This is a genomic window from Shimazuella sp. NTD248 (genome assembly GCF_059510395.1).
The window spans coordinates 344,576-459,918 of sequence record NZ_JCAJZT010000002.1; the positions used below are offsets into that span (position 1 = coordinate 344,576).

At 38.3% G+C, this 115,343-nt stretch carries 117 protein-coding genes, 2 pseudogenes, 2 riboswitches and 3 other annotated features (2 of these 124 running past the window's edge); of the genes and pseudogenes, 31 read left to right on the top strand and 88 right to left on the bottom strand.

The genetic code is table 11. The features are described from left to right. Positions 1 to 255, bottom strand: the 5' end (the start) of a protein-coding gene (locus AC5WOE_RS06380; protein WP_496049543.1) for a beta-glucosidase. Its footprint begins 2,112 nt before the window's first position; only the first 255 of its 2,367 coding nucleotides appear in the window; the start codon lies at positions 253 to 255; its stop codon lies off the left edge, out of view. Positions 256 to 440: 185 nt separating this feature from the next. Here AC5WOE_RS06380 and AC5WOE_RS06385 point away from each other — a divergent pair, with 185 nt between their 5' ends. Continuing rightward, entirely contained in the window at positions 441 to 1,196 is a 756-nt protein-coding gene (locus AC5WOE_RS06385; protein WP_496049542.1) for a helix-turn-helix domain-containing protein, read from the top strand. A 415-nt stretch (positions 1,197 to 1,611) separates the two neighbouring features. Beyond that, positions 1,612 to 2,337: a sensor histidine kinase gene (locus tag AC5WOE_RS06390; RefSeq protein ID WP_496049541.1), complete on the top strand. Its 726-nt coding sequence runs from the start codon at positions 1,612 to 1,614 to the stop codon at positions 2,335 to 2,337. Between the two features lie 46 nt (positions 2,338 to 2,383). Here the strand turns inward: AC5WOE_RS06390 and AC5WOE_RS06395 are convergent, their stop codons facing one another. From AC5WOE_RS06395 to AC5WOE_RS06420, 6 genes are all read right to left on the bottom strand, one after another. Further along, a complete protein-coding gene (locus tag AC5WOE_RS06395; RefSeq protein WP_496049540.1) occupies positions 2,384 to 2,935 on the bottom strand; it encodes a GNAT family N-acetyltransferase in 552 nt (183 codons plus the stop codon). A gap of 460 nt (positions 2,936 to 3,395) precedes the next feature. After that, positions 3,396 to 4,172 carry an ABC transporter ATP-binding protein gene (locus AC5WOE_RS06400; protein ID WP_496049539.1) on the bottom strand — a complete coding sequence of 259 codons (777 nt, stop codon included), beginning with the start codon at positions 4,170 to 4,172 and terminating at the stop codon, positions 3,396 to 3,398. A gap of 351 nt (positions 4,173 to 4,523) precedes the next feature. Further along, on the bottom strand, positions 4,524 to 7,538 hold the full coding sequence (locus AC5WOE_RS06405) for an efflux RND transporter permease subunit (RefSeq protein WP_496049538.1): 3,015 nt from the start codon (positions 7,536 to 7,538) through the stop codon (positions 4,524 to 4,526). Between the two features lie 136 nt (positions 7,539 to 7,674). After that, entirely contained in the window at positions 7,675 to 9,612 is a 1,938-nt protein-coding gene (locus tag AC5WOE_RS06410) for an FtsX-like permease family protein (protein ID WP_496052167.1), read from the bottom strand. 158 nt (positions 9,613 to 9,770) lie between these two features. Then, on the bottom strand, positions 9,771 to 10,790 hold the full coding sequence (locus tag AC5WOE_RS06415; protein ID WP_496049536.1) for a sensor histidine kinase: 1,020 nt from the start codon (positions 10,788 to 10,790) through the stop codon (positions 9,771 to 9,773). Between the two features lie 15 nt (positions 10,791 to 10,805). Continuing rightward, a complete protein-coding gene (locus tag AC5WOE_RS06420; RefSeq protein WP_496049953.1) occupies positions 10,806 to 11,483 on the bottom strand; it encodes a response regulator transcription factor in 678 nt (225 codons plus the stop codon). Between the two features lie 342 nt (positions 11,484 to 11,825). Between AC5WOE_RS06420 and AC5WOE_RS06425 the strand changes: the two genes are divergently transcribed. Next, positions 11,826 to 12,605 carry an SGNH/GDSL hydrolase family protein gene (locus AC5WOE_RS06425; RefSeq protein WP_496049535.1) on the top strand — a complete coding sequence of 260 codons (780 nt, stop codon included), beginning with the start codon at positions 11,826 to 11,828 and terminating at the stop codon, positions 12,603 to 12,605. A 159-nt stretch (positions 12,606 to 12,764) separates the two neighbouring features. Here the strand turns inward: AC5WOE_RS06425 and AC5WOE_RS06430 are convergent, their stop codons facing one another. Further along, positions 12,765 to 13,433: a hypothetical protein gene (locus AC5WOE_RS06430; RefSeq protein ID WP_496052168.1), complete on the bottom strand. Its 669-nt coding sequence runs from the start codon at positions 13,431 to 13,433 to the stop codon at positions 12,765 to 12,767. 313 nt (positions 13,434 to 13,746) lie between these two features. On the opposite strand from AC5WOE_RS06430, the gene AC5WOE_RS06435 reads away from it, so the two are divergent. After that, positions 13,747 to 14,658, top strand: a complete 912-nt coding sequence (locus AC5WOE_RS06435) for a S66 peptidase family protein (protein WP_496052169.1) — start codon at positions 13,747 to 13,749, stop codon at positions 14,656 to 14,658. Here the strand turns inward: AC5WOE_RS06435 and AC5WOE_RS06440 are convergent. From AC5WOE_RS06440 to AC5WOE_RS06585, 30 genes are all read right to left on the bottom strand, one after another. Then, positions 14,647 to 15,486, bottom strand: coding sequence for a M50 family metallopeptidase (locus AC5WOE_RS06440; RefSeq protein WP_496049532.1), 840 nt, complete (start codon positions 15,484 to 15,486; stop codon positions 14,647 to 14,649). The two genes, AC5WOE_RS06435 and AC5WOE_RS06440, sit on opposite strands and share 12 nt — an antisense overlap. Positions 15,487 to 15,491: 5 nt before the next feature. Further along, positions 15,492 to 16,235, bottom strand: a complete 744-nt coding sequence (locus AC5WOE_RS06445) for a peptidoglycan DD-metalloendopeptidase family protein (RefSeq protein ID WP_496052170.1) — start codon at positions 16,233 to 16,235, stop codon at positions 15,492 to 15,494. A gap of 561 nt (positions 16,236 to 16,796) precedes the next feature. Continuing rightward, complete coding sequence (locus AC5WOE_RS06450) at positions 16,797 to 18,002, bottom strand: ATP-grasp domain-containing protein (protein WP_496049530.1); 1,206 nt, start codon at positions 18,000 to 18,002, stop codon at positions 16,797 to 16,799. 225 nt (positions 18,003 to 18,227) lie between these two features. Next, positions 18,228 to 19,022 carry a septum site-determining protein MinD gene (gene minD / locus AC5WOE_RS06455; RefSeq protein WP_496049529.1) on the bottom strand — a complete coding sequence of 265 codons (795 nt, stop codon included), beginning with the start codon at positions 19,020 to 19,022 and terminating at the stop codon, positions 18,228 to 18,230. Positions 19,023 to 19,037: 15 nt separating this feature from the next. Further along, positions 19,038 to 19,718: a septum site-determining protein MinC gene (locus AC5WOE_RS06460; protein ID WP_496049528.1), complete on the bottom strand. Its 681-nt coding sequence runs from the start codon at positions 19,716 to 19,718 to the stop codon at positions 19,038 to 19,040. 64 nt (positions 19,719 to 19,782) lie between these two features. Continuing rightward, positions 19,783 to 20,466 carry a RadC family protein gene (radC, locus tag AC5WOE_RS06465; RefSeq protein ID WP_496052171.1) on the bottom strand — a complete coding sequence of 228 codons (684 nt, stop codon included), beginning with the start codon at positions 20,464 to 20,466 and terminating at the stop codon, positions 19,783 to 19,785. Between the two features lie 11 nt (positions 20,467 to 20,477). After that, positions 20,478 to 21,080, bottom strand: coding sequence for a Maf family protein (locus AC5WOE_RS06470; protein ID WP_496049526.1), 603 nt, complete (start codon positions 21,078 to 21,080; stop codon positions 20,478 to 20,480). A gap of 255 nt (positions 21,081 to 21,335) precedes the next feature. Then, a complete protein-coding gene (locus tag AC5WOE_RS06475; protein ID WP_496052172.1) occupies positions 21,336 to 22,367 on the bottom strand; it encodes a hypothetical protein in 1,032 nt (343 codons plus the stop codon). Positions 22,368 to 22,395: 28 nt separating this feature from the next. Then, entirely contained in the window at positions 22,396 to 23,076 is a 681-nt protein-coding gene (locus AC5WOE_RS06480) for a prepilin peptidase (RefSeq protein ID WP_496052173.1), read from the bottom strand. A 78-nt stretch (positions 23,077 to 23,154) separates the two neighbouring features. After that, positions 23,155 to 24,657, bottom strand: coding sequence for an MDR family MFS transporter (locus tag AC5WOE_RS06485; protein ID WP_496052174.1), 1,503 nt, complete (start codon positions 24,655 to 24,657; stop codon positions 23,155 to 23,157). Between the two features lie 14 nt (positions 24,658 to 24,671). After that, positions 24,672 to 25,394 (bottom strand): polymer-forming cytoskeletal protein, encoded by a 723-nt coding sequence (locus tag AC5WOE_RS06490; protein WP_496049522.1) that lies wholly within the window; start codon positions 25,392 to 25,394, stop codon positions 24,672 to 24,674. After that, positions 25,387 to 26,034, bottom strand: coding sequence for a DUF4004 family protein (locus AC5WOE_RS06495; protein WP_496052175.1), 648 nt, complete (start codon positions 26,032 to 26,034; stop codon positions 25,387 to 25,389). The genes AC5WOE_RS06490 and AC5WOE_RS06495 overlap by 8 nt, the downstream gene beginning before the upstream one ends. A 144-nt stretch (positions 26,035 to 26,178) precedes the next feature. Continuing rightward, on the bottom strand, positions 26,179 to 26,604 hold the full coding sequence (locus AC5WOE_RS06500) for a hypothetical protein (RefSeq protein WP_496049520.1): 426 nt from the start codon (positions 26,602 to 26,604) through the stop codon (positions 26,179 to 26,181). A 138-nt stretch (positions 26,605 to 26,742) separates the two neighbouring features. Then, positions 26,743 to 27,381: an SCO family protein gene (locus AC5WOE_RS06505; RefSeq protein ID WP_496052176.1), complete on the bottom strand. Its 639-nt coding sequence runs from the start codon at positions 27,379 to 27,381 to the stop codon at positions 26,743 to 26,745. Positions 27,382 to 27,540: 159 nt separating this feature from the next. Beyond that, positions 27,541 to 28,923 carry a UDP-N-acetylmuramate--L-alanine ligase gene (gene murC, locus AC5WOE_RS06510; protein WP_496052177.1) on the bottom strand — a complete coding sequence of 461 codons (1,383 nt, stop codon included), beginning with the start codon at positions 28,921 to 28,923 and terminating at the stop codon, positions 27,541 to 27,543. A 17-nt stretch (positions 28,924 to 28,940) separates the two neighbouring features. Then, the gene (locus AC5WOE_RS06515) at positions 28,941 to 30,230 is read right to left on the bottom strand and encodes a bifunctional folylpolyglutamate synthase/dihydrofolate synthase (RefSeq protein ID WP_496052178.1); all 1,290 of its coding nucleotides are present in this window, start codon (positions 30,228 to 30,230) and stop codon (positions 28,941 to 28,943) included. 239 nt (positions 30,231 to 30,469) lie between these two features. After that, positions 30,470 to 30,693 (bottom strand) — a binding site (T-box leader). Between the two features lie 53 nt (positions 30,694 to 30,746). Next, complete coding sequence (locus tag AC5WOE_RS06520) at positions 30,747 to 30,905, bottom strand: hypothetical protein (RefSeq protein WP_496049516.1); 159 nt, start codon at positions 30,903 to 30,905, stop codon at positions 30,747 to 30,749. Positions 30,906 to 32,176: 1,271 nt separating this feature from the next. Next, on the bottom strand, positions 32,177 to 33,928 hold the full coding sequence (locus AC5WOE_RS06525; RefSeq protein WP_496049515.1) for a peptidoglycan D,D-transpeptidase FtsI family protein: 1,752 nt from the start codon (positions 33,926 to 33,928) through the stop codon (positions 32,177 to 32,179). Between the two features lie 40 nt (positions 33,929 to 33,968). Next, entirely contained in the window at positions 33,969 to 34,322 is a 354-nt protein-coding gene (locus AC5WOE_RS06530) for a hypothetical protein (protein WP_496049514.1), read from the bottom strand. Beyond that, positions 34,315 to 34,521: a hypothetical protein gene (locus tag AC5WOE_RS06535; RefSeq protein WP_496052179.1), complete on the bottom strand. Its 207-nt coding sequence runs from the start codon at positions 34,519 to 34,521 to the stop codon at positions 34,315 to 34,317. Before AC5WOE_RS06535 ends, AC5WOE_RS06530 begins: the two co-directional genes overlap by 8 nt. Positions 34,522 to 34,630: 109 nt before the next feature. Continuing rightward, the gene (rsmH, locus tag AC5WOE_RS06540; protein ID WP_496052180.1) at positions 34,631 to 35,563 is read right to left on the bottom strand and encodes a 16S rRNA (cytosine(1402)-N(4))-methyltransferase RsmH; all 933 of its coding nucleotides are present in this window, start codon (positions 35,561 to 35,563) and stop codon (positions 34,631 to 34,633) included. A 15-nt stretch (positions 35,564 to 35,578) separates the two neighbouring features. Further along, positions 35,579 to 36,010 (bottom strand): division/cell wall cluster transcriptional repressor MraZ, encoded by a 432-nt coding sequence (mraZ, locus tag AC5WOE_RS06545; RefSeq protein WP_496049511.1) that lies wholly within the window; start codon positions 36,008 to 36,010, stop codon positions 35,579 to 35,581. Between the two features lie 220 nt (positions 36,011 to 36,230). Beyond that, positions 36,231 to 37,490: an adenosylhomocysteinase gene (locus tag AC5WOE_RS06550; RefSeq protein ID WP_496052241.1), complete on the bottom strand. Its 1,260-nt coding sequence runs from the start codon at positions 37,488 to 37,490 to the stop codon at positions 36,231 to 36,233. Between the two features lie 29 nt (positions 37,491 to 37,519). Further along, on the bottom strand, positions 37,520 to 39,106 hold the full coding sequence (bshC, locus tag AC5WOE_RS06555) for a bacillithiol biosynthesis cysteine-adding enzyme BshC (RefSeq protein WP_496052181.1): 1,587 nt from the start codon (positions 39,104 to 39,106) through the stop codon (positions 37,520 to 37,522). 60 nt (positions 39,107 to 39,166) lie between these two features. Then, positions 39,167 to 40,078, bottom strand: a complete 912-nt coding sequence (locus tag AC5WOE_RS06560; RefSeq protein ID WP_496049509.1) for a ketopantoate reductase family protein — start codon at positions 40,076 to 40,078, stop codon at positions 39,167 to 39,169. 6 nt (positions 40,079 to 40,084) lie between these two features. Then, a complete protein-coding gene (locus AC5WOE_RS06565) occupies positions 40,085 to 41,587 on the bottom strand; it encodes an acyl-CoA carboxylase subunit beta (protein ID WP_496052182.1) in 1,503 nt (500 codons plus the stop codon). A 5-nt stretch (positions 41,588 to 41,592) separates the two neighbouring features. Next, the gene (locus AC5WOE_RS06570; RefSeq protein ID WP_496049507.1) at positions 41,593 to 42,366 is read right to left on the bottom strand and encodes an enoyl-CoA hydratase-related protein; all 774 of its coding nucleotides are present in this window, start codon (positions 42,364 to 42,366) and stop codon (positions 41,593 to 41,595) included. After that, positions 42,363 to 43,262: a hydroxymethylglutaryl-CoA lyase gene (locus AC5WOE_RS06575; protein ID WP_496049506.1), complete on the bottom strand. Its 900-nt coding sequence runs from the start codon at positions 43,260 to 43,262 to the stop codon at positions 42,363 to 42,365. The genes AC5WOE_RS06570 and AC5WOE_RS06575 overlap by 4 nt, the downstream gene beginning before the upstream one ends. Next, positions 43,259 to 43,480: a biotin/lipoyl-containing protein gene (locus AC5WOE_RS06580; protein WP_496049505.1), complete on the bottom strand. Its 222-nt coding sequence runs from the start codon at positions 43,478 to 43,480 to the stop codon at positions 43,259 to 43,261. Before AC5WOE_RS06580 ends, AC5WOE_RS06575 begins: the two co-directional genes overlap by 4 nt. Positions 43,481 to 43,633: 153 nt before the next feature. Continuing rightward, entirely contained in the window at positions 43,634 to 44,224 is a 591-nt protein-coding gene (locus AC5WOE_RS06585) for an RsfA family transcriptional regulator (protein ID WP_496049504.1), read from the bottom strand. 321 nt (positions 44,225 to 44,545) lie between these two features. On the opposite strand from AC5WOE_RS06585, the gene AC5WOE_RS06590 reads away from it, so the two are divergent. Continuing rightward, complete coding sequence (locus tag AC5WOE_RS06590) at positions 44,546 to 44,761, top strand: DUF2626 family protein (RefSeq protein ID WP_496049951.1); 216 nt, start codon at positions 44,546 to 44,548, stop codon at positions 44,759 to 44,761. Between the two features lie 42 nt (positions 44,762 to 44,803). Here AC5WOE_RS06590 and AC5WOE_RS06595 read toward each other — a convergent pair whose 3' ends face one another. The 6 genes from AC5WOE_RS06595 to AC5WOE_RS06620 are packed head-to-tail and all read right to left on the bottom strand — an operon-like array spanning position 44,804 to position 48,664. Continuing rightward, the gene (locus AC5WOE_RS06595) at positions 44,804 to 45,868 is read right to left on the bottom strand and encodes a class I SAM-dependent methyltransferase (protein WP_496052183.1); all 1,065 of its coding nucleotides are present in this window, start codon (positions 45,866 to 45,868) and stop codon (positions 44,804 to 44,806) included. Beyond that, the gene (locus AC5WOE_RS06600) at positions 45,844 to 46,164 is read right to left on the bottom strand and encodes a rhodanese-like domain-containing protein (protein WP_496049502.1); all 321 of its coding nucleotides are present in this window, start codon (positions 46,162 to 46,164) and stop codon (positions 45,844 to 45,846) included. The genes AC5WOE_RS06595 and AC5WOE_RS06600 overlap by 25 nt, the downstream gene beginning before the upstream one ends. Positions 46,165 to 46,181: 17 nt before the next feature. Then, on the bottom strand, positions 46,182 to 46,706 hold the full coding sequence (gene resA, locus AC5WOE_RS06605) for a thiol-disulfide oxidoreductase ResA (RefSeq protein ID WP_496049501.1): 525 nt from the start codon (positions 46,704 to 46,706) through the stop codon (positions 46,182 to 46,184). 17 nt (positions 46,707 to 46,723) lie between these two features. Continuing rightward, on the bottom strand, positions 46,724 to 47,443 hold the full coding sequence (locus tag AC5WOE_RS06610; RefSeq protein WP_496049500.1) for a cytochrome c biogenesis CcdA family protein: 720 nt from the start codon (positions 47,441 to 47,443) through the stop codon (positions 46,724 to 46,726). Between the two features lie 18 nt (positions 47,444 to 47,461). Next, positions 47,462 to 48,022 (bottom strand): TlpA family protein disulfide reductase, encoded by a 561-nt coding sequence (locus tag AC5WOE_RS06615; RefSeq protein ID WP_496052184.1) that lies wholly within the window; start codon positions 48,020 to 48,022, stop codon positions 47,462 to 47,464. A gap of 15 nt (positions 48,023 to 48,037) precedes the next feature. Continuing rightward, positions 48,038 to 48,664: an MBL fold metallo-hydrolase gene (locus AC5WOE_RS06620; protein ID WP_496052185.1), complete on the bottom strand. Its 627-nt coding sequence runs from the start codon at positions 48,662 to 48,664 to the stop codon at positions 48,038 to 48,040. Positions 48,665 to 48,721: 57 nt separating this feature from the next. Here AC5WOE_RS06620 and AC5WOE_RS06625 point away from each other — a divergent pair, with 57 nt between their 5' ends. Together AC5WOE_RS06625 and AC5WOE_RS06630 are read left to right on the top strand one after the other, a co-directional pair. Beyond that, a complete protein-coding gene (locus AC5WOE_RS06625) occupies positions 48,722 to 49,237 on the top strand; it encodes a YhcN/YlaJ family sporulation lipoprotein (protein WP_496049497.1) in 516 nt (171 codons plus the stop codon). A gap of 240 nt (positions 49,238 to 49,477) precedes the next feature. Then, positions 49,478 to 50,230 (top strand): M15 family metallopeptidase, encoded by a 753-nt coding sequence (locus AC5WOE_RS06630; protein WP_496052186.1) that lies wholly within the window; start codon positions 49,478 to 49,480, stop codon positions 50,228 to 50,230. Positions 50,231 to 50,257: 27 nt separating this feature from the next. Here the strand turns inward: AC5WOE_RS06630 and AC5WOE_RS06635 are convergent, their stop codons facing one another. From AC5WOE_RS06635 to AC5WOE_RS06660, 6 genes are all read right to left on the bottom strand, one after another. Further along, on the bottom strand, positions 50,258 to 50,833 hold the full coding sequence (locus tag AC5WOE_RS06635; protein WP_496052187.1) for a hypothetical protein: 576 nt from the start codon (positions 50,831 to 50,833) through the stop codon (positions 50,258 to 50,260). A gap of 197 nt (positions 50,834 to 51,030) precedes the next feature. Further along, complete coding sequence (locus AC5WOE_RS06640) at positions 51,031 to 51,339, bottom strand: magnetosome magnetite crystal formation protein family (protein WP_496049494.1); 309 nt, start codon at positions 51,337 to 51,339, stop codon at positions 51,031 to 51,033. Between the two features lie 416 nt (positions 51,340 to 51,755). Next, on the bottom strand, positions 51,756 to 52,034 hold the full coding sequence (locus AC5WOE_RS06645) for a hypothetical protein (RefSeq protein WP_496049493.1): 279 nt from the start codon (positions 52,032 to 52,034) through the stop codon (positions 51,756 to 51,758). Between the two features lie 23 nt (positions 52,035 to 52,057). Then, positions 52,058 to 52,324 (bottom strand): YlaH-like family protein, encoded by a 267-nt coding sequence (locus AC5WOE_RS06650; protein WP_496049492.1) that lies wholly within the window; start codon positions 52,322 to 52,324, stop codon positions 52,058 to 52,060. A 49-nt stretch (positions 52,325 to 52,373) separates the two neighbouring features. After that, positions 52,374 to 53,099 (bottom strand): glycerophosphodiester phosphodiesterase, encoded by a 726-nt coding sequence (locus AC5WOE_RS06655; protein WP_496049491.1) that lies wholly within the window; start codon positions 53,097 to 53,099, stop codon positions 52,374 to 52,376. 116 nt (positions 53,100 to 53,215) lie between these two features. Further along, entirely contained in the window at positions 53,216 to 53,407 is a 192-nt protein-coding gene (locus AC5WOE_RS06660; protein ID WP_496049490.1) for a YkzI domain-containing protein, read from the bottom strand. A gap of 235 nt (positions 53,408 to 53,642) precedes the next feature. On the opposite strand from AC5WOE_RS06660, the gene AC5WOE_RS06665 reads away from it, so the two are divergent. Further along, a complete protein-coding gene (locus AC5WOE_RS06665) occupies positions 53,643 to 54,269 on the top strand; it encodes a YktB family protein (protein ID WP_496049489.1) in 627 nt (208 codons plus the stop codon). A 101-nt stretch (positions 54,270 to 54,370) separates the two neighbouring features. After that, entirely contained in the window at positions 54,371 to 55,861 is a 1,491-nt protein-coding gene (locus AC5WOE_RS06670) for an aminotransferase class I/II-fold pyridoxal phosphate-dependent enzyme (protein ID WP_496052188.1), read from the top strand. Positions 55,862 to 55,959: 98 nt separating this feature from the next. Here the strand turns inward: AC5WOE_RS06670 and AC5WOE_RS06675 are convergent, their stop codons facing one another. Together AC5WOE_RS06675 and AC5WOE_RS06680 are read right to left on the bottom strand one after the other, a co-directional pair. Then, a complete protein-coding gene (locus tag AC5WOE_RS06675) occupies positions 55,960 to 56,073 on the bottom strand; it encodes a GapA-binding peptide SR1P (protein ID WP_240873783.1) in 114 nt (37 codons plus the stop codon). An 80-nt stretch (positions 56,074 to 56,153) separates the two neighbouring features. Next, positions 56,154 to 56,591: a hypothetical protein gene (locus AC5WOE_RS06680; protein WP_496049487.1), complete on the bottom strand. Its 438-nt coding sequence runs from the start codon at positions 56,589 to 56,591 to the stop codon at positions 56,154 to 56,156. Between the two features lie 109 nt (positions 56,592 to 56,700). Here AC5WOE_RS06680 and AC5WOE_RS06685 point away from each other — a divergent pair, with 109 nt between their 5' ends. Then, positions 56,701 to 57,093, top strand: a complete 393-nt coding sequence (locus AC5WOE_RS06685; RefSeq protein ID WP_496049486.1) for a DUF1885 family protein — start codon at positions 56,701 to 56,703, stop codon at positions 57,091 to 57,093. Between the two features lie 580 nt (positions 57,094 to 57,673). Here the strand turns inward: AC5WOE_RS06685 and AC5WOE_RS06690 are convergent. From AC5WOE_RS06690 to AC5WOE_RS06715, 6 genes and pseudogenes are all read right to left on the bottom strand, one after another. Continuing rightward, positions 57,674 to 59,014 carry a D-alanyl-D-alanine carboxypeptidase family protein gene (locus tag AC5WOE_RS06690; protein ID WP_496052189.1) on the bottom strand — a complete coding sequence of 447 codons (1,341 nt, stop codon included), beginning with the start codon at positions 59,012 to 59,014 and terminating at the stop codon, positions 57,674 to 57,676. A 136-nt stretch (positions 59,015 to 59,150) separates the two neighbouring features. Continuing rightward, the gene (locus tag AC5WOE_RS06695) at positions 59,151 to 59,573 is read right to left on the bottom strand and encodes a DUF6678 family protein (protein ID WP_496049484.1); all 423 of its coding nucleotides are present in this window, start codon (positions 59,571 to 59,573) and stop codon (positions 59,151 to 59,153) included. A 57-nt stretch (positions 59,574 to 59,630) separates the two neighbouring features. Next, positions 59,631 to 59,948, bottom strand: a complete 318-nt coding sequence (locus AC5WOE_RS06700) for a hypothetical protein (RefSeq protein ID WP_496049483.1) — start codon at positions 59,946 to 59,948, stop codon at positions 59,631 to 59,633. Between the two features lie 236 nt (positions 59,949 to 60,184). Then, complete coding sequence (locus AC5WOE_RS06705; protein WP_496052243.1) at positions 60,185 to 61,009, bottom strand: hypothetical protein; 825 nt, start codon at positions 61,007 to 61,009, stop codon at positions 60,185 to 60,187. A 123-nt stretch (positions 61,010 to 61,132) separates the two neighbouring features. Beyond that, positions 61,133 to 61,285, bottom strand: a pseudogene (locus AC5WOE_RS06710) (hypothetical protein); the annotation flags it as partial. A 134-nt stretch (positions 61,286 to 61,419) separates the two neighbouring features. Continuing rightward, entirely contained in the window at positions 61,420 to 62,454 is a 1,035-nt protein-coding gene (locus AC5WOE_RS06715; RefSeq protein ID WP_496052190.1) for a M23 family metallopeptidase, read from the bottom strand. Positions 62,455 to 62,798: 344 nt separating this feature from the next. Between AC5WOE_RS06715 and AC5WOE_RS06720 the strand changes: the two genes are divergently transcribed. Further along, the gene (locus tag AC5WOE_RS06720) at positions 62,799 to 63,803 is read left to right on the top strand and encodes a C40 family peptidase (RefSeq protein WP_496049480.1); all 1,005 of its coding nucleotides are present in this window, start codon (positions 62,799 to 62,801) and stop codon (positions 63,801 to 63,803) included. A gap of 89 nt (positions 63,804 to 63,892) precedes the next feature. On the opposite strand, the gene AC5WOE_RS06725 is transcribed toward AC5WOE_RS06720, so the two are convergent. Continuing rightward, a complete protein-coding gene (locus AC5WOE_RS06725) occupies positions 63,893 to 64,597 on the bottom strand; it encodes a hypothetical protein (protein WP_496049479.1) in 705 nt (234 codons plus the stop codon). A 291-nt stretch (positions 64,598 to 64,888) separates the two neighbouring features. Between AC5WOE_RS06725 and AC5WOE_RS06730 the strand changes: the two genes are divergently transcribed. After that, the gene (locus tag AC5WOE_RS06730; RefSeq protein ID WP_496052191.1) at positions 64,889 to 66,325 is read left to right on the top strand and encodes an NAD(P)/FAD-dependent oxidoreductase; all 1,437 of its coding nucleotides are present in this window, start codon (positions 64,889 to 64,891) and stop codon (positions 66,323 to 66,325) included. Between the two features lie 35 nt (positions 66,326 to 66,360). On the opposite strand, the gene AC5WOE_RS06735 is transcribed toward AC5WOE_RS06730, so the two are convergent. Continuing rightward, a complete protein-coding gene (locus AC5WOE_RS06735) occupies positions 66,361 to 66,897 on the bottom strand; it encodes a hypothetical protein (protein WP_496049477.1) in 537 nt (178 codons plus the stop codon). An 88-nt stretch (positions 66,898 to 66,985) separates the two neighbouring features. Between AC5WOE_RS06735 and AC5WOE_RS06740 the strand changes: the two genes are divergently transcribed. Then, entirely contained in the window at positions 66,986 to 67,606 is a 621-nt protein-coding gene (locus tag AC5WOE_RS06740; RefSeq protein ID WP_496049476.1) for a TetR/AcrR family transcriptional regulator, read from the top strand. 149 nt (positions 67,607 to 67,755) lie between these two features. On the opposite strand, the gene AC5WOE_RS06745 is transcribed toward AC5WOE_RS06740, so the two are convergent. The 6 genes from AC5WOE_RS06745 to mtnK all read right to left on the bottom strand — a co-directional run bounded on the left by AC5WOE_RS06745 (position 67,756) and on the right by mtnK (position 73,985). Beyond that, complete coding sequence (locus AC5WOE_RS06745) at positions 67,756 to 68,007, bottom strand: hypothetical protein (protein ID WP_496049475.1); 252 nt, start codon at positions 68,005 to 68,007, stop codon at positions 67,756 to 67,758. Between the two features lie 76 nt (positions 68,008 to 68,083). Continuing rightward, the gene (locus AC5WOE_RS06750) at positions 68,084 to 69,049 is read right to left on the bottom strand and encodes an ABC transporter permease (RefSeq protein ID WP_496052242.1); all 966 of its coding nucleotides are present in this window, start codon (positions 69,047 to 69,049) and stop codon (positions 68,084 to 68,086) included. A 31-nt stretch (positions 69,050 to 69,080) separates the two neighbouring features. Further along, positions 69,081 to 70,598 (bottom strand): sugar ABC transporter ATP-binding protein, encoded by a 1,518-nt coding sequence (locus tag AC5WOE_RS06755; RefSeq protein WP_496049474.1) that lies wholly within the window; start codon positions 70,596 to 70,598, stop codon positions 69,081 to 69,083. Then, positions 70,595 to 71,707, bottom strand: coding sequence for a sugar ABC transporter substrate-binding protein (locus AC5WOE_RS06760; RefSeq protein ID WP_496049473.1), 1,113 nt, complete (start codon positions 71,705 to 71,707; stop codon positions 70,595 to 70,597). Before AC5WOE_RS06760 ends, AC5WOE_RS06755 begins: the two co-directional genes overlap by 4 nt. Then, positions 71,704 to 72,771, bottom strand: coding sequence for an S-methyl-5-thioribose-1-phosphate isomerase (gene mtnA, locus AC5WOE_RS06765; RefSeq protein WP_496049472.1), 1,068 nt, complete (start codon positions 72,769 to 72,771; stop codon positions 71,704 to 71,706). Before mtnA ends, AC5WOE_RS06760 begins: the two co-directional genes overlap by 4 nt. Further along, a complete protein-coding gene (gene mtnK, locus AC5WOE_RS06770; protein ID WP_496052192.1) occupies positions 72,768 to 73,985 on the bottom strand; it encodes an S-methyl-5-thioribose kinase in 1,218 nt (405 codons plus the stop codon). The genes mtnA and mtnK overlap by 4 nt, the downstream gene beginning before the upstream one ends. 74 nt (positions 73,986 to 74,059) lie before the next feature. Further along, a riboswitch (SAM riboswitch) is annotated at positions 74,060 to 74,224 on the bottom strand. Between the two features lie 176 nt (positions 74,225 to 74,400). Between mtnK and AC5WOE_RS06775 the strand changes: the two genes are divergently transcribed. From AC5WOE_RS06775 to AC5WOE_RS06795, 5 genes are all read left to right on the top strand, one after another. Then, the gene (locus AC5WOE_RS06775) at positions 74,401 to 75,576 is read left to right on the top strand and encodes a pyridoxal phosphate-dependent aminotransferase (protein ID WP_496052193.1); all 1,176 of its coding nucleotides are present in this window, start codon (positions 74,401 to 74,403) and stop codon (positions 75,574 to 75,576) included. A gap of 57 nt (positions 75,577 to 75,633) precedes the next feature. Further along, a riboswitch (SAM riboswitch) is annotated at positions 75,634 to 75,743 on the top strand. A 74-nt stretch (positions 75,744 to 75,817) separates the two neighbouring features. Beyond that, complete coding sequence (locus tag AC5WOE_RS06780; protein ID WP_496049469.1) at positions 75,818 to 77,017, top strand: 2,3-diketo-5-methylthiopentyl-1-phosphate enolase; 1,200 nt, start codon at positions 75,818 to 75,820, stop codon at positions 77,015 to 77,017. After that, on the top strand, positions 77,014 to 77,673 hold the full coding sequence (locus AC5WOE_RS06785; RefSeq protein WP_496052194.1) for a 2-hydroxy-3-keto-5-methylthiopentenyl-1-phosphate phosphatase: 660 nt from the start codon (positions 77,014 to 77,016) through the stop codon (positions 77,671 to 77,673). The genes AC5WOE_RS06780 and AC5WOE_RS06785 overlap by 4 nt, the downstream gene beginning before the upstream one ends. Further along, positions 77,670 to 78,302, top strand: coding sequence for a methylthioribulose 1-phosphate dehydratase (locus AC5WOE_RS06790; protein ID WP_496049467.1), 633 nt, complete (start codon positions 77,670 to 77,672; stop codon positions 78,300 to 78,302). The genes AC5WOE_RS06785 and AC5WOE_RS06790 overlap by 4 nt, the downstream gene beginning before the upstream one ends. Positions 78,303 to 78,314: 12 nt before the next feature. After that, positions 78,315 to 78,839, top strand: a complete 525-nt coding sequence (locus AC5WOE_RS06795; protein WP_496052195.1) for a 1,2-dihydroxy-3-keto-5-methylthiopentene dioxygenase — start codon at positions 78,315 to 78,317, stop codon at positions 78,837 to 78,839. Positions 78,840 to 79,185: 346 nt separating this feature from the next. On the opposite strand, the gene AC5WOE_RS06800 is transcribed toward AC5WOE_RS06795, so the two are convergent. The 3 genes from AC5WOE_RS06800 to AC5WOE_RS06810 form a co-directional block, all read right to left on the bottom strand. Then, positions 79,186 to 79,395 (bottom strand): hypothetical protein, encoded by a 210-nt coding sequence (locus AC5WOE_RS06800; RefSeq protein WP_496052196.1) that lies wholly within the window; start codon positions 79,393 to 79,395, stop codon positions 79,186 to 79,188. 56 nt (positions 79,396 to 79,451) lie between these two features. Then, positions 79,452 to 79,907 (bottom strand): hypothetical protein, encoded by a 456-nt coding sequence (locus AC5WOE_RS06805; protein WP_496049464.1) that lies wholly within the window; start codon positions 79,905 to 79,907, stop codon positions 79,452 to 79,454. 133 nt (positions 79,908 to 80,040) lie between these two features. After that, a complete protein-coding gene (locus AC5WOE_RS06810) occupies positions 80,041 to 80,481 on the bottom strand; it encodes a GNAT family N-acetyltransferase (protein ID WP_496052197.1) in 441 nt (146 codons plus the stop codon). A 181-nt stretch (positions 80,482 to 80,662) separates the two neighbouring features. Here AC5WOE_RS06810 and AC5WOE_RS06815 point away from each other — a divergent pair, with 181 nt between their 5' ends. Continuing rightward, positions 80,663 to 81,064: a hypothetical protein gene (locus AC5WOE_RS06815; protein WP_496049462.1), complete on the top strand. Its 402-nt coding sequence runs from the start codon at positions 80,663 to 80,665 to the stop codon at positions 81,062 to 81,064. 307 nt (positions 81,065 to 81,371) lie between these two features. On the opposite strand, the gene AC5WOE_RS06820 is transcribed toward AC5WOE_RS06815, so the two are convergent. The 6 genes from AC5WOE_RS06820 to AC5WOE_RS06845 all read right to left on the bottom strand — a co-directional run bounded on the left by AC5WOE_RS06820 (position 81,372) and on the right by AC5WOE_RS06845 (position 91,113). Next, complete coding sequence (locus tag AC5WOE_RS06820; RefSeq protein WP_496052198.1) at positions 81,372 to 82,532, bottom strand: mannitol-1-phosphate 5-dehydrogenase; 1,161 nt, start codon at positions 82,530 to 82,532, stop codon at positions 81,372 to 81,374. 1 nt (position 82,533) lies between these two features. Continuing rightward, complete coding sequence (locus AC5WOE_RS06825; RefSeq protein ID WP_496052199.1) at positions 82,534 to 82,971, bottom strand: PTS mannitol transporter subunit IIA; 438 nt, start codon at positions 82,969 to 82,971, stop codon at positions 82,534 to 82,536. A gap of 1 nt (position 82,972) precedes the next feature. Continuing rightward, on the bottom strand, positions 82,973 to 85,099 hold the full coding sequence (locus AC5WOE_RS06830) for a BglG family transcription antiterminator (protein ID WP_496052200.1): 2,127 nt from the start codon (positions 85,097 to 85,099) through the stop codon (positions 82,973 to 82,975). A gap of 185 nt (positions 85,100 to 85,284) precedes the next feature. Further along, a complete protein-coding gene (locus AC5WOE_RS06835) occupies positions 85,285 to 86,706 on the bottom strand; it encodes a PTS mannitol transporter subunit IIBC (RefSeq protein WP_496049458.1) in 1,422 nt (473 codons plus the stop codon). Between the two features lie 257 nt (positions 86,707 to 86,963). Continuing rightward, positions 86,964 to 89,288 (bottom strand): RNA polymerase recycling motor HelD, encoded by a 2,325-nt coding sequence (gene helD, locus AC5WOE_RS06840; RefSeq protein ID WP_496049457.1) that lies wholly within the window; start codon positions 89,286 to 89,288, stop codon positions 86,964 to 86,966. A 202-nt stretch (positions 89,289 to 89,490) separates the two neighbouring features. Continuing rightward, positions 89,491 to 91,113, bottom strand: coding sequence for a SulP family inorganic anion transporter (locus tag AC5WOE_RS06845; RefSeq protein WP_496049456.1), 1,623 nt, complete (start codon positions 91,111 to 91,113; stop codon positions 89,491 to 89,493). A gap of 242 nt (positions 91,114 to 91,355) precedes the next feature. Here AC5WOE_RS06845 and AC5WOE_RS06850 point away from each other — a divergent pair, with 242 nt between their 5' ends. From AC5WOE_RS06850 to AC5WOE_RS06860, 3 genes are all read left to right on the top strand, one after another. Beyond that, the gene (locus AC5WOE_RS06850; RefSeq protein ID WP_496049455.1) at positions 91,356 to 91,793 is read left to right on the top strand and encodes a DUF350 domain-containing protein; all 438 of its coding nucleotides are present in this window, start codon (positions 91,356 to 91,358) and stop codon (positions 91,791 to 91,793) included. Between the two features lie 142 nt (positions 91,794 to 91,935). Next, entirely contained in the window at positions 91,936 to 92,367 is a 432-nt protein-coding gene (locus AC5WOE_RS06855; protein ID WP_496049454.1) for a MarR family winged helix-turn-helix transcriptional regulator, read from the top strand. A 14-nt stretch (positions 92,368 to 92,381) separates the two neighbouring features. Then, on the top strand, positions 92,382 to 92,843 hold the full coding sequence (locus AC5WOE_RS06860) for a VOC family protein (protein ID WP_496049453.1): 462 nt from the start codon (positions 92,382 to 92,384) through the stop codon (positions 92,841 to 92,843). Positions 92,844 to 92,986: 143 nt separating this feature from the next. Here AC5WOE_RS06860 and AC5WOE_RS06865 read toward each other — a convergent pair whose 3' ends face one another. From AC5WOE_RS06865 to desA, 3 genes are read right to left on the bottom strand one after another with little or no spacing between them, the layout of a single operon-like run. Then, positions 92,987 to 93,388, bottom strand: coding sequence for a permease prefix domain 1-containing protein (locus tag AC5WOE_RS06865; protein WP_496049452.1), 402 nt, complete (start codon positions 93,386 to 93,388; stop codon positions 92,987 to 92,989). Further along, positions 93,389 to 93,745, bottom strand: a complete 357-nt coding sequence (locus AC5WOE_RS06870; protein WP_496049451.1) for a PadR family transcriptional regulator — start codon at positions 93,743 to 93,745, stop codon at positions 93,389 to 93,391. It lies immediately after the preceding gene. Positions 93,746 to 93,800: 55 nt separating this feature from the next. Continuing rightward, positions 93,801 to 94,814, bottom strand: a complete 1,014-nt coding sequence (gene desA, locus AC5WOE_RS06875) for a Delta(5) desaturase DesA (RefSeq protein ID WP_496049450.1) — start codon at positions 94,812 to 94,814, stop codon at positions 93,801 to 93,803. A 474-nt stretch (positions 94,815 to 95,288) separates the two neighbouring features. Between desA and AC5WOE_RS06880 the strand changes: the two genes are divergently transcribed. After that, positions 95,289 to 96,653 carry an MATE family efflux transporter gene (locus AC5WOE_RS06880; protein ID WP_496052201.1) on the top strand — a complete coding sequence of 455 codons (1,365 nt, stop codon included), beginning with the start codon at positions 95,289 to 95,291 and terminating at the stop codon, positions 96,651 to 96,653. 37 nt (positions 96,654 to 96,690) lie between these two features. On the opposite strand, the gene AC5WOE_RS06885 is transcribed toward AC5WOE_RS06880, so the two are convergent. From AC5WOE_RS06885 to AC5WOE_RS06900, 4 genes are all read right to left on the bottom strand, one after another. Next, positions 96,691 to 97,878, bottom strand: a complete 1,188-nt coding sequence (locus AC5WOE_RS06885) for a low temperature requirement protein A (protein ID WP_496052202.1) — start codon at positions 97,876 to 97,878, stop codon at positions 96,691 to 96,693. A gap of 245 nt (positions 97,879 to 98,123) precedes the next feature. After that, a complete protein-coding gene (locus tag AC5WOE_RS06890; RefSeq protein ID WP_496052203.1) occupies positions 98,124 to 98,594 on the bottom strand; it encodes a YbaK/EbsC family protein in 471 nt (156 codons plus the stop codon). Positions 98,595 to 98,615: 21 nt separating this feature from the next. Beyond that, the gene (locus AC5WOE_RS06895) at positions 98,616 to 100,178 is read right to left on the bottom strand and encodes a 2-isopropylmalate synthase (protein WP_496049446.1); all 1,563 of its coding nucleotides are present in this window, start codon (positions 100,176 to 100,178) and stop codon (positions 98,616 to 98,618) included. Between the two features lie 51 nt (positions 100,179 to 100,229). Next, positions 100,230 to 100,475, bottom strand: a binding site (T-box leader). Between the two features lie 42 nt (positions 100,476 to 100,517). Beyond that, the gene (locus AC5WOE_RS06900) at positions 100,518 to 100,811 is read right to left on the bottom strand and encodes a hypothetical protein (RefSeq protein ID WP_496047904.1); all 294 of its coding nucleotides are present in this window, start codon (positions 100,809 to 100,811) and stop codon (positions 100,518 to 100,520) included. Positions 100,812 to 100,994: 183 nt separating this feature from the next. Here AC5WOE_RS06900 and AC5WOE_RS06905 point away from each other — a divergent pair, with 183 nt between their 5' ends. Both AC5WOE_RS06905 and AC5WOE_RS06910 read left to right on the top strand, forming a co-directional pair. Further along, positions 100,995 to 102,074, top strand: coding sequence for an alpha/beta fold hydrolase (locus AC5WOE_RS06905; RefSeq protein WP_496047905.1), 1,080 nt, complete (start codon positions 100,995 to 100,997; stop codon positions 102,072 to 102,074). A gap of 182 nt (positions 102,075 to 102,256) precedes the next feature. After that, positions 102,257 to 102,510: a binding site (T-box leader), on the top strand. A gap of 23 nt (positions 102,511 to 102,533) precedes the next feature. After that, positions 102,534 to 105,221 carry a valine--tRNA ligase gene (locus AC5WOE_RS06910; protein WP_496052204.1) on the top strand — a complete coding sequence of 896 codons (2,688 nt, stop codon included), beginning with the start codon at positions 102,534 to 102,536 and terminating at the stop codon, positions 105,219 to 105,221. Positions 105,222 to 105,713: 492 nt separating this feature from the next. Here the strand turns inward: AC5WOE_RS06910 and AC5WOE_RS06915 are convergent, their stop codons facing one another. Next, entirely contained in the window at positions 105,714 to 106,532 is an 819-nt protein-coding gene (locus AC5WOE_RS06915) for a hypothetical protein (RefSeq protein WP_496052205.1), read from the bottom strand. Between the two features lie 164 nt (positions 106,533 to 106,696). Between AC5WOE_RS06915 and AC5WOE_RS06920 the strand changes: the two genes are divergently transcribed. Together AC5WOE_RS06920 and AC5WOE_RS06925 are read left to right on the top strand one after the other, a co-directional pair. Next, positions 106,697 to 106,957, top strand: coding sequence for a hypothetical protein (locus AC5WOE_RS06920; protein ID WP_496047908.1), 261 nt, complete (start codon positions 106,697 to 106,699; stop codon positions 106,955 to 106,957). Between the two features lie 27 nt (positions 106,958 to 106,984). Further along, positions 106,985 to 107,254, top strand: a complete 270-nt coding sequence (locus tag AC5WOE_RS06925; RefSeq protein ID WP_496047909.1) for a hypothetical protein — start codon at positions 106,985 to 106,987, stop codon at positions 107,252 to 107,254. 102 nt (positions 107,255 to 107,356) lie between these two features. On the opposite strand, the gene AC5WOE_RS06930 is transcribed toward AC5WOE_RS06925, so the two are convergent. From AC5WOE_RS06930 to AC5WOE_RS06950, 5 genes and pseudogenes are all read right to left on the bottom strand, one after another. Further along, positions 107,357 to 107,968, bottom strand: coding sequence for a 4-hydroxybenzoate synthetase (locus tag AC5WOE_RS06930; RefSeq protein WP_496052206.1), 612 nt, complete (start codon positions 107,966 to 107,968; stop codon positions 107,357 to 107,359). Positions 107,969 to 108,023: 55 nt separating this feature from the next. Then, positions 108,024 to 108,836 (bottom strand): annotated as a pseudogene (locus AC5WOE_RS06935) (bifunctional 3-deoxy-7-phosphoheptulonate synthase/chorismate mutase); the annotation flags it as partial. A 96-nt stretch (positions 108,837 to 108,932) separates the two neighbouring features. Further along, positions 108,933 to 110,168 (bottom strand): phenylacetate--CoA ligase family protein, encoded by a 1,236-nt coding sequence (locus AC5WOE_RS06940; RefSeq protein ID WP_496047911.1) that lies wholly within the window; start codon positions 110,166 to 110,168, stop codon positions 108,933 to 108,935. Positions 110,169 to 110,200: 32 nt separating this feature from the next. After that, positions 110,201 to 111,544, bottom strand: a complete 1,344-nt coding sequence (locus AC5WOE_RS06945; protein WP_496052207.1) for a phenylacetate--CoA ligase family protein — start codon at positions 111,542 to 111,544, stop codon at positions 110,201 to 110,203. A 174-nt stretch (positions 111,545 to 111,718) separates the two neighbouring features. After that, entirely contained in the window at positions 111,719 to 111,928 is a 210-nt protein-coding gene (locus tag AC5WOE_RS06950; protein WP_496047913.1) for a hypothetical protein, read from the bottom strand. Between the two features lie 348 nt (positions 111,929 to 112,276). Here AC5WOE_RS06950 and AC5WOE_RS06955 point away from each other — a divergent pair, with 348 nt between their 5' ends. From AC5WOE_RS06955 to AC5WOE_RS06970, 4 genes are all read left to right on the top strand, one after another. Beyond that, positions 112,277 to 113,497, top strand: a complete 1,221-nt coding sequence (locus AC5WOE_RS06955) for a tetratricopeptide repeat protein (RefSeq protein ID WP_496047914.1) — start codon at positions 112,277 to 112,279, stop codon at positions 113,495 to 113,497. A gap of 183 nt (positions 113,498 to 113,680) precedes the next feature. Continuing rightward, entirely contained in the window at positions 113,681 to 114,196 is a 516-nt protein-coding gene (locus tag AC5WOE_RS06960; RefSeq protein ID WP_496047915.1) for a tetratricopeptide repeat protein, read from the top strand. Between the two features lie 271 nt (positions 114,197 to 114,467). After that, the gene (locus AC5WOE_RS06965; RefSeq protein WP_496052208.1) at positions 114,468 to 114,776 is read left to right on the top strand and encodes a hypothetical protein; all 309 of its coding nucleotides are present in this window, start codon (positions 114,468 to 114,470) and stop codon (positions 114,774 to 114,776) included. Between the two features lie 150 nt (positions 114,777 to 114,926). Then, on the top strand, positions 114,927 to 115,343 hold the 5' portion of the coding sequence (locus AC5WOE_RS06970) for an alpha/beta fold hydrolase (RefSeq protein WP_496047917.1). Its footprint extends 366 nt past the window's final position; the window shows 417 of its 783 coding nt (coding positions 1-417); it begins with the start codon at positions 114,927 to 114,929; its stop codon lies off the right edge, out of view.

The following is a 115,343-nucleotide window of genomic DNA, read 5'->3' on the forward strand; positions in this document are numbered from 1 at the left end:
AACACTAGCATCAGGGTTACCCATAAAACCAGGTATCCCCTGTCCAACAACTAATTTGGATTTTTCCTCTAATGTCATTGCATTTATCACTGCATCAATGGACTTTTCGTCTACCAATTTAGGAGTCGTACTTTGTTCTTTCTCTTTTGCAAAAGCAATAATGCTATTTACGCCGACTGTAGCAAATAAAGCCAAGGCCGCAGTTGTAAGGGTAACTTTTATTAGTCGACTATATGATCTTTTTCTCTCCTGCATCGTATGATCTCCCCTATTTACATTTCTTCTTTGGTTTCCAAGTACTCTCCCTTCAAGTTTTGTGTAACTTCTGATTTTAGGAATCGGAGTAAATTATCTATTTCTGTAAGTATTCTATTTATATTGAAATAGTTTTTATAGTAAAATCTAAAGAAAAATAGTATGCATGATGGAGGAGACAAACGGTGCTAGAGAAAAGGCAAAAAAATACAAATTTGAAATACCGCACTGGGATAGAGAAAGCAATACCTGCTCAATTGTCTTTTCAACGTCAAAATCAATTTTTTCACAGTGATTTACATGAAAAACGAATCATGCATGCCATTAAAGAAGGCAATACAGATGACTTAATTGTATATTTCAAACATCCCTCTTCCGAAGGTATAGGAACACTTTCCAAAACTAGTGCCTTACGAAACAAAAAAAATCTGGCGATTTGTGGTATAACACTTGCGACTAGAGCAGCAATAGATGGCGGATTGCAACTGGAACAGGCATATACCATGAGTGATCTCTATATTCAAAACTTGGAGAGTATATCAGAAACCGATGTGATCGACCAATTCCTCCATGCTGTATTTTGTGAATTTGCACAGCATGTTCATCTTCAAAAACAAAGCAAATATTCAAAAGTAATAGCATCTTGTCAATACTATATTTCTCAACATCTTTATGATAAATGCACCATCTCTGACATCGCCACAACCATTCGTTTAAACCCTATCTATTTGTGTCAATTATTTAAGAAAGAAGTTGGAATTCCCCTTCGTACATACATTCAGCAAAAAAAAATAGAGGAGGCAAAGAGATTGCTCACCTCTACTTCTTATTCTTTGACCGATATTTGGACGTATCTACACTTTACGGATCAAAGTCATTTCACCAAAGTATTTAAAAAATTTGCAGGAGTAACTCCAAAGCAATATCGAAATACTTATTAATTTATTCGAAAAATACAGAAAGAATGAATAGTGCAGCAAGAATACTATTTTTATATCTTGAATATTACGACTTGTCATCAAAAAAAATCGTAAATGGGTTACGAAGATGAAAAACCGATTTCCTGCATCAGAAAAGGAATTCGGCTTTTTAGTATGATGATATAGCTAATTAAACTTCAACCTCTCAAGTCGCTTTTCCAACTTTTTGGAAAAATTACAGTTCGATGCTTAGTTGTTGTTTCTGTGTATTTAGGAAGCAGTAAAACAAAAAACCGAAATACATGTTACTGGTAATTAAAAAGGAATAAGGATACCATTTCAATTTTGCATATTTTAATAGGTTTTATGTACTTCTATAGCAGAAATTTTATCGTAGTAACTAGCATTAAATTTTGCAATTCTTTTACTCTTTGAGATGCCAATAGGTTCTTCCGATAAGCTCATAGTTTCTCACGAACTTCGAACACCTTTGACTTCCATCAATGGTTGGATTGAGACCGTTCAGGAAGGAGATTCTTTTGACCAAGAAGAGACGAAATTTGGACTTACCATCATGAAAAAAGAAGCTCAGCGCTTGACCAAACTAGTAGAAAATTTATTGGATTTTTCTCATTACCAAGCTGGCCAAATCAGATTGGAAAAAGAAGCATTTTCACTGACAGAATTACTGTTAGAAATAGAAAAACAATTTTCCAGACAGAGCAAAAATCAGCAAATACCTCTTCTATTGGAATATCAAGATGTAGTAGAAATTTTTGCTGACCCCAATCGAATAAAACAAGTATTCATTAACTTAATCGATAATGCTTTCAAATTTACCGAAGCTGGCGGAACGATCCGCCTCGTACTAACAACAGAAACTGACTTTTTATCAATAGCCGTGATAGATACAGGTGCGGGAATCAAGGCATCCGAATTAAAAAATGTCACAAAACGATTTCATAAAGGTACAAGTAAAAAGAAAGGAAGTAGGTTTAGGCTTAGCTATATGCAAAGAGATCATTCAACTACATGGAGGCGAACTGCACATACAAAGTACACTGGGACAAGGTACCCATATTACCTTTACTCTGCCATTGACTGCCACACAGATATAGTTTATAAAGTTTGGAAACAAGAGGATATACGTAGAGATGAATAAAACAAAAGGCTTGATCACCGTAGTGGAATCAAGCCTTTTTATGATGTTATTCAAACAGTAAGTACCAGTATATTGCAGTCTCATCCATTTGTTGGACACCTTTATAGACACAAAAATCAAAACCACCGATAACAAATCCAAGTCTTTCATAAAACTTACATGCTTGGACATTTGTGTTTTGTGTCTCCAGCATGATACCAGGTAAGTCTTTAACTTTAGCCCACTGTTTCACTTTTTCAATCAGTTGTCGTCCTGCTCCATGTCTTCGATATCGGCTATCTACCTGTAAATCTTCGATATAAGCATACTCATTCCAATTTTTCTTTACCATAACTTTTCCAACCAGCCTATTTCCTATAAATGCTAAAAAAATAATCTGATTTGGGTTATTGATATATGTCAAATAATCTTTATCCGATATTTCTTCATTTGGATCATCTTGATAACTCTTTGTATAACTCGGAAGTTCCTCTACTGTGTAACTTACTTTTTGATCTGCTACAGACAATATGAGAACAGAATCTACTACAAAACTATCATCTAAGTTTATAAACTTGTTTTGATCCCCATTTACCATGTCTCTTATAAAAATATCCATTTGTACCTCCTATAAATATAAATACTTGAAGTATAAACGGATACGGGGGAGCTCGGACTTAGCGAAAAACATAGTTTTCTTTCAACCGGTAAACCTCCACATTGTTTGATATCGAACATCTTGTAATGAGCTATTATAATTTTACCAAACAATTCATTTTCTAAAACGAGCAACAGCCATTTTTGTTAGACCAATCAACTGATAAAGTCCAATTTCCCTGCTCCTGCGCTTTAGGAAAATGTTAGTTGCATATACCGTGAAAACCATCACGATAAAAAATAATAGAATCCCTCCCACTCGAAGTAACATAGCAAAGTTACTACTCAGACTTGCTTTCTTAACGATCGAAGGATCATGCTGCAAAGTCAAAAAGATAAAATAGAGACCTATGCTGAAAATAAGCGAAAAAAAGTAGAGTTAATAGTGTTTCATATTCTTCCGCATACTTCACAGAACAAGATCAGAGAGTGTCAACATTGTCACCCCCGAGAACTGCTTGGACATTTAAAATTTCTTTGAAAAAAGCCTGTCTCGTTTTGTCTCCTCGATACAATTCCGAATAGATCATCCCATCTTTTAGAAAAACAACCCGACTACAATAACTGGAGGCAACTGGATCATGTGACACCATCACAATGGTAGTGCCTCTTTTCTTATTTATCTCTTCCATCATACCTAATAGAGAAGATGCCGACTTTGAATCAAGTGCACCTGTTGGTTCATCTGCATATACCATGGATGGTTGATTAATCAGCGCACGTGCAACAGATGTCCGTTGTTTTTGACCACCAGAAATTTCATGTGGATATTTGTCAGCAAGTTCTTTAATGCTAAGGACTTCAGCAATTGTCTGGAACTCATCTTCCGCTGCCTTCTTATTCATCATGCTAAGTGATACAGGAAGAAGAATATTTTCCTTCACTGTTAATGTGTCAAGAAGATTGTAATCTTGAAAGACGAATCCTAGTTTTCTACCTCGAAAAGCAGACAATTCGGAGTCTTTCATTTTGGAAATATCTGCGTCTTCGATGAAAATTGACCCTTCCGTTGTGCGATCGATGGAGGCAAGAACATTCAACAATGTCGTCTTCCCAGACCCCGAAGGTCCCATGATTCCAACAAATTCATTTTCTAGAACACGAAGATTGATCCCTTTCAAAACTTGCTGTACATTGTTACGTGTGCCATAAGATTTACGAATATTTTGAGCATGCAAAACTGTTTTTTTGTGATCCATTTGTTTTCTAACCTCCTTTTCTATATTAAATTCTACTGTTTGTTGTATAAATGGTCGTTTGTTTCAGATGACAAATGGCAGGAGAAGTGTGACATATTATCAGGTAGCTTCCCATATTGGAATTCATTTTTAGTTGTGAACGTCCTGAGCATAACTACATCTGACTAGATTATATAGCAATGTTGTATCTTATTTATTAACATCAGTATGTACTGAATATAAATTGTCCAATTGCCTTATCTTTCAACACTTTCTGTGAACTCATTTTCGAAAAATCATCCTTCTGTATTTCCAAGTATAATAGAATCCCTCTAGCATACCCAACAAGGGAAATACTAGAGGGGTTAAGTATCATATTATTTCTTTTTGCCGCTCATTTTTTCTTACTATTGCATATACGACTGGAACAAAAAACAACGTTACTAAAGTAGAGGTGGTTAAGCCACCAATAACGGTTATCGCTAATCCCTTGGAAATCAACTCTTCAGAAGCTACGGACAACGCAAGAGGGATAAGCGCAAATATCGTTGCAATAGCAGTCATTAAAATCGGCCGGAGTCTTATTTTTGCTGCTTCTACAATTGCTTCTGTTATCTCCATACCTGATTTGCGGTTGGTTTCAATCCGGTCAAGTAAAACTACTGCGTTTGTTACTACAATTCCAACTAGCATCAGCACACCTATCATTCCGCTTATCGAGAGTGTCTGTCCTGTTATCAATAGTGCAGCAATTGAACCAATTGGTATAAACAAAATGGAAGAGAGAATAATCAATGGCGTTACTACTCCCCCAAATGTAACACTTAAAGTAAGAAAGACCAGACCAATCGCTACAAAAATAGCAATCCCCAAACTTTGAAAACCTTCCTCGGTCTCCTCTAGTGAACCGTCCGATCCAAGGGTAACCCCTGCTGGTAATGTAAGCTGATTTACTTTTGCCATTACTTCTTTGGTAACTTTTTTCACATCAGTTGTCTTGATCGATGCAGTCACACTAGCATAATTTTTTCCTTGTTCATGTTGAATCGATATTGGAGTCTTTGTTTCTGTAATAGTTACAATATCACTTAGTTTTTTATTTCCTGCTTTTGTAGGCACAGAAATGTTTTTTAATTCCGTAAGAGAGGTGATCCCTTTACTGTAAGAAATCGTCAACATTTGTTTTTCATTGCCAATCTTAAAATCATCGATATTCTGTCCTTCTAAGTAGTATCCTACTATACTGCGGATCTGATTGATATCAACCTGAAGTTCTTTCCCTTTGTCATTCAGTTTGAGATTCCACTTGGGTATAACCTGTTCCATTTTGTTGGTGACGTTTTCCAACTGCTTATTTTGCTGTAGTATGTCCTCCACTTGCTTAGAAGCTTTTTCTAGTGCATATGAATCTTCACCATATAAGGAAAAACCTATAAAACCTTGACCACCAGCCGATTGTTGTCCAATTCCAGAAACAAGAATCATCCCAGCAGGATAATCAGCATGCACAATCTCATTCAATGCTTGTTCCATTTTTTTAATAAACGGCTCTACCGCTACTCTATCATTTAATTTTATTGTAAATTCTATGTTGTTCCCTTGCGTTGGTCCTATCCTCCCTTCAGCTGGTAGATTGATTGACATTTGACTATAATTAACATCATTTAATCCCTTCACATACTTTTCTAACTTCTTTGCCATTTTATCCGTATCCGCTTGCTTCGTTGCAGCTGGTAAAACCGTTAAAACCTTTAAAGATGAGACAGGACCAGCTGGTAAAAATGAATAACCAAGCTGCGGTACCATCGCTATTGCACTGAATAACAGAAGGATTGATACAGAAATCGCGATTGCTTTGTGCTTCAGTGCACCTAGTAACATTTTTGTATACCAGTCAACAAGTACACTTTTCTTTTCTCGATGTTTGACATTTAGAAAGAATTTACTACTAAGGACTGGGATCAGCAGAAATGCTACCAAAAACGAGATAAAGATAGAAAATACAACAGCACATGCAAAGGGACGGAAGTACTCACCGATTTCCCCACTAATAAAAGCAAGTGGCAAAAATACGACTATCGTGACGAGCGTTGAAGAGGCGACTGCCTTTAGTACTTCTTTAGTTGCATAGAAAGCCAATTTTTTGTCACTGTTTTCTTTGCTGTTTTGCTGTTTCCAACGAAAAATATTCTCGATCACTACAATACTGTCATCCACTATTCTACCAATTGCTACTGTTATTCCTCCTAAAGTCATCATATTTAGTGTATAACCTAACAAATCTAGAAAACTCATTGTAGCAAAGACAGATAGCGGCAAAGACACAATCGCAATAATAGTTGCACGCAGATTACGCAGGAAAAGAGCAATGATTAACACAGTAAATAAAGCACCTAGTAAACCCTCTCTCATTAAGGAATGAATCAAGTTTGATACAGCTTGCCCATCATCTGTGAGAGAATACATTTTGAATTTTTCTTGTTTCTGGTATTTGTCCACAATTTGTTTTACTTTACTACCAACTTCTGGCGAATTTGCGGTATCCGTTTTTGTGACATTTAACAAGAGAGCACTTTCCCCATTAAAACGGGTAATTCCATTTGGTATAGCCGCCTCTTTGACAGTTGCAATAGTACCCAATTTTAAGGGAGATGTGCCACCTACTATATCGATTTGCTTTAAATCATCGATCTTTAAGATCTTATCCCCAGACAAATTTACTGGTATGGTATACTTTGACTTCTGAACGGTGCCAATGGGCAGGGAGGTGTTAGACGTCTGGATTGCATCATAGATAGATTGGGTAGTGATCCCGTATTTTTTAGCCTTATCCAGATCTACACTGACAACCCAAGATTGCTGTTTATCACCAGATAGTGTTACTTCCTCAACACCATCCACTTTTTTCAACTCAGGAATAATTTTTCCCTCAAGCAAATGTTGTAGTTTGAGACTATTTGATGAACTAAAAGCAACTTCATAAACCGTTTTATTCTCTGTCGAACTTTTATCCAGCTTCACTTCTGTTTCCTCTGGGAAACTAAGTTTGTCTAATTCATCTTGTACTTTCTCCTTTGCTTGATCTATATCTTGTTCAAATGGATAAGTGATCTCAATAGATCCAGTATTTTCATTGGAAACACTAATGTATTGAGCTTCCTTCATTTGTGAAAGGCGATCTTCTATTGGTTTTATTATGTCTTGTTCTATATCCTCAGCAGAATAACCCTTTTTGGAAACCGATATTTCCAATGTTGGTGAATGAACACTGGGAAGCGATTCCACTTGGATATTCCAAGCAGATAAAACCCCTGTAACTAGTACAAGAATACTCAAAATAATAACGGCCACAGTATTATTTAAACCCCATCGTATCAATCGATCCACTACACATTCCCTCTCTCTCTGCCTTGTTAAAAAATCATAATATTCCGACATGATTTCCTGTGATCGTAGGTATAGCCGAACTATTTTTCACGTGCAGCATAATCCCTACGAAATACAAGATATATCACGCAATTTATTATCGTGCATTTTTGATCATTTTTTGGTAGTAATTGACTGTTAAGCTGGCAAAGGTGAAATAAAACAATACATACACTCCTATGGAAATCATAGAAGGCACAGTGATATCCGTTTGCAAGTCTATCATGGTTGCTCTCACTGCAAAAATAGCATGCAAAGGTGCAATCACAAGAGGAACAGAAAAGACAAACAGTTGTTTACGAATAATGCCTTTCATCATATCTTTTACATCAAAACCAAATTTCCGTAAGATAATATAGGCTTTCTTCTCCTGCTCTGCTTCCATCATCTGCTTGAAATATATGACACTGCCAGTGGAGATGAGAAAGACGAGACCAAGAAAACCAGTAACGAAAATAAGCAATCCAGAAGACTGATATTCCAGCTCATAAACCGTATAATAATCAGGCAGAAATTTTCCTTGTGGTCTGTTTGACATGATATTTTCATCTATACTTTTATAAATAGCAGATGCCTTGGCAAGATCATGCCTGTTTGATATCTGAAATGCGTCTATTTCCAATGATTCATTGTTCTTTTTAAGCTCTTTCATTGTTTCTTCTGATACAACCAGTTGAAACCCAGTAACGTCAAAATCGTTAACAACGGTCTTCTCTACTATTCTCGTTAATCGGATTGTTTGCAGACCTCGACTGCTATAAACATGAATATGGACAGGAGATCTCATTTTTGAATTTTGAAAGTCTTTATTTGCACTTGAATGATAGAGAACAGCATCCCCTGTTTTCGGCACCGTGATGTCAGCGCCAGCCTTGACAAGTTGTTCGGCTGAGAAGATAGAAATACGACTAGTCGGGATAATTGGTATTGGCATTTCATTCATTAGTGAAGTGCTCATCACTTCTAACTGAACCCCTGTGATTGGATAACGAATAAAAGAAATGCCTTCTTTTGTGAGCTTATCCTGAAATAATGTTGCATCTTGCTCCTGATTTTCAAAAATAAAATCATATGGATTAGCTGAACGAATTTCTTTCGCAAAGGTCCAGTAAGTCGCATTACCAACAGCAATCATCGTCAAACTCACTGTTGATAGGATGGTGATCAAAGTAAAAGCGAGCGCATTGGACTTCATTTGATGCATAATCGGAGTGATAGAAAGACTATTTTGCAAACCAAGGTAACCATCTTTCTTTTTTCGAAACTCATACAAAAACCAACTGATGGTAACTCGGAAAAGCAAGTATGTGCCTGCTGTTGTCGTTAAAAATAGTACTAACACACGAATGGTGGAAGATTGATTGATAACGTATCCTGAGTACCAATATCCAAATACAAGGAGAACAATAGCAAATGTAGTGACAATGGCTGCTTTGACAGTTTGAGGTCTTTTTATATACTCTCTTCGCTTATCAGCATCGAACAATTCAAGCAATGTACTACGATAAATGGCGAAAACCATTTGTGCTGAATTTACTAACATAAGCACAATAAGCACAAATAAAGTTTCCAAGACTGCCTCAACAGAAAAGGACATAGTGATAATACTGTCATCACCGATTAATTTCATAAGCATCAGTTTACAGAGTCGCGAAGTTAAGGTACCACCAATGATCCCAAAAACAAACGCACTTACCCCAATCATGATGTTTTCACTGATAATAAGGCGAGCTATCCTTGTTTTGGTCAAACCGATTAGTTGATATAGTCCAATTTCTTTGCTGCGAAGTCGAAGAAAAATATGATTGGCATATATCATAAAGCTAATGATGATAACAATCAAAATTACCCCTGCGATTTGAAATGAATCACGAAAGTTATCATTTAAACTTGTTATTGCCACAATGGATGGGTCATGCTGCAGCATGGAAAAGATAAAATAAAGACCTAAACTAAAAACAAGTGCAAAAAGATAGAGATAATACTGTCTGATATTTCTTCTCATGTTGCGGATGACCAACTCAAATATTGTCAACATAGTCGCCCCCAAACACAGCCTGTACATGTAAAAATGCTTTTGGAATTAAATTCTGGTTCGTGTTCATCTCCTCGCTAGATATTCATTTTATGATTAAAAGTCGAAAAAATCGTTCGTTTCACGTGACAATCAAGAAAGCCAATGTGACATTATTGTCAGGTTCGTGTTGCTTCATATTCATTTTCAATAGGGAATGTCAAAGACACAGTAGTTCCTTGCAGTTGTTTTGATTGTACCGAAATAGTGATCCCGATTTTACTGGCTACCATTTTTGCCAGATACAATCCTAGTCCCGTTGCTGCGTTTTGTAATCTTCCAGTGCCGCCTGTGAACCCTTTATCGAAAATGCGAGGCAAATCGTGTGAGGCAATCCCTGGACCCTCGTCTCTTAGTTTCAAAACAACATTTCCAGTAGATATCATTTCTGTTTCTATCGTGATTACCCCGCCGTCTGGGCTGTATTTCACTGCATTTACTAAGATTTGTCGTAAAATAAATTGGCACCATTTACTATCTGTCTTCACTGCTACATTTTCCCCTTCAAACTCAACCGCAACATTCTTCTCCAAAAACCACGAGGCTAATTCCCGGACTTCACTAGCAACAAGCCGATGCAGTTGTTTTTTTTCTAAAACGTAATCGGATTCCAGATAAGGAAGGCGAGATATGTATAATTGCCGGTCAATAAGCAGATGAATACGCAGCCATTCTGCTCCAATCTTCTGCAATGCAGGATCACTTCGATTCGCATCAATCATTAATTTCATAGCTGTAAGCGGTGTTTTTACTTCATGTACCCATGATGCAACATAATCTCTTTCCATTACATGAGCCTCATGGATCATAGATAATTTTCGTTTATAAGAACGATCCGCTGCACACAACGTTTCCTTTACCACTTCATCTAGCAAAAAATTTGGTTCTGGTAACATCTCGATCCAATCTTCTTCCATTTCCCCAATTGCCATAAGTGTTTTTATAAACCCTGTTTCTTTCTTATAACGCCACACAAAAAAGAGAAGGAAAGCACAGAACAGTAATAGATTTAGATAGATGATAGAACCTATTTGGAGAGATATTCCACTATCTAGCCAAATGATAAAGTTGGTAAACGCAAGAGAAATAAAATAAAAGAGAATCCAGTTTTTTCTATCATTTAGATAGCGAATAAACATATCTTTATCCCTTTCTTATAACGTTACCGCCATATAGCCAATGCCTTTTTTGGTCACGATCGCATCTTCCAACTTGAAATCCGCAAGTTTTCTGCGTAACCTTGTTATATTTGCAGTCAACGTATTGTCATTGACAAATCGCTCATCATCCCACAGTTTCCTTATGAGTTCACTACGGGTAATAATTTGATCACTCATCTGAACAAGAACAACTAATATAAACAACTCGTTCTTTGTCAATTCAATCTCGCTTCCTGCCATCCGAATAACAGCGCGCTTTAAATCAATGATCGCACCATTCCATTCCATTAGATCAGTGACTTGTTCTTTATAATTGTAACTTCGACGGAGTAACGCCTGAATTTTAGCCATAAATACATCCATATTGAAAGGTTTTTGAATGTAGTCGTCCGCTCCCATATTCATCGCCATCACCATATCCATCGGATGATCTCTTGAGGATAAAAAGAGAATGGGCACTTTTGATATTGCCCTAATTTCTCGACACCAGTGGAAACCATCATACGCAGGCAGTTGAATATCCATGATAACCAGATGCGGTTGTTTACTTAGAAAAGACTCCATCAAATGATGAAAATCATCTGGACTTGTAACTTGAAAAGACCACTGTTCAAGTCGTTCCTTTAGCGACTGAAAAATAGCCATATCATCTTCCACAATGAAAATATTCATATCCACTCCGTTGCACTTCCTTTCATAAATATCATTATAAATGAAAAAATAGGTGAAAATATGTTAGACATATGCAAGTTTAAAGATCACATCAATAAAGAAATGATGTTCCCTAAATGTGATCATAAATAAAAGTAAGGATTTCTCCTTATAGTGCAGCTACGTATATTTCTTTTATTGTCATACTTCATTTCCATTACTCTCTAAATAAGCATAATCAGACTATCAAACAAGAGACCATTATACATTCATTATGATTAACGATATATTCATACCAATATGAAATAAATTGTAATATGATTGTGGTGGTCACAAAAATACAATCATCAAGGGGTTGCTTGCATGAAAAAAGTTTCCATACTTATGTTTGCTCTTACACTGATATGTACTTTTGTCTTACCCTACTCCTCTTTTGCTTCATCCCTAAAAGCACATCATTCATCCCTTGTAGCACTCGGTGACTCCATTACATTTGGATACAATTTAGGGGATAATCATTCACCATCTCCATATGCTTTTCCTTATTTGATCGGAGCTCATTTAAATAAGAATGTTGCAAACTTGGGGGTTCCTGGTTGGACATCAGGCGATTTATTACAGGCTTTGCAAACGGAAAAATTCCAAACAGCCATTAAACAAGCAAAAATTGTCACATTAGATATAGGAAGTAATGATATCTTAAGACTCGCCTCTCAATATGGATTATTGAATCCAGAAAACACACAAAAACCGATTCAGTTGACTCCAGAACAAGAAAAAGGATTTGAGCAAGCAACGCAAACTTTTGCAGAAAACTTGCCTGTTATCATTCAAAACATCAAACAACTTGCTCCTTCAGCTAAGATAGTTTTATATAATCTCTACAATCCGTTTCCATCTGCATCTGTTTACTTACATCCTTTTTCAGAATCGATAATCGGACAACTCAATACTATCATCGAAAACAATGCAAATAAATTTCATTTAAAAGTAGCAGATGCACATGCTGCATTTGATGAACAGCAACATACATTAGTTCGTTTAGCCCAAAATGATGTTCATCCAACGGTTGAAGGACAAAAAGTTTTAGCTCAATTAGGAGAGCAGATTCTTCATAAAAAATGGAAAGAATTAGTTAGATAAAGAAACGCATATACTATTAGGCCTTCCTGATTTGGATTCTTAACTAAAAAAACTTGATTCCTCAATAGAATCAAGTTTTTTAAAATTCTATAACCCCGAAAAGGCAAGATAAACAAAAAGAAAAGGACACAATGGCCTCTTTTCTTTTATCTGCATTCATTATTGTTTTTGTAAACGAAGGGAAAGTGCTCCACCAGCGACGAGTGTTGCACCTAGTGCGATTGCAGTTGGAAAGGAACTTGCAGTTTTAGGCAATTTCCCACCGTTTGGCTTGGTCACTACTGGTGTAGGAGTTTTACCACCTGCGTCCGTTGTTGGTGGGGTTGTCGTTCCTCCATTATCTGTAGTTGGCGGAATTGTGGTTCCACCGTTGTCGGTAGATGGAGGAGTTGTCGTTCCCCCATTGTCTGATGTTGGAGGTGTTGTTCCTCCATTATCCGTTGCCGGTGGGACTTCGGTACAATTTGTCACCACGATTTCTTTGCTCCAAATAGAACCTTTGGTTTCGATCAAATGGAAAATATAATAGCCTTCTTTCCCATTTTTGTTTTGTGCAATATCATAGGAAATGTTATGTACTTTTCCTTTTTCCAAGGCTGGGATTTCACCAGTTGCAATCTTTTCTCCTTCTTTTGGATTACCGCTTTTTGACCAGTACAGGTCATAGCTACCAGCTTTTTCATCATTGCCACGTTCAACTGAAACGGATACATCTAACTTTTTACAATCTCCACTCGCTTGTGCTCCCCAGTTACATGCTAGCGCAAGACTTGGTATTGCCAAAACAAGAGTAGCTGCAAATGCACCGGAAACAACTTTTTGGAACATTTTATATATTCCTTCTTTCCCATCATTCATTTATTTTATTAAATAAAGATATTTCATATTTTAATATATAAATATCTATTTTAAACTGCATAATGATGTACTTTCCTTGAATATTCGTTTAATAATAAAAGTGTTTTATACAATACAAAATAGAATGTTATACATTTTAAATTACCTTCTTTATATGAAAAACAACATTGTAATCCTATTTCATTTTAAAAAGGACTATCTCGAAAACAAAAGGTTTACATTACACCATATTCCATCAACAAGTGACATTTTGGCATATTCATAATAAAAAGGGGTTGAAGGAATGATTCCAAAACCTATGCATAAAGGAGCTTATATTGGTATTGTGGCACCTTCGAGCTCGGTTGATCCTAAAAAAACACACCAAGCAATTGATCATCTACATGATGCTGGTTATATACCAGTTCTCGGGGATGCAATCTTCGATCAAAATGGATTTTTAGCAGGAAATGATAAGGGTCGCTTAGCGGATTTACATCGTATGTATGCAGACCCTGAAATTGAAGCAATTCTTTGCTTGCGTGGAGGATACGGTTGTCTGCGGATCGTCGATCAACTCGATTTTGAGCTAATTCGTCGCAATCCAAAATGGTTGATCGGCTATAGTGATATTACTACTTTGCTCAATGCCATTTATCAAATGACGGGAATACCTACCATTCATGGTCCAATGTTAGCAGAATTACCCGAATCAGCAGGAGAAGACTGGTGGAGGGATTTGTGGCGGTTACTTCAAAATCCAACGAGTACTTATACGTACCCTAGAACAAAAAAAGCCCACTGCCTGTTCCCTGGAAAAGCAGTAGGATCTATTGTTGGAGGAAATTTATCATTACTTGTGGCATCGCTGGGGACTGCTTTTGAAATCGATACAACCGGCTGCATTTTATTTATCGAAGAAGTGGGAGAAAATCCATATCGAATTGATCGCATGTTAACTCAACTTCGTTTAGCTGGTAAATTACAAGCTTGCAGCGGAATTGTATTTGGTGATTTTACCGACTGTCATGCCCCAGCAAACAAACCGAGCTTACCTGTTATAAAAATATTAACTGATCACATCGGGCGAGTTTGCAAACCGTCTTATTACGGCTTGCCTGCCGGGCATTCCTTACCTAATTATCCCATCCCCATTGGGGGAGAAGCCTTTGTTGATGCAAATGCTTGCTTCTGTATGGTATCTCTAACTGACTAGATCTTGTATCTTACCTATCTTCCCGTCTTCAAAATATTTTTTTAGCAACCTCTCTTCTGGAATAAAGCCCAGCGATGTACCTGATTTATCTTTCAACTCAAAGACGTGATAAGATTCTTTGTACCAGCGATCAATGATAGATGAAGTTACGATCGGTTGCTGCAACACGATACGACGTATAGGTACATCATGATGTATTCCATTATGATGACGATATAACAAAAAACGTAAATATTGAAGATGGTGTGATCGCAGGTGCTTTATATTTGTCATGAGTAAAAAGAGAGAAATCGTAAACAACGGAAAAGACGAAGATAATCCCCATCCAATGAGACCAATCGTCAAAATAATACTCACCCAGTATGTAACAGTAATACACAAACGATAAGGTAACACATAACTTAGCAATGCTTGAAGTACTCTTCCTCCATCCAAAGGATAGATTGGTACAAGGTTGAAGAGGGCAATGAACAAGTTTCCTTGGATAAAATAAGTAGTCCAAGCCTCACTCCACCAACCTAAATGAAAGGCGAGCAGACTAAACAATACCATCCAAACATGATGAAAAGGCCCTGCTAAAGCTACTACAATTTCTTCTTTAGCTGGAACGGTACCCCACTCATCTGTTTTTGCAACTCCTCCAATTGGCAAAAGCTCGATTGATTGAATTCGCCAACCATATGACCAAGCAGCTGCAACATGCCCCAATTCATGAATAAAAACTAAGACGCATAAAGTGATGATCTCAAGAAAGTGCCCTGTCCAGACCGAAATAACTACCAGCAACCAGAATGTTGGATGTAATCGGAATCTCTGAAATGTAGCCATTTGCCCTACCTAAAAGGAATAATGCCAGTAGGATCGATAAATTGTCCATTTTCTTGCAGGGCTACATAAACAAAATACTGATTACTGCGGGGAGTAACTTGCCCAATTGTCTGACCTCTTTTCACTTCGTCCTTCACTTTTAACTGAATTTTACCAAGAAATCCATACCATGTTTGTTTTCCATCTTCATGCTGGATAATTACTGTCTGCCCTATTCCTGTTTTGTTTCCTACAAAAGTAACCACTCCCGCTTTTGCAGCTGTTATTGGCACTTTACCAGCAGTTTGTATCACGACTCCTTTTCGTTGTTCATTGAAAGATAGAACTACTTTTCCCTTGATTGGAGCTGCCCATCTCTCTACTTGTTTTTTTTCACCTGAAAACACGGGCAGCAAAGTCGGTCGGCTTCCTACTATTTCTTGATAAAAAGCACTTACCTTCTCATAAGGAATTTTCTGACTCCAAGCAGTAGAAATCCATCTTTCTGCAACGGGGTATCTCGTCCCTACAAGAGTAATCAAAAATAACATAGAGGCAGCTACCATTTGCATCAGAAACACATTTTTGGGATTGTTTTTAGCTTTTCCTTCTTGTGTATCCGTCCATTTTACAATGGATGATCTATCTATCTCATCAAACTTTTCTTTCGGCTCCCATGTAGGTGTTCGATTCACCGATTCCAATTTTCTTTCCAGTGATCGAATTTTTTGCTCTCTATTTTTATTTAACTCATATCCCCAATCGGCCATTTGTTATCCCTCCCTCTCACTGCTCGTACCATTTGTACAATCATATGTCAGGGATGTCCTTCATATGCTCCTAGTGTACAACTTGAAAAAGGAGGGTATGAAAAATGACAAAAGTTCGCGACTGGGTAAACAAAGTGTGGACTGCCTCAATAAAATGGTGCAAAACAAAATTACCAACAAAAAAACAGCCCTAATTGGAAGAGGCGACCCATAGCAGGTCGCCTTTTTGCACCATATTTACCCTTTTGTCACTCCATACAGCTAAAGCCGTAGGATTCTTGGGACGGTGGTAATCTTAATGACTACTTCATTACCAAGCTAGCCCCGTGAGCCCCACTGTTCCCTTACAACATGGAATAGTCCTATTACTTGGTTTTCGCATTTCAAACTATCCAAAATTTGTAATTTACGATAGTTCATCATCAGAATGTATATTTGTAAATATCTTTTGTTGAAAAAGTGTTGGACTTGAGAGAGCTAAACTCTTTCTCATCTAACGCTCGTTTTCATCCCATGATTCAAACCGTGGTTTTGTCACTCAGAATCCTATGAAATCCTGATCTAATCCCAAGTAGTAGACTGGTGAAACCATTCATATGCGGCTTGCGCACGTTCCTGTAGAATCTCTTCATTCTCCCCTTCTACTACAAAAGAGGCGATATGATCAACTTGACTTACAGGATCATTATAATTTTGTCCGATCTTTCCTACTACTTTGTATTCAACTACAAAATCTGGCGGTTGACCAGCTGGCAGAGAACGGAGGGTACCTTTGTGCGGAGGCAAAATCATCCATGCTGCTAAAATATCTGGATGTTTTTGTTTTTCCACCGAAGGAACAGGAACAGATTTACCACATTGCAAACGCAAAGAAGCCTCCAATAGATTTGCTCCAAATGCATGTTCATTCATTTGAGCGATACGTCCGCCACCAGTTCTACTCGCGATTTCAACTAATATGATTTGATCATCAGGAGTATGAAACCATTCAGCGTGAAACGTGGTAAAATCGGGGGTATCAAGGCATGCAATTAATTTCTTGGTCTTCTCTACCAATCTTTCAGCAATTCCGCTAGTAGGAGTTAGTAAGAATGCACCTTGGTAACTAGTAGTATGGAAGTGCAAAGGAGCATCGTAGTATTTGGAAGCACTAATAAATTCTAGTTTGCCTTCTTGAACAATTCCATCAACGTGATACACTTCACCTTCTACAAACTTTTCTACTGCAATTTCCAAAGGGACACCTTTCTCTATGAATTGCGATAATGCGGCTTTATCATCGAGTACACATGTTCCAGTAGAACCTCTTCCTAAAACAGGCTTGATAACCACTGGAAATTCATACTCTTTGACAAATTGGATGAGATCGAAAGAGGAGTGAATACGGCGAAATTTCGTTACTGGAATACCATTATCGCCAGCAACTTCTTTCATTCGCACTTTATCCCGATATTGTTCAGCGCTATCGGTACGCTGCCCTTGGAGGTCAAACCAATCTCGAATACTAGCGGCTCGTAAAATGTCCATTTCTTTTAAAGCTATTACAGTGTGGTATTGGTAAGTTTCATACAGTTCAATCGCCCGAAGTTCAACGTTACTATTTACGTCGTATGAGTCAAATGCTTCAATATAGGTGTATTTTTGTTTGGGGAAGCCCTCCACATATCTACGATCTGTCAGCAAGATTAGCTCTTCACCCAAGTCACCTAACAACTCATCATATGGACAATCTGTATGGGAAACTGCGTTTAAAATTAAGATACTCATTGGTTCCTCCTCTTTTTCTACATTTACGGAATTTTCTTCTAAAAACTCCTATCAATCCATCCTCCCCCATTATAATTATATCTCTTTGTAAATGCCAATCAATCAGTTATTTGTAATAAAGAATGAATTTTCTTTTTTAATCCTAAAAAAATACATTTTTGTGCAATATTTCTCTATACTGGGAATGCATTTTTCAAAATAAAAAACCCCCTTCGGGGTCGGTGGTTAAGCAAATCCTAGCCATTTCTTCATTTTAACCAGCATATTTTGTTCTTTTTCTTGTACGAGTAGTGGAACCATTTCTCCCATGATGCGTCGTGCTACATTGCGGTATGCCTTCCCTGCAAGAGAGGCACTATTCCATACGACTGGTTCTCCAGCATTTCCTGATCGGATCACATGTTCATCATCAGGAATTACTCCTAATAAATCTACCGATAAAATAGAAACAACTTCTTCTACATCCAAGATGCCTCCATCTTTCACTAGTTGTTTCCGAAAACGATTAATTACTAATTTTGGTGTGGCAATTCGTTCTTTTTCCAATAAACCAATTACTCTATCGGCATCACGGACAGCTGTATGCTCCGGAGTAGTCACGACAATCGCTTTATCTGCACCTGCGATGGCATGTTGAAATCCAGATTCTATTCCAGCTGGGCAATCGATAAGAATATAATCAAATTGATCTCGTAAATCAGCTATTAACCTACGTAATTGGTTGGAAGTGATAGCACTTTTATCTTTTGTTTGTGCAGCTGGGAGTAAATACAATTCTTCGCATCGCTTATCACGTATAAGAGCTTGATCCACTCTACAAGTTTCTTCGATAACATCGACAATATCATAGACAATTCGATTTTCCAATCCCATCAACACATCTAGGTTACGTAGACCAATATCTGTATCTATTAAACATACTTTTTTACCAATTAGCGCTAATGCAGTGCCTATGTTAGCAGAAGTAGTAGATTTCCCTACTCCTCCTTTTCCGGATGTTACAACAATACTTTCTCCCATTACTGGTCCTCCTCCCTAGCCAAATTTCCTACCGATCTCTTTCCATTCCATTTCAGGTCGAATATGACTGAGATGATTCATCTTATCTACTGCGATCTGTTCCTTGACTATATAGGCAAAACGCATGTGATTCTCAGATTCTTTCCACTCATCTGGTGGTCGTGAAATAATATTATGGATTCGAAGTTGTGTCGGTCTAAAAATAGAAGCAGCGATGATGACTGATTCGTCTCCATCACTTCCTGCATGAGCCAATCCGCGCAGTGCACCTAAAATGAAAACATTGCCAGTTGATTGTACACAACCCCCAGGATTGACATCACCAAGTAATAATAAATCTCCTTTATGAGAGAGAACCTGTCCTGATCGAACAGTACCAGTAAGCATTTCCATCTTTCGTGGAGAGTCTAATAAATACGGTATACCATCAGATTCCAAGGTATAAATGTGAAGATTTTTGCGAGCTGAAAAAACCTCTCGTAAATCTTGTTCTTCACTTCTCGTAATTTGTCTTTTTCCCAGCTTTATCTGCACTCGCATGTCAGGACCATTCCAAATATGGGACGCATTTTCATGTAACAATTTATGTTTTAACTCATTAAGCACTATGGAAAAGGGGAGGCTATCATCTAAAAAGAAAAGAAGTCCATCTTTCGTACCTTTGATTAATACACTTGGTTTTACTACTTTAGCCATTCTAATCTCACCCCATCTCCATTATTCTTTCGCTATACCCTACTTTTTTCCTTCCTGTTCCTACTTATAGAGGAAAAAAACCCCGTTCTTTTAAACTAATAAATCGCTGGTCACCAATGATAATATGATCCAATAAGTCTATTCCCACTGTGATAGATGCTTGGTATAAAAGTTCTGTCACTTCGATATCTTCTCGACTAGGCGATGGGTCTCCACTCGGATGATTATGTACACATATGAAAGCAGAAGCACAGCTGCTTATTGCTGCACGCAGAACTTCCCGAGGGTGAACAACCGCCGTATCTAAACTTCCAATAAAGACACATTTTTTCTCAATAACACGATGTTTCGTATCTAAATAGATACAAACAAAATGTTCTTGTGTTAAATATCGCATCTCGTCCATTACAAAACTTGCAACATCCTCTGGTGTTTGCATCCTCTGCTTCTCGATCGGTTGTACTCTGGTGAATCTTCTCCCCAACTCCAAGCCAGCCACTAACTGAATAGCTTTAGCTGGACCTATTCCTTTCAATTGAGTCAGCTCTGCAAGGCTCATATTAGCAAGTCCTCTAAGACCACCAGTTTTACTCAACAAATTCTCCGCAAGATGAGTAGCGGACAACCCTGCTGTACCAGTTCGCAGTAGCAAAGCGATTAACTCCGCGTTAGATAGGTAAGCTTGTCCTAGACGCATCATTCTCTCTCTTGGACGTTCACCAGTTGGAAGATCCCGAATTAACAACAACTAGCCCCCCCTTAGCGGGTAAAGTCTGTCATCAAGTTATAGCCAAGTTGTCGAAACATTCGTTCTAGTAATGGAAGTGACAAACCTACTACATTGAAGTAACATCCATCAATACGATCTACAAAACACGCACCATATGCTTGAATACCGTACGAACCAGCTTTATCCATAGGCTCTCTTGTACTCACATACCATGAAATATCTTGTTCGGATAAAGATCTCATCCATACATCCGTTTGCCGGAAGTCTGTGATATGTCGTGCAATCTGCCCCTCTTTTACCTCTACAAGTGAAATACCTGTAAATACTTGATGTTTTCTGTTTGATAGTTGGTGAAGCATTGCTACTGCATGTTTCTCATCCACAGGCTTTCCAAGAATTTGACCATCGATCGAAACAACTGTATCGGCTCCAATTATGACAGCAGACGAAAAAGAGGTGGCAGCTACTGATCTTGCTTTGAGAAGTGCCAACTCCATAACCAGTTGTTCAGGTTCAGTAAGCTCGATCAGTGATTCATCCACGGAACTAGTAACAATTTCAAACGACAGCGATAATTGCTCCAAAAGCTCCTTCCTGCGAGGAGAGGAGGACGCTAGAATAAGCTGAGTCAAGCCAGAGATTCCTCCTAAGGAAAACAAAAATGGGAATATACGTACTGTACTATTCTACAATATTTTGGTGAACTCCTGCAAAGTAAGGAAGGAAAGAAAAATTACTATCCATTAAATACTCAAAGAAACGGATAAAGGAACAGCTTTCCTTATGGAGATAAAATAAAACGGAAAAAATTTCTTATCCTCTAGAAAATAATTTTTGGCTCTAGAAATATTTTATCATTATTTTCACAAAAAATCACGTAACCGTCATCATTTGTTTCCCTTCAGGGAATAGAGAAGATGTTCATAACCAGTGATATAACGAACAAGACCTTCTTGAATAAACCAAGCAAGTGTATCATTTGGATGTTTGGAAAATTCTATTGCTCCTTGAACGGATTGATCCAAACCTCTGGCTAATTCCATCATCGCTGCACGTGCTTCAACAGGATAATGATTTGACTGCTGATTTGCTTTCATAAAAGCCATCTGTTTTTCTTTTAAGTTACTCGGTATATGAATCTTCGTATTTTTTGTAATACTCGTAACAGAAATAGCTTGCAACTCGGTAAATAACTGGTTTCCCATGTTTAATGTTTCGACTAATCCTTCCATTTTGGGAACCTTCCCAGTGAGGGTAACATCTTTCACATAAACAGTAATCCCTTTCGCTGCATATCGCTGTCTCAATAGCTGGGCATTTGTTTTATTCACTCCTACCCCAAGATAAATTCGAAATGGTGCTTGATCAGACATGACAGCTGCAAATCCGTTGGTTCGATACTTTTCTGCTACTTTGGTTGCACTACTTTTAGATTGATAGTTACCCGCTTGTAAAAGAGAAACTTGTAACTTGGGTAGATTGATGCTCGCAGGAATAGAAGCTGCCGGTTTTTGTTTCACTGGTTCCTGAACAGTTGCTTTTTTTTCGGAAGATGTTACTGGCAAGTGTGCATCTATGCTATTGTTGTTTGTATTAGGATGATCGGAGAAAAACAATGCTAATACAGAAAAACCCATTACTGTCCCCACAAGAAGAGCACCAGCGATCGAAATAAATAGATGAACCAATTTCCGCTGATCTTTTTTCTCACGAGCAAATGGCTTTCCTGGTGATGACCAGTCGATCACATTCTTTTTCTCATCTTCCATTGGAAATGGTATAATTCGTGGTTTTGTGTGTGACTTTGAATCAGATTTTCCGATTTTTTTTGTCTGCACTTTTACATTTGGTTCAAATGTGTCTCTATTCTTTTTTTTGGCTATATTTGCTTTTACTTTTGCCCCTATTTTTACTTCCATTTCATCTACCCTCTCTCAAAACGTGTTACTAGAGTATATGAACTGATAGAATTGATAGAACAACTTCACTGGAAAAAAGATGATATACTTGTTCTCCAAATATATAAGCACTAAACGATCCAAAAGCGAGATGAGGACCAAATGGCAGTGCATACTTTCGTATGTCTATCTTCTTTCGAAATGTGACAATGGTTATGTAGATGAGCCCACTGATCGATGCTAGCCAAATCGCCAGCAATATACTCTGCCAATTCATCAACAGAGCACACATCGCCATCAACTTTGCATCTCCTTGCCCCAATCGATTGGTAGTCTTCGCTAGAAAAAACAAAAGAAGAAAAATAGAGATACTGCCTGCTAGTTTGGATGGTAGTACAGAAGGGTTCCAAACCAACTCTATCCCACCAATGATTAACGATCCGCTGATCGTTAACTGATCTAAAATGTAGCCAGTATGCCAATCTATCCAACCAATCAATAATAAAAGAAAGAGAAAAATTAATGCTAGAATAACTTCCCAAAAAGAGGAAAATCGAAATGCGATCATCCCTCCAGCTACACTAGCAATAATCCCCAAAAAAAGGGAAACATCTTTGGTGTTAGAAAGAGGAATTTTACGATAAGCCAGCAATCTTTTCCCAATCCATGGTAAATGGAAACCTAGAAGACCATTGCACAGCATAGTGACCAGCAGATAAAAAATTTCCAATTTTATCATTCATTTCTATTTTTTGAGATCATCATAACAAAAAAGCAACTCTTTTTGATAGAGTTGCTTTCCAAATTTTTATTCCGTCGCTAGTTTGCTAGGACTTGCTACTCGCTCACTCCCCATCAGTGAAACACAGATAAATGCCATAACTGCTGGAACAATCGCCCATGTAAACGTATAAGCGATAGAATCAGAAAGAACAGCCGTAATTTTATTCAAAATCACAGGTGGGATATGGGCTCTTGTCTCAGGTGATAAAATCGCTCTTGGATCTGACAACTGCCCATCCGCACCAGCAAAAGCAGTTACTAATTTATCGGTAAAATAGTTCCGTTGTAATATCCCAAAGATCGTAATCCCAAGTGTCATTCCAAGCGTACGTAAAAAGGTGCTGGTAGAGGTAGCTGACCCACGTTCTCGATAACCAAATGGTTGTATAGCCGATTGTCCTAACACTGAAAAGGAAAAACCCACTCCAAAACCAGTAATAATCATATAAGTAGTCAATACACCTTTTGTAGTATCAGGAGCAATGGTGCTCAGTAACAACATCCCAATAATAAAAATCACACAAGAGGAGACCATGATTTTTCGAAAACTTGTTTTTGATACAAGAATACCGCCAATTTGAGCTCCCACAACACTACCAAATGTCATCGGTATTAATATTAATCCTGAATTGGTAGTAGAGCCTCCTAAAACTCCCTGTACGAAGATAGGAATGTAGACTGTGCCAACGATAAAAGCTATTCCATAAAACAAATTTGCTAGAACGCTAGAAGTGAAAAGCCGCTTTTGGAACATCTTAAAGTTAATAATCGGTTCCGCTGCCCGTGTTTCAATCCAAATAAAGGCGATAATAAATACTACAAAAGAAGTGAATAACCCCAAAATAACAGCAGAATCCCAAGCATATTCATTTCCACCTAGTTCTAAAGCAAACATGAGAGAAACTACTCCTACGACGAGTGTCAATGCTCCCCACCAGTCAATTTGTTGTTTCGCATGTGTCTGAGATTCTTTGTAAAAAGGGATAATGAGCGCCAAAGAAATGATTCCTAGCGGTACATTTATGTAAAAAATCCAGTGCCAGCTAAAATTGTCTGTTATCAGTGCACCTAACAATGGTCCAAAAATACTGGATAAACCAAAGACAGCTCCAAAAAGCCCAGACATTTTCCCTCTTTTTTCAGGAGGAAAAAGATCAAACATAATCGTAAACGCAATCGGATTTAAAGCACCTGCCCCAATTCCTTGAACTGCTCGATAAATGCTCAATTGGACCATACTTTGAGCAGTTCCGCACAGAATACTTCCGAGTAAAAAAACGATTAAACCAAACAAGAAAAACTTTTTACGGCCATACATATCAGATAGTTTTCCAAAGATCGGTGTACCGGACACTTGTGTAATAAGATAGGCAGATGTAACCCAAACAAATTTGTCAAATCCGCCGAGATCGGAAACGATCGTACCTGTAGCTGTCGCGACAATGGTATTATCCATCGCCGCGATAAAAATACCTAATAGCAATCCAGCTACTACAAAACCAACTTTGCTCTGATTTTGAGCAACCATGTATATTCCCTCCGTCAAGCTGTTATCTTTACTGTCTCTTTCACTTCCGCTTGTTCGTGTTTTTCCAAGTGATCCCGGTACTCTACCAGATGAATATCAGTTGATTTACCTAATTTCACCCGATTCCCACGAACTACTTTAATATTTGCTGTTTCTAAATCCAGATCATCTCCTTCCATCATATCCGTAACTACTTCAGCTTCATACTGCGATAAAAATTTAAACCATTTTATTATACCAAATGGTCGATTAGCCTTTCTAACGATTATTTTTTCTCCACCGATTTCTGGAGCCTTACAATCCCCATAAGGCACAATATCAGCAGTTCCCACATTCAACAGCCCTTGGATTGTGAACGCACCATGCACCTTGAATTCTTCCGCCTCACAGTCTCCTGCGACTTGCAATCCACCTTTTAAGTGAATGTCGTCAAAAGCAGCACTTCCTTTGATTTTTACTTCTCCATAAATAGAAGCATTTTTTAGTTGAGCAGAATCGCCGATTGTAACTTGACCATACAGTTTAATCCGATTTGCCTCCACACTCCCCACAAAAGTACCCTCTCCGTGGATTCGAATTAATTTAGCTTTCACATTTCCTGTTATCTTGACCCTACCATTACAGATGATTTCGTTACATTCAACATCGCCTGTTATCGTAGCATCTCCATTTATCCTCACTCGATCATATACGCCGCCAGATGCTGTTCCATGCCCCATCAAGCTCAAGTTATTCATCTTGCTTGCCTCCTTGCCATTTCACTTTTACTTCTTCGAACAATTTCTGAAATCCGTATGTGGCAATAATCCCTACTTCATGATCAAAATGAACCAACCCAAGTGGCGTGACTACTATCACAATGGGAACACCCATCTTGCGGGCGAAATAAAATTGGCCATCTTCTTTTTGTACAGTTGACAAATGAGGCTCTACCGTTTGATAAATGAGCTCTCCTTCTGATCGACTGATCTGACCTGCTTTTAACATCTTATCAATCAAATAAAATAGACAGATGTGACCAAATGAAATGTGACTTTCCAGCTCATAATCTTTGGCAAATTGCTCAATCACCATAGGAGTAACAATGTTACGTTCTAATAAATTCCGCTTTGTAAAAAAAGCAGGCACAGACTCTGAATGTTCGTTAAATACATTAACCATCTCATCTAACGATAAATCATCTTTCATGCTTTTGATTCGTTCCACTCGCTCTAGTACTTCCTCTTTTAGAAAAAACGTCTCTTGCCCTGTAAACGTAGATTTACGGATAAACCAGTCTTCTGGTATCAGTTTTTTTCGTTTCCAACGGTACAATTGCCCATAAGATATACCGGTTTCCATAAGGAGATCTTTTTTTGATATCAACTCTTGAGTCAAGGAAACTCCCTCCTTTTCGATTCAATGTAACATAACATTGTTGCAATAACAAGCAAAATAAAAACCACCCTGAAGGTGGTGAGTTTTTCGTTTGGGGCCGAGACAGGTTCATCTCGGCTATCCGGTGCAAGCTGCACCAAATACTCAGCCCTGATTCTCGAAAATCCTGTGACTCGGTGCACAGGAGTAGAAGAACGACTCCAGCTCTTCGAGATCGAACAGGGTGACAGCCTCTCCCCTGTCGAGCTTCCGCTCGATCAGGGTTGCGAGGAGGAGGACCTGGTTGATCCCCAAAATGGCTTGGATGTCACGGTGCCTCACTGCCACGATGATCTCGATCACGTCGCAGGCGTTCATCACCCTCCGAAGGAGTGCGTTGGCAGCCTCGGCGTCGACCGCGGGGCTGTCCTCGATCCAGTTGTCAGCCTCGATGTTCAGGATCTTGACGATTTCCTTGGCCATCTCGTTATGAGCACTCTTGGCCATCTGAAGAATGGTGACCTGGGGACCGCCCTTGATGATGACCTCGGCGCACAGACCCTTGATGAAGAGTTCGGCAAGCGTCGTCACAGATTCCTCCAGAGAATACTAGGGATGTATCCCAATAATAACATAATTTTAAGCAATTTCCTTCAATCTCATCAATAATATATTGGCAATCACAAAAGCTATCCTTCAAATTATAAGGTTAACTATTCTATTAGGTGGTTACTTCCCTTCTTCTACTATCTGCTTGACATCTGCGGCTATCTGCTTGACATCTGGTTTTAATCCATCATAAAACTTCCGTACTTTCCCTGTTTGATCTACCAAGTAAAACTGCGATGGGTGATTATACAAAACGGTATTGGGATCATTGCTCTCTACTTTACTGATCTGACCTTTAAATGCGTCCTTTCCTAACTTCTGAATATCTGCAAACGAGTACCCAGTGAGGAAATACCAGTTCGTTAAATTAGCTCCATGATCTTGTCCAAATTTTTTTAAGATATCTGGTTTATCATATTCTGGATTGACCGTAAACGAGACCATCGTTGCAGATGTTCCTTCTTTTTCAATTGCTTTTTGCACTTTTGCCAAATTTGCGGTCATGGGTGGACAAATATTTGGACAGCGGGTGAAAAGAAAATGTGTTAGCCAAACTTTCCCTTTTAGTGTATCGTTAGTGACGGATTTCCCATTTTGATCGATTGCTTGAAATTTCGGCACTTGCCAATTTAAATTGGTTACATCATTTTGTGCTGTTGTTTGCTGTTGTGGAACATCGCTAGATGGTTTGGAACAACCGATTAGAACACTAAAAATAAGAACAATGAAGAAAGCCAATTTTGCACTTTTATGTATCAACGAATTATCCCCCTTTTATGATCTTAACCATCCCTCACCTTATCATAGGTACCTAGATATCTCAATTTGCCTGACATATCCAAACAAAAAACCGACATATGTGCTATGTCGGATATTCTTCTATGTTCTAAACTCAGCATTCTTCAAGCTGATAAAAACTTATTTCATGATCTTATTAAGCTCTTTTACCAAGCCATGAGATACACGCCAGATATCACCTGCGCCCATCGTAAATACCAAATCACCTTCTTTACAATGAGTTATAAGATGATCAATCACTCCAGCATGTTCTGCTAGAAATATCGTATTGGGATTACTATTTTCTTTGATTAGTTCTGCCAAACGTTCTGCACTTACACCAGGGATAGGAGCTTCACCAGCTGGTGCATATAGTGTATTGATAATCACTTCATCTGCCTCAGCAAAAGACTCACTGAATTCTTTCATCAACAGATGTGTGCGAGAATACCGTTGTGGCTGGAATACAACAACAATTCGACGATTCAACGCTTTTGCTGCTTTTAACGTTGCCGCGATTTCGGTTGGATGGTGTGCATAATCATCAACCACCAACACTTGATTTACTTCCCCAATGATCTGAAAACGACGTTTCGCCCCTTGAAATTGGTACAGAGCTGTTGCAATTTCATCAAATGACAGACCGAGTGTGAGACTAGCAATCACAACAGCAAGAGCATTTAATACATTATGTTTTCCTGGTTTTTGCAGAGTCACTTTGCCTAATCGTTCTTCTCCATGATAAACCGCAAATGAGATGAGGTGTCCTTCTGGTTTGATCTCTTTTGCCATATAATCCGCAGGATGGTCAATACCATAAGTGATCACATTGCTTGTTAGCTGAGGTGCAATACTGCGAACATGCTCATCATCCCAGCCAATAATTGCTGTGCCTTCTGGACGTACTTGATTGATAAATTCCACATAGGCTTGTTTTAACTTCTCAAAATCATTATCATAGTTTTCCAGATGATCAGCTTCAATGTTGGTAACAATCGCCAGATGAGGTTGATATGCTAAAAAAGACCCGTCGCTCTCATCCGCTTCTGCCACAACATAATCGCTCTTGCCCGCTTTAGCATTTGATTTTAGTCCAACAATCTCCCCACCTATGATATAGGTTGGATCTACATCACAGATTTCCAGTGTTTGAGCTAACATCGAAGAAGTGGTCGTCTTCCCATGTGCCCCCGCTACTGCTATCCCCTTCTTGCTGTTTAACAATTCAGCAAGCATTTCGGAGCGATGATAGGTTGGTATTCTTCTCTTTGTTGCTTCCACCAATTCCACATTATCAGCTGCGATGCTGGTGGAATAAACAATTTTGTCTGCTCCTATCACATTCTCCGATTGGTGGCCGATCGTGACAGTTGCACCTCGATCCATAAGTTTCTCCACAAGGGCATTTTTTTCCACGTCAGAACCAGATACTTCATATTCCAAGTCAAGCAAAACACGAGCAATCGCGCTCATGCCGTAGCCACCTATACCGATAAAATGGACATGCTGTTTTGTCAAATTCATCTCATCCTCTCTTATGTCTACATAAATATTGGTCTAATTTGGGCGATCAAATATAGTGAACCTGCAACCACAATCATGTCATTTGGTCCTGCTTTCGCTTGGACGGTTTGTAGCGCCTGTTTGGCAGATGCGATAGCTTCTACAGACTGATTCGAATTTTGAGCTAAAATGATATCCATCAAATTTTTTGCTGTCCGACTACGCTTTTGATTTGATACTTCTGTAGTTACAATATGATAGGCGAGCGGGAGAAGTGGCTGTATCATTTCTGTTTCTTTTTCTTTCATCATGGCAAAGACAACAAATAACTTTTCATATGTATATTGATTTCGCAGGGTATCCACTAAAGCCCTTACCCCAGATGCATTATGTGCTCCATCCAGTAAAACGATTGGATGCTTACCAACTTCCTCCATACGTCCCGGCCACGTTGCTTTTGCCAGTCCTTTTTCCAAATGACTTGTTTCTACAATGGTCGCATACTGACTACGCAAGATGGAAATCGCCATGATAGCTGCTCCTGCATTTGCGAGTTGATGTTCCCCTTTTAGCTGGATGCCAAATTTTGCTTCTAACATTTTGCTGGTAAAATGGAATGATTGCCCTTTTTCATCATGTGAAATAGCTTGAACTTCAAAGTCTTTGCCTAATGCATAACATTTACTATGTCTTTCGTTAGCCACTTTTTCCAAAACTGCTAATCCTTCTTCACCTTTCGTACTGGTCACTACGGGTACACCAGACTTGATAATCCCCGCTTTTTCTGAAGCGATCTCCTCGATGGTAGAACCTAGAAACTCCATATGATCACGATCAATCTCCGTAATGATACTCACTAATGGATAAACTACATTGGTAGAATCCAATCGCCCTCCTAGACCAGTTTCCATGATGGTAAACCAAGGGGTTGCTTCATATGCGAAATAACATAGTGCAATCAATGTCCAATATTCAAACTCTGTTGGAGGCTCTTCCATCTCTTCTACAATAGGACGAAGTCGTTCCGTCCAGCGAATCAATTCCTGCTCAGGAATCCCTTCTCCGTTTAGTTGAATACGTTCACTCCAATGCGTAAGTTCTGGAGAGGTGAAAAGTCCTACCGAATAGCCTGCCTCTTGTAATACACTCGATAGCATCGCTGCTACAGAACCTTTTCCATTGGTTCCTGCAATATGGATCACCTTTAAACGTCTTTCTGGATGACCCAATTCTTCTAATACATGTTCCATTCGCTCTAACCCTGGATGTATTTTTGCAGGAGTGTGAACTGACAACCAATTCCAGACATCGTTTGCTGTTTGCAACATACCTTTGGCTTCCTCCTTAGAAAACTTCTCGTTGTTCATTTTGCATGGTAGAAGATTATTCGTCAATATAAAGAGGTAGGAGAGCAATCCTACCTCTCATGGATTACGCTTGTAAATCGGCATTTCACGCTTCTAATTATGCACGTTTTTCTCTATAAACTTTCATTTCGATCCAATAGACTTTAGTTCATAAGACATAAATTCGTCACTCCTTATATAAATAAAAAAGCCTTTTCATCTCAAAGGACGAAAAGACTGGTTTCGCGGTGCCACCTTTGTTCACAAACCTAATAAAAAGTTTGTGCACTCATCACGATAACGGACGTCATCCGGTCTTTCCTACTTTTTTCAGAAAGACAGTTCAAGGGCGACATTCAGCAGTCTTTTATCGAAAACCTCACAGCCAAGGGTTCTCTTCTCTATATAAAAGGGGATGCTTACTCTTCCCTATCCTCACTTGTAGCTAATATTATATACAACTTTCTCCATAACTGCTACTAGCTATTCATTATTATCTTATGTTATTCCAAAAGTACCTTTAATCGTTTCAATCATTCTTGAAGGATCAGCTAAAAAGGTAATAAATAAGATCGTACAAAGCATTAAAATAGCAAGCAAAACAATAAACAGTAAGCCTCGATAAAACTTTTTGGCAAAGGATTTGACAATTTCCAAAAAACTCGCTCCTCCCTCATATTAAAGTCTCTACGAGTATTTTTGTTTTTCTCTTCTATCGCACTTCGCAGATATTTTCCACATTTTAAATCCCAAAAACCAATGTAATACACTTTATACTCGCTTTCAACCCTAAAGGTTGAACATTCCATGTTGAAAATAAAAAACAGTATTCAACTCTATTTATATCATAAAAAATATATTTACTTTTAACATAAAAAACTTCACTCTTTTTAAGTATTACCTCTCATCATATCTATTAGAAAAGGATCGAATCTAAGCTTAATTATATGATTTATTTTAGATAAAATGCGAGAGAAATTTATTTCCTTTTGCCTTCGGTTCTTACAGGTTACCACTATCAACATTCTACTCACTAAACTCCATATTCGAATGTGTTCGTACTGAACCCTATTTATCCAGCAAAAATCAAAAAAACTCACCTTAATATTTAGTGAATTTTTTTGATTTATTACGGATATCGAAATGAACGAAACAAAAAGGATATAGAAGCAAAATAATATATATTTCCCCTAATTTCAACAATTGGTTATGCCTTTTCACTCACGTAAACCTTATAAACGACTATGTTAGCCCCTACGAAATCACTATATTTACTTATTTCATGTACTACTTTTGTCACTTGATATTCCAGTTGAGTATCCTTTAGATAAATCGTATCTCCGATACTGGAAGACAATCCACATACCTTACTCTGTACTCTTTTTCTACCCCATTATCATTGTAAACTAAAAAGTAGTCGATACGCCTTGCATCTCCCATTTTTTAACACCTTTTAATTATTATTCTTTATTATTCTAAAAAACATGTATTTCATAACATTTGTATATTATATTGGGAGTCCTACGAGAGTAATAACAATCCTTAACGAAAAGTAACTTTTAAAAATAACTGGGAATGCAAATGCTATTTTTTTTAAAAATAGTCCCAACACCATAACATTTTTCCACTAGCCAACATACATGTATAAAAAACAATTTTGCATCAGGTAAACTTTATACACCAGATGCAAATTTGAGTCAGACAGCAGAAAGGAGTTGAGAAACGTGTTTGTAGGTATCTTACTTGCAACTGCAATCTCTATTCCATTGATCAGTATTAGGTGTTTTGTAAGAGGGGGAAGACGTAGACAATCGAAAAAAAGACTCTATCATTGAGAGTCTTTTTTGGGGATCAACATATATAAATTTTATCTTATCTACATGATGTGGCTATGCGTTTGTCTATGATTGAAAACCAAGACACATCCCTTAGTTTTCTTCACTTGCTACATGGCGTATCGGTAATATTTTTTCTAAAATTTCACTGGCAACAGGTGCTGCAATTGCTCCGCCTGACATGCTGGAAAAATTCGTAGTCGGCCTATCAAAAGCCACATATATTACCACATCTGGATGGCTAGAGGGAGCAAATCCGATAAAGGATACAATATATTCATTTGGAATATATCCCCCTTTTGGATCAGGAATCTGTGCTGTTCCTGTTTTACCTGCAACTTCATAATTAGACAAATTAGCAGCTTTTGCTGTTCCATTTTGAACTACTCCACGTAAAATTTGCCTTACTTTTGTCGCTGTTTGTGGTTCTATAATTTGACGCTTCGTGATAGGATATTGATACACTTCTTTCTTGGTTCGTGGGTCCACTATTTCTTTTAATACATGGGGCTTGATCCAATAACCATTATTAGCAATAGCAGAGATCGCCGCTATTTGTTGAATAGGAGTAACAGAGATACCTTGTCCAAATGAACTAGCAGCTAACTCTACGGGATACAAGGCGCGATTATAGTAATATCCTTTACCTTCAGCAGGTAAGTCAATCCCTGTTCTTTTTCCAAACTTTTCAGTGATACTACCAAATCCAAAACGGCGGATATAATCAGACAGTTTTTCTGCTCCAAGTTGTTGACCTAGATGGATAAATCCTACATTACTTGATAATTCTACAGCACGTTGATATGTAATGGTTCCCCAACCACTGCGATTGGAGTCGTGAAAAGTTCGATCTCCAACTTTAATAGAACCAGAAGCAAACGTTGCATTAGGCTTAAATAACTTTTCATTTATGCTTGCAGCTAGTGTAACAATTTTAAAAGTAGAACCTGGTTCATATTGACTTTCAACGGCAATATTATGTCCGTTTTTAGCTGGATCAAAAGTCTTTGCTATATTTTGGGGATCAAATGTTGGCCTGCTTACCATCGACAATATTTCGCCTGTTTTAGGATCTGCTACAATTGCAGTAGCACCTTTTGCCTGATATTTTTTCATTGCTTCGTTCATTGCTACTTCTGTTTCATGTTGTATTTTAGCATCAATTGTTAAGATTAAATCTTTTCCATTTACAGGCGGTTTAAAAGTCTCTGGTCCATCTGAAATCATCATTCCATTTTTGGCTTTATGATATTTAATTGTTCCATCAACACCACGAAGCCATTTATCATAGACTTGCTCTACACCACCAACAGCATCACCATTGCTATTTAAAAAGCCTAATACATGCGCTAACTCTGAACTATTATACTCTCTCATTTCTGTGGGATATCCATATATACCAGCAATTTTACCTTTTTTCTTCAAAGCAAAGATTTTGCTGTATATAGAAGGGGAATATTTCCCTTTCCCTTCATACTTGATTTCAACAGCCTTTTTTTTAAGGGATAGCTTCTCTTCTAACACCCTAACCGGTATTTCCAATAGTGGAGATAATATTTTCGCTGTTTGAGAAACATCCTTAATCTGACTTGGATCAGCAACAAAATAATAACCCGGTACTTCCCATGTATAAGCTTCTTGCTTGGTTCGATCATAGATGGAACCACGCTTAGCATGCAAGATGGAGTTAGAATTTTCCCACCGCTTCTCTGCCATTGCTAATAATTCTTTTGAATCAAACGTTTGAATCCACAATAATCGTATTAATACACAGCTTAGTAGCACCATAAGTGTGAATCCAATCATGACGGAACGAACTTTATTTTTCTTCTCCGATTGCTGCATACCAGTGCCACCATTCTATTTTGACAAATTGTACGCCTATCTAAGGGTGAATAGAGGGAATGATTTGCAAGCCGTTTTGCTCCGCAAACTGACGAATATATTCTAAACTACTTCTTTTCATTTTTTCAGAGTCTAGCTGGGTATTCAATTCTTTCACTTTGTTGATTCTCGACTCCGTTTGTTGGATAGATACATCTAGTTGCGTTAATTCAGCATATCGAGTCAATACAAAGATAGCAGCCATAATACATATAAGTGTACTTACTAAATATAGAACTTTCTCACTGGCTGGAAGACCTTTGATTACTCTTCTTGATCTTGGTTGAGTGCGAGTCTTAGGTGTAGATACTGGTAATTGATAGGCTAACGAGGTATTCCCTTGTTTTTTACGCACAATGATCCCCCTCTACTCTTCGCTCAAATCCTTTACACAACTCTCGAATGATGTATTTTTTGAAACTCCACAAGGCTAAAGTCGTGGGATTCATTTGAATATCAATCCTTCGACCAGTTAGACCAATTGACCCATGTTCGTCTATTTTTCTTTTTGCTGCAATGATCCTTCTTTTATCTAACACCACTGTATACTTCATGACCGTTTTACCATCTCTTCTATTCTCTCTTTTTGCCTTCCATTGACCCAATTTCTTCTTTTGACTTTCTCATCTATCATTTCATTTATTTGAATTCTTTTTTTGACCCCTATAATTTCTCTGCTACTCGTAACTTTGCTGACCTAGCACGAGCATTAATTTCTATTTCATCATTCGTAGGAACGATGGGTTTTCTTGTTATGATGGTGAGAACTGGTTCATGACCACAAACGCAAACAGGAAAATGTTTGGGACAGATACAACCAACCGCTTGTTCTTGAAAAAAATGTTTGCAAATTCTATCTTCCAAAGAATGGAAGGAAATCACCGCTACTCTCCCACCTGTTCGAAGTAGAGGTACCACTTGTTGCAAAGCGTCCTCAAACACTCCAAGTTCGTTGTTCACTGCAATACGTATAGCTTGAAATGACCTTCGTGCTGGATGAGGTCCTTTTCTCCTTGTTGCTGCTGGTATTGCTTCTTTGATAATTTCCGCTAACTCAATCGTTCTTTCAATCGGTTTGTGTATCCGATGTTGCACAATATGACGGGAAATTCTCCTAGAAAATTTCTCCTCACCATACTGAAATAAAATACGACTAAGTTCTTCTTCGGAATATTCATTGACCACTTGATAAGCAGTTAACTCTTGTTCTTGATCCATACGCATATCCAGTGGTGCATCTTCATGATAGCTAAATCCTCTCTCCCCTTCATCCAACTGAGGAGAGGAAACACCTAGATCGAATAACACACCATCTACTTGGTCGATACCATATGACTTTACTACTTCTTGTACATATTGAAAATTAGCCTTATGTAAAATCACTTTGCAGGAAGCTTGGCTTAATTTTTGTTTTGCTGCTTCTAGTGCTCGATTATCTTGATCCAAACCAATGAGTGTGCCATTTGGTCCCAATCTTTTTACGATCAAGCTACTATGGCCTGCGCCGCCTAGGGTGCAATCTACATATACACCATCTGATTTAATGTTCAGTGCATCTACGGATTCATTTAACAATACTGTGATGTGTTGAAACAATGCTTGATCATCCTTTTACAAGTCAAAGTCGACAATACTTTCTGCAATTTCATTGAACGACTCTTCCGATTTTGCATAGTAGCTTTCCCAAATCGATCGATCCCAAATCTCAACCCTGGAAGAAACTCCAAGGACGACACATTCTTTTGTGAGATTGGCAAAGGTTCGCAAGTTTGATGGTAATACAATTCTGCCTTGCTTGTCCAAATCAACTTCACAAGCGCCCGAAAAGAAAAACCGGGTAAAGGCACGTGCATCTGCTTTGGTAAAGGGAAGGGCTTTTAATTTCTGTTCTAGTTGTGTCCATTCTTCTCGAGGGTAAGCAAAAATACATTGATCCAGTCCCCTAGTTAGGACAAAAGAGGAGCCGAGATTTTCTCGAAATTTTGCTGGGACAATCATTCTTCCCTTATCATCCACACTGTGATGAAACTCCCCCATAAACATGCCAATGTGACCCTCCTGATCTACTCATAAAATGACCAGTTTTATGAGTTTTTTCTGCTTATCCCTCACCTCTTACTCTCAGTTGAATGAATAAGTGGAACCATAGCTCTCCACTTCCCTCCACTTTCCTCCACAATGGTAAGTATACCACAATCCATACAAAAAATCCTGCACTTGTGTACAGGATTTGAACAAAATTATCTTATTTTGGAAAATATGATTAAACTTCCCAACTATTGAGATATTCTGTTTGTTCTGGAGTTAATTCATCAATCTGAATTCCTAATGATTCCAAGAAATGACGTGATACTTGTTCATCAATTTCATAAGGAACATCAATCACATGCGCTCCAATTTTTTCATTGGATTGATTCAAATAAAGAAGGCTTGACACTTGCAGCGCAAAGGTCATATCCATTATTTCAGCTGGATGACCATCACCTGCTGCAAGGTTTACTAAACGCCCTTCGGCTAGTAAATTGATTTTGCGTCCATCTGCTAACAGATATTGGGTGATATCTTTCCTCACTACTTCTTCTTTTACAGACATTTCTTCAAGTGCTACTATATCGATTTCGATGTCAAAATGACCAGCATTTGCTAAAATTGCTCCATCTTTCATCACTTCGTAATGATCCCGGCTAATAACCGCCCTGTTACCCGTAACGGTGACAAAGAAATCACCTTGCTTTGCTGCTTCCACCATTGGTAAAACAGTAAAACCTTCCATATGAGCTTCTGTAGCTTTGATGGCATCCACTTCCACGACAATTACACGAGCACCCAGCCCTTTTGCACGCATTGCGACACCTTTTCCACACCATCCATAACCAATTACTACTACAGTCTTCCCTGCAACCACTAGGTTGGTGGTACGATTGATTCCATCCCAAACAGATTGACCAGTGCCATAGCGGTTATCAAATAGCGATTTAGAAAATGCATCGTTTACTGCAATCATTGGAAACTTTAATTGCCCTGATTTTTCTAATGACAATAAGCGTTTAATTCCTGTAGTAGTCTCTTCACATCCACCTTGTACTTGTTCTAGTAAATCTGGACGTTCACTATGTAAAATAGTCACTAAATCTGCGCCATCATCGATGATAAGATCAGGTTTTGTTTCCAGTGTCATAATAAAATGAGACTTATACTCTTCTGGTGTTGGATTATAACGGGCAAATACCGTTACTCCTTCTGAAACCAAAGCGGCACAAATGTCATCTTGAGTAGAGAGAGGGTTGCTTCCGGTAATGACAACTTCAGCACCAGCATCCCGAATCAATTCTGCCATGCAAGCTGTCTTTGCTTCTAAATGAAGGGAAATAGCTACTCGTTTTCCTGTAAGCGGTTTTTCTAAGATTACCCGTTCTCTGATTCTATTTAAAACAGGCATATGATCTTTTGCCCAATTGATCTTCTGTCTCCCACTTGGAGCTAAAGAGATATCTTTTATTACACTGTCTGTTAGAGCATTCATTTGACGTTTCACTCCTTGTTTTTTTCTACCTATAGAAATAGCACTTGGTGAGTATTCCATTCGGGTAACTCTTGTTTACATAACATATGGAGCCAATCTAATCCATAGTTATTCCAAAAATAAACAAGGTTATAACTCCTTTCTTGAAATCCCTCCAGTGGATAAATCGCATTTACAACCTGCCTCTGTTGCCGAAGTGTTACTTCTAATTGCGTATCAATTACACGATGTGCTTTTTGTTTCAACCAACTCACATGATTTTGTAATTTTTTTGCTGTACTCTCTCCCATTTGCTCCATATTACCGCCTACCGTCTGGGTAAGTTCTTGAAGAAATGGTGTGTATAGCTCTTCTAATCGATGGGATAATTCCGCAAATTGCTGCTCTACATTAGGTGGTTGATTAGTCTGTTTCCATAACTCTATCAAGGATTGTCCTTTGCCTGTAAATAAAGTTTCCCAATCTACTCCCCAATTTTCTCGATATTTTTCAATCGAACGCTCTACAATTGTAACATTTTGTCTAGGATAAACAATGGGCATCTGCAAACCGAATACAGAAAAAGCTTCTTTTAAACAACCCCAGTAATCTATTTCTGTTGCTCCTCCAACAAATGCGAGAACTGGAAATACCATCTCCTGCATCAGTGGCCGAGTTACTACGTTGTTACTGAATCTGTTATGTTTTTCATGTAGATCCTCTATTTTATACTGAAAAAAATGATTACGACTTGTAAATTGATTTCCTTCTCGATAAAGTGCAACCCTTTGTCCGTTTTCTTCAATAAATAAATGGGCTTGGTTATCTTCCAATTGTAGAGGGGACGGACTCCCTCCTTCTTCCCATTTTTGAATCCCTCGATTCACCGCATCGCCCAGCATAGCGTTCTTTTCGATCATTTTGCGGAAGTAATCTACCTCTAGTTCCCGCAGCAGCGTATCATGTGAATCAATTAACAGTAAACCATATTCTGCAAATAAGTAGTGAAGGATTTTGGCAAAAAATCTAGTCCATGTGATAGGTTCTTGTGTTAATTGCTCACAAAGAGTCACCCAATCTGCTTTATATGGGCGGTCCGCAATTGCTTGATGTAGTTCATCTAACCATTGATGAACGATATGTGGTTCGATTGTAATAGTCGACACAGATGCTTTTTTCGTATCTTGCAAAGGGAAGGAATGTTTCACCATACCTGTTCCTTCTGGCATAAAAACATGGTCTACTTCTTGTCGATCATGATCTTCTCCTGCAATCCAAAAAACAGGTATTACAGGTTTTTGTAGTCGTTCTTCTTCTCGTTTTGCTAATTGAATAATCGTGATTACTTTATAAATCGTATATAACGGTCCTGTTAATATTCCTGCTTGTTGGCCCCCGATAACAACAACACTATCAGGTGATGACAATCGATCTAGATTTATTTCGACAGCTGGATGCACTAATTCAGGATGATGATAATTCCGAAGAACTTCTACCAACTGGTCTCGTTTGTATTTTTGATTGGTTACATAGCGATAACGCTCAAAGTAGCTTTCGTCTTGGGTTGGATCATAATGGTAAAACAATGTTTTTTGTTGGAGTTTTTCATTAGGAATCAAACACTTTTCTATTTTCAATTTCCGCCAGCCCTTCTTCCAGATGCTACTTACTTATCATAAGTAAAGTATACCACATGCTTAAAACAACATACTTTTTGCTTTTATCAACTCAGTCAAAGCAACATGAGTAGGAACAGCTAAACGAAGTTGGTCAGCATACGAAACTACTATTCCATTGAGAGAATCGATTTCTGTCTGTCGTTTATTTCGAATATCTTGAAGCATCGAAGATAAGTTCTTTGACGTCATAAAGCAAACTTCGCTCACTTGATGATAAATCTCTGTTTGATTAAGGTAAAAACCTTTTTCATCTGCTACTAAACATAATTCTTTAATTAGTTGTTTGATAATCGTCTGTATCTCTAACTCCATCAATTTTCCATTTGGTACTTCCAAAAGAGCAGTCAAAGGGTTGATCACTACATTTATTGCAAATTTTCGCCACATATTTTTTTCAATATCCTCAACCCACTCTATCCCTATAGTTTGCATGAGAGAAAGAAAAAGTGGATCCATTGTTTCTGTTTGATTCTGATTTACACTCCCTAATCGAACATAGCCATTCCCTGTATGATGGACATGATTTACTGATATTTTTCTCGCACCTTCGGTTGTTACAACCGCATAGCAATTTGAATAGGAGCAGGCTCGTAATTTTTCAACATGCCCCAAACCATTTTGCCATGCTACTATATGCGTTTGTTCATGGATAAAAGATGGGATAATAGAAAGTACTCGATTTAATGCTGGCTGTTTGGTCATCAGAAACAGCACATCAAAACCAGCAGAATGATTGAATTGATCAATCCATTCTGCTGTAACCCAATATTTGATTTCTTGATCATTTAGAGTGGTTAGAATTACACCATCTCGCCTGATCATTTCAGCTTGTTGCTCAGATTTACAAATCAGGGTCACGTCTGCATACTCATTTAAACGAGCAGCCCATAAAAGTCCAAGTGACCCTCCTCCAATTATACCAATTTTCATTTGAACTCACACCGGATAAATAGGATGTTTTCGTCTACTGAAATTCATTTGTTTTTCACTATATAGATCATACCTTTTTGCTAACTCATTACGCAAATCTTCAGGGTCCACCATGACATCCACAATCAATTCACTAGCTAGCCGATAGATATGAATATCTTCCTGATACGCCTTTCTTTTCATTTGAATAAAAGAATCTCGATCTTCTGGATCTAAAGCTTGAATCTGATTATGATATACAGCATTCACTGCTGCTTCTGGACCCATCACCGCAATTTGAGCAGTTGGCAGTGCAATACAACAATCTGGTTCGAACGCTGGGCCTGCCATCGCATATAAACCAGCTCCGTATGCTTTCCGAACGATCACCGATATTTTAGGAACAGTTGCTTCTGCCATAGCTGCGATCATTTTGGCTCCATGACGAATAATACCTGCTCTCTCTACTTGTGTACCAATCATAAATCCGGGTACATCCACTAAAAAGAGTAATGGTATCTGATACGCATCACACAATGTAATAAATCGTGCTGCTTTATCAGCAGAATCTCCAAATAAAACGCCTCCTTTTGTTTTTGATTGGTTGGCAATGATCCCGATCGACTTTCCCTCAAGACGTGCAAACATCGTAATTAATTCTTGGGCAAAAAGTTCTTTGAGTTCCAACATCGAATCCTTATCGACCAATGCATCTATTACTTCTTTCATATCAAATGGAACATTTTGTTCGTGTGGAATAAGCTCACTAATCTTATCAGCAATGGGACTGGTACAATAATCGACTTGTACTGGTTTTTGCAAATAAGAAAAGTAGGTTTGCGCAATCAAAATGGCATCATCTTCATCTTTTGCTAAAAAATCTCCACAACCACTGACGGAGCAATGCATTCGTGCTCCTCCCATCTGTTCCAAAGAAACCTGCTGTCCAATTACCATCTCAGCCATTCTTGGGGAGCCTAGATACATACTGGCGTTTTTGTCTACCATAATAACAACATCACAAAAAGCTGGAATATAAGCCCCTCCAGCAGCTGATGGGCCAAATAAGAGGCAAATCTGTGGGATTACACCTGATAACTTGACTTGATTATAAAATATTTTTCCGGCTCCACGTCTCCCAGGAAACATCTCGAGTTGATCTGTTATGCGTGCTCCAGCAGAATCAACCAAATAAAAAAGAGGAGTGTTTAATTTTTCTGCTGTTTCTTGGATACGAATGATTTTTTCAACTGTTCTTTTCCCCCAAGAACCGGCCTTTACTGTTGAGTCATTAGCCATCACACAAACCGTAGTGCCTTTTATTTTTCCTATCCCGGTGATCACCCCATCAGCAGGCAATCCTTCCTCCATTGAATTAGCTAACAATCCATCCTCGACAAAAGAATTTTCATCCAATAACCGTGCCAAGCGTTCTCGAGCAAACAATTTATCTTGTTCAGCCAATTTCTGATGATATTTAGGATGACCTCCATTTTGTAGTCGCTCGTTTTTGTCAGTAAGTTCACTCATTTCTATCACTCTCCTCGAAACCGCGGCTTTCTCTTCTCTTGAAATGCTGATAATCCTTCTAGACGATCTTTTGTAGGGATCAGATGCTCATAGGCATAAGCTTCTTTTTCCATCGCTAAACCTATTTCTAGGAGATAACCTTCCTCAATCGCCAATTTCGCTTGCCAAACAGCCAATGGTGCATTTTGGGCAATCTCCTCAGCCATATGAAATGCCTCATTCAAAGCTTCTCCTGACATAGTCACTTTTCCGATAATTCCCAGCTTGTATGCTGTTTCCGCAGATATCCGTTTAGCAGTATAGATGAGCTCTTTTGCAGCAGTTATACCAGCTATCCTACTTAGACGTTGTGTCCCACCTGCTCCAGGAATAATTCCTAGTGAAGTTTCAGGTAAGGCAAATACTGCATTTTGGGCAGCAATTCGAAAATCACAAGCAAGGGCTAATTCCATTCCACCCCCGAATGCTACCCCCTCAATTGCAGCAATGACAGGACAGTAGAGAGATTCAATTTGAAAAAAGGTTTGGCGAATCAAAGTGAGATACTTCCTTACCTCATCTTCGCTCATTGTCTGACGTTCTTTTAAATCTGCTCCTGCACAAAAAGCTTTTTCTCCTGTACTTGTGATGATCACTACCCTCGTTTTCTCTTTCTCGATTTCGTCTAGATATTGACTTAGTTGTCGCAATAATGGTCGGTTAAGTGCATGATGTACTTCTGGACGTTGAAGTTGAAGTATCGTGATAAATCCACATTGTTCCCTCTTGATCCAAGTCATCCTTCATTCCCACCTTTGCCAAGATACTGCTGTAATACTTTTGAAGGAAGCTCTTTTCCTAGAACACTTTGTAACCAATGGGCTGTTTCACACAGAATATTTAAATCAATTCCGGTTTCGATCCCTAAACCATGTAATAAGGTTATTACTTCCTCTGTTGCCACATTTCCAGATGCCCCTGGTGCATAAGGACATCCTCCTATTCCTCCTATTGAACTATCGAAGGTTGTAACACCATTTTCTAACGCCACATAAGTATTGACCAATGCAAGTCCTCTCGTATCATGAAAATGCATGGCTAACTTACCAGAAAAAGAAGGTTGCAGTGATTGGAGTACTTGCTTCACTTGTTTTGGAACTGCAATACCGATCGTATCTCCAAGGGAAATTTCGTACACCCCTAAATCTAACAAAGAAGAACATAAGTTTTCTACAACTGATAAAGGAACCTCTCCTTCATAAGGACATCCAAAAACACAAGATATATAGCCTCTTACAGGCAATGCATATATTTTAGCTTTTTGTACAATTTGTGCGATTTGATCGACAGCAGACTTTGTGGTAGCGTTTACATTTTTGAGATTGTGCGTCTCGCTTGCTGATACAAAAACAGCTATTTCTGTCAAAGGCGGGATCTTTACGCGCTCCATTCCTCTGAGATTAGGAACTAAAGCTCGATAGCTGATCTTTTTATTGGTGGTTAGTTTTGGTACCAATTGATCTGCATCTGCTAATTGGGGAATCCATCTGGGATGGACAAATGAAGTTACTTCTATATTTGTGAGATTGGCAGCGATAAGCCTGTTAATCAATTCGAATTTCAAGTCAGTTGATAGCAGTTTAGTTTCATTTTGCAATCCATCTCTAGGCCCTACCTCTACTATCTTCACATTCATGCCAATTCTTCCAGTTCAATTAATACTTCTCCTTCATTGACAAAATCGCTTTCTTTCACATGGACCGCTGTAACTTTTCCGGAGACAGCACTTTCTACTGGAATTAACATTTTCATGGACTCTAATACAATCACTTCTTGGCCTTTTTGGATTTCTTCACCGATGGAAACCAGTATCTTCGAAACAATCCCTACGATCGTCGCTTCTACTTTTGCCATCTTAAAAAACCCCTTTCCATTTGCCAATCATTTCTAAAAAATATTCAGTTTGGACAAAATATATTTCCCCTCTATCGTATCAAATTTCCTCGGGCAGCGTCGATTCTTTTAAAATAAAAAACTGCCGACTCGGTTTGTCAGCAGTACATAAAGTTATTTCGGTTCTTTTTCTAAATCTTCGTTTCTTGCAGCTAATTTCCTCGCTCTATCCATAATTTGCACCAATGTGCGATAATCTTCATTTACCAACTGGTAATCTGACTCTACCTCATTCAATTGTTCTTTCATCACTTTATTTTCCTGTTCCAAACGCCTTAGCTCATCTTCTCTTTCATATAACTCTTGTTCCAGTTGTTTTTGTTGTTTCTTTAATTCCCCTACTTCATTTTTATGCTGACGTAAAAATCGGATAACATGATCTAGTGAATATTCATCCTCATATGATTCCAATGTTGGAGTATTATCTACCCGAACACTACTAAGAGTTATAGGAGTTGTATAACGTACCCTTTCTTGCCCACGTCGTTGACGTTCTGTCTTCGCTACTTGTATTGCTGAATCATAATTTTTACGAACAGAACTATTCCAACGAAAACCACAAGCTGCTGGAGTTCTTCCCAATCGCTCTGCTACTTCTTCAAATGCAGATAATTGTGTACCGCCATCACGAATATGTCGCAAGGTTACTTCAGCTAATACCATATCATCTTCAGATGACCAAGCATCTTGACGCTTTACAGCCATATTCAAACCTCCTATTCTAAGCAATATTTTTGACTGTTTTATCCTATGCTTAAAAACCGAACAATAGTATATCTCTATCCTTTTTATATCCTCAAATTGCTAGAACTATACGTTTTATGGGGATTTACAAATATATTTTTTCAAGAATGATGCAAAATAATATGTAAAAAGAGTTATGTTAGTAACTAGTGCCATAACACTACTTGAACCAAATTTCTGAACTGGGTATAATAAAGATTGCTTGAGCGGAAGCTCTTCATAACGGTAATTATTTCTTGACTCATCTTGATCTATTTGAAAGGCTGTGGTTTTGTGGATCGCATGTTTCGTGTACTCGGTTTTTGGGCCTTAGCAATCGCTTTGATGTTTATTGCTGGCCATATGTACACTCAAGCAGGACTCTTCATCTTCCAAGCCATCTTGTTTGTAGTGCTTGGTTACCAACGTTTCACTGAAAAAACTTACATGTACTTATTTGGTAGTTACATGCTAATCTCTTTCTGTGGTATGGTTGCATACGCAACTTTTGTTTATTAAAACTAAAAGAACCCTTTGCAGTTTAGGGTTCTTTTTTCTCCTCTATTTTTTTTGTATGAGAACATGAAAATGCTCTCCCATCCCGAGCATAAGCTGTTTGATTGCATTTCGATAGAGCGGATTGGTGTAAGATAATATTCCTGCAACTTGTAAAAACTTCGCTTGGGTTCCATAAAAACTAGCAGTTAAACCAACTTCTTCTCCCCAATTCATTAGGTCTTCAAAATTGACATGGGCTGTGATATCCACTACTCCTAATTTTTGATAGGCATCAAACACATGTTGATGATTTTGGTAAAACCGTACAGTTCCGTCTAAATATCGAATACCACGCAGTTCCCTAGATAACCCACCATAATCCAGTGTCCAAATCATCCCAGACTCCAAGTTATTTGCAACTTCTTGTATCCAAGATTTAGCGTGAAGATTCACTTCTATCTGTTGTTCTTCTACTAGATCATCCTTAACGGAGTCTACATATTGCACTAATGCTTTCTCCGACAGCTCCCCATATACTTCTACAAAAGTTCCATTTTGCTCAGAAACATAAATCTCCCACCACTTTCCTTTTTTCCAAATCAGGCGGTGTACTGGAAAGGCATCGATTAATTCATGTTGATAGACAATGGTAAAGGGAGCATGAGGTATTTCCTTCCACTGATGAACCCACTTGACGTCATAAGGTATATCTTTCATCCTTTTTTGCTGCAAAGATCGATGATAATTACTTTTCTCTAGTGCAAACACAACAACCGCTGATTTTGGGACGGATTTTTGATGAAATTGATTTGCGATCTGCTCCATCAATCTGCCGTCGCCTCCTCCTACTTCAACCAATTGAAGAGGATCGGATGGCTTGGATTCTTGCCAATATTGCAAAAAATAATCCGCCAAAACACGTCCGAATAGCTTACTAACATGAACATTGGTAAAAAAATCGCCCGTTTTCCCTAATTTGGGAATGGGCTTCATGTAATAACCATAAGAGGAATGATATAAAGCAAGTTCCATCATTTTTGCAAAAGGTAATTGTTGATGAGAAGTTTGTCGCAAATGGCTGCGAATCACTTGCGACATCCCCTCTATCTGTGTAGACGACCAGTCCACTCCAATAAGCCTCCTTCGAGATTATACAGCTTTTCAAATCCCTGTTCGGAGAGTATTTGGGCTGCAATCTGACTGCGCATCCCACTTCGACAGATCAATAAAATATTTTCATTTTTATGAGGAAGTAATTCTTCATAGCGTACTTCCATTTCATCGTATGGGATATGGATGGAATTTTCTACATGTGCATCCTCATATTCTTCTTTGGTGCGAACATCCACAAAAACATAATTATGTTTTTCCTCTTCAAACTTTTTTCCAAAAACAGATGCAGGTATATGTTGGTATTTTTCCATAATGATCACTCCATATTCTAAGATGTTATTTGATCAATAAGTTGTTGCAATTGACTCAATTGCAGGGGACCTTCCACTCTCTTTACAATTTCACCATCTCGATTGATAAAAAAAGAACTAGGAATTGGTCCGATCTTGTATTGTTTTACTACTTCCCTATCTTTATCCATCCAGATGGGGAAAGTAAGTCCCATTTGTTTAGCAAAATTACTCACAGGTAACTCATTCTCACGGATATTAACTGAAACAACTTCAAATCCGCGGTTTTTATTTATGATGTAAGCTTGTTGAATCGCTGGCATTTCTGTCTTACAAGGTGGGCACCAAGTCCCCCAGAAGTTAAGCATAATTGCTTTGCCTTTTAGTTCCGAGAGGCTTCTTTGTTTCCCATCGAGTGTAGTAAGGGTGAAATCTGGAGCTTTATCACCTTCTACTGGTTTTCCACCCGTATCCGTAGAAACCTGGTAGATTGCATATCCTACCAATCCAATTAAGCAAAGCAGCAATATCCTTCTCACCCAATATCTCGTCTGTTTCTTCATGTCTATTCCCCTTCAGACTAAAACCCGGTAAAACCTCCGGTAAGATTGGTAAACCAAGTGATAATGGTGGTCATTTGATTGGTATATAAAATAATACCAAATAAAATCAACAGTCCTCCTCCAACCTTCATGACTTGGTTTGAATATTTGAGTATCCATTTGGTTCGTCCAATAAAAAAGGCCATTATGAAAAAAGGAATTGCAAATCCGAGCACATACATAGTGATATACAAAAAGCCAATCCCTAACTGTGCCTTAATGGTAATAATAGCGAGCACAGAAGCGAGTATTGGTCCAAGACAAGGTGTCCAACCAGCCGCAAAACTGATACCAATCAGCATAGAACTGAGATAACCAAGACCTTGTTTGGACACATCCCATTTCTTTTCACGCATCATAAATTTTGGCTCAATAATCCCAGTGAGAAATAAACCCATAAAAATCAACAAGACGCCACCGAGCATACGTATCAAATCTTTATAATTTACAAATGATTGGCCAATCCAAGAAAAAGTAAAACCTAACGCATAGAAAACAAGGGAAAAACCAAGTAAAAAGAAGAAGGTGTGGATCATCGTTAACTTTGTAAGATGTGTAGAGCGACCTTCTTCTTTTAACTGTGAGACAGAAACCCCAGTTATGTATGACAAATAGGAAGGATAGAGCGGCAGACAGCAAGGTGAAACAAATGACAGCATTCCTGCTGCAAATGCTAACCAGATTGTTACTTGTTCCATGATGAAAATTTATCCTCTCTACGATAACACATCATCTAGAATATCTTGCAGTTCTTCTTTACTCATTTCACCAACGACTTTATGTGTTATCATTCCAGTTGAATCGATGACAAAGGTAGTTGGAACACCAAGCAATTGATAGTGATCTGTTCCAATTGTCTGGCCATCTTCATTTTCTTGATCCAAAATAACGGGATAAGTATATTTGTACTGTTTCATAAATTTTTTGATGTTTGGTATGGTGTCTTGTGAAGTCTCATTTACCATTCGAAAATTTATTTGATCTTTGTTTTCTTGGTATGCCGTTTCTAAAAAAGGCATTTCATTTTTACAAGGATCACACCATGATGCCCAAAAATTGATAATCGTAGGTTTACCATTGGTTTGATACAGTTCCACTTGCTTACCATCTAGCATTTTTAGTTTAAAGTTTGGTGCACAGTTTTTCACTTCAATTCCGATATCTCCTTTGCAGTTTGCATACTGGACTACCGGTTTTTGATTTGCGGAAGCATCGTATACAGCATAAATTACTGCAATGAGCAGAACAAATATAAGTAAAGTGCGAATCAACTTCAACAGGCTTCCTCCTTCTTAGGAAAAAAACGGATTGGTATTTCGTTCATGACCAATCGTCGTTGATGGACCATGTCCTGGATGGACTACAACTTCATCTGCTAGTGTAAACAATTGAGTTTCAATGGACTGAATCAATGTTGTATAATTCCCATCTCGAAGATCCGTACGTCCAATCGCTCCATTGAACAAAGCATCCCCTGAAATGACCATATCTCCAACAAAAAGGGAAATACTACCGGGTGAATGACCTGGTGTAAACAATACTTTAAAGTTTCTCCCCATAAAGGAAAGGGTTTCTCCACCTTTAACCACTGTATCTGCAGGTTCAAATGACATGAGCTCTTCTCCAGCTAATGCAGCTGAACCATTAAGAACAGGATCACAAAGCCAAGCTTGTTCGTTTTCATGTACAATAACAGGAGCACTCGTAAGTTTTTTTAATATTCCTAATCCGCCAATATGATCAAAGTGTGTATGCGTTAAACAGATCGCTTCTATGATTAGATCCAATTGCATAATTCGATCCGTTAAAACTGTTGGGTTCATCCCTGGATCGATTACAACGCCTTTTTTACTCGTTTCATCATAAAGCAGATAGCTATTAGTCGCAATAGGTCCTAATACATATTTTTCCACCTGCATGAAGAACTCTCCTTTGAGCAAACTAAAGGATAACTGACAGAAAGGAGTTATCCATAGATGATTGCTTTTATTCGTTTGATTGGTATATTTAGTTTGACCGCAGGGCTTTTATTTGGATGCGCACAACAAAAATCCGCTCCAAATAAAGTCACACCCAAAACTCAAAAGATTTCTTATACCCAACGGGTAAAACAAACTGTTCCCGCCCCTCAGTATAACAAATCTTCCCGGAATGTTTCCAATCGACTTGAACAAATCGCTAAGCATGTGCCTCATGTAAAAGATGCAACTGCTGTTTCGGTTGGAAAATACTCGATTGTTGGTCTTGATCTAGAAGCAAATTTGGATCGAGGTAGAGTTGGGACAGTGAAATACTCTGTCGCCGAGGCTTTACGCAAGGACCCTGTTGGTGCAAAAGCTCTCGTTACTGCTGATACTGATTTAGTACAACGTATTAAAAACGTAGCTAAAGATGTACGTCAAGGTAAACCTATTTCTGGGGCCTTACAAGAATTAGCAGCTATTGCGGAACGAATTACACCACAACCTACTAAAGTAGTCCCTAAAAAATAAGATAACCTTCTGATTCGTAAAAAAGTCATTCTTAAATAGAATGGCTTTTTTATTTTTTATTGAAAACTTCTCATTTCCTCTATATTTACCATTTGATTTATTCCCTCTTTTTCTTTACCATAAATATATTAAATAGGTGTCTGTTGAAATCTAAACATTTTATGTTTTTGCTTATCAACCACGCTACCTACTCCTATCGCATAATTCTTAAAATCACACCTACATTAGGAGAATCACATAATGAGAAAGCAATTTGCAATCTGCATGACCTTTTGTCTGATTTCTCTGGTATCGTTTGGATGTACCAATCAAGCAGAACCTTCCAAACTAAAAGTTACACCGGAATCGACAGTAGTACAAACGAACCAGCAATCGAGTAACACCAAGGTTCCAACTCCCAAACAGTTACAAATAGTAACTCAACCTGACAATATCTCTGTGTTGGTAAACAAATACAATAAATTACCAGAAACTTTCAACCCAAAAGATTTGATTTTCCCAAAAATACCCTTTCTTGCAAGTGCTGCTACCGAAAAACGCAAACTACGCAAAGAAGCAGCGATTCAGCTAGAAAAAATGGTGAAAGATGCAAAAAAGGATAATATTTTTCTCAAAGGAGTTTCTGGATATCGCTCCTATCAAACACAAAAAGCACTCTTCAATAATTATGTAAGTCGTGATGGATATAACAAAGCAAGAACTTACAGCGCAATCCCCGGAACAAGTGAACATGAAACAGGTCTTTCCATCGATATGACAGGTAACGATGGAACATGTGCAGCAGAAGATTGTTTTGCTAAAAAACCAGAGGCAAAATGGTTAACAGAACACGTACAAGAATATGGGTTTATTATCCGCTATCCCAAAGGCAAAGAAGCAATTACTGGATATAAATACGAACCTTGGCACATACGCTATGTTGGAGTAAAAATAGCAAAAGAGATCACCCAAAAAAAGATTACTTTAGAGGAATATTATGAAACAACATCCTAAAATAAATAAGAATAGCAACAACATTCGTTAAGAATAGTTGTTGTTTTTTTGTGCCATATAAGATGGTATCTCTGTAAGTTCAAAAACGTCTAAATCTGGAAAAACCCTCTGCTGGTATTCCAATAGCAAATGCTTTAAATGAAAGAGTGAGATGATAAGACTTTCTTCAAGTGACAAGGAAATCGCAACTTTATATTTTTCACTCCAATCTCTCGGCCAAGGAAGTAAGATAATTGCATCGAGGTGAGCAATAGCAGGTGAGCAATTAGAAAGAAATGGATTCACTGTTCCTTCTGGAACCCCATAAAATTGTAGGGGTTCAATCTCTCTCGGATTAAATGTATGACTTCGAATTCGTTTCAGATTTAATAAATGAGCTGCTTCTTTATGTAGAGAACGATGAATTCGAAAATCAGCAACACCCGTCCAAAGAACAAGTCTATTTGTAGTATTATCTGCCAACTTACATGTGATTGTTTTTTGTACAAGGCATCCTTTTGGTAATACTGCTTGAGTTTCGGCTGCACTTCTCGTCGGTTGATGAAAGAAAGTGGTCGATGGGATATTTACAAGTTTACAAAGATTCACTAAATCTGCTTCCATATCTTGTTCCTCCATTGTCTATCATCTGCTCTGATAAGTTCCACATTATAAAAATCAAAATTCCGAATGATGTTATTTGCAGTATAACAGACAATTAAACAAACAAAATATAAAAACATTTTTTATATTAATATAATACGAATTCTAAAAAAAGAGAGGATAGAACTTCAGTTCCATCCTCTCTTTCCTTTGTATTTTTAATGAATAAACCATTTCACAATCGGATATTGGTATTGGCGATCTTGCAGGGCATAGATAATACCCATAATTGGACAAATAATTGCCATCAACCCGAAAATAATCAGGAATGGTACACCAATCAGAATGAAGGAGAAAAACCACGATACCGCAATCAATACTACCATGATCAAATGAAAAAATATGGCTTGTAGGGAAATACGCTTCACAGATCGATCTTGGATGATAAAGAAGACAATACATGGGAGTAAGATTGGAGCAAACCATGTACTAGCATGCACCAAAATTTTTATACCCTTGTTATCCAATTTAACCTCTCCTTTTCTTATAGTTACCTCTATTTTATTGAAAAACAATCCATTTTGCTTGGGAGATAAGTTGTATTCTTCTCTACATCTTAAGTCGTATATACATTGTGAACCTCTCACGACTGAAGTCGCAAGGTGTTTTCGCCACAAAAATAAAAAGAGAGTAGTAACGGAAATGTTACTACTCTCTTTTTATAATGAAAAAATTTGGTGTATACTTAAGGATATATGACCTGTTTGCTCAGAAAGGAATTATTGATTCTGATGAAAGTAATTTGTATCCTTTGTGATGAACCTTTTACACCTACTAAATCGCAAGCAAGAAAAATTATAAAACATCCCCATAAAATTCAGATCTGTGAAGCTTGTCATCATCGAATTTCGGCAAAAGTAAATATGCATCGTATCGAAAAAACTTAGTGACATTGATTATATTTGGGCTCTTCGGTTATATCTTTTAATAATTTTTCCGCTAACTCTCTAGGGAAAGAGATCATATGCTCTTCCCCTTTTTGATGATAAGAGACATGATATATCTGATCTTCTTTTTTCATCTCTACATTCATTATCTCATGATCTTCTTCCAGCATGGTTTGAAAAAAGTCTACTGTATCCTTTGCAGATACATCACTTGGTCTAGCTTCCCAGACGACTTTGATTTGCAGCCAATTAAACAGAGCATCTTTTTGTTGCACCTCTCAACACTCCCACTGTAACCCTATTTTACCTGTTTTTTACTATACCAGAGCCGAACACGTGTCACAACAATTATAGCTACTGTTATCAATAAAGCCTGAATCATAGGAAATTGTGCTAATTGCATAATCCAAAATAACACACACCCGATTGCTAATACAAAATAAACGACGAGCGATTTTAAAGGTGGTAATTTTCTAGCAAATGCTACCTTATAAATCACTACACTAAGGATCAAAATAATAAAGTATAACGTCCATGGAGGGACTACAGAAATCCAGCTGAACAATGTGAACGACACTCCCTTGTCTATCCAAAACTACTCCATCATTTCTACTCTAACATTCCATATCTGTGTGTTCAATTACTCGACGTAATCTGTCCGGATAATTGGTAATAATTGCTTCTATCCCGATCGATGCAAGTCGAAACATCTCTTTTTCTTCATTTACCGTGTAAGCTCTTACTGCCACACCATTCTTTTTACATGTATCATAGAGTTGCTGATCAATCGCAGAATAATGAAGGTGTAATTGATGGATATCCACAGCCTTGGCATACTTCCAAGGTTCATAGAGAACACAATCGAGAAGAAAGGCAATATTCCATGAGGGTCTGTACTTTTTTAACTCAAGTAAACATGGATGATAAAAAGAAGATATAATAACCCTTTGCTCCATCCCATAATACTCTACTAAATTTACTACCTCTTCTACCAGATTAGGATAGCGAATATATTGATTTTTCAACTCAATATTCACCATAATAGATGTATCGAAAAATAATTCCAAAACATCGGAGAGTTTTGGAACGGTTTCATTTGGCAAAGTGAGCAAAGAATTTTGAGAGATTTGATCATAAGATAATTGACTGATCCAACCTGTTCCAGAAGTCGTACGATCCAGCGTTTCATCATGGATAACTACTACTTCCCTATCAAGGGTAAGATGAACATCCAATTCAACTCCATCTACATTTGCCTCTCTCGCCATTTGAAAAGCCGTCATGCTATTTTCCATCGCTCTTCCCGAATAACCGCGGTGAGCAAAAATCTGAATAGCCATATATCCAATTCCCCCTTGTTTTGCCATTTGTTCAATATATGCCATAATGAGATTGTTATCTTCTTTTATAATAGGAAAAACCACTACTAATGGGAAGTAGCGGTTTTTTTGGGTTTTTACAATGCTTCTAACATCAACATTTCATGGCGTATTTCTTGTAATCTTTTTTTACATTGATCTATTTTGTGTACGCTATTTTCTAGCATTGCTTCGTACAACAGGGACAGCTCATAATCCAATTCCATACGTAATACGGGAATTCGTTTCTCCGGATCTCGGCACTTGAAAGCTCGAATGACATCTTCCATGTAACCACTGCACCCCTTTTCTTTTTACTAACAAGTGGTAATGGAACCACTTGATAACAGGATGCCCCGAGCTCATTTGAAATAAACACATGGAGCCAGTCCTTTTTGGAGATTAAGTTAGTATATGAATGGATGGAAAGAAGGTAACGGTATTTGATGAGAAGAAAACAAGAAAATAGTAAAATTTAATTCTTTCAACATACTAAAGAAGATAAAAAGAAAGGATGGATGGATCATGACATTCCCTATTTTTACAGAACAGGATTTTCATGTGTTCGCGATTGATGGATTGGAGACAAGAATGGAGGCACTGCAAAGGGACATTCAACCGAAATTTTCCACAATTGGAGAACATGTCTCTGCCCATTTGACTAGCAAATTAGGAGATACCGTCTACACCCATATTGCAAGACATGCTAGAAGGACTGTAAATCCACCAGAAGAAACATGGGTCGCTTGGGCTACCAATAAACGAGGATACAAAGCACATCCTCATTTTCAATTAGGTTTACGGGATACATTTGTCTTTGCTTGGTTTGCGTTAATCTATGAATGTGAACAAAAGCAACAATTTGCAAACAACTTCTTGAAAAACGTACAAAAATACAGTAAACAAATACCAACAGACTTCTACATTTCTTTCGATCACACGATTCCGGACGTCACTCTAGTTAAAACATTGGATATAGAAAATTGGCAATCGATAATGCAACGGTTAGCCACCGTAAAGAAAGCGGAATTTCTCTGTGGTATGCTCATCCCCCGTAAAGAAGCGGTAAGTCTTAATGGCAATGTCCTCCAAAAGAACATAGAAAAGACGTTTGATCAGCTTTTGCCTCTTTATCATTTGTCGTTCGAATAAAAATACATAAATATCTTATAATTATCATTTACCTTCATGTGTATTTCTTGTACAATAGGCTTGTTTTGTGATTACGAGTAGAAAGCAGGGCCGAAAAAATAATGAAGCAGTCCAACCAGAATAACACCCCACTTTTTACCAAATTAAAAAAATATGCCAATTCCAATCCATTACCTTTTCATATACCTGGACATAAAAAAGGCCAAGGCATGGATAAAGAATTTCGTGAGTTTATGGGAATGAATGCTTTATCCATCGATTTAATAAATATTGAACCATTGGATGACTTACACCAGCCACAAGGAATCATTGAACAAGCACAGAAACTAGCAGCTGAAGCATTCGGCGCAGAACGAACTTTTTTTTCTGTGCAGGGAACAAGTGGGGCCATCATGGCGATGATCCTTGCCACTTGTAAACCTGGAGATAAAATTATCGTCCCACGCACTGTCCATAAATCGGTACTCTCTGCAATTGTATTTGCAGATTGCAACCCGATCTTTATTCACCCAGAGTTAGACCCGATGCTCGGAATCGCACATGGAATCACTCCGATGCAAGTTGCAGCAGCAATCGAACGGAATCCTGATGCTAAGGCAGTTTTGGTGATTAATCCTACTTATTTCGGCTTTACTAGTAACTTACGAGAAATTGTACGAGTTGCACATGCACACAACATTCCGGTTTTGGTAGATGAAGCACACGGGGTTCACACACATTTTCACTCCGAACTTCCTGTTTCAGCAATGGATGCTGGGGCAGATTTAGCAGCGACTAGTGTTCATAAACTTGGAGGGTCACTCACGCAAAGCTCCGTATTAAATATGCAAGGAAATTTGGTTGATCCTCAGCATATACAGGCAATAATGAGTATGCTGACAACCACTTCTACGTCTTATATCTTATTAGCTTCATTGGACACTGCTCGGAGGTATTTGGCCATTCATGGAGAAGCTGCACTGACTCGTACGCTGCAGTTAGCTAGAAAAGCACGCAAACAAATCAATCAGACTGCTGGACTTATCTGTGTAGGACGAGAATGGTTAGGCACGGAAGCTCGATATGACCTAGATGAAAGCAAACTATTGATCCATGTGGGGAAACTTGGCATCAGCGGGCATGAGGCTAGTGATTGGTTACGAGATCATCATCAGATTGAAGCAGAGATGAGCGATTTGTATAACATTCTCTGTCTGGTGACACTAGGGGATACAGAGGAAACCATTAGCGGTCTAATCAATGGGCTCCAAGACTTAGCAAATACTTTCGCAGGGAAAACGTGGGCGGAAAAAGAATCGATCTCACTGCCAGATATACCAGAACTCGTCCTCAACCCACGTACCGCATTTTACAGTGAATCCGAATCGATTCCCTTTCAACAAGCAGCTGGAAGGATTATCGCTGAGTTTATTTTTATGTATCCACCAGGAATCCCTATACTACTGCCAGGTGAACGGATTACCGAAGAAAACATCGCTTATATTGAGAAAAACAAAGCAGCGGGACTGATTGTCCAAGGAACCGAAGACCCATCAGTGGAAAATGTTCGTGTGATTCGTTCTCATTGGACAAGACGTGTGCACCGAGATTAAATTTACAGCAAAAAGCCAGATATCACATAGAGGATATCTGGCTTTTATTACTTCTGAAAAAAAGCCCACCAATGGGTGGACTAGTATAACCTATTTCTTTACTCTTGATGATCCTCATGACAATGATCACAAGTACCGTATAACGTACCTACTTTATCAGCTTCTTGAAAGGCAATAATTTCTTCACAGGTTTGGCAGACGATGGTTTCCATTTACCCATCTTCCTCTCCGTCATATTAGTATGTGCCTTTATTATATTTATGTTATACTATTTATGTCAATAGGCTATCATTTATTTATATTTCTGCAACTTATTTTCCAACAGAGATGCTATTTCACTAAAAAACGTGTAATCATCATCATCTACTCCATCCTTTGTATCTGTTGTGATGATGATCTCACCAATCAAATGATGGCCATAATAAAATGGAACACACAATTGGGTAAATGTGTTATCCGTATGAGATGATAAACCACCGCGTAGGGCTGCAATGCTCAGCACGGTTTCTCCAAATGGAATCTTCATCGGCAACATTTCTATTCCTTGATGAAATTGACGTTCAAAGTGATCTTCTTTGGTCAAGTAAATGGAAACGCTTTTATATTCATCCACTTGATCGTAGACAAGTTGACATACTGCCTCGTAAAAAACGGTATCATTTCCTTTCCAGCCATCTGCTACGGAACCAATTTCCGCCCGCAGATCATCAAACAAATCCGATTTATCCATAAACCCAACCCTTTCCTAACATTGCTAGCGGTTAGTGTATCATATTCAATTAAGTGGTACAATTCAGAGGAGTAAATGAATTCCCTTCAAGAAAGGATGGACAATCTTTTTGAAAAAAAGCGCTTACATTCGACGAACAGAAACGATTGAACTAGCAGATGTTCAAGACACGCTGAATTACTATCGAGAAATGACCCGCAACACTGGAAAACAGCTCGCTTGGGATTATGAAGCAGCCGCTTTCCCCTACACGATGGAAGCAAAGGAAACAGAGGGTACTAAATACTTACTTCTAACTGGAAATGATCCTCATCTAAACAACCATATGGTGATTGGAGTAGGACAAAAGGAAGACAATCAGCAATATTATGTACAAATCGTCCTACCAGAGGATGCTACTCATCACGATGTAGCCAAAGGAAACGAGTATGCAAAATTTATTGCTAAACAACTCAAAGGGGAATTGCAGTTGTTTAATGGACGAATCATGGCTTATTCCTAACTAAAAAGCGGAAATGTCTTCTGACATCCGCTTTTTTCTATGTTTTATAAATTTTTTTCTATTTCATTTGCAAGTGCGGGCCCGCATCCTTGGCTTGTTTAAGCTAGGACACGGGCTTTTGGTATCGCAGATGCGTTCATAGATACCTACCTACTTTCGCTGGTTGGGAATCGACCCCTGTTGCTTCGGGCCTTTGTAGTTGCAGAACGGGTGGTGTCCCTTGGTTCCAGGGCAATGATCCCACGGATGCAGAGGATCCTCTTCTGCAAACAGGTTCGGACCCGTCAGCTGGAGAATGCAGTCCTCGTCGTGGAACCGATCTCTGCACGCGCACTTCTGCTCGATCTCGTCGCTCAAGGGGATTCCCTTCAGTCGAGTAGGTCGTCCAAGGTAATGGACACTTTATTATACCATGACTTATATATAGATTTCCATTTTTCAAAAAATAAACAACGATGATTCCTTAATCTTTTATCAATATTATTTGTAGACGAAATCTTTTTGAAAGAATAAATCAGGTGTCCACTTATACAAAAAAGACCACTTACTATACAAAGTAAGCAGTCTCATATTCAAAAGATTAACTTGCAATAAAATCAGAAATACGGTCTAAGATGTTCTCTTGTTTTACTGCATTTTTCGTCACCACTGGTATCGGTTTAAAACCTTCTATTTGATGCCCTTTATAATAAAGCTCTGCTGTTCCAACCACTGTACCTTTTTTCAATGGTGCTTTTAGATTACTTTTATATATTACGTGATAGCTGTAGTCGTTTTTGCTTTTCGCTTGTAGGGGAACGGGTATGTTGATATCTTGTGCAATAACAGAAATTTGTTTCTTCCCTTTTGCATTAGCAATTCGTACATAAACATGATTGGGAACAGATTGACCTGCCTTCAAAAAGGTTACCCGCTTAAATTGACTAAATCCGTAGTCATATAACTTTTTTGTCTCGATAAAGCGCTTGTCTTTGGATGTTGTCCCCATCACTACAGATAGAAAACGGGTTTGATCTCGTTTCACTGTACCAGCAAAACAGAAACCTGCCAACTGGGTAGAACCTGTTTTTATCCCTTGAACGCCTTTATATTCGTGTTTTAATCCTGGCAACATGCTATTCCAGTTATTAACCTTTTGTTCTCTTGAGGTTCCTGGATGGAACGTATAGGTTGCGATGGTAGTAAAGTCAAATATTTCTGGATGAACGGTTATTAGCATATTCGCTAACTGAACGGTATCTTCTGCCGACATCACATGCTGACCTTGGGTTTTGGGAGGATCAGGATAATCTTCTTGATTCAATCCAGAACAATTGAGAAAATGGGTATGTTTTAATCCCAAAACCTTTGCTTTTTGATTCATTAATTTGACAAATGCTTCTTCTGAACCTGCTATATGCTCTGCTAAAGCTACTGCTGCATCATTTGCAGATTGAACCATCAACCCAGTAAACAGTTCTTTAATTGTTATTTTTTCATTTTTTTGTAAATAAATTTGTGCTTCATTGATATCTTCGACTCGCTTACTGATCACCGCTTCGTCCATCCAATGAAGTTTTCCTTGTTTTATTTGGTCTAATACAATATAAGCTGTCATCATTTTCGTCATGCTCGCTGGTGGCCGTGGATCATGTTCACTTTTCTCCGCTAAGACGACACCAGATAGATAATCCTTTAAAAGATAGGCCTCTGCTTCAATATTTGGTTTTGTTTGACCTTGAGTTGTTTTGATATTGTCTGTCTCTTTTTCGGTATTACTTTTCAATAAAGACTGCTTTTCTTTGGGTGAATCTACAATTTCATCTTCAAAACTGAACTGTTTGGTAACGACTTTTGCCTGTGGTTGTGCAAAAGTACTGACAGGCAAAATCAGCAAAGAAAAGCTAATGGATAATAACAATATGGAACATATTTTCTTCATTCGATTACTCCTTCTTTCCACTACCTCTACTATGGTAGCGAAAAAACAATATCGATTCTCTCAAAAACGGAAATAGTCAATAATTATTAAATTTTTTGTCATTCTTAGGCAAAAAAAGAAAAGCATCCTATCCTCTTCAATAATCATCATGAAATATGTTGGTATGTTTTACATATCCATATATAAAAACGGATTCCTGTTTTACAACAAACGGAATCCTCCATTTTCGTAATAGATGGATAAATTCTTCTATAATATCAATAATTTCACTTTCTAATGTTTTTTCCCTTTTTTTGATATATCGAGGTCTAACCCTTATCCATTCCACATGATAAAAAGGCTCAAGCCCTTCTACCCAATCCCCCCAATACCAGACATCTTGTTCAAAGTTTTCTGGATGAGGCTTATTTTCCAATACATATTTTACTTGATACGAAGGTGGAAAGGCCAATTCTTCTATTACGGATTTCTGTAATCTTTCCCACTTGGTACGATTGAGAACCGAAGTTAGTTGTTTTTCTATAATGACAGCTTGAACACGCTGCTTTAATTCGCGCATTATATATTCCCCCAATAAAAAAACGACTCGAAAAGAGTCATCGGAAGGTTACATCTATTAACTTATTTTGCTCAATTTCTTTTCCAGTAGATAAATTCGTCCCTTTAATGCGTCGATTTCTCTTCTAATCAGTTCCTTATCGCTCACCATTTCATTGGTAATCTCCACAACATCTTCATACAAAATATTTTTGACTTCCTGAAACCCTTCGCTTGTATCATCATGCAATTTGGTAATACATTCTTCTACGTTCGTGAAACGAGTCTTCGAATCTTGTCTCAAAGTACTCATTTCTTGTGAAATTCGATTCTCCAATTTGCTTAATTCCGACAGGAAGCTGCTCTGAATTGCCTCTAGTAGTTGCTCATTATCCAAAAAAAGCACCCCTAAGCTATTTCGTTAATGCCTATTGTATATTTGCAGAATATGTAACGCAAGTCCTTTATCTCCTTCTTCTGTATACATGTCTATTTGTATAGAACATGGTTTGCCCTCTGGTGATCATATATCCTTGACACAGGATGGATTCACCAGAGGGCAATCTTCTCCCTGATCCAGTAGGATTTGCGGGAGGAGAACGTTCAAGCGTATACAGATGACATTCATAATAACTACATCCGATGATGCTTGATCTTTAGCGCGGTATCCACTCCACGACGAGTTAGCATGTAGTAAGGAAGGTTGTTATGAATAGTCTTTCTTACCAACATCACCGCAAGCAAGTTATCAAACATCGGAATCGAGATGCCTTTCACTTGGGATTCTTCCACCCAAGCATTCCCCGATTTGTACAGTTGCAACAGCATCAGAAGAGCTCGCTCAAAAGCGTTGGGCTGCTTGATACTCTTCTCATCTTCCTGTTCAAGCAGAAGAGAGTAGAACATCTCCTGGCCGTCGATTTTTTCAGCGATAACTTTGCCTTGATTCTTCAGTTTTCGAAGAATTTTTCGGATGTTATCGACAGTCCCATAACCCATTTTATCATGAAGTTCACTTGCGCTCTGACACGGGGCCATTCTGAGCAACCCCAAGATGTCCCCCTCAGTAGTAGGAGCTCCTTCAAGTGACTCAGTTACGAGAGCGTAATGGAACTTTTGCGAACTTCTCACCCAAATCACTGCTTCTGCCTTCTTCAGATGCTTAATGGGCACCTCGAGTTGATACAGTGAAAGATTTAGTTTTTCACTGAGTTCTTCCAACGTGCACCACGAATCAGATGCTAGAACACACAAGATTTCATTTTCTCTAGTGGGATCTTCATCCAGCAACTCAGATGGTAGAGCATACAGACGGAAGCCTCTTGGGCCTTCCACTGAAATCACTGCTTTCTTTTTCTCCAGCTCTCTCAGTTTCTTATAAATTGCAACCAGATGAAAGTCTAGATTTTCACCTAGCTCAACTGCACTCACCCAAGGCATCGTTTTTAGCAGATTCAAGATGTAGTCCTCCATACTTGGAGGCACATCAATAGAATGTGAAACTAGTGCAAAGTAGCGAGTTCTACTTCTATGAGTTCTTCCTGGTCCTTTCACTGAATGAACTGCTTTCTTTTTCTCCAGTTCTTTCAGTGCCTTTCGAATGTTAGATGGATCCTGCTTGAGTTTTTCAGCCAGTTGTGTCGCACTCAGCCTAAAATCCGCTTCCAGCCTACTCATAATCGATTTCTGTAGTTTTGAGAACCTGATTACTGTACCTGTGGTTTGCTCACTCATGATGGAAAATCCTTATTCTCGTTAGGAGCGAATGACAGAAAAACCAACTCTATTTATTATATCAATTTTTAAATCTATAGTAATTGTCATTTTAATTCACAGTTTATTTTGTGAATTTGATATCACGTAATCATTCATCCATTAAATACTGTCTCCAATATCATACGTCGTTCGGCTAATGTATACTTGCTCCAAATCCATTGACCATAAACGAGAATATCCAAATGCAGGTGTAGTCCTTGTTTATTGTGCAACGCTCCATCACTTGTCCCTGAATTCCCTACATAGCCAACTATGTCTCCAGCTTTTACATGAGTACCGACTGTAATGCTTTTTGGAATTTTTCTCAAGTGACAGTATCGTGCCATGACTCCATTTTCAAACTGAATCCATACCGTTCTTCCTCGTAATTTATCAAGAATACTAGTTGGTGTCTGCCCATTATTTTGTGCGCTTTTTGCTAACAAACGATTTCTTTCCTGTGGCTTCATCTCGTGGTAATGTTGATCAGAACGAACTACTATCCCAGTTCCCATTGACCGTACAGGAGTATTCAGATCAATGGTTTTTCCAGTTCCAAAAGTATACCAGTCTAATCCTTCATGAATCCCATGTCGGTAGCTACGCAGTGCTCCTGGAAGTGAAGAATCTACTGTACTCACATGTGCACTTGGTATAGGTGAACGTAAAAAAGACAGATACGTTGCAAGTTGTGAAGCTGAGAGAGTCAATTTCTTGTTTGGATGACTCACAGGTTCACTGGATTGTGCTACCATTTTTTTTGAGATTTCTTCTGGTAGATAACAAGTTTTATTTTGAAATAAAACTGGATTGTCAATATGTTCATATATTCCATCATGCAAGAGGACTGTTATATTTGGTTCCATTTGATAATCGTGTTTTCCTATTTCCATCCTGCAATTCTCTTGGATGCTATCCACCTTCCCTTTCACAACCCCTTTTTGCATCAAATCATCCAGAGCATAATAAGTACGCTGTCCCACTATTTTCTTTGGAATCTCATGCATTATTGCAGTAAATCGAAAGGTTTGTTTGGTATTATTTTGTTTGAACGAAAATGGAATCACCCATGAACCAATTTCTTCATATGAAATAAAGACAATAATCACAAGTACAGTAAGTAAAAAACAAGAAAATATTTTCTTCATGTGTCCCCTCTTGATTTCCAAAATTTAGAATCTATTTTACCATAATGAATTGGTAAATTTCACAAATAGAAAGCGGGCAGCACTTGGCTGCCCACTTTCTTATTGTTTCTAACGCATGGAAATATATACATTCAATCCGTTTAAATATAAAAATAAGTCATTTATGAATTGTCAGTTTTGCGAAACCTTTTTAGATTTCATCGTCATTTTCTTAAAGACATGGTATACTCGTGTTACTTCTGATTTTCCAGCAAAAAAGGCAGTCTTTATCTTATTTGCGAAAGATTGGAAAATAATTGAAATATGAAGCGGAAAATCAGCCTATTCCAAATAAGGAGTTTGACATGCTGAAACGTAACCACAAAACAAAGATGTACTATTTATGTAGTGCGGTAATAGCTCTCACGTTAGCCGTTAACCCTTTTTTGGCTAATAACAGTTATGCAGCGCCATCTACTACTACAAAAGCAAAAGTAGAACAAGCTTTAAATCAGTACGAAGCTGCGAAAAAAGAATATGATAAAATTCAAAAGGAAATCGCATCTTCAGATAAACGTCTGAATGATACTTTCCAACAATTGACCAAATTGAACCAAGAACAGGATCAAACCAAAAAGCGCTTGGATTCCGTGTTGGTTCGCCTTTATACTTCTGGGCACAACAATATGGAAGTGCAATTACTCGCTTCTACATCTTTTTCTGAATTTCTAAGTCGTTTAGAAGGTATTCGCTTATTGATGGAAAATGACTATCAGATTTATCAAAAGTATAAAGAACAAGCAGAAGCGATTCAGAAAAATCAAGCAGCTATTAAACAAGAAGCAGCTAACTCCAAACAATTACTCGATGATGCAGAAAAAAAGATGAAACAATTACAAGCTGAGTACAAAGCTTTACAAAAAAAGTTCAAAAGTGAACAGTTAAAAGCATTGGCAAAAAAATCAGGTGTCAGTATCAGTGATCCTGGAAAACTATCCGATACATCATGGATCAACAGAGCAAGAGCAATGATCGGTAAAGTCAACTATGTGTTCGGTGCGGAAAGTTATCCTAATTTTGACTGCTCTGGCTGGGTACAGTATGTATTTCGTGAGTATAGAGGTATTAATATACCAAGAACCTCAGGTGCTCAATCCCAAGTAGGTACTTCCGTCTCCCGAAGCAATCTCCAACCCGGGGACCTCATTTTCTTACAAGGAACCTATAAATCTGGTGTCTCTCACGTTGGAATTTACTTAGGTGACGGATTATATATCTCCAATGAAAATGAAAAAAATGATCTGCAAATCGATTCCTTAAACAATTCATACTCCCAAACCCATTATTGGGGTGCAAAGCGAGTAAATTAAATATCCATAAAAAAGCAGTCTCCCGACAACACTTCCTCATGTTGTCGGGAGTTTTTTCACCTTTGAAGGTGGTACACATCACGTTCCTCTTAAAATTCCGAGATATCCCGGAATGTCTTCCACCGATTTGTGGTGATCTTCAAAACCGATCTATCAAGAGGTTGGTCGATGCGCGAAATAAGCGTTTTTCCTGTCCTGTTCCAGATATGGTAACCAACGGCTTGGGGCAAGTCAGTACCACCGACACGAACGGAGGCTGAACTACCGATAGCGACCGCGTAATAGGCATCTCGGTAGTAGTCATACCACTCACTACCTATAGTATAGTTTTCTGCATGCAACGAAAGGAATACTTCAATCAGACCTAAGTTTTCACAAGTCAGAAGTTCATCTTGGTAGCTCCCATCGAACAAATGAAAGGAACCTGCGAAAAAGTTACGAATCGCAAAATTCCCTCTTGCAGCGAAAGGCATGGGAGAAAGTCCGTCATGTTTCTGAGGAAACCGCAGTGCTCCTGACTCGCCTGTTCCCAAAAGGATCACGGGATCTAGAAATCCTTTGCTGTCAGATTTAAGTTGTTCCTTCTCGAACTTTCGCAGTACCTCACCAGGAAGTTCACTCTTCCTCAAGTATCGCGGATAACCGAGTTCACCAGTAATCCCATTCTCTGGACTCGATACTTCCACAAAAATATGAGGAAGAAGGCGACTCATTAGCTTGTTATACTCCATCCTGTTAGAAAGAAAGGCTTTCTCTTTTTCTCTGTGTAGCGCTTCCTTTTTGGATTTATCCATGAGTTACCAACCTTTAATTCGCTAATATAATTGTATCATTTTTCATATTGAATTGTTTGATAAAGAAACCAACCTGTTTAAAATTAGGTTACGCTTTTTATGTTCCCATTTCTTACTACATGGAATGAAAGTATTCTTTGATGATCACTAAAACTCTCTCCTTCTTATCTTTATAAAGAATTAAACATTACTTATTAATTTTTTTGATCTGGTAAATATTATTATTGATATATATAGTTGAATCGTGTACCTTATATAAGGTTTGCCTACTAAAACTTAGGGGGATTTGCTGTGAGTAATCGATTCGATGTAATCGTCGTAGGAGCAGGACCCGCTGGCATTTTTACTTGTTATGAACTCACCTTAAAAATGCCAAACGCAAAGATACTATTGATAGATAAGGGGCATGATATTTACAAACGCAACTGTCCTATCCTCGAACATAAAATTCAAAAGTGCCCGCCTGCCACCCAGAAAAAAGAGTTTGCTGGCTGCTTGCCTGCTTGTTCCATCACGAATGGATTTGGAGGAGCTGGTGCTTACTCTGACGGAAAATTCAATATTACTAGTGAATTTGGCGGATGGATGACAGACTTTCTGCCCAATGATCAAGTAGTAGATTTGATTCGCTATGTTGATAAGATAAATCTGGAGCATGGGGCAACAGATACTATTACAGATCCTTTAACAGCAGAAGTTCGCGAAATTGAACGAAGAGGTGCTGCGGTTGGCCTTAAATTACTGCGTGCACAAGTACGTCACCTTGGAACCGAACAAAACCTCTCGATTTTAGCTAGTATTTTCCAATACCTCGAAACAAAAATAGAAATGCGATTTAAAATCGAAGTTGCTGACGTTGTGACCGAGAAAACCGATGGTAAACATACCATTACCGGTGTAGAACTAAAAGATGGTGCAACACTCTATGCAGACAAAGTGGTCATTGTACCCGGTCGTGATGGTTCCAAATGGCTTTCTACTATAATGAAGAAACGCCGCTTACAAATGTATTCCAATCAAGTAGATATCGGTGTTCGTGTGGAAACTTCGGACATTGTGATGAGTGAGATCAACAAACATCTCTATGAAGGCAAATTTATTTATAACACCTCAATCGGCACAAAGGTTCGTACATTCTGTAGTAATCCTTCGGGACACGTAGTAGTGGAAAATCACTCAGGTATCATGCTAGCTAATGGTCACTCTTATAAAGATCCGAACCTTGGTAGTGCCAACACTAACTTTGCATTACTCGTTTCCCATCAGTTTACAGAACCTTTCAATCAGCCAACAGAATATGCACACGAAATATCTCGATTGGCAAATCAATTGTCCAATGGAGGACTAATCATTCAGAAATATGGCGATATTCAAAAAAGTCGTCGTTCTACAGAAAAGCGAATCAAGGAAGGATTTATCGAACCAACCTTGAAAGAGGCAGTGCCAGGGGATCTTGGTTATGTATTACCTGCTCATACGCTGAATAGTTTGAAAGAAATGATGGAAGCACTCAATCATGTTACGCCTGGGATTGCTTCGGAACACACTCTCTTCTATGGTGTAGAGGCGAAATTTTACTCTGCACGTCCTAAGTTAAACGATCGTTTTGAATCAGAGATAGCAGGACTTTACCTTGGCGGTGATGGAGCAGGAATCACCCGCGGACTAGCTCAAGCAGGAGCATGTGGAGTATGGATTGCCCGAGATATTACAGAGAAAACAGCCTGATAGAAAAAAGAACGATCTCTACTAGATCGTTCTTTTTATGTTTCTTTCTTATCCTTTGGCCAAATCGTATAACTAAAACTCACCAAAAAATCAATTGCTAGTATGATAGACCATGTGTAAATGGTATAAGCAAATTGAATCGTTTTGCTTTCATTTCCAACAAACCAAATCATCCCAACTAATAAACCACAGCCAATCAACCAAGCCAGGGCATGTTTATACCATCCGATACGCTCACCGTAAGCATGAACACTGCCGTACATCTTTGTTTTTTGCGGCTTGGACCCATTGTTATAACGATATGCGAATTTTTGGTCTGCCCATACAATCATTGATTTACCATATACAATCGACACCCCAATGTAAATGGCTGCTAAACTATGAAAGAAGTTTGCCGTTGCACCGTTTTTCAAATCCAAAACTGTAATGACAATGATCGCCAAATCAATTACTGGAGTTGCCAAGAGTAAAAAACTTCCTAACGTTTTCTTCTGAAAAATATATCGGCAAATTAACCCACTTAATACAAACACCCAAAAAAGTACTTCTCCCGCTAAGATAACAAATGCCACCTATGACACCACCTTTTTTAATACATTTGTATTATATCTTTATAGTACAAATGTATCACAAAAATGCTCCTTGTGGTATACTCTCTTTATGCCTAAAAAAGTAGACCATGATATTCGTCGGAAGAAGGTAGCTGAAGCCGCTTGGAGAGTCATACAAAAAGAAGGCTTGGAAAGAGCTTCCGTACGAAATATATCGCAAGAAGCAAATATGTCACTCGGAGCTATGCGTCATTACTTTAAGAGTCAATCAGAGTTGTGGATTTTTTGCATGCAAATGATTATTGATCGAGTAACACAACGCCTTCAGGAGTTAGACATTCCTTCAGATACAGAACTAGCAATACTTGCTATGATTGATCAAGTATTGCCACTGGATGATGAACGAAGAGCAGAGAGTGAAGTATGGTTAGCCTTTATAAGTAAATCCCTAGCGGACCCAGACCTTCATCGATTGCGACAAGAAAGCCACGATTCTCTACACCAATTATTTCGTAGTCTGATCGATGCCCTAATAAAACAAGGAATCACTCTTGATAACTTAGACCCTGAGTTGGAAACGATGAGATTGCATGCTCTCATCGATGGTTTTGCAGTCCACGGAGTAACACAAAAAGAAAAAATCTCTGCAAAGGAAATGAAGAAGGTCATTCATCACCATATGAAGAGTTTGATACATCCACAAAAGAACAGACAATACGAAAAAGGCTGAATGTCCTTCCATCTTTTTCGATGTAATCCACATTTATACGAAATAATTTCGTGGTTAAATCGACTCCTAATTTTCGGAGAGCCCTCCAATCGTCTAACGGGAACGATAAAAAACAGCTTGTATCTTCATCAGATACAAGCTGTTTCATCCTACAAGAAGAAAAACAAGAACGGAATGAAGAAAAGAAAGGGTAAAAAGATAGGAAACAGTGGGCAAAACCACTGAGCTTTCGCTTTTCCATTCTTTTTCTTCACTTGCACAGGAATAAACACAATCCCTTTTTGATGTAATTCTTTAATCACGCCATAAATCACTTTGCCGTTTTTTAAAACTAGTTTCATTGGTTTACCGATGTGCTTCGTTCCCAATTTATGATGAGGTATATACTGTAAGGTTCTCAAAGTAGTACCTCCTCTCCTAAAGACTTCTATTATTATATGGAAGTCTACTAGGAAGAGAAACGGAATAAGCCCATTGCTATGATTCTTTTCTACTTTTATACATTAACGTTAAAGCACCAATCAAAATAGCACCTTTGACAATGTCTTGGGCATAATATGGAACATTGAGCATAGTTAATCCATTTAGAAGAATACCAATTAAAATGGAGCCAATGAATGTCCCTAATACGTTAGGTTTATTTGCCCCAAAAACAGAGTACCCGATCAATGCTGCAGCAACTGAATCCATCAACAGAGATGCACCAGCAGAAACTTGTCCAGTCCCGATACGTGATGCCAATACTATACCTGCAATACTAGCAAATAAACCACTTAAGGCATAAGCATAAGCTTTATACCGATTTACAGGAACTCCAGAAAGCCTTGCTGCTTCTTCGTTTCCACCTGTCACATACAACAGACGTCCAAACTGCGTATAGTTCAAACACAAATGAACTACTATCACAAAGAAAAACATCACAATTACCGGAAAGGGAACGGAAAAAATTTCACCTTGACCAATAAACAAAAAAGAAGGCAAAATTTTCCCTGGCGCTAGAGACCCATCTTGAAGCGGCATATTGTTATAGATGCTATATCCTTTTGTAATCGTCAAATGAAGACCGTTGACCATGTACATCATACCAAGTGTTGCTAACATATCTGGTAAACGAATTTTAACAATTAAAAATGCATTTATAAGTCCTACTAACAATCCAACTAACAGCGGCAGACAGATAGCAAGCACTGTTTCTTGACGATACCAAACCATCACAGCTGTACTAGTAATCGTAGCGAGACTCACGGTCGAACCTACGGATAAATCAAAACCTTTTACAATTAGAGATAGGGTAACCCCAATAGCCACTAGTGTAGTTATCGAAATAGAACGCAGTATATCTGTCCAATTTTTATACGTGAAAAATTCATCCGATAAAATACTAAAAAAAGCTATTATCAAGAGAATCGCGATGATTGTCCCATACTTGGTCAAAAAACGAATCCATCCATCTTTACTCTTCTTCGTTTTATTCTTAGGGAGATTCGCTATCTCGATGCTCTGTTCCATCCGAAATCCCTCCTGTTGCTAATGTCATGAGCTCTTCTAGTGTCGTTTCATTTGTCCTTCTCTCTGCAATAAATCTGCCATCATATAACACGAGTATTCGATCGGCAACTGTCAATAGTTCATTTAGCTCACTTGTAAAGTACAAAATACCCTTTTTCTCTTCTGCCAATTTGGAGATGATCGAAAAAACATCTACTTTCGCTCCAATGTCAATGCCTTTTGTCGGTTCATCAAAAAGGTAGATAGAAGCATCCGTATTCAACCACCTTCCAATGGATACCTTTTGTTGATTACCTCCACTGAGAAGCCCAACTGATTGTTTGGAAGAGGAAGTTCGAATACTTAATTGTTCAATCACTTTTTCTGCTAATAGTCGTTCTTTACGCCAATCTAGCCATCCTGCTCGGGTAATCTTATCGATATGTGGCAAGGAAAGATTTTGGTCTATCGGAAAATCAACCAATACCCCTTCTTTACGCCTCTCTTCTGGAATGAGACAAATTCCCGCTTCGATTGCTTTTTGTGGATGTTTTATTTTCCAAGGCTTTGCTTTAATCGTAACAAGACTATAACTTTGATCTTGCCCTGCTAGAGCTCTAGCAATCTCTGTTTTTCCTGCCCCTACTAAACCAGCTATACCTAAAACTTCCCCTTCGTGCAAAGTAAAAGTGACCGATTTATCTAGTTTAGGAACAAAAAATTGCTGAACTTTGAGCAAAGGAGTAGTCCTTTGTTGAGGTGTTTTCTCTTGAATTGCTAACAACTGTTTACCGAGCATTGCTTCTACAATTTGATCATCCGTTAATTCCGATACTTTACTTTGCAGCACGGTTCGTCCTTCTCGCAATACCGTTACTCGATCACAGATAGCACGAATTTCAGGCAAGCGGTGTGTTATAAAAACAATTCCTACTCCACTATCTTTTAAACGGCTCATGAGCTGAAACAATGCTTTTGTTTCTACTTCACTCAGTGGTGCAGTTGGTTCATCTAGAATAAGAAATTGCACATTTCTAGCCAATGCTTGGGCGATTACGATTTGCTGTTTTTCACTTAATCTGCATTCGGATACCAATCGATCCATGGAAATATTTAATCCAACTCGCTCTAGCCATTCTTTTGCTCGTTTTTTTCGCTTCTGTCTACTGAAAAATGCAGTACCTTGTACCAATTCATGTATACTCACGTTTTCCGCTACTGTAAGTTCAGGAAATAATGCTGTATCCACTTCCTGTACAACAATACCGATTCCAGCATCGATTGCTTGATGTGGAGAAGAGAGCGAAACCCGTCGCTCTCCTATCTTTATTTCTCCACTATCGCTTTGAAGTTGACCAGACAAAATTTTTACCAATGTACTCTTTCCAGCTCCATTCACTCCTAATAAAGCATGAATCTCACCTTTATGAACATTAAAATCTACTTTTTGGAGCACTTTATTCTCATGAAAAGATTTGACAATGCGTTTCATCTGGAGTGTCATTTTTTATTCGCCTCAACTAACTTGTCCATCCAAGGGGATGTAGCCGTTTTGGTAGCGCCCCACTCTGGGATGTATTTCCCTAATTGACCCATTGTTACAGCTTGACTAGGTAGATTCTTCTTTTCAACCAAATGAGGTTGTACACTAAATACTTGGGGAATAGTTTCTCCCGCTATTTTTTGATAGAGGAATCGAACTTGAATTTTCCCCATCTCCGATGGATCAGTTGCTGTTGATGCTACCCATGGACTGTTTTTCTGCTGGATTAACTGCAAATCCTCATCGCTTAAATCGATTCCATATACTTTGATTTCTGTTCTTCCTGCTTGTTGAATTGCTCTAGTAACTCCTTTTGCAAATTCATCCCAAGGAGCAAATACAGCGTCAATTTGACCTTTTGGATATTTTTGCAAAATAGCTTCCATCTGCGTTTGTGTATCAAGTGCAGTGTTATTAGAAGCATTTCCGAATTTAGCAATCTCTTTAATCTCTGGATAACGTTGTTTAAACGCGTTATAGATCACATTACGGTTTTCCATCGGAGCAAATCCGCCAACCCAAACGTAGACAATGTTCCCTTTTCCATTGAGGTCTTGCGCAAGGGTACGAAGGGAATTCCAAGCTAAGGAGTAGTCATCTTGATCGATAACGGTAACACCAGGGATGCGTAGATCACTATCAAAAGCAATGACTGGAATACCTGCTGCTATTGCTTTTTTTACACTTGGAAGGAGTGCGTCCGCACGACCATGATCCAACAATATACCATCCACTTTTTGACTTACTGCATTATCGATATAAGAGGCCATTTTCGCAAGATCATTATCAGCATTATATACTTGCACTTCTCCTCCAAATTGTTTTACTTGTGCTTGTACTCCTGCAATATATTGACTAGAAAACGTACCGATAGACAATTGCGATATAGCTGCTATTTTTAGAGGCTTTTTTAATTTTTCTGGGATTGCTGTGTTCTTACTTTGGCTGGTAGATGATGTAGAAACAGAATTATTATTCGTCGATTGGTTTACTTGGTTTTGTTCGTTAGAGCAAGCGGTCAATGCTAAGATCGAGATGAGTAGAAAAATAAGCCATTTCGTACGTTTCATGACACCGTCTCCTTTGTTATCTGCTCTATAAGATTGTCTAAGTTGTTCGGGGAGAAAATCCCTTGTTCGGTAATAATTGCCTTAATATAATCTGCTGGTGTAACATCAAACGCTGGATTGAAGACTTTGGTAGAAAGCGGTGCCAATAGTGCATCCCCAATTCGAGAGATTTCTTCGCCAGAGCGTTCTTCAATCGGTATATCCTTACCAGAAGCTGTATCTATATCAAATGTGGACAGCGGTGCTGCCACATAAAATGGTATATTCAAAGCTTTAGCTTGAATGGCAAGACCAAAAGTGCCTATTTTATTGGCAATATCACCATTTCTAGCAACCCGGTCACATCCAACTATCACTGCATCTATCCTTTTGGTTTGCATCGTGTGTGCAGCCATGCTGTCCGTAATCAATGTCACATCAATATCTGCTTGCTGCAATTCCCATGTTGTCAAACGTGCTCCTTGCAAAAGCGGTCGGGTTTCACATGCATAGATGTGAAGATTCCATCCTTGTTCTTTTGCTATATAAAAAGGAGCTAAAGCGGTGCCATATCTTGCTGTCGCTATACTACCCGCATTACAAATCGTCATGATATTTTGTTCGTCGGCAAACAATGTCAACCCATGTTCACCAATCTTTCGGCAAGTTGCTTCATCTTCCGCTTGGATTTTCAAAGCTTCCGCTTCCATCACTTGTTTTGCTTCGGAAACACTACTCACCTTTTCTGCTTGATTTGCAACGCGATCTAAAGCCCACTTCAGATTAATTGCAGTAGGACGTGAGCTTGCCAACTGAGACTTCGCGCGGCGCAGTGCATCGAGAAAGCTAGGAAAATCAGATGCTTTCCAGTCATTTGCCCATACTACAAGTCCAAAGGCCGCTGCTATGCCAATAGCTGGCGCACCTCTCACTTGTAGACGCTGAATGGCATGCCAAACATCATTGAGAGAAGAAAGTCGAACGTATTCCATTTTTTGTGGCAATAAACGCTGATCCAACAATGAGATATGATCTTTCTTATAAATTACGGATGTAACTCCCACTTTCTGCTCTACAACTGTCATGTTAACGATTCCTCCACCCAAGCGAGAAAAGTATGGATATCTTTTAACTTTCCTCTATTTTTAATCAATACAGCTCCTACAGTCAGTGCTTTTTGTTTTAAGTCAATTTGAACTGGTGCATCATCAATCGAATTTAGATCAGCAACTTGTGCCAGACCAATCGTTCTACGCACTACTTCACAACCTGTAAAACCGAGTGTATCTTGCCAAACTTTTTCAAGAAATGCTTCGGCTACACCATCAATGCTTGAAAAAGTAAAATGTCCTTTTGTCTTGCAAAGTTCTAAAAATTGAGTGGCAAACGTTTCCCATGTTTGCTTGCTTGTATCTAATAGATACTTGCGAAAAGCCTGCAAATCTTCCATTTTTTGGAGGTGAGCTTCTTGAGAAATATAATTCAACAACAGATTAGCAAAGAAAGAACCTAGATCAAAACCAATAGGACCAACAAAAGCAAATTCTGGATCGATCACCTTAGTAGAATCTTTGGTAACGAAAATACTTCCGGAGTGGAGGTCACCATGAAGCAAAGCCTCTGCTTCTGTGAGGAATTGCAGTTTGAGTTTGGCTGCCTCGCGTTTTAACTCTTCATCTTGCCAAAACTTCACTACAAAAGGTCTTATTTCATCAGAAATCTCATTCGTATCATGATCAAAGAATGGATCAGTAAAAACGAGATCTTCCGTAATTTTGCATAATTCTGGATTCAGGAAATCTTTAACCAAGGCTTTCTTGGTAAATGGATGTAAATAAAAATCACTAGTATGAAATAATGTTTGCGCAGTAAACGTACCAATATGTTTTCCGAGCTCAGGATACTGATTGCCAGCTATCCATCCAGAGCGAAGAATATCATGAGAAGATAAATCTTCCATCACGGTATAAGCTAAGTCTTGATCATGATCATAAACAACGGGAACTAACTCAGGAACCACTTCTCCTGCTTTTTGCAAGGATAAGTATTCGATTTTTGCCCGATCTAATGTAAGAGGCCAACTCTCTCCTACTACTTTTGCATAAGGTAATGCTTGCTTTACAATCAAAGACTTACTTGTCTTTGGTTCTCGAAGGTGAAACACATAATTGAGATTTCCATCTCCAACCTCCGATACTTCCAATTGTTTTACATTTTCAAAATACTGGAGCTGTTCTACTACAGATCGAACCGTATCAACCGTTAGTGCTCGATACGAACGCTCCTGAGTTGTTGTCATCTATGACCACTCCTTTTTTCTGGCAAAATCAAAAAACCTCTTTCTGTAAGAAAGAGGCTCGGAATAGTCCAAACCTCTTATCTTACAGAACGAACAACGTCCTGTTGGAATTAGCACCGTGCCTTGCGTGGGTTTATTCCACGGCCCATAAGAAAAACATGAGCCCCATCTTGCGATGGTATTACGGTCGGTTGCTGGGCTTCATCGGGCCATTTCCCTCCACCTACTCTTGATAAGAGATGCACAGCTTTATATTTTTGTTTATCCAATGTTTTTGAATAAGTACTATCTCAGAATAGTAAAGGCTTATTTTGTATTTGTCAATAAAAAGTCTTTTTTAAACAAAAAGTTTTTGACAGTTATTCGGCTAAATTGTAGCATAAGATAATTAGATACAAACTAGGAAGTGGAAAAATTGCAAACATTTCAATATGCTGATCGACTACAGTCATTACCCAAACAATTTTTTGCCAAATTGGTAGCTGATGTTAATCGATATGTGCAAGCAGGAAAAGATGTCATCAATCTCGGTCAAGGAAATCCTGATCTCCCTACTCCTGATCATATTATTCATTCCTTACAATTAGCAGCTGAAAATCCACAATTTCACAAGTATTCTCCGTTCCGTGGATTTACTTTTCTCAAAGAAGCAATTGCTGCCTACTATCAACGAGAATATCATGTATCACTCGATCCAGAAACAGAAGTAGCCATTCTTTTTGGCGGAAAAGTAGGATTAGTAGAAATCGCACAATGTTTTTTAAATCCAGGAGATGTCGCATTGGTACCTGATCCCGGGTATCCTGATTATTGGTCAGGAATTGCCATGTCAGGAGCCCATATGGAAATGATGCCACTTTTAGCAGATAATCAATTTCTCCCTGACTTTCATCAAATATCTCAAGATATTTTAGAACAAGCAAGACTAATGTTTTTAAATTATCCTAACAATCCAACTGCTGCAATTGCAACACCAGAGTTTTTTGTCGAAACCGTAAAACTTGCAACGCAAAACAGTATTTGTGTGGTTCACGATTTTGCATATGGAGCAATTGGTTTTGATGGACAAAAACCACTAAGTTTCTTACAAACTCCAGGTGCAAAAGAAATTGGAATTGAGATCTATACGTTGAGTAAGACCTATAATATGGCAGGTTGGCGGGTTGGATTCGCACTTGGAAATAGATCTGTCATTCAAGCGATTGAACTGCTGCAAGATCATTTTTATGTCAGTTTGTTTGGGGCTATTCAGCAGTCAGCAGTTACTGCTCTTTTAGAATCCCAAGACTGTGTGAAAGAATTGGTTCAAACGTATGAAAATCGCAGAAATACCTTTATTTCCGGTCTAACACAAATAGGATGGAATGTCCCTCAGCCAAAAGGTTCTTTCTTTTGCTGGCTTCCAGTACCTTCTGGGTATACATCCACTACTTTTGCGGCAAAACTTTTAGATCAGGCACATATTGCCGTCGCCCCAGGCATAGGGTTTGGAAAAGCGGGAGAAGGCTATGTTCGAGTAGGTTTGCTCACAGATGAAAAACGATTGGAAGAAGCAGTTTACCGATTGGATCAGTTGGCATTATTTCATTGACAAAAAAATCATATTCATTCATAATCGTACTAACTGTTGCATATAAAATGAAACATTCTCTTATCAAGAGCAGGCGGAGGGACAAGCCCTATGAAGCCCGGCAACCGATTTACCCAATAGGTAGAAACGGTGCTAATTCTTACAGTTTTCAAACTGAAAGATAAGAGGAAGTGGCGTAAACTATTCCCCCTTCCTCTTGGAAGAGGGTTTTTCACTTTTTTTGATAGAGGAGGGATAAGGTATGGGTGCGGCAACTGCAACTTATTTAGTACCAAACAAGGGAAATATACTAGAAAAAGCAGAACAAATCGCCCTTGGACTAACTGTCGGTTCATGGACAAACTTACCTGAGGTAGATCAAACACAACTGGCGAAACACAAAGGAGAAGTCATTTCTGTAAATGAAATCTCTGACGATCAAAGTCTGATCACTATTTCTTATCCAGCGGTCAACTTTTCCGCTGATATTCCTGCCATCCTCACAACTGTATTTGGGAAATTATCCCTTGATGGAAAAGTAAAGCTAGTAGATCTCGATTTCACACCAGAATTAGAAGGGCGTTTTCCTGGACCTACCTTTGGAAACCTAGGTGTTCGCAATCTACTAGAAGTTTCGGATCGACCATTGTTGATGAGTATTTTTAAAGGCATTCTCGGCAGAGACCTAACTTTCTTCAAACAGCAACTACGAGCACAGGCACTTGGCGGTGTTGATATCGTAAAAGACGATGAGATCTTATTCGACAACCCAGCTACACCTTTTGAGCAACGAATCGATGCTGCCAAAAAAATACTTCAAGAAACCGAACACGAAACAGGAGAAACGACATTATATGCTGTAAATCTTACTGGTCGTTCTACTGAACTATTGGAAAAAGCAAAAAGAGCAGTCCAGCTAGGAGCCACCGCATTGTTGTTCAATGTGTTTACATATGGCTTGGACACGTTGCAAGCGTTAGCAGAAGACAAAGATATCTGTATCCCTATTTTGGCACATCCCGCGTTTGGTGGTGCAGTGACTGCATCTGCTCACTATGGAGTAAGCGCACCATTGTGGTATGGGAAATTATTGCGCGCAGCAGGCGCTGATTTGGTCCTATTTCCGTCACCTTATGGAAGTGTGGCACTCGAAAAAGACGCAGCTTTAGGGATAGCACGAGAACTGACTTCCCCACATGAAACATGGAAAAGAGCACTGCCTGTACCATCTGCTGGAATCCATCCAGCGCTTGTTCCAAAGCTGATCGAGGATTTTGGGGTGAATACTGTGATCAATGCCGGCGGCGGCGTACATGGACATCCAGACGGTGCATCTGCTGGTGGAAAAGCATTTCGGCAAGCTATCCAAGCTGTTCAAAAAGGCATTCCGCTAAAAGAAGCAGCCCAAACACACCATGAACTTGCAGCAGCACTTCAACTATGGGGTGATACAGGAAAATGAGCAAACAACCGATTATCTTTTGTGATTTTGATGGAACAATCACTCAATCTGATAACATCGTATCCATTATGAAACACTTTGCCCCTCCACAATGGGAAACACTCAAAGACAAAGTGTTAAGCCAAAGCCTATCTGTCAAAGAAGGTGTAGGCAAAATGTTTTCCTTGTTACCAAGTACGCTCAAAGAAGAAATCATCCAGTATGTAAAAGAAATTGGTATTATTCGAGATGGATTTGCTGAATTTGTTGCCTTCACAAAAAAACAGAATATCCCTCTTTATATCGTTTCTGGCGGCATTGATTTTTTTGTATATCCGATCTTAGATCGCTATATAGATCGAGATCTCATTTACTGTAATGCAAGTGATTTTTCGAAGGAAGAAATTGAAATTATTTGGCCACATGTCTGTGATACCCATTGTTCCAATGATTGTGGATGTTGCAAACCTTCCATTCTACGCCAATTTGACGGCACGAAATACGAGAAAATCGTCATCGGGGATTCAATCACAGACTTACAAGCTGCCAAACTTGCTGATCGTGTTTATGCAAGAGATTTCTTAAGCAAAAAATGTGAAGAATTACAAATACCTTATACTCCATTTGAACAATTCACAGAAATTATCCAAGATTTAAAAGGGGTTAAGTCAGTATGAGTCTCTTACTAACACGCCTTGAAGAAATCTCATCGATCAAGCAAGAATTGGCTGAAAGAAACTGGTTTCCCGGCACCAGTGGCAACCTATCGATTAAGGTAACTACTAACCCTACTACCTTTTTGGTCACTGCAAGCGGTAAAGATAAAACAAAGCGTACACCTGATGATTTTATATTGGTCGATGAACAAGGAAATCCAGTAGAAGAAACGAATACAAAAGTCTCTGCTGAAACAGCATTACATGTGGAGGTATATAAACGCACGAGTGCTGGATGTTGCTTACATGTCCATACTGTCGACAATAATATTATCTCTGAAATCTACGGTGACCAAGGACAAGTTGTGATCCGCAATCAAGAGCTGATTAAAGCATTTGGTATTTGGGAACAAGATGCCCAAATTGTAGTACCCATTATCGAAAACCTTGCTGATCTTAAAGCACTAGCTGCTTTGTTTGGCAATGCTATCCGACCTCCAGTTCCCGGCGTACTGATTCGAAATCATGGTATTACGGCTTGGGGCAAAAATGGATTTGAAGCAAAAAAGCATTTAGAGGCCTTCGAGTTCCTCTTCTCCTATCAAGTAAAATTACAAATGATAGTTTCATCTAAAATCCAATACATTTAGGAGTGTGTTAACATGGCACAGTTACGTTTTCATGACAACGAAGAACGTGTTTCCAATCAACAAGCAGTGAGTAAGTATTTGGAAAGCCAAGGCGTCATCTATGAACATTGGAACATTACAAAGCTTCCTAACCACCTTCAAGAAAAATATGATCTATCAGACAGCGAAAAAGCAGAGATTATCCAAACTTTTCGAGTAGAAATCGATGATTTATCTGCACGTCGTGGTTATGCGACAGAAGATGTTATCTCTTTATCTCCAAATACTCCAAATCTAGATGAGTTGCTGAACAATTTCCTTAAAGAACACCATCATACTGATGATGAAGTTCGTTTTATTGTAAGTGGTCATGGTATTTTTGCAATCCAAGGGCCGAACGGACGATTCGTCGATGTAGAGTTAGAACCTGGAGACCTCATTTCCGTACCGGAAAACTACCGCCATTATTTTACTTTAATGGAGGACAAACAAGTAGTAGCTGTTCGGATTTTTAAAGGAAAAGAAGGCTGGGTTCCCATTTATGAAAAACAGAACTGAGTATTTCACTCAGTTCTGTTTTTCATAATACATCTCTTTTTGGTACTACTAGATAAGAGAATCTTGCAAATAGAGATAACGACACGTTCACTGGTACTACCTTAAATAGAACAATTCGACTACAAACAATTTTATCTACACCAATAATATCCATCTTGACACTCCATACGGCTATATCCGTAGGATTCTTGGGACGATAGACTCTTGACTATTTCATTACCAAGCTAACCCCGTGTGTCCCACGGTTTATGTATGTTGATTTCCTCTTTGCCGCGACAACTTGGTTTTCGTCTGAAGCGACTAGACATATATTACCATGCGAATATTTGTTTGTAAAGTTATTTTTTCAAAGGTTGGATTGGTGAAGGAAAACTCCTTCTCCTCGTCCAACGATCACTTTCACCCCACGAGTTAAACCATGGATTTTCTCGCTCGCAATGATATTGATATTTTCAAAATCATCCACACAATAAGCCTCATATCCATTTTTGGTTAACATCGACTGCAAACGACTACTAATTTCCTTATCATCTTCTACAATGAGTATGGTGTTCAAAAAATCACTCCTGCTCCACTTTGCTAATATTATATAAAAAACCTGAGCCGGAAAGCTCAGATTTTGGTCTGTTTCTCTTCTCTTATTCTATTGAAACGATTTTTCATAAACTTCGCAGTCCACTCATCTACTCCCCAATAGAAAAAGGACAACACAATCGAACCATATAATACAATTTGACTGAGTATTTTAAACTCTGGTAAGTCCAAAAAGATACCTTTATCCAAAAAGTAATAATATACCAATAGGAAGGTAGAGACAATAATAAGCAGTAGATGAACCCACCGCTTCCATTCACCAGCCCTGATCAAAACTCCATCAACAATCAAACTTACCACAGTCATGAGCAGCGTGATGGAGATAACGATCATCACAGTAGCGCTGATCCCAATCCATACAGCAGGGCCTCCAAAGATGAGACTTGCTCCAAAACCACTTAGCAATCCTATAATCGTTATCAAACCAAATACAATGAGTTTACGAATGAAAGTATACCAAATGTGTTTCCCCATAATTTCCCCTTCTTATAATTTTGCTTCTACTTCTTGTATGTTCCCAAATATTAGCATACAAAAATGACGCTTTTATTTTACCATTAATTGGAATAATTCGACTTATTTTTAGTGAAGGGACTCCCCTCTCTTTTTAGACTAGATTTTTAAACATGACTACATGCAGTCCAATGGGGTCGATTTCAAATACTTCCCCATGCTCCTGGAAACCCATATGTGCATAATAATCCTTTACGTTATAACGTGCATTACACCAAAGTAAATCGCAGTTTTTTTCTTTTAATAGTAATTCCGCATGGGCCATTAACATACTCCCTGCTTTTTGACGGCGATAATTTGGATCGGTGGCCATTCCACGCAGTTGATAAGGAAGATCTCCACCTAGCCCCGGATAAGAAGCATGCAGAAAAGTACCTATGCTAATTAATTTTCCTTCCCAAAATACACCTAGATGAATAGTAGAATTGTCTTCGTCGCCTTTATACATGCAATCTTCTATCGATTGGTTAGGTCGTAAAATTGTGTGTCGCAAATGGTATGTATCACTCGATTTAATGTGTCTAATAGTTAGCATGCTTGGCTCCTAATCCATAGATTTTATAGTATTATAACTCACTGTTCCAATCGCATAACAACTATTAATAAATATTACTATTAGGAAATGAAAATCTCTTTTCATTTTCGTGACTTTTCCGTTTTATTATTCTTTTTTTGTATATAATAATACAATCTGCTAAGGAGGACTAGTATAAAACATGTGTTATTATATCTCTTTCGCTGTTAAATCCAACACCCATCATAAGGCGTATATGATGCTATCTTCTAATTTAGAGCTTCTTCCAAACAGAAATAAATCTTTCCGAGCACTTGTCCCCCATACTTTTCAAACATACTTTCTGACTACAGAAGTATGTTCTTGTGAACTTTATGAAAAAACAGAAAATCAAATGTACGGATTTCGGGCAGATGTCCTGAACTATTTTAACAGATTAGCGAAATACACGAAAAATATATTTATTCATATTCACTTTTTTCGAAGTGAAATTGAAACGGAAACTCTCCCCATTACCCATACGGAGCACATAAGTCTTAAGAAAATGATGACCACCCAAATGAACCAAGATTGCTTATATCAAATATTATTAGATGAAACCTAAATATCAAACGTAGAGTAGAAAATTAACTTCCAGGCGATTATTATTGATCACCTGGAAGGTCTCATTCTCATCAGTCTATCTACAAAAGCTGTTGCATTATTCAGATGTGCACCTCAGACAAGGGCACAAGTCTCGCTACGTCGCTGTGCCCCTAGTCTCGCTTTGAGTGGGTGGAGCGTCCTTTGTGTTTTTTCAACAACAGACGCGAAACACTCACATCAAGCGACTTTATCCTGTGCTCAATCTTATTTATGCAACAACCTCTACAATATAAAAAACTCGGCCAATATCCAATGCTTTGTTCAAATTATTTCTTTCTTATTTTTAATAGATCATATTGTTCCATAATCCCTTTAAACAATAAAGAGGCGGGAGAAAGCTCTGTGTATTTTTCAATCGCTTCTTCAATGCCTAATTCAATAATAGTATTTTGAACTTGAACAGCCTCTCTATCATTTGAAAAATCATATAAAAAGGCAGCTGCAATTCCTTTTAATAAAAACACCGGTTCTCTTCCCATAATTTCTAAATATTGCCTCGCTGGGCTGACAAGACGGTCATTTGAACCTAACTTTCGAATAGGAGAACGCCCTACCCGTGTTACCTCATCGACAATAAAAGGATTTTGAAAACGTGAAATGATTTTGTGAATGTAATTCGTGTGTTCGTTCGAGTTGAATCCATATTTTTGAATGAGAAACTCTCCGCTTTCTTCTAAAGCTCCTTCCACCAGTCTGCTAACTTGTGGATTTTCCATTGCTTGAGTAATTGTCTCCATTCCAAATAAATAACCTAGGTACGCTGCCAATGCATGTCCTGTGTTTACTGTAAATAGTTTTCTTTCTATATACGGTACAAGGTCTGGTACATACGTAATTCCATTAATCGGTGGTTTTTCACTCACTATTTTCGTCTCATCTACCACCCACTCATAGAAAGATTCTACTTTAACCATGAGTTTGTCTTCATTTACTTGATTAGGTACAATCCGATCAACTGCTGAATCTGGGAAACCAAATTGCCGGCTGAATTGTTCTCTGCCCTTTTCAGGTATAATTTCATAAACTTTTTCTTTTAGCAGAGAAGTTCCACCAATCATATTCTCACAAGCGATAATATTGAGAGGCTTTTCTGATTGTTCCATCCGTTTGCACAATCCATCCGCAATTAAATTGGCGATTAAAGGGAGTATGGTGGGGCCAATGGCAGTTGTTACAAGATCTGCTTTCGCAATAGCCTCTATTACTTTCTCTGGGTTACGTTCACTATTGATCGCTCTAACCTTTTTAATCATAACTTCTTTTTGAGAGGGCTCTGCAAGCACAACACGGTATTGTTTTTTCTTATTTATTGTATTTACCATTTCCTCATTCACATCAATAAAACACGTTTCGTATCCGGAATGATATAATAAATTGCCAATAAATCCTCTACCGATATTTCCTGCACCAAAATGGACTGCCAGCATGTTAGTTCACCTCTTCAAAAATGGACATTATTTCTTCTGGAGTTTTTGCTGCAACTAGTTTCTCAATATTTTCTTCTTCGGAACAAACGATAGCAATTTGCGATAAGATCTCTATGTGTTCATCATTTTTCCCTGCAATACCAATAAGCAGTTTTACCATGTTTCCTGCACCAAAATCTACACCTTGAGGAACTTGAACAAAAGATATTCCCGATTCTTTTACAAATTGCTTCGAGTCCTCTGTACCATGAGGTATTGCCACAAAATTCCCCATGTAGGTAGAGGTCAATTTTTCTCTTTCCAACATTTTCTCAATATAGTCTGCATCCACATATTGTTTTTCCACGAGGATACTCCCTGTTAATCGAATAGCTTCTTCCTTTGTTACAACATGTTGATTTAATAAAATGTTTTCTGTTGATAAAATTGATCTTGACATCTTATTCACTCCTAGGTTGCTTTCTTTTTTCATCTAAAAAAAGGTCAAATCTTGTGATCAGAAGATTGGTCACTTTTTTTGCTTCATTGGATTGAAAAATAGAGATGTTTTCATCGTTTTCAATTAACATCGAGCTAATATGACTCAACACTTCCAATCCTTGTTCAGACAATTCTAAAGGGGATAAGAGCAAAATAAGTGATTCCATCTTCACGATATCCATATCCATCCCCTCCACCTCAATTGGCTCATGTAACCTATAAATCGAGAGATTAGGTTCTAAAATATGAGATGATCGTGTATGGAATAAACCCATTGCTGTCCCTGGAATACCCAATGCTCCTGCTCTCTGTCTTTCCAGTATTTCTCTTACGATCCTATCAGGATGTTCGATTTTCCGCAGTTCAAAAAGTCTCTTGCAGGCTTGATATAAAATCTTTTCTATTGATTGGTGTGAATTTAGATTAATTAATTCGAAACCTTCCAGAATGACCGCGATTGTATTTGCATATTCTTTCATATTTTTCATTTCCTTTATAAATGAGGATCTATTTTTAATAGGTAATTCCCCACGAAAAGAAACAGAAAATGCCCTTTCTGAACCATGTACCATTTTATATTGGTTGATATAGGAACGAATTCGATGGATCTCTTCATTTGTTAAAAAGGGAGAAACAACAATATGTTCCAAATCAATATCTGGAAGGGGGATCGTTGAAATGACTAACTGGTAGTCGTGATCTTTTTTCATCTTCTTATATTCCATTGCAGAAATATTGTCGATTTGTTTCAACTCAGGAAACTCTTTTTGTAATTTAGTTGCTAATAGTTTTGAAGTCCCAATTCCACTTGAACAAATGACTAGTGTCTTAAGATACACATCATACTTATTTCCCATCATGGCAGCACCAAAATGCATAACAATATAGCCTATTTCCTCATCCGGAACGAGTAAATCATCAAATACCGTACCCATTGCTTGTTTCACTAGAGAAAAGAGTTCAACATAATCTCGCTTGATTTTATCCAGTAAAGGGTTGCTAATTCTCATTTTTTGCTTCATCCGAAATAATGCCGGTTTTAAATGTAGTACCAAACCTTCAAATAAAGAGTGGTTTTTTGATAAGTCAACTCTTGTATGTTTTCCAATAAAATCAATGAGATTCTTTGCTTTAATGGCAACCTCCATGCTCGAATCCTCGATTAAATATTCCTGGTCATGCCTTACTTTTGCACCCTTTAAATGCATCGTAATGTAAGCGATCTCTGCTTCTGGTATGTTCATTTGAAAAAAATGTTCCAATTCAACTCCTATTTTTTTCGCAAATGCATATTCTTTTGTGGCCTGTTGTATTTTTAAATAAGATGGATCAATAGCAATAGCTTCACCTTTTTGAATCCGCTCCAATGCGAGTGCCAAATGTACAACCAATCCAATAAAGGCACTGTCTGCCATAGTAAAAGGTAATTCTTGTACAATGGACTCCACTATTTTTTCTACCATGATTAGCTTTTTCTTTTCTACTAGACCCATCAGTCTTTCTGAAATCATATTGATTTGTGATGTGGATTTTTTTTGGATATTTCCACGAGTCAAAGATAAAATTTCGGACTCATCGAGATATTCGGAGATGAGATAGCTCATTGCTCTCCTTTTTGCTTCTTCTTCCCCTGTGATCTCTACTCCATACCCTCTTCTTCTTATGAGTGATAACCCAAAGGTCTGTAATTTTCCCTCCAATTTGGTCAAGTCTGCACTCACTGTGGCAATCGTCACATTTAGGTCGTTTGCAAGACCTAAAAGCTTCACTGGACCATTGGCTTCTAGCAGCTCACACAAGATAATAGTTTTTCGTTCATCAGGAGTATATTCCGTATGAAAAAGACTGAACAGAAATAGTTCCAATTCACGAACTTTGGTCGTATCTCCTGTTATATTGATGCCAACACCTGATTTTTTTTCTAATGTAAGATTATATTCCCGTAAGATATCAGCTACATTCTTTAAATCCCGATGAATCGTCCTTTCACTAACCTTGATTTGATCAGCGAGATTTCGAACGGTTATTTCCTCTTTATTGGATAACAAAATTTCAAGCAGCTGTCGTTCTCTTGCTGATATATACAAATCTCTCACTCCGATTTATAGTTTCATGATTTATAATCTTATGTTGTTGACAAAATCGAAATGATATACAATCTATTTTCATTCTAATGCTCCTTCCTTGTTGTTAGAAGCAAAGATAAACACAATTTCGTCCAAGCAATTGTTGACAAAAATAAAAAGAAGCACTGGGCTTCTTTTTTTAACTTTTATTTTTTTAATGAATTTACTAGCTCATCGTACTTTGGACTATTCAAGAAGTTTTCTACTGAAATATGAGTAGCATTTGGCAATTTAGCAATTGCTCGATCTGTTAAGTCTTTATGAGTAACAACTATATCTGCATCGGAAGGAAGGTTATTAATTGCAGTGTTGGTGACGAATATATCCAAACCTTCTTTTTGTATTTTTTTCCGCAATATCGAAGCCCCCATTGCACTGGAACCCATTCCTGCATCACACGCGAACACAATTTTGTCTACTTTATCTGGAGTAACAGTTTCTGGTTGATTTTTGGTTAATACAGACGAAATAGAACTTTTCTTCCCTTTCATGTGTTCCATTTTCTCAGTTGCCGAAGTTAAATCTTCATCTGCTGCTTTGCTTGTCCTTAAAATAAGGGAAGCAACTAGAAATGTTACTACAGCAGCTACCAGTACTCCAGCAAGTACTCCAAAGTATCCACCTTTTGGTGTCATTGCAAGATATGCAAAAATACTGCCAGGTGATGGCGCAGCGACAAGCCCTGCATGGAAAAGCGTAAATGTAAAGGTACCACTTACACCACCGGCAATTACTGCTATAAGCAGCATTGGTTTCATTAAAATATATGGGAAGTAGATTTCATGAATTCCACCAAAAAAATGAATAATTGCTGCTCCCGGAGCCGTTTGTTTTGCGGTTCCTCTTCCAAATAATACATAAGCAAGTAAGATTCCTAAACCAGGGCCAGGATTGGATTCCAACATGAATAGAATCGATTTCCCTGTTTGAGCAGCTTGTTCTACTCCAAGTGGACTCAAGATTCCATGGTTTATTGCGTTATTCAAAAATAAAATCTTTGCAGGTTCAATAATGATATTTGCTAGGGGAAGGATATGATGATTAACAGCAAATTGCACACCAGATGCTAAAATTTTGCTTAGTCCTTCCACAATAGGACCGACACCCTTAAATGCAAGTAGAGTTAATGCACTTCCTAATATACCAGCAGAAAAATTATTCACTAGCATTTCAAAACCAGATTTAACTTTTCCTTCGATTAGCTTGTCAAATTTTTTAATGAGATATCCTCCAAGAGGACCCATCAACATTGCGCCTAGAAACATAGGGATATCTGTTCCGACAATGACACCCATAGTAGCTGTTGCTCCCACTACACCACCGCGAGTATCATATACCAATCGACCACCAGTAAAACCGATTAATAAAGGCAACAAGTACGTAATCATTGGACTGACTAATTTGGCTAATGCTTCGTTCGGAAGCCAGCCGGTTGGAATAAATAAAGCAGTAATGATACCCCAAGCAATAAATGCACCAATATTAGGCATCACCATCCCACTCAAATAGCTACCAAATTTTTGAATTCTCACTTTCAAGTTGGATGTATTATCAACGGAATTTACCATTTTTCTCTACTCCTTTCTAATGTGAAATGCTTACAGTTTTATATTAAAGCGCTTTCACTCTATTTTCCATTCATACAAAAAAGTAAAATGGCAAACTGATTGTTGCCATTTTTAAAATGAGTTTTATACAGGGGTTACTGCGCCGACCTCAGCACTGACTTCCCTCTTTTTACCCCACAAACAATTGCTCTGAATAATGATGGCATTTGAAGCAGACAAGGGAATTTTTATCTATTTGAAAGTATAGATTCCCGTTACTACTGTATTTCATACAGATTTTTGTTTACTCTATTCATCAACCTTGATGCTTCTCCCAATGAAAATAAATATAATTCATGCATCGCTCTTGTACATACTGTATAAAACAATCTTCGCTCTTCTTCTCGATAGTAAACTTGATCTGAAGCGTTATAAACCAAAACAACGTCAAATTCAATTCCTTTAGCCAGATAGGATGGAATGATAACGACTCCTTGTTTAAAAGAGCTGTTCCCATTTTTAATGAGTATTACATCCATTTTCTCTTTTAATAGTTCATACGCTTCTACGCTTTCTCTCTTTGTTTTACAGATGATAGCAATAGAAGTATGGTTCTCTTGGGATTTTTTTACTTGCTGAATCAATTTCTCCCTCAGTTCTTCCTTATTATTCACTTTGGTAAGAATGGGAAACAAGCCTGGACGTTCAAATGGTTCTATCTTCTCTCCATTTGGAAGTAATTCTCTCGTAAATAAGATAATTGGCTTTGTAGATCGATAGCTTCGATGAAATATAATTTTTTTGGATCGATCTGTTTCAAACCAAGCAAGCAATGGGGTTAATCCATCCTCCAGTTGATGAGCATGAATCGTTTGGTTAATATCCCCCAAAACAGTCCATTTGCTTTTGGGAAATAAATGTTTGATAAATGCAAATTGAAATGGAGAATAGTCTTGAGCTTCATCGATAAATACATGACGAATAGAACGATTCGTTTCAAATCCTTCAATGGATTCTTTCACAAATAAATAAGGAGTTGCGTCTTCATAAGGCAAGATAGATTGATCGATCTGCTGTTTTGTCTGTTTACAAATAAGTTTCCAGTTCTTTGGTAAATCGCTATCTGTCTTTTTCGGATCAAAAAATTGCTTGTATATCCCTTTGACATTCACAAATGAAAGTCGATTGACAAAACGATAAACAGCACGAAACGCACGTTTGATCACAATGGAAGCAAGCATGTCATATTCCCTTGTATGATCGTCAAACGTATTGTCTGCAAAGCGCTTTTGTTTTTGTAGTTGTTGATGTACCTTCGTATATACTTCTTCTTCTAAAAGATCAATTTCTTTCTCCACCCACTCTTTATCTTTTTGTGCTTCTTCCACTTCCTTTAATTGTTGTTGTAATTTCTTTTGAATGATCTCTAATCGATTAATAATGGACATATTAGAATCCATATCGTAAAACTGCTTTCTGATTACATCTTTAGAAATGGCTACTTCCCCTCGAAAATGAATATCACGAAACAAAAAGCCGGATTGTTTTAAGCTTGTCAAATAATCATTCATCATATTTAGAAATAAAAGGGAGGACTTAAAACGTATCCCTTCCATTCTCGCCAAGTAATCGTTATTATTTTTAGGATTCAAAGCATATTCCAACTGATGGAATGGATCTTCTACTCGAAACTGCTTTCCTAAGCGACGATCCAAAAAGTTTTGGAATGTAGACTGTAGCATGTTTTCTTCACCTAGCTCTGGAAGTACAGTAGACACATAACTATTAAACATCGCATTTGGTGAGAATAACATGATTTGATCAGCTTTCAATGTTTCTCGAAACCGATACAAAAGATAAGCCATTCTCTGCATAGCAGAGGATGTTTTTCCACTCCCAGCTGCACCTTGAACCACCAATAAATGACTTTTATCATCACGTATGATTTGATTTTGTTCTTTTTGAATAGTAGAAACGATATTTTTAAGATTTGGATCAGCTTGCTGTCCCAAAACTTCTTTTAACATCTCATCGCCAATGGTAACACTGGTATCAAACAAACTTTTGATCACACCACGACGAATCAAAAATTGCCGTTTTATTTTCATTTCCCCTGTAATCGATCCACTTGGTGTCTCAAATGATGCTGTTCCTGGAGAAGCATCATAATATAAACTAGAGATAGGAGCACGCCAATCATAAATAAGAAACTCACTTGTATCTTCATCGTAAAAAGAACCTAATCCTAGATAAACAGATTCTACTTCTGTTTCTCCATCCTCTTGAAAATCAACACGTCCAAAGTAGGGAGAATTTTTTAGTTTTTCTAGTAAAACGACACGTTGATCAGTATGACGGTGAGTTCGCTCTTTTTCAGATAAAACTTCTGCTTGTTGGCGGATGCTGGCCGCTGTTTCTATTGCTTCTATTGAATCCTCCATATTAACTGTCACATCATCCCAAAAACCTTTGCGGATTTTGACGATATCTGACTTTAACTTATCTGTCTCTGTTGTGAATTTACTCAAAGATGTATCAATTTTGCTCGTTACTTGCTCCACTCGCTGCTGCTCTTTTTTCCAATCTTCCTTTGAGATACTCATCCTAATTCCCCTTACGTTCTTAGTAAAAGAATGTTTGACATCAGCTGATGCAAATGGTATAATTAAATTGGATATTAATGACTAAATATATATCCTTCTTTTAAAGTCGTACATCTATACTAGTACGTTTTTCGTACATTTGCAAATAAAAATTAAAGAACTTGTCTCGTAACACCAGACAAGTTCTTTTTTATGCGTTTTGTTACTTTTCATACGCTTGGATATTAATAGACTGTATTTCGAGCTGTTTTGCAAAATCTTTTGCTTCTTCTATATTTTTAAACACGTATTTTTCATCTAAGCTTTGATATAACCTTGTCGTTTGCAGCAATTCGAGTGGCTGAGTCTGTAAACCAGCGAGGATAAATTGCACCTGATGTTGCTTACACTTTCGAATAATCGAACTCAATACTGCTTCAGCCGTGATATCCATATACGGAACATGCTCCATTGAGAGAATAAGATAATCTTTTGGTAAATCTTTTGCCAAAAGACCTGCCAACCGTTTTGCAGTTCCAAAAAAAATAGGTCCTTTTAACGTGTATACATGTGTTATTTCATTTTCTTGTAGTTCCACGTTTGCTTTTCTCACTACAAATTCTTTACTCATTCGGAAAACAAAGAACAAAATGGACAACCCAAGTCCAACCATTACGCCAATTGCAATATCAGTCAGTACAATACATAGGAATGTTGCACATAGCACAATAGAATCACTTGTCTTTGACCGCAATACAAATTTAAATTCTTTTCGTTCACTCATATTCCAAGCAACGAGCATTAAAATGGGTGCCATACTAGCGAGTGGAACATGCATCGTTAAAGGGGAAAGAAAAAGCAGAACAAGCAAAACAAATATGCTATGAACAATTCCAGAGACAGGCGATGTCGCTCCATTGCGAATATTGGTTGCTGTTCGAGCTATTGCTCCCGCAGCAGGAATCCCACCGAAAAAAGGTGTCACAATATTAGCAACGCCTTGCCCAATTAATTCTCGATTACTGTGGTGTTTCTTACTAGTCATTCCATCAGATACTACAGCCGACAGAAGAGATTCAATCGCTCCAAGTAAAGCAATAGAAACAGCAGGAAAAAATAGCAACTCGATTTTACTCCATGTAATCTCAGGAAGATGAATAGCAGGCAGGGTAGAAGGAACTCCACCAAAAGTACTTCCTATGGTTTGAACATGCGAAGGATAAAACCATGTGGCAATGAAACTCGAAACAACTAACCCTACCAGAGGCGCAGGGATTTGTGGCAAAAACTTTTGAACCAAAAAAATAACCAGCAAACATATCAGAGCTGTTCCAACACTAGCAAAACTAATAGTATGCAGCTGAACAAATATTTGCTTGAATTTATACAGGATATGACCATCTTTGATATTCTCCATCCCCAAAAAAGTATGAATTTGGCTGGAGAAAATGATGACAGCAATACCAGCAGTGAACCCAATTGTCACAGGCTTTGGAATATAATGAATGACTGCACCTAATCTAAATATTCCCATCAAAACCAGTAAAATACCTGATAATAGTCCAGCCAGAAGGAGATTTTCATACCCATATACCATTGTTAAACCTAGTAAAACTGGTACGAAGGTAGCTGTAGGTCCTCCTATTTGGAAAAAGGAACCACCAAATAAAGAAATCAGAAATCCTGCAATAATGGTAGTATATAACCCATACTCCGGTCGAACACCAGAAGCGATTGCAATCGCCATCGCTAATGGCAAAGCTACAATTCCAACTACGATTCCAGCAGTTACGTCTTTACGTAAGCGTGCCCAGGAATAATTTTGAAAACGATATACACGAAACATGCCTATCCCCTTTGTCATGAATTTTTACCTTTTCCTTCTAATTTATATTCTTTTGTGAAAAATGTCTATTCATTGACAATTTCTTTCATAAAAACGTTACATTTCACTATATCTTTTTTCTTGCCTATCAAAGAAAAAAGATATAAATACGAATAAAATAAGCAAATAACCTTTTGTTTTGATTACTTCTATTGTACTTTAAAAGTAAATATAAATTTGAAACAACAATTGGAGGTATTTTATTGAACGATCAGTTGGATTCGATTTTAAACTTTTTGCTGTATCTCGTTGTCGCATTACCGATTCTAATTATAGGGATTCTTGTCTTCATTTATACAACTCCTTATCGCGAATATCGCCTCATCCAAGATGGAGCTGCTACAAATGACCCGCAAAAAATAGCTGCTGCCAAAGCTGCTGCTCATGATTTAAGTGGGAAAATTATCGGTCTTGCTATTGTTGTGGCCTCTGTTGTCATCAGCTCGGGAAGTATTTTGGATCTACTCATCTGGGGATTGATCGGAATCATTTTTCAAGTCATCATCTTTTATCTTTTTGCGTGGCTCACTCCTTTTCATGTTATTGAAGAAATACCAAAAGGAAATGTCGCTATTGGAATATTCTCTTCGCGCATGAGTATTGTTTCTGGTTTACTACTTGCAGCACTGGTAAGTTATTAAAACGCACACCAATTATTGGTGTGTTTTTGGGTATATGAATAAGGATAATGGATAAACACAGAAAATGAAGCAGCTGTTCCATTGTGTGGTTATGTCGGCGCCTATATAATGAGTACAGACTCTTTTTTTGGAGGGTGATCACTTGAGTGATTTATCCGAACAACAACTGGGCCATTGGGTAAGACGACTTAATCATGTTTTGATCCATAACATAAGTGAATCATTAAAACCTTTTGACTTAGGACACAGCCAATGGCAAGTGCTTCATATTTTAGATGCAGAAAAGAAAATTTCTATAAAAAAGTTACGAGAACAGATGAATGTAGAATCCGGCACGTTAACTGGTGTGATTGATGCACTGATTCGTAAAGGTTGGGTTCTCAGAGAAGAAGATCCAAAGGATCGACGAGTCAAACAAATAATGATGACAAAAACCGGGCAAATTAGATGGGCTTCCCTTCCGGATCCAAAATCACTGGTATATCAAAAATTGTCAAATAACATTCCTCAAGAAGAGATTGCAATAACTGTAAAAGTGTTGCGACAAGCTTATGAAAATTTAACAGCTAAGTGAAAGGATGTATAGATATGGATCATGGATCAAAAACCCCTTGGGGAGGATTCCATCATATTGCCATTGTAACCCCTGATCTCGATACAACAATTCACTTTTATCAAGATATACTAGGAATGGAAATCGGGAAAATTTACCCTGCTAAAGGTGGAAGGGGAAGACATGGATTTATTAAGCCTGGTATTTGTGACGGATTAGGTTTGCATTTCTTTGAAAATCCACATGCTAAGATCATTTCCTTCCCAAGAGGTACACTGCTACCTGAATCTCTTCAAACCAATTCTTTTGTCGACGGTGTATTGCAACATATCGCTTTCTCCTTACCTGATGAAGAAAGTGCACTTATCTTACGCGAACGATTACTGAAATTTGAGATAGAAATGACAGATATATATGAAATTGAGTCCTTAAAAGATATGATCTTTATCGACAAAACAAATGGAATTTTATTAGAAGCTATTTGGCCCTCGAAGTGAAATTGCATAAAAAAACTGTCGTTAATACCAACGGCAGTTTTTCTTTTATGTATATTTGTTTTTACCATATGTATACTATTTCTTGAATTTTTTTAAACAGGTGAAAAAGAAGAGGGAAACAAAATGGTGGAGAGTCTTCCCTCCTATTTGGATCGCATCCAAATGAACAACATGGACAAGGGCCACCATAAAACGACAAATGTCGGATAGACAAACCAAATTTCACGAGGAGTGTAGTAAAAGTTAGCAAAAACAAACAAAGCTATGATCAACAGGCTTCCCCATATGGAAAAACCTAAATTTACTTTAGACATATTCTTTTTGGGAGAAAGAGTTTTTTGCATGAGTTCTTGTTTAATCTCTTGCACATCACCGAATTCAACAATAACTTTATTAATGGCATCTTCTTCTGCTTTCCCGTCAGCCATTAAATCTTGTACTTTTTCTTCTAGATTTTCTACAATCTCATGTATAATTGTCGTTTTCTCATCACTTTCCGGAACATCCTTAAAAAGTCTCTCCACATGTTGTTTTAATGTCTTCACTCACATTCCCTCCATAAACAGATCAATAATATCTTTTGTCTCCTGCCATTCCTTCACTATTTCATGCAAATAGGCTTTCCCCAGCGGAGTGATGCGATAATATTTTCGCTTGCTACCATGTGTAATACTGCCATAGTAAGATTCGATAAGTTCTTTACGGTTTAACCGTTGGAAAACTGCATATAGTGTTGCTTCTTTTATGTGAAATCGATCATTGGTGCGTTCGCTAATTTCCTTGGATATCTCATAACCATATCGATCCTTCTCCAATATCAACCGTAAAATAATGGAGTCCAAGTGTCCACGAATAATATCACTTCGAATGTTTTTTCCCTCCAATGCATGATCAATCCACATGTGAGCCTATTCTTCTATTATAGTGAGGAATCGCAGAATAAAAAGACATAATTTGTTAGCTTATTTTTTTGCTGTGGAGGAACTTTTTGATATAGCTAAAACTCATTAATTTTTTCCGATTCTCGTCCCAAATTTTAAATCGCAATGATTTGAAGCTAGAGAAAAAAGTAACCGGTTCAACCTCTTGAAATAATTCATTATCTTTATGTGCTTTATCCAGATAATAATTAGGAACACGACTGCTTAAATGATGAATGTGATGAAAACCAATATTACCAGTGAACCACTGTAATATACGAGGCAATTTATAAAAAGAACTTCCTTGCAAAGCAGCATCTACATGATTCCAATTTTCTTCTTTTTCAAAGTAAGCACCTTCAAATTGGTGTTGAACATAAAACAGCCAAACACCTATTAAACCAGAAATAAAAAAGATAGGTCCTTGCACGAGTAAGAACGCTTTCCAGCCAATCAACCAACAAAACAAAGTTATGGTTCCAACGATCGCAACATTTGTTAGATACGTATTATTTTTCTCTTTCTGTTTTGCACCTTTTCGATTAAATCGATATTCGATAAGAAAGATATAAATAGGGCCAAGACCAAACATGATAATGGGATTTCGATAGAGTCGATATGCTAGTCGTTTCAATTTCGGCAGTGCTAAATACTCTTCTACGGTAAGTGTCCAAATATCCCCTTCTCCATGCTTATCTAAGTTTCCGCTAGTAGCATGATGACGGGAATGACTGTATTTCCATTGATCATATGGACAAAACGTGAGTATACCAGTAATCGTTCCTACGATACGGTTCACTCTTCTGCTAGCAAAGAAAGACCCATGACAACAATCATGAAAAATAATAAAGATTCGAACTAAAATAGCTCCAGTTATGGTTGCCAAGGGCAAAGTCAGCCAATAAGAAACAGATAAACTCCAATAAGTTGCATACCAAAGTAGTACAAAAGGAATAAATGTATTACTTAATTGCCAAATACTACGTTTCATATTGGATTTCTCATATGGGGCGATCATCTGTCGCCAGTTATCTTTATTGTGTTCTGTCATTTATAAATCCTCCTAATTGAATGATCATTTCGTCTAAGATTTATTGCTCCATGAATTGAATATTTCTATACTCAAATTACTTTTCCTCATAGAGTAATTACCAACAATAGTACTCTATCACATAGAATAAATCAACTGCTTTCTTTTTTCTTCAAACACCTTATTCATCTTGATACTTTTAAATACACACATCTTTTTACTTTCTTTGATAGAGTAATTTAAGGTTGATTTACTCTATTAGACATATTTCTTTTCACAGACTTCTAAAAAAAGCCATTCATCTGATTAACGATGAATGGCTTTTTATCTAATCTTTGTTGCTAAACTTGCTGTATTTCATTACGTTCGACTTCACATGTAATTTCTTCATTTCTTTAATATTCAATTCTAAAAAGTTATAAGTTAACAAATAATTGGTTCCATCTAGTATAATCCTATTAGAAAGATATTGTTTCTCGACATCTAGGAGTTCAAGTGTCACTTCCATATGTAAAAAACCTATGGAAAGAGGCGTGGCCCAACATTCTCACACAAGTCTTTCAACTGAGCCTCAATCTCGTCGATGCTGTATTCGTCGCAAAAATCAATCTAGTTGCTGTAAGCGCAGTGGGAATCAGTACCACGATCCTAGCAACGATTGCCACCGTAGCGTTTTCAGTATCCAACTCCACCTCTGCTTTTGTAGCACAAAGCAAAGGTGGTGAAAATCTTCTAGAAAAAGACGAACCATTGGCGAATCAGGATGACCAGATCAGACTTGTCGCTGTACAAGGTTTGATCCTAACTGCAGTTCTCGGTCTGCTTGGCGGCATTTTAATCATCTGCTTTGCACATGAGATGGTTTCCTTCTTCAGTGTAGATACACAGACCTCAGCAGAAGCGTCAACCTATCTCCGTATTGTCGGAGGTTGCTCCATCGTAACATGGCTGATGCAAACGATGGGAGCTATCCTTAGAGGTGTTAAAGATAGCAGGTCTGTTTTTCAAACTGGCTGGCGAATGAATCTCATTCATCTGCCACTCGATTACTTCTGTATCTTCTATCTACACCAAGGTGTTAAAGGAGCAGCCGTCGCAACTGTTCTCTCCACCACAATCGGAGCAGTTTATATGTGGCGAAATAAGCTGCAAAAAAAGGTGTTTTCACAGGTTGACTTTACGGTTGAAGTCAACTGGACACTACAGAAAAAAATAATCAAGCAATCACTACCTAACGCAGCAGCCCTTTTGGCTGGGTGGTCCGTCACCAATACCTTCAACTATGCTATGTTGAAGCTTGGAAGTGAAGATGCCTTTGCTGCCTATCGCATCGCATGGCAAATTAAAAACACTATCAATGTCGCCTGGGTCACTGGATTTTCCAGTGCACTGATCCCTTTGGTAGGAGAGCAATATGGGATGAAAAACTATAAAAATTCCCTGCGCTATTGCAATTGGGCGATCAAGGTGATGGTTGGTGTATACGGGCTCCTGCTGACACTGGAACTTTTGACAGGCAAGTGGATTATCCAACTCTTTACCCATGACTCACACATCACACATATGAGTTACTGGATGCTTATGATGCTGGTCATCATGGATAGCATTTGGGGCATTTATAAGTGTGTGACGCAGTCCCTCATCGGGGTCACGTACAACGAGTGGCTGATGTTGACTGATTTCATCAGTTCCATTTGCTACTGCGCAGGTGTGTGGTTTGCAATCAACAACCAATGGAACTATCGGAGCTTGTTCTTTATCGAAATGGGATACTGGCTCATTCTTTGTATCTTCGCTTTTCTGCGATTTTATTGTCGTGGATGGATTCCAAAGGATAAAGACAGTGTGGTAGGTTCATAAGCGAAAGCACCTCTCGATTAAGGAGAGGTGCTGCAAATTATTTCTGATGTCTCCAAAAGAATAAACCACATACTACTTGGTATAAGATAATAAGGGTTAGAATTATTAAAATAATAAAGTTAGACTGCCCATCAAATAATAATCCACATGCAATCGCTAAAACTCCTGAGATCATACTAGATATAGCAATCTTCCGATACTGATTACTAAAATCAATGTTATTTTTTATACCTACAAAACTACTAACAATACCAATATAACCTATACATATCAAAAGAATTCCGGCGTTAATACAGAGAAACCAATGTTCCATATAACTATTATTGTTCATTCCCACAATCACATTTAAAATTCCGGTTCCAAGCAGAGCGATGGACATGCAGAGCGGTAAATGAAGATATATCCATATCATCGTATACCACCTACCGCGAAAGGATCGATACATTATTTGATCATAATACACCCACCATACTCCAAATGATAGGATTAAACCAATTAAGCTGCTCCAAATTACAGAACTAGATATGTTTGCAACAGTTGAAGCACCGTGGATTACCCCGGCCACCATTTCTCCAATCGCTAACATGGTAAGTAAACCTGTACGTTCTGGAAGATGAGATTGACTGAGGGGGGGAAGTTTTTCTTGATCTTTTAAGGTGAATATGGGAGTGAATAGATCCACAAATATCCCAGTTATCCAACAAATATAGCGTAACGGTCCATCAACAAATATAGAAATTATCCAGAAAATAAGTCCAATACTAAAACCAATCGTATACTTTTGTGATAAATTTTTCATTAAATGATGGTAATATCCAGCAGATAACCAAAGATAAATCTGTATCAATCGTGCCATGATAAAAAAGATAACAAAAATATTAACTGAATCTGTCTCTATATTTTTTGTAGAATAAGCCATACCAGCTAAACAAATTATTTTCAGGAAAGTAAAAAAACGATGCCGGACATCATCCATCTCATAGCGTTCGTTATAGATGGTTGAACTATGCCAAATTAGCCAGACTGAAGTAAAGATCAGTAAAAATTTTGCTATCGCATATAGGCTTAAATGATGTTCTAAATTCGAAGAAATACCTGCAAAAATCTCTACAAACACTAGATCATAGAACAATTCCAACCAAGTTGCTTTTCGTTCCTCTCCATTGGTTTGTAGGATAGGTTTTCTCCACCATATCCCCAAATAGGAACGTAATCGATCCTTCACTTTCTTCCTCCTTTGAAATCCTTATAGCCTTTCTATATCATTGAATCGAAATTTTATCTGTTCTTCATTCTCCTGATAAATACACGGATAAACGAGCTCCGACCCAGATACAATCTCCAAGAGAGTGCACCTAAGGCCTAACTTTGTGGTGGATTTGACTATCTGATTATACTATATATTTCACATTGAAAAATTTCTTATTAAACAAAAAGAAGTTGAATCAATGTTCAACTCCTTCTTTATATTTATTCTTTCACGTTTGCAACTTTTCCACCTGTCATCTGCACCAATTCATCCGGTGTCATCTGAAACACCGTCTTCGGATGTCCTGCTGCTGCCCATATGATTTCGTATTGCAGTAAATCTTCATCGATCAAAATCTGTATCGGATTACTGTGCCCAATGGGTGCTACTCCACCGATGACAAAGCCTGTTTGTTTTCTGACAAAGTTGGCATTTGCTTTTGCAAGTTTTTCTCCTACTATGTCCTCTACTTTTGATTCATCAATCCGATTTATCCCGCTGGCTACTACTAGCAACGCAGTTTTTGAAACCTCTAACTGAAAGATAATCGATTTAGCGATCTGTGCCACTTCACATCCAATCGCCTCCGCTGCTGCAAGAGCCGTATGAGCATCATCCGGTAATGTGACGATTTCATGGGAATGTCCAATATCTTGAAGAATTTGTTCTACTGTCTGTACTCTTTCATTCATACTATGGAACCTCACAGTTTCCTAATTTACTAAAATCAAGTGTTCTACTACAATACTATTTATTGCGTTGATATAAGCTAGTGCGCTTGCCTTCATAATATCCGTATCTGTTGCTTTTGCTGTATAGGTATTCCCTTTATATTCCACTTGAATCTTTACTTTCCCTAAAGCTTCTTTCCCTCTGGATACACTACTAATATGATATTCCATTAATTTTACATCAAAGCCACACCCATCCGTGATAGCTGAATAAAGTGCATCGATCGGACCATCTCCAACACTGCTTCCCTTTATTGTCTCATCACCTTTTTTCAAATGAATACTCGCAGACGGAAAAGTTGTATTACTAATGACTTGCAGATCAACTAATTCATAAAACTGATCACTGTACATCATATCTTGATTTTTCTCGTGTTCTCGATAATAGTTTTCCACTAATACATATAGATCATGATCGTATACTTCTTTTTTCGCATCTGCCAGCGCTAGAAAAGCTGCAAAAATCCCTTCAAATTGCTGTTCTGTTAATGATTGAAACCCTAGTTTGCATAAAGCATTTTTGACTGCGTGTCGACCGGAACGTGCAGTCAAAACCAGCTCCATATCTTCCAATCCGATCTCGACTGGACGGATAATCTCATAAGCATCTCTCGATTTTAACAATCCATCTTGATGAATACCAGAAGAATGAGCGAAGGCATTTCCACCTGTAATCGCTTTGTTGACTTGTACATCCAAGCCCATAAAACTGCTAACCAATCTGGATGCATTTATGATTTCTTTTTTGTTGATATCGGTATAGGCACCGTAAACGGTTGAGCGAGTATGAAGTGCCATCACTACTTCTTCTAAAGCAGCATTTCCTGCACGCTCTCCAATTCCATTGATTGTACACTCCACTTTATCTGCTCCATTTTTTATCGCAGCTAATGTGTTCGCAGTCGCCATCCCTAAATCATTGTGGCAATGTACACTCAGTAATACTTTATCGTTTACATTTTTCAACCGATCGTTTAATTTAAAGATCAGTTCTCCAAATTCTTCTGGAACTGCATATCCTACTGTATCCGGAACATTGATAATGGTGGCTCCAGCTTTAACTACTGCTTCAATAGTGGACCACAAATATTCAAAATCAGAACGGGATGCGTCCTCTGTAGAATACTGAACATCAGGTAGCAATGTTTTTGCATATTTGACCGCTTCTATTCCAATATCGAGAATTTGATCTTTGGATTTACCAAACTTTTTCTCCACATGGATATCAGATGTCCCTAAAACGATATGTATCAAGGGATTCACTGCATATTTCACACTGTGATACACTGCATCTATATCCGATTTCACTGCTCTTGCCAATGCGGTGATCATCAAGTCATCCGTATTTCCTACTTTCTCTGCTACTGCTTTTACCGCTTGAAAGTCACCAGTTGAGGATGCAGGAAAACCAGCTTCAATGATATCCACTTGCAGTTTTCTCAACTGCTGGGCTACCTCAACCTTTTCATAAAGATTTAGCTTTGCTCCAGGAACTTGCTCTCCATCACGCAAAGTCGTATCGAACACCCATATCTTTCTCGTCATCTTAATCTCTCCTCATCTTTTTTATATTAAAAAAGCCCCGCCTCTATATAAAATAGAGACGAGACTTTGCTCGCGGTACCACTCTAATTGATTAACCCAAACATGATTAATCCACTCGTTTTCGATAGCCAACACTATCTATCTTGTTAACGGCAGAAAACCGACATCCCTTACTAATGAGTTGTTCAGGGAGTAGCTCATGGATGAGTTCAAAGGAGATTAGATGCCAATTTCCACCAACCATTGGCTCTCTAAAAACTAATACTTCCTTCTACTATTTCCAATCTTTGCAGACAATATTTGATTTAAATGAAATCTTAACTTTTTTCTTTACCTTTGTCAACACCAGTCGATTTGCTTTACTTCACCAAAAAATTGAATTACAAAATCACGAAACTGAAGTGCTGCTTGAGAAAAATAATGATCCTCTTTCCAGTTTAAATAAAGCGTCCATTGACATACAGGTCTCTCGATTTGAAGAAGGTGAAGGTTTGGGGCTTCTTTCTGTGCTGCAAATGGTAAAAATGCGATTGCAAATCGAGAATTGTATCCACGTTTCTTTGATCGAATCATCGAACTGTTAACCAAAAGATATTCATATCGATTTACCAGTTGTACAAACCCATCAGGCAACGGCTACTTCTTAATAGATCATGATCATTGTTTTAATATAAAATAATAGTTATATTTAAATTATAATAATTTGCTAAAATGTAACTATTATTTCATTCTTATTATGGAGTATACTGTTTAAAACTTGTTACGTTCTCTATCTACATCTTTCAGAGAAAGCACACCAAAAAGGAGGACGATAAATTGATCTACAGACGTTTTAAGCAAGTATCTATTATATTGTTCGTAATCACGCTGTCTATTTTTGTTCCTCTCTTTGAAAGTCAGACTATATTTGCGGAACCCATTCCTGAAAAGCAGTGCTATGCTAGTAATATTCCTGTTTCTCTTACTCCTAGCGGCCCTGTTAATCAGTTGGTTTATGGAGAACTTTGCTTACCTAAAGGGAAGACTCCTTCTACTATCCAACTTCTCCTGCATGGAATCACTTACGATCATAATTACTGGGATTTTCCAGGATTTGATGGTCAATATTCCTATGTAGATGCAGCGATCAATTCAGGATATGCAACTTTAAATGTTGATCGAATTGGATCAGGAAAAAGTTCGCATCCACTCAGTACAAGTATTGATATGGCTTCGGATGCATGGGTAGCCCATCAGCTGGTACAAGCCCTTCGAGGAGGAAAAGTGGCTGGTCCCAATGGCTCTATCGCTTATAGCAAAGTAATTGAAGTCGGACACTCCTACGGTTCCCATGTTTCAATGGAAGAAGCCACCCGCTATCAAGATGTTGATGGAGTCATTCTAACAGACCCGGTAAGGGGCTTTCAGAGTAATACACTCGAGAAAGTTGAACTCACACTAAACCTTTATCCTGCTTCACTTGATCCTAGATTTGGTCTTTTGGGACAAGATCTTGGATATCTGACCACTCGTCCAAATACCCGTTATCAATCATTCATGAAGCCAGGAGATGTCGATTCTGCTGTTATTGCTCAGGATGAGAAACTAAAACAAACCCTTACCATTACAGAAATTACGAGCCTTCTCCTTTCGCTAAATACAATCCAAGACATCCGCGTACCTGTACTTTTGGTGATGGGCGAAAAGGATTATCTCTTTTGTGGATCAGATGCTGACTGTTCTACACCTAAAGCAGTGACAAATATAGAAAAACCATACTTGGGACCGAATGTTCCTTCCGTTGATGCTTATGTTCTGAAAAATGCAGGACATGATATTAATTTCATGAAAAACAATCAAGATTGGTTCACCTATGCTCTTAACTGGACAAATCAACATTTTGGCACTCAAAACTAAACACAAAAAAGCATCGACTGTCGCCATTTTTCAATGGAGTAAGACAGATCAATGCTTTTTCTAATACTTCCATCTATACAACAAGTTTGAAAAATGTATGGCTTCATCCTAAATGAAACAAAATGAGGATGATATTTAGGTTGCTTTCTACTATTATGTTGAGTAGAATATATTTACCATATGTAAAACCATTGACGGAGAAGAGTAAATAGGATAACCCTTCAGAGAGAAGAATTTGCCTTTGTGGCAGCTGTGAAATTCTTCGGGATTTACTATTGAATGTCACTCCAGAGTGCTTCCGCCAAAGTCAAAAATTTTGATCAGTAGTTGGAGCCGTAAACCTACGTTACAGGTGCGAGTGAACAAGAGTACTATTGTATTTATTGTACTTTTGTTAACAAAGGTGGTACCGCGAATTAATCCCTTCGTCCTTTGAGATGAAAGGGATTTTTATATTTTATGAGTGTTTTTAAGGAGGATTTCACATTGGGAAGTTCAACAAAAGAAATCACAATGCTAACAAAGTATGATCCAAAATCCGTTGAGAAAGATAGGTATCAATTTTGGTTAGATCATGAACTCTTCAAAGCTTCGGAGGATAAAAACAAAGAGACATTTAGTATTGTTTTGCCCCCACCTAATGTAACAGGTATGTTACATATGGGTCATGCTCTAGATTTTACTCTGCAAGATATCTTGATTCGCATGAAGCGTATGCAAGGCTTTGATACTTTATGGCTTCCTGGCATGGATCATGCTGGAATTGCAACGCAAGCAAAAGTAGAAGAAAAACTGAGAGAAGAAGGTATTTCTCGTCATGATTTAGGCAGAGAAAAATTTCTCGAAAAAGTTTGGGAGTGGAAACATCATTTTGCATCTATCATTCATGAACAATGGAAAAAGATGGGCTTTTCAATGGATTACTCCAGAGAACGTTTCACGATGGATGAAGGACTATCCCAAGCTGTTCGAAAAGTATTTGTTGATTTATTTAACAAAGGCTTGATATATCGTGGAAAGTACATCATTAACTGGGACCCCGCAGCACGAACAGCACTTTCTGACATTGAGGTTATCCATAAAGAAGTAAAAGGTGCACTTCATCATTTACGTTATCCTCTAACAGATGGTACTGGTTTTATTCAAGTAGCTACCACACGTCCAGAAACTATGCTTGGTGATACTGCTATTGCTGTACATCCAAATGATGAAAGATACCAAGGTTTAATTGGTAAAACCGTTAAACTTCCATTAACAAACCGAGAAATCCCAATTATTGCTGATGAATATGTGGATAAAGAGTTTGGAACTGGTGCAGTAAAAGTAACTCCTGCTCATGATCCTAATGATTTTGAAATGGGTCTACGTCATCATCTACAACAGATCGTAGTGATGGACGAATCAGGAAAAATGAATGAAAATGCTGGTAAGTATCAAGGATTGGATCGTTTTGAAGCACGCAAACAAGTTATAGCTGATCTTCAAGAGTCAGGAGTATTAGTAGAAATAGAAGAACATATTCATTCCGTTGGACATAGTGAACGCAGTGGTGCAGTTGTTGAGCCATACCTATCAACACAATGGTTTGTAAAAATGAAACCACTTGCTGAAAGAGCAGTAGCCCTTCAAAAAAGCGAGGACAAGGTTCAATTTGTTCCAGAACGCTTTGAGAAACTCTACTTAGACTGGATTGAAAACATTCGCGACTGGTGTATCTCTCGACAGTTATGGTGGGGACATCGAATTCCAGCTTGGCACTGTGAAAACTGTAAGGAAATAACAGTAACTCTTGATAATCCAACCAATTGTTCACACTGTAGCAGCTCCAATATCTCTCAAGACGAAGATGTACTCGATACTTGGTTTAGTTCCGCATTGTGGCCTTTCTCCACTATGGGCTGGCCGGAAGAAACAAATGACTTGAAGCGTTATTTCCCAAACAGTGTACTTATTACAGGACACGATATTATCTATTTTTGGGTAGCACGTATGATATTTACAGCTTTAGAATTTACAGATAAAAAACCTTTCCAAGATATTTTAATTCATGGTTTGGTTCGTGACGCTGACGGAATTAAAATGTCTAAATCCCTCGGCAATGGAATTGATCCATTGGATGTCATTGATCAATATGGTACTGATGCAATGCGTTTTATGATCTCTACCGGTTCAACACCAGGTCAAGATCTCCGTTTTCGTTGGGAAAGGGTTGAATCAGCACGGAATTTCATCAATAAAATTTGGAATGCTTCTCGTTTTGTACTCATGAATTTGGATGACTTTGATGCTGAAGATATTGATTTATCTGGTGAATTGAACACAGCAGATAAATGGATTCTCACCAGACTGCAAGAAACAATTTCTGAAGTCACGAAACAACTTGATAGTTATCACTACAATGAAGCAGGTAAAACCTTGTACGAGTTTGTCTGGGATGAATTCTGCGATTGGTACATCGAATTTGCTAAACTCTCTCTCTATGGAGATGAGGAAAAGGCTAAATTAACTACTCGTTCCGTTCTTTGTTACACATTAGACAACATTTTAAAACTGTTACATCCATTTATGCCTTTTGTAACAGAAGAAATATGGCAGAATCTTCCTCATGAGGGAAAAAGCATTGTAACCGCTGATTGGCCAATTTCACAAAATCAATACCAGTACCCTAAAGCAGTAGAACAAATGAAACTCTATAAGGAAGTCATTCGAAGCGTTCGAAATATACGCGCTGAAGTGAATGCACCTATGGGTAAAAAAATAAACATCTTTATAAAACCAGATAATGAAAAGACACTACATCATTTGCAAGATGGAGAACAATGGATTCGTAAACAATGTAATGCTGATAGTTTGACCATTGATTCGAACATTTCCATCCAAGAGAAAACCATCAGTGGAGTGGTGACAGGAGCTGAAATACTCTTGCCACTAGCAGGATTGATTGATATCCAACAAGAATTGAACCGCTTAGAGAAAGAATTAAAAATACTAGATTCTGAAGTAAATCGTGTGCAAAAGAAATTATCCAATCAAGGATTTATTGGTAAAGCACCTGCACATGTAATAGAAGAGGAACGAAATAAAGAGAAGGATTATCTTGAAAAAAGAGTAAAAGTAAAAACCCGTCTGGCTGAACTTCAAAACTAATAGACGAAGGGATGAAATTAATCGTTTTCATCCCTTTTTATTTACGGTTTATTGTCTGGTTCCATTTCAGATGTAATCGATAACCTCGTTTCTTCATCCTCTTTCATGCAGTCTAAGGAGCTCCTTTGGTCGGCAGTAGAGGAATTGAACCTCCAACCTCTTCCATGTCAAGGTGATCTACTCCCCCATGTCATTCATCCCCGTAATATGTATAGGTCAAAACCTTGTGTACTGTAAACAGTTTCTCCAAGCATTACGTCCGCAAAGTAACTGTCAGTCTTCAAGCTTCAACATTTCATTATAGCTAGTAATATTCTCTCAAATTCGCACAAGAGGACTCCCACCTCTAAGATGGCGAGGTGAAGTCATTTGCGAACTCATCGAATAAACGATATAAAAAACTTTTGTAGGCATCACCTTTTTTCTCCAGAAGCTGCTATCGATACATGTATATAATTGAAACCTTTCTTCCTTACCAGCAATTTTTTTACTCTATTTTTTTCGGTTCTGTTTTTTAGGTTGTGTTTTTTTCGGTTTTATTTTTTTCGATTCTGTTTTTTCCAGCTCTGCTTTTTTTCGTTTTGTTTTTTTCGGCTCCGTTTTTTCCAATTCTGTTTTTTTCAGTTCTGTTTTTTCCCCTTTTGTTTTTTTCGACTCTGTTTTTTCAGGCTCTATTTTTTTCAGTTCTGTTTTTTCCCGTTTTGTTTTTTTCGATTCTGTTTTTTCCTGTTCTGTTTTTTTCCGTTTTGTTTTTTTCGGCTCTGTTTTTTCCTGTTCTGTTTTTTTCTGTTTTGTTTTTTTCAGCTCTGTTTTTTCCGGCTCTGTTTTTTTCGATTCTGTTTTTTTCGATTCTGTTTTTTCCTGTTCTGTTTTTTTCCGTTTTGTTTTTTTCGGCTCTGTTTTTTCCTGTTCTGCTTTTTCCGGCTCTGTTTTTTTCGGTTCTATTTTTTTAGTAATAATTCGTAATGCCGAATTGACCAATTTTTCTACAGGCATATTCTCGATAAGGGTACTGAGAGTAGACTCCTTCTCAACCGATGATTTCTCTGAGTCTTCTTTTTCTCCACCCTTTTCTTGATTCTCTAATTTATCTAACTCCTTTTGAACAAACAACTTCCACTCCGAATCGCTCTCCGGTTTCGAAACTGCCGAAAGTACTTCTTCATCTGCGATCGGATTAGAATCCGTTTTCCCCAACTCTTTTTGGATAAACCGTTTCCACTCCAAATCGCTTTCCTGTTTCGAAGCTGTTAAAAGTGCTTCTTCATCTGTGACCGGATCAGAATCCGTTTTCTTCTGGATATCATCCATTGATCGGAAACCTCCTTTTATATGTTTATGACTCCTTATATGTTTATGTGGGTTAATGAATCTAGATTGGACTGAAGTGGAATTCATCTAATAATAGTCCAGTACCTATATGATCTGAGATATTTGCTCATATACTGAATTATTCATAAGAGGAGTGAAAGTAGATGGAAACAAGGAACATGGATGTTGCGGATAAAATATTATTCATTCTGGGTATGAGTTTATGTGGCGTACTTGTTTTCGTACTAGTGGTGGGCGTTATCGTTGCATTGCTTACATCTCGGAACGGCAAGAAACTAACAGGAACGATTGATTCCGTTCTGATACAAGATGACGATGGTTGTGACCGCGTTGAAAACCAAATCCAACGAGTAGAGGCTGAAGCGAATCAGTTTCAAAACGAGGAAAGAGTCGAGAATAGCTAAATGCAGTATCATAAGGAGGTGAAGCAATTGGCTGGAGAAAATAAAGAGTCTTCAAAAATTTTTCACGAAATCAATCAGGCATTCAGATCCTGTACTGCTACCTACACGACATCGGTCAAAAATGGAGCAGACATAGCTAAGCAAAAAATCATAGAAGCTGTAGAAAATCGTGATCAACCCATCGAAATCGTTTTAGTACAATTATTCGAAGCCATAAAGATGGGCGTACAACATGCTGGTAAACAAATACTCGACTCCGGAATCGATTTCGTCGAACAAATGAAAGCAAAAAAATAAGACTGCCTCTCAGCAGATCATTCACTGTTGAGGCTTGCATCCTCAAAAGCATTGGAAAACTCTAAGAAATACGTTCATTCTGTAGAGCTAGGAATTGATCCGTTATTCTTTTTTCAGAACCGTATTCTTATTTGTTTGTTCTTTCATCATCCATTGCTGCAAATGGTGTCCGATGATGCTCGGATGGAAATATTCTAGCATCTGAATCCCAGGTTTACATCCGAAATAAATGAAGTATTTTTTGTAAGGCACCTTATTTTGCATATTAGGAAAGTGAATCTTAATCGGTCGTTGAAAAAGATCAACCGTTTCCTCTTCGTTAATGAATCCGGAGTCGGTCACCTCTCGTAATGTGCGCAATCCGAGTGAGCTGATCGCTTTTCCTATTCCCTCTTGTCGATGCGCAATTTTCTCGAACAAAACAGGAGGTACATGCTTAGAATATACAAGCGCAATGTTGTGTGACACGACGAATCGACTTTTCTCGCAGATCAATACCGATTCTCGAATATAGGACGGGCCTCCCGAGGATTCACCCATCAGGTTTGCATCCTCTTCACCAATTTGTTCTTGCCGTATCACATGTGCAAAAACTTTCTCGTTTGACAGCATTTCTAGCAAATCCGTTGTCCTTCCATCCGTTACTAACAAAAGGTCGAATATCAATCCTTGTAAAACATCCGATACCTTTTGCTCAAATTGTGAGTCTACCATACTCTCACCTCCGTCAGACAATTGTGCGCGCTTTTCGACAGTTATTAAAAAATGGTCAATGGTACAGACCGGAATCGCAAAGCCCTTTCCAGAACGTATGAAACTCATCTATGTTGACTTGCTGATTGGCGTCGGAGAGAGCAGCTGAGGGATTCGGGTGCACCTCAACCATAAGCCCGTCAGAGCCAGCTGCTAACGCCGCCTTTGCACAAGGCAGCAAAATATCTTTCCGCCCAGTAGAATGGGTGACATCCACTAGAACTGGAAGATGGGTCTCCTGCTTTAAAATTGGAACAGCGGAAATATCAAGCGTATTGCGAGTCATTGTCTCGAAAGTACGTATACCACGTTCCATTAACATGACTTGATCATTTCCTTGGTGTAGTATATATTCTGCTGCTAACATAAACTCTTTCAAAGTAGCGGAAAGACCACGTTTCAGTAGAATAGGTTTCTTCGTTTGACCGACGGCTTTCAGCAGGTCGAAGTTCTGCATGTTACGAGCGCCTATTTGAAAAATGTCGATATAACGGGCAGCTGTATCGATTTGAATGGGACTCATAACTTCGCTGTTGGTTATCAATCCAAATTCATCCGCAACTTCCTTCATAATTTTCAATCCCTCTTCACCGAGCCCTTGAAAATCGTAAGGAGATGTTCTCGGTTTGAACGCCCCACCGCGTAAAATCGTTAAGCCGGCTTCCTTTAGAGCGGAAGCAACCGTTACAAGCTGATCTCTCGATTCGACTGAGCAGGGACCTGCGATCAGCGTATGGGAAGAACCACCAATCACCGACTGCTTAATATTAATAATCGTATCTTCGTTTTTATGTTGACGGCTTACGAGAAGCTGTGATTTCTCTTGCTGCAATTTATCGCTCATGATTAACAATCCTTTCTTTCCGTATAATAGGAATCTTCCTAACCAATTATCGTTATGTTATCGAATTCTATGGATCTATTTCTATGTGTCGTTACTTCGCTTTTTGATATATACAGGCTTTATCGATGGAACGTTATTCATGAGCTCAACACGATCAACCAATGTAGTGATTTCAACGGAAACTGGCACTTGAAGTCGAGAAGATAATTGAGAACGGACGTATTCCTCTGACCATTTTCTAGAATCATGCGAATCTAGTAAAAAGTGCAATCCCTCTGCCTGCTCTAGCACCTTCCAAGCATCCGGAGCAGGAAACAATGAATATACGGCTTCCTGAATATCCATTGCGTCTAAGACGATGTTTCCAAAACGTATTCGATCCTTGCTTCTGCCGTAATGAACCAAGTTCGCTCCAGTTCGACCACAATCACATAAACAGGGTTCTACAGAGATAATATCCCCATTAAAGTATCTCAACAGAGGAGAACCTTGATGGGAAAGCGTCGTGATCGCCGCAAACCCTCTTTTTCCGGAAGCAAGGGAGCTCGAACCATCCTCATTTAGTACTTCTATAAAAATATCTAATTCTGCAATATGCATTGTGCCATACTCACACATTGTAGCGATATTGGAAGTTTCCGTCGAACCATACATATTAAACACAGGCACGTTCCACAGCTTTTCTATATGTTCCCTTCTCTTGTCGCTCATTAATTCACCAGCGACGCATATAGCGCGCAGAGTTGGAAAGTCCTTGCTCGGCTCAGAACCGCCGAGACGAGCCGCTTCGGCCAGCAATTCCATCTCACGCGGGAGTCCAGCTAACACCGTGACAGAAAGGTGTTTCATCAGACTTAACACCCTAAGGTAAGGAGTAACAATAGTACGTCCGCTTGCAGGAACAACTCCGGCTCCAGTAAGCCAGGCTGCATGCTGCATTAAAAATGCAGGCAGTGCCATTGCGTAAGGAAAGCGGATCAGCACCAGATCTTCAGACGTCAAATGCACGCCGCATTCCTTCAATTGTCTTCCACCATTCATCAAATCTGTTTGCGTAAACCAAGCAGCTGAAGGTTCCCCAGTCGTTCCGGTCGATTCGTGGTATTGAGCGATTTCCTTCATATCGACGGCAAGGTGACCAAAGATACCAGCTTTCCGCAAATCTTCTTTTGTAGTTAACGGAAGCTCCTGGATGTTACTCAATTCAATGCCGTTTAAAGCATGTTCCAATAATTTCGTCTTATACAGAGGGGATTTTAGAATACGCACATACATCTCCTGAAATTTTCGCGCTCTCTCTTTATCGATGTCATTCATTAATGCGCACCTCCTCTCTCGTTTTTGTATAGCTAATTGAATACTCTGATCGCTTTGCCGAACGTACGAGGAATATCGTCTCTGATTACGACTTCGCAATGTATCCCAATCCGATCAGCCATATGCTTTTGAATTTTTGCCGCCAATTGCTCGTCACTTAGCTTCGTCTGGTACTTCTCAGCTTCTATTGTGAGCAATCCTTGATTCAACTTAAGGTGATACCATAAACCTACTTCGGGAATCTCCATGAGAAAGTGCTCGATTAAGAATGGAGAATAGTCTTCGGTACCCAAGCGCAGCATCTGCTCCATTCGGCCTCTTAGCTGCAAAACGTCCATCGTGATTCCGCAATCGCATTTGGATTTCTGCAAGTTACCAAGATCTCCAGTTCTGTAACGTACCATCGGCATTCCTTCACGAAGCAGTGTGGTCACAACGATTTCTCCCGTTCGACCGTACGGAAGCACTTTCTCCGAAACCGGATCAATGATTTCGACTTTCACATGTCCTTCCATGACATGGTACCCTCTATGCTTACTGCATTCTACACCAACAACCCCGCACTCGGTTGAGCCGTAAAAAAACGAGACTTCGCATCCCCACGACTTTTCCAACCTCTCGCGGAAGGTGGAGGAGCATCCTTCGCCGGTAAGCCAAATTTTCTTTAAGCAAATATCTTCACCAATTTTTATACCGAACTTCTCACTTTCTGCTGCTAGGAGGGCTGCGTAAGACGGGGTTGTAGTTAGTACCGTAGCTTGATATTCCTTCATTAACTCCAACGACTTATCGATAGGAGCCATATAACCACCTTTTCCAAGCGAAAGAACTCCCGTACCAAATGCAAATTGAAATAATCGCTGGAAGCCAAGACCAGGCAACGCAAATTCATAAGGCAGCGCAATTGCTGCGACATCATCCTCCGATTCCTTAAAAAGCTCCAAATATTTCGGTAACAGATCGTATACATATTGATCAGCTAATGTATAAGAGGTATATATTGGCTTACCCGATGTGCCGCTGGTGAGGTGTACCTGACCTATTTCTCTCGGATCGACACATAATATCTTTTGTCTATCACCTCTAATGACATCTTTCTTCAGCATCGGAACAGTAGCTAATTGTTCTAAACTATCGATTTTAGGTTCTGTGAAGCCTGCCATTTTCAACGTTGAACGATAGTATTCATTTCGGTTCCACACATGAGCAAGAGTGGCGTTAACAGCTTTTAACTGATAATCTTCTATATTTTGATGAGGAAGTTTTTCGATGGTTTTTCCTTCATCATACAATTGCTTATAAAATTCATTAAATTGTTCTAGATGGGATGAATGATTGTCAATGGAGACTGTCATCTTATGAGTTTGAAACTTCATCTTAATCCTCCATTCCATGTATACTTAGTACACTTAGAATCTCCCCGAAGTAAAGAATGAGTGAGGGCATGATCCACGCGAAAAGGCGTAACCATTCCCTCATCTATCAACAGCAGTTGTAACATCTGTTATTACTCTCTAATTGTTTCTTTGAATAGTTTCAATCCATCTATATTAATTTTTTTCTTCCTTCTTTTTTGCCTCTCTCTTTTCTTGTTTCCGCTTTTCTTTGGCTTGCTTTTCTTCTATTTTTTTTGCTTTTTCCTCTTTCTTTGCTTTTTCCTTTTTCTTTTCTTGTTTCCGTTTATCTTTAGCTTGTTTCTCTTCTATTTTTTTTGCTTTTTCTGCTTTTTTCTCTTCTTTATTTAGCTCTATATCACTCACATTCTGCCCTCCTTCCATTTATTCTTTATGAAATGCAAGGAAAGTCAGACTTGATTCAGACAAACACACATAATGTAAAAAAAGAGCATTCCATCCAAACCGTTTATATAAACCATACATATCGTAACTAGCATATATCGTTTATTTTAAGGAAGGGGTAATCCGTGTTGTTACTCAGATTGGAAAATGATCAAGATTTCCAATATCTCCATACACGTCTCCTGATAAGCGGTCCAGCCAGTGGCTCAGATCAGGGTGGACTTTTTTTACTTGACTTTAAAAATAACGATTTGGAGAAGCTTTCCACTGGCAGTTGCTCGAGAATGACATTTGGAAGGAGGAATTGAAATGGAAAAAAACTACACTCATATAGAGCAATTCGAAAAAGGAAAAAGGGTGCTTACACAAGGCCTAGACGGAGATAAAAATGCGGTGAAAACCGCCTGTGAAATTTTCTTAAAACTTCGCAAAATCGAGCCTGACAACGCTCTTTTTGAAGCCTATTACGGTACTGCTCTTGCACTATTAGGACGAGATGCTGACCAGCCTTTGGAAAAAGCGGATAAAGCGCAAGAAGGACTAAATTCTTTGAATCAAGCGATTTCCATGGATCCAAATCAAAAGGAGATTCGGTTGTTACGTGCGAAAGTATGTCTGCGACTGCCAGAAGATTTCTTCTATTCCTCACAGACGGCGATCGAAGACTTCTCCTTCCTGCTGGATCGTCATAAAGAAGATCCCAGTTACCTCACTGATAAGCAAGTCAAGGAAATTATGGAGGATCTAAGTACTGCTTACCAAAATGCTGGAAAATTGAAAGAAGCAAATGAAATATTGCAACAATTAACTCAGATGAATAAACAGATGAATGAACAATTGGTGAATCCAAGTGAGAAAAATATCGAGATTTTACTTAAACAGATTATCACCCTACACAAGGCCGCCCAGAAAGGGAATAAAAAGGCCCTTCAAGATATGCAACAATTGTTGGAACGAGTGCGCCCCAACTATCCTGACCACCCGCTTGTAGATGCATACTATGGCGTCACCAAGTTACTATTGGCTCGGGATGCGACATCAGTATTGCATAAATTGAAGTGGTCGAAAACTGGACTTAAGCTTCTTGACGGAGCAGTAAATGCCGCCCCTCAGGATGACAGGATTCGACTGCTGAGAGGCAGAACCGCATTTAGATTGCCTGAAAAGCATTTCCACGTAGCCGAAACGGTAATTGAAGATTACACATTTCTCATCGATCGGGAATTGAATGAAACAGGCTTCCTTGAGACGGAAATTTACTTGAAGATTATCTACGAACTTGGTGAGATATATTGCCGAATCGGTCGAAATCAAGCTGCGGTTATGTGCTGGAAAAGGCTGAAGAATGAAACACAGGACCCTGATTTTCGGCATCTCCTCCAGCTAAAGCTTAAGTCTTTGGAAGGAAAACCAGCTGTTGAGCATAAACCGATCGCCGAGAGCACCACATCAATTTTGATAAAAAGGGCCGTTCGTGCCGCCGGGAGCGAGCTCCTTAGCTTGGCAAAACAGCAAATAGAGAAGGAATAGGAACAAGTTCCTTATTTGAATGGAAAGAGAACACGGCTCAGACTCGCTGATCATTTAATAATCCAACCTCCATATGGGAACAGCACATATCGCAACAAATAAATTATGCCAGAAGAGATTTATTTGTGTTGCTTTTACGGTTTGCAGAAGTACCAAGATTTTCAATATCGGAGGTCGATAGGAATGACAGATCAAAGCGTCAAAATAGAACAATTCGAGGAAGCCAAAACACTCCATAATAAAGGTGTGGACGGAGACAAAAAAGCAGTGATAAAAGCAAACGAGATACTCTCAAAGCTTTGTGAAGCCGAGCCTGAGAATGCGCTAATTAAAGCCTATTATGGCAGTACGATTGTTCTATTAGGACGGGATGCTGTTAAAATTCTGGAAAAAGCGGATAAAGCGCAAGAGGGACTAGATCTATTGAATCTGGCCGTTTCTTTAGACTCAAACCATAAAGAAATTCGGTTGTTGCGTGGAAACATTTGTCTGAGGCTACCGGAGTCCTTTTTCCATTGCTCGGAAACAGCAATCGAAGACTTCACCTTTCTGCTTGACCACTATAAAGTAAATTCCAATTACCTTACTCCAGAGCAAGCACAAGAAGTCCTGCGGAACTTAAGTTCAGCTTACCAAAATGCAGGAAAACCTGACAAAGCAAATTCTGTCTTACAGCATTTTGATCAATTGAGGAACTGAAGAAAAAATCATAAAAAAGAGAAGGCAGAGAAACACATAGAAATTCAAAGAGAGTACTCCACAGGATTATCTCCGCTATTAGAAAGGCAATGTAACCGCCGTTCATGAAGCGAATCAGCTGTTAGAACGGCCTCGATTACCCGGACAACCCTCAGCTGAGGCGAAGAAACAAGAAGCTCCCTGTAAGCATCACAAGAAGAAAATACGAAACTAGAGCAAGAATCATCCCCTTACCTGGGTAAATCCCAGGATCGGAAAGGAGGTGAAGCACATGTCAGAAATTATAAAAGGGGTCTTCAAGGAAGTAAAGAAAGAGATCATCCAGCTCTCCTCTGCTGCATTGAAAAGCGGCGCTGTTAACCTCGGCAAAGAACTTGTGAATGTGACGAGTGATGAAAAACAACTATCCAGTTTACAATTCGAAACGTTCATCAATGCATTGAAGACCGGTATCATAGGAACCGGCAAAGAAGTAATGACAATAGGACTGGAACGAATAAAGGAAAAATCCTCGCAGGAACAAAACTCGGAAGTGTCCGGGGAATCAACATCGACACAACAATCGGCAGAAGAGAAATAAAAAAGGAATTCTAAACGGAAAGGCTCAAGCCGTCATCTGACTGAGAGTCTTTCCCTTTTCATCCTCACTCTATTTCCTTTCGTAGAATATATTGATCTTGAATATCGTTCATTCTCGACCAGAGATTACGAAACTGGAGAGTGAGTAATTTTGGAAAAAGCATTCGTCAACGGCATTAACATTTGTTATGAATCGATTGGGGAAGGATTTCCTTTGATCGGACTTTCAGGAAAAAACAGCAACATGGACTGGTGGAGCCCGGCAATCAAGACCGCATTAGGCGAAAGGAACAGATTCATCATACTCGATTATCGGGGTACAGGTCGTAGCGACGATCCAACAGAAGCGTACAGCATCTCGGATATGGCAAAGGATGTCATCGGGCTAATGAACGCGCTCGATATCGAAAAGGCACATATTTTAGGCCAATCTATGGGGGGAATGATTGCACAAGAGCTTGCAATCGAAGAACCCAGCCGTGTGTCGAAATTAATCCTATGTTCCACGACCTGCGGGGTAAAACGGGTGCCGCCTTCTTTTCGGATGATGAAGTGGATGATGCGAAAG

Bases quoted from the DNA above. Each gene is read 5' to 3' on its own strand.
- AC5WOE_RS06390 (WP_496049541.1), top strand. From the start codon at position 1,612: ATGCCAATAGGTTCTTCCGATAAGCTCATAGTTTCTCACGAACTTCGA.
- AC5WOE_RS06395 (WP_496049540.1), bottom strand. From the start codon at position 2,935: ATGGATATTTTTATAAGAGACATGGTAAATGGGGATCAAAACAAGTTT.
- AC5WOE_RS06400 (WP_496049539.1), bottom strand. From the start codon at position 4,172: ATGGATCACAAAAAAACAGTTTTGCATGCTCAAAATATTCGTAAATCT.
- AC5WOE_RS06415 (WP_496049536.1), bottom strand. From the start codon at position 10,790: ATGTTTATTCGCTATCTAAATGATAGAAAAAACTGGATTCTCTTTTAT.
- AC5WOE_RS06420 (WP_496049953.1), bottom strand. From the start codon at position 11,483: ATGAATATTTTCATTGTGGAAGATGATATGGCTATTTTTCAGTCGCTA.
- AC5WOE_RS06425 (WP_496049535.1), top strand. From the start codon at position 11,826: ATGAAAAAAGTTTCCATACTTATGTTTGCTCTTACACTGATATGTACT.
- AC5WOE_RS06430 (WP_496052168.1), bottom strand. From the start codon at position 13,433: ATGTTCCAAAAAGTTGTTTCCGGTGCATTTGCAGCTACTCTTGTTTTG.
- AC5WOE_RS06435 (WP_496052169.1), top strand. From the start codon at position 13,747: ATGATTCCAAAACCTATGCATAAAGGAGCTTATATTGGTATTGTGGCA.
- AC5WOE_RS06440 (WP_496049532.1), bottom strand. From the start codon at position 15,486: ATGGCTACATTTCAGAGATTCCGATTACATCCAACATTCTGGTTGCTG.
- AC5WOE_RS06445 (WP_496052170.1), bottom strand. From the start codon at position 16,235: ATGGCCGATTGGGGATATGAGTTAAATAAAAATAGAGAGCAAAAAATT.
- AC5WOE_RS06450 (WP_496049530.1), bottom strand. From the start codon at position 18,002: ATGAGTATCTTAATTTTAAACGCAGTTTCCCATACAGATTGTCCATAT.
- minD (WP_496049529.1), bottom strand. From the start codon at position 19,022: ATGGGAGAAAGTATTGTTGTAACATCCGGAAAAGGAGGAGTAGGGAAA.
- AC5WOE_RS06460 (WP_496049528.1), bottom strand. From the start codon at position 19,718: ATGGCTAAAGTAGTAAAACCAAGTGTATTAATCAAAGGTACGAAAGAT.
- AC5WOE_RS06475 (WP_496052172.1), bottom strand. From the start codon at position 22,367: ATGGAAGTAAAAATAGGGGCAAAAGTAAAAGCAAATATAGCCAAAAAA.
- AC5WOE_RS06485 (WP_496052174.1), bottom strand. From the start codon at position 24,657: ATGGTTGCTCAAAATCAGAGCAAAGTTGGTTTTGTAGTAGCTGGATTG.
- AC5WOE_RS06490 (WP_496049522.1), bottom strand. From the start codon at position 25,394: ATGAATAACTTGAGCTTGATGGGGCATGGAACAGCATCTGGCGGCGTA.
- murC (WP_496052177.1), bottom strand. From the start codon at position 28,923: ATGAATTTGACAAAACAGCATGTCCATTTTATCGGTATAGGTGGCTAC.
- AC5WOE_RS06515 (WP_496052178.1), bottom strand. From the start codon at position 30,230: ATGTTGCAAACAGCAAACGATGTCTGGAATTGGTTGTCAGTTCACACT.
- AC5WOE_RS06525 (WP_496049515.1), bottom strand. From the start codon at position 33,928: ATGCAGCAATCGGAGAAGAAAAATAAAGTTCGTTCCGTCATGATTGGA.
- AC5WOE_RS06535 (WP_496052179.1), bottom strand. From the start codon at position 34,521: ATGAAGTATACAGTGGTGTTAGATAAAAGAAGGATCATTGCAGCAAAA.
- mraZ (WP_496049511.1), bottom strand. From the start codon at position 36,010: ATGTTTATGGGGGAGTTTCATCACAGTGTGGATGATAAGGGAAGAATG.
- AC5WOE_RS06550 (WP_496052241.1), bottom strand. From the start codon at position 37,490: ATGAATGCTCTAACAGACAGTGTAATAAAAGATATCTCTTTAGCTCCA.
- AC5WOE_RS06560 (WP_496049509.1), bottom strand. From the start codon at position 40,078: ATGAAAATTGGTATAATTGGAGGAGGGTCACTTGGACTTTTATGGGCT.
- AC5WOE_RS06565 (WP_496052182.1), bottom strand. From the start codon at position 41,587: ATGAGTGAACTTACTGACAAAAACGAGCGACTACAAAATGGAGGTCAT.
- AC5WOE_RS06570 (WP_496049507.1), bottom strand. From the start codon at position 42,366: ATGACTTGGATCAAGAGGGAACAATGTGGATTTATCACGATACTTCAA.
- AC5WOE_RS06575 (WP_496049506.1), bottom strand. From the start codon at position 43,262: ATGAATGTGAAGATAGTAGAGGTAGGGCCTAGAGATGGATTGCAAAAT.
- AC5WOE_RS06580 (WP_496049505.1), bottom strand. From the start codon at position 43,480: ATGGCAAAAGTAGAAGCGACGATCGTAGGGATTGTTTCGAAGATACTG.
- AC5WOE_RS06585 (WP_496049504.1), bottom strand. From the start codon at position 44,224: ATGGCTGTAAAGCGTCAAGATGCTTGGTCATCTGAAGATGATATGGTA.
- AC5WOE_RS06590 (WP_496049951.1), top strand. From the start codon at position 44,546: ATGTTTCGTGTACTCGGTTTTTGGGCCTTAGCAATCGCTTTGATGTTT.
- AC5WOE_RS06600 (WP_496049502.1), bottom strand. From the start codon at position 46,164: ATGGAAAAATACCAACATATACCTGCATCTGTTTTTGGAAAAAAGTTT.
- resA (WP_496049501.1), bottom strand. From the start codon at position 46,706: ATGAAGAAACAGACGAGATATTGGGTGAGAAGGATATTGCTGCTTTGC.
- AC5WOE_RS06610 (WP_496049500.1), bottom strand. From the start codon at position 47,443: ATGGAACAAGTAACAATCTGGTTAGCATTTGCAGCAGGAATGCTGTCA.
- AC5WOE_RS06620 (WP_496052185.1), bottom strand. From the start codon at position 48,664: ATGCAGGTGGAAAAATATGTATTAGGACCTATTGCGACTAATAGCTAT.
- AC5WOE_RS06625 (WP_496049497.1), top strand. From the start codon at position 48,722: ATGATTGCTTTTATTCGTTTGATTGGTATATTTAGTTTGACCGCAGGG.
- AC5WOE_RS06630 (WP_496052186.1), top strand. From the start codon at position 49,478: ATGAGAAAGCAATTTGCAATCTGCATGACCTTTTGTCTGATTTCTCTG.
- AC5WOE_RS06635 (WP_496052187.1), bottom strand. From the start codon at position 50,833: ATGGAAGCAGATTTAGTGAATCTTTGTAAACTTGTAAATATCCCATCG.
- AC5WOE_RS06655 (WP_496049491.1), bottom strand. From the start codon at position 53,099: ATGGCTATTCAGATTTTTGCTCACCGCGGTTATTCGGGAAGAGCGATG.
- AC5WOE_RS06660 (WP_496049490.1), bottom strand. From the start codon at position 53,407: ATGGAAGATGTCATTCGAGCTTTCAAGTGCCGAGATCCGGAGAAACGA.
- AC5WOE_RS06665 (WP_496049489.1), top strand. From the start codon at position 53,643: ATGACATTCCCTATTTTTACAGAACAGGATTTTCATGTGTTCGCGATT.
- AC5WOE_RS06670 (WP_496052188.1), top strand. From the start codon at position 54,371: ATGAAGCAGTCCAACCAGAATAACACCCCACTTTTTACCAAATTAAAA.
- AC5WOE_RS06675 (WP_240873783.1), bottom strand. From the start codon at position 56,073: ATGGAAACCATCGTCTGCCAAACCTGTGAAGAAATTATTGCCTTTCAA.
- AC5WOE_RS06680 (WP_496049487.1), bottom strand. From the start codon at position 56,591: ATGGATAAATCGGATTTGTTTGATGATCTGCGGGCGGAAATTGGTTCC.
- AC5WOE_RS06690 (WP_496052189.1), bottom strand. From the start codon at position 59,014: ATGAAGAAAATATGTTCCATATTGTTATTATCCATTAGCTTTTCTTTG.
- AC5WOE_RS06695 (WP_496049484.1), bottom strand. From the start codon at position 59,573: ATGCGCGAATTAAAGCAGCGTGTTCAAGCTGTCATTATAGAAAAACAA.
- AC5WOE_RS06715 (WP_496052190.1), bottom strand. From the start codon at position 62,454: ATGAAGAAAATATTTTCTTGTTTTTTACTTACTGTACTTGTGATTATT.
- AC5WOE_RS06720 (WP_496049480.1), top strand. From the start codon at position 62,799: ATGCTGAAACGTAACCACAAAACAAAGATGTACTATTTATGTAGTGCG.
- AC5WOE_RS06725 (WP_496049479.1), bottom strand. From the start codon at position 64,597: ATGGATAAATCCAAAAAGGAAGCGCTACACAGAGAAAAAGAGAAAGCC.
- AC5WOE_RS06740 (WP_496049476.1), top strand. From the start codon at position 66,986: ATGCCTAAAAAAGTAGACCATGATATTCGTCGGAAGAAGGTAGCTGAA.
- AC5WOE_RS06755 (WP_496049474.1), bottom strand. From the start codon at position 70,598: ATGACACTCCAGATGAAACGCATTGTCAAATCTTTTCATGAGAATAAA.
- AC5WOE_RS06760 (WP_496049473.1), bottom strand. From the start codon at position 71,707: ATGAAACGTACGAAATGGCTTATTTTTCTACTCATCTCGATCTTAGCA.
- mtnA (WP_496049472.1), bottom strand. From the start codon at position 72,771: ATGACAGTTGTAGAGCAGAAAGTGGGAGTTACATCCGTAATTTATAAG.
- mtnK (WP_496052192.1), bottom strand. From the start codon at position 73,985: ATGACAACAACTCAGGAGCGTTCGTATCGAGCACTAACGGTTGATACG.
- AC5WOE_RS06780 (WP_496049469.1), top strand. From the start codon at position 75,818: ATGGGTGCGGCAACTGCAACTTATTTAGTACCAAACAAGGGAAATATA.
- AC5WOE_RS06785 (WP_496052194.1), top strand. From the start codon at position 77,014: ATGAGCAAACAACCGATTATCTTTTGTGATTTTGATGGAACAATCACT.
- AC5WOE_RS06790 (WP_496049467.1), top strand. From the start codon at position 77,670: ATGAGTCTCTTACTAACACGCCTTGAAGAAATCTCATCGATCAAGCAA.
- AC5WOE_RS06795 (WP_496052195.1), top strand. From the start codon at position 78,315: ATGGCACAGTTACGTTTTCATGACAACGAAGAACGTGTTTCCAATCAA.
- AC5WOE_RS06805 (WP_496049464.1), bottom strand. From the start codon at position 79,907: ATGGGGAAACACATTTGGTATACTTTCATTCGTAAACTCATTGTATTT.
- AC5WOE_RS06810 (WP_496052197.1), bottom strand. From the start codon at position 80,481: ATGCTAACTATTAGACACATTAAATCGAGTGATACATACCATTTGCGA.
- AC5WOE_RS06815 (WP_496049462.1), top strand. From the start codon at position 80,663: ATGTGTTATTATATCTCTTTCGCTGTTAAATCCAACACCCATCATAAG.
- AC5WOE_RS06820 (WP_496052198.1), bottom strand. From the start codon at position 82,532: ATGCTGGCAGTCCATTTTGGTGCAGGAAATATCGGTAGAGGATTTATT.
- AC5WOE_RS06825 (WP_496052199.1), bottom strand. From the start codon at position 82,971: ATGTCAAGATCAATTTTATCAACAGAAAACATTTTATTAAATCAACAT.
- AC5WOE_RS06835 (WP_496049458.1), bottom strand. From the start codon at position 86,706: ATGGTAAATTCCGTTGATAATACATCCAACTTGAAAGTGAGAATTCAA.
- helD (WP_496049457.1), bottom strand. From the start codon at position 89,288: ATGAGTATCTCAAAGGAAGATTGGAAAAAAGAGCAGCAGCGAGTGGAG.
- AC5WOE_RS06845 (WP_496049456.1), bottom strand. From the start codon at position 91,113: ATGTTTCGTGTATATCGTTTTCAAAATTATTCCTGGGCACGCTTACGT.
- AC5WOE_RS06860 (WP_496049453.1), top strand. From the start codon at position 92,382: ATGGATCATGGATCAAAAACCCCTTGGGGAGGATTCCATCATATTGCC.
- AC5WOE_RS06870 (WP_496049451.1), bottom strand. From the start codon at position 93,745: ATGTGGATTGATCATGCATTGGAGGGAAAAAACATTCGAAGTGATATT.
- desA (WP_496049450.1), bottom strand. From the start codon at position 94,814: ATGACAGAACACAATAAAGATAACTGGCGACAGATGATCGCCCCATAT.
- AC5WOE_RS06890 (WP_496052203.1), bottom strand. From the start codon at position 98,594: ATGAATGAAAGAGTACAGACAGTAGAACAAATTCTTCAAGATATTGGA.
- AC5WOE_RS06895 (WP_496049446.1), bottom strand. From the start codon at position 100,178: ATGACGAGAAAGATATGGGTGTTCGATACGACTTTGCGTGATGGAGAG.
- AC5WOE_RS06910 (WP_496052204.1), top strand. From the start codon at position 102,534: ATGAGTGTTTTTAAGGAGGATTTCACATTGGGAAGTTCAACAAAAGAA.
- AC5WOE_RS06915 (WP_496052205.1), bottom strand. From the start codon at position 106,532: ATGGATGATATCCAGAAGAAAACGGATTCTGATCCGGTCACAGATGAA.
- AC5WOE_RS06920 (WP_496047908.1), top strand. From the start codon at position 106,697: ATGGAAACAAGGAACATGGATGTTGCGGATAAAATATTATTCATTCTG.
- AC5WOE_RS06930 (WP_496052206.1), bottom strand. From the start codon at position 107,968: ATGGTAGACTCACAATTTGAGCAAAAGGTATCGGATGTTTTACAAGGA.
- AC5WOE_RS06940 (WP_496047911.1), bottom strand. From the start codon at position 110,168: ATGAATGACATCGATAAAGAGAGAGCGCGAAAATTTCAGGAGATGTAT.
- AC5WOE_RS06945 (WP_496052207.1), bottom strand. From the start codon at position 111,544: ATGAAGTTTCAAACTCATAAGATGACAGTCTCCATTGACAATCATTCA.
- AC5WOE_RS06955 (WP_496047914.1), top strand. From the start codon at position 112,277: ATGGAAAAAAACTACACTCATATAGAGCAATTCGAAAAAGGAAAAAGG.
- AC5WOE_RS06960 (WP_496047915.1), top strand. From the start codon at position 113,681: ATGACAGATCAAAGCGTCAAAATAGAACAATTCGAGGAAGCCAAAACA.
- AC5WOE_RS06965 (WP_496052208.1), top strand. From the start codon at position 114,468: ATGTCAGAAATTATAAAAGGGGTCTTCAAGGAAGTAAAGAAAGAGATC.